Raw genomic sequence first — 115,343 nt, forward strand, 5'->3', positions numbered from 1 at the left:
ACGTCGGTGCGCGAGCCATAGCGGTAGGGCACGCCGCGTCCGCCCATGGTGATACGGCCCTCGCGCGTGCGCTGGGCATAGCAATAGGCGTGCGCCGCATTGCCGAGGAGCTCATGCCCGTCCCAGCCGATCTCGCGCCAGAGTTCTTGTGGCAGCGGCTCGGTCACGATCTGCGCGCTGTTGAGCGCCAGCCATGTCCGCTCTTCCCCGGGAATGCCGGCCGTGAACCCCTCCGTCGCGCGAATTATCGTTTCCGCCCGCACCGTGCCACGGTCGGTGGCCACCCTGCCCTTGGCGATCGACGTCACGGTCGTCTTTTCGTAGATCGGCACGCCGAGCCGCTCGACCGCTTCCGCCAGCCCGCGCACCAGCTTGGCCGGCTGCACCCGCGCCTGGCCGTGGATGACGAAGCTGCCCATGACATTCGCGATATTGATGCGCGCGCGTGTGGCTGCAGCGTCGAGCAATTCGATGCGCTCGGGGTCGGCGTCCCAGGAGCGGATCGTCTCGCACGCCTCGCGCACACGTTGGAGCTGTGCGGCATTGGTGGCGACCGTCAGATTGTCGGCACGGCGGATGTCGGCGTCGATGTCTTCGGCCGTCGCCACCCGGATCACCTCGTCGACACAGCCCGCCATCGCTGCCTGCATGGCGCTGACAGCTTGCCGGGTCGAGGTCTTTAGATATTTTTCGCGCGACCAGCCGAAGCCGCCCGAAAGCCAGCCGCCATTGCGCCCCGAGGCACCGAAGCCGGCGAATTCGCGTTCGAGCAGGACTATGCGAAGCGAGGGCTTCGCCTTCTTCAGATAATAGGCGGTCCAGAGCCCGGTGTAGCCGGCGCCGACGATCGCAACATCGGCTTCGATGTCGCCGGGCAAGGGCGGACGCGGGCTTGGGACCGCGCCCAGATCCGCATACCAGAACGAGATGTCGCCGTTGCGCTTGACTTGCATGGGATGGCTTCCAGGAGACCGGAGAGAGGGATCAGGTGAGCGTCGTGTCTGCCGTGCTGTCGTCGGGCAGAAGCTTGGCGTCGGCGCCGTCAAAGCAGAGTTCCACGTTCTCGCCGAGGGCGAAATTCTCGCCCGTCAGCGGCGACCGCACGATCGCGGTCGAGCCGTCGCCGAGCTTCACTTCGTATTTCGATCCCGAGCCAAGATAGATCGCCTCGGCGATCGTTCCCGCCAGGCGGTTCTTGCCGTCGGCTTGCCCCGGCCGGCGAATGGCAAGTTTCTCGGGCCGCAGCAGCATCACCGGGCTGGCTTCTCCGGCAAGCCGGCGCGGCGCGGCGACCGTCTCGCCGGCGATGGTCAGCGCAGTGCCGGTCCCGTCACTTCTGGCTTCGCCGCGCAGCACCGTGGAGTCGCCGATGAAGCGGCCGACGAACAGCGTTGCCGGCTCGTCATAGAGCTGCCGTCCAGTGCCGACCTGCTCGATGCGGCCGCGGTTGAACACGGCGATGCGGTCCGACAGCACCAATGCCTCCTCCTGGTCGTGCGTGACATAGACGAAGGTGGTGCCGAGCTCGCGATGGATGCGCTTGATCTCGAGCTGCAGCCATTCGCGCAGCTTCTTGTCGAGCGCGCCGAGCGGCTCGTCCATGAGGAGCAGCGGCGGGTCGAACACGATGGCCCGCGCCAGCGCCACGCGCTGCTGCTGGCCGCCTGACAATTCGCTCGGATAGCGATGCGCGAAGTCGCCCATCTTGACCATGTCGAGCGCCTTGGCCACGCGCCGCTTCCGATCGTCCTGCCCAACGCCGCGCAGCGTCAGCGGATAGGCGACGTTGCGGCCAACCGTCATATGCGGGAACAATGCGTAGTGCTGAAAGACGACGCCGATGTTGCGCTTGTGCGCCGGCACGCCGACGACGCTTTGTCCTCCGACCAGCAGCTTGCCGCTCGACACATCCGTGAAACCGGCGATCACATTGAGCGTCGTCGTCTTGCCGGAGCCGCTCGGCCCAAGCAGCGTCATGAACTCGCCGGGCTCGATCCTGAGCGACACGCCGTCCAGCGCCTTGAACGCGCCATAGGCCTTGGTGACGAATTCGAGGTCGATCGCCGCGCCGCGATTGTCCGGTCTTGGGTTCATAGGCGTCCCTTCCGCTCGCGGCCAAGAAGAAGCATGCCGCCGCCGATCAGGATCGTCGTGGCGCACAAAAGGATCGTGCCGACGGCAGCGACGGTCGGGTCGGCGTCGCGCGTGATCGAGGAGAAGATCTGCACCGGCAGCGTCTTCAGATAGGGGTTGGTGATGAACAGCGAGACGATGATCTCGTCGAAGGACGTCGCGAAGGCGAACAGCAGGCCCGACAGGATGCCGGGCAGGATCAGCGGCAGCGTCACCGTCCGGAACGTGGTGAGCGCGCCGGCGCCGAGGCTCGCCGCAGCCGTCTCCAGCCGCCTGTCGAACACTTCGAGATTGGCCGACACGGCGATCAGCACGAAGGGCAGCGCCAGGATGGTGTGGGCGAGCACGAAGCCGGGCAGCGTGCCGACGAGTCGCGCATCGAGATAGACGGCATAGATGCCGATGGCCAGCACCACGCCCGGCACAACCATCGGCGTCAGCATCAGCATCCGCAGCAGATTGGCAGGCCGCGCCTTCATACGGTCGAGGCCGAAGGCGGCCAGCGTGCCGAGCACCGTTGCCAGCACCGCCACGATCGAGGCGACCTTCAGGGAATTGAGGAAGCTGGTCGACCATTCTGGATTCGTGACGAAATTCTCGTACCACTGCCAGGAGAAGCCTTGCGGTGGGAAGGAGAGCGACTTGTTGCCGTTGAACGACATCGGCACGACGACCAGCGTCGGCGCCACCAGCCAGATCGCCACCAGCAGGCAGACAAGGCCAAGAACGACACGGGTGAGCGGCTTCATTTCCATCAGCGCCGCCCCGCTTCCCGGTGCCGCGACCGCATCACCGGCGCTGCAAGCGCCAGCAACAGGAAGGTCGTGACCAGCAGCACCACGCCCATCGCGCCGCCGCGTCCCCATTGCAGCAGGCTGAGCACCTGGGTCTGCACCAGTGTCGACAGCATCGTCGAGCGCGGCCCGCCGAGCAGTGCCGGCGTGATGTAGAAGCCCAGCGCCAGGATGAAGACGATGATCGCGCCGGCATAGACGCCCGGCAGCGACAGCGGCAGGTAGACTGTGAAGAAAGCGCGGGACGGCCGGGCGCCAAGGCTTCGCGCCGCCTGCACCAGCCTGAGGTCGATGCCTTTCATCACCGAATAAAGCGGCAGGATCATGAAGGGCAAAAGCACTTGCGCCATGCCGATCACCACGCCCGTCTGGGTGCGGATCAGCCGGATGCCCGCGAAGCCGGCTGATCTCAGCAACGAGTTGATGACGCCGGAATCCTGCAGCAGGATCACCCAGGAGAGTGTGCGCACCACGCCGCTCACCCAGAAGGGGATCAGCACGCAGAGAACCAGGACGAGCCGCACGCGCGGCCCGACCGCGGTCATGAGGTAAGCATAAGGATAAGCGCAAACCACGCAGACCAGCGTCACCCACGCCGAGATGGTGAAGGTGCGCTGGAGCACCGCGAGATTGACGGGCGCACCAAAGAACCAGGCATAGTTCTGCACGCCCCATTCCGGCTCCGAGAGGCTGCGCAGCACGATGGTGAGCAGCGGATAGCCGATCACCGCGGCGAGCAGGATCATGGCCGGCAGCGTGAGCGCGAACGGCCGCCAGGCCCATCCTGCCCGCTTTTCGGCAGTCTGGATCGTCGGTTCGAGCGCGCTCACGGGCCTTGCCTCCGTCAGCTCAGTTGCCGGCCATCAGCGCGGACCACTTCTCCTGCGCGACCGGGAAGTTCTCGACCCAGAACTTGATGTTCTGCTTGTAGCCTTGCTTCTGGCGCTCGGGCGTGTTGGTCAGGAAAGCTGCGACCGACTCGTCAACCTTCGGCTTCGCATCGTTGTTGATCGGCGTGTAGGAGGTCTGCTGCGTGAGAATCTCCTGCGCCTGCTTGCCGAGATAGGCATTCAGCAGCGCATAGGCGGCATCCGTATCCTTGACACCGACGGGGATAGTCATCTGGTCCATCACCACCAGCCAGTCCTGCCAGGCGGGCGCGTATTTGGCGCCGTTCTTGACCGCCGTCATGGCGCGGCCGGTCCACATCATCAGCATGTCGGCTTCGCCGGACTCCGCGAGCTGCTGCGATTCAGCGCCCGTCTTCCAGTAGATCGTGTCCGGGCCGAGCTTGCGAATCACGTCGATGGCTTTGTCGATGTCGGCAGCGGTCATCGCCTTCGGATCGCCGCCCGCCACCTTGAAGGCCTGTTCGAGCAGGCCACCGGTCGGATCGCCGGATCCGTCCAGGGCGCGCACGCCGGGGAACTTTTCGGTGTCGAAGAAGTCAGCCCAGTTCTTGGGCGGGTTATCTTTGTACTTCTCCTTATTGTACATCAGCACGACGCCGTAGTTCATCGCCGGAACCGAGCACTCGCCGACCTGTCCTTCGGGTATCTTCGAGACGTCGAGCTTCGAGAGATCGAGCTTCTGGAACAGCTTTCCGCAATGGACGTAAGGCGGCAGATCGCCGGTATCGACCACGTCCCAGGTGACGTTGCCGGATTCGACCTGGGCCTGCAGCTTGGCGATCTCGGTCGGCCCGTCATTGAGCAGCTTGACGCCGGACTTCTCGACGAACTCCTTCAGCGCCGCTACCTGGCCATCCTGATAGATGCCGCCATAGGAGACGAAGGTCAGGGTCTTGCCCTTGAGCGAGCCTTCCTTCACCTCGCCCGCGACAGGCTTTTCCTGTGCGAAGGCGGTGGTTGTCAGCATTCCGAGCGCCAGCACGGCGCCAAGACCTGCAAGTTTCGACTTCAACATAACTCTGACTCTCCCATTATGCCCGCGTTTAATCGGACTACCTGGCCGCGAGCGGTTTCCAGGGCTTGTATTGATCGAGCTCGGCGCGTGCCGAGGTCGGCGGTGCGATGATCCACATCACCTCGGCCCGACCACTGCCGATGTTCTCGCTGCGATGTGGTGTCGATGTCGCGTATTCGATGCTGTCGCCTTCTTCGAGGACGTGGCGGGCGTCGCCAAGAGAGACCTCGACGACACCGCGAAGGACGATCAGCATCTCCTGCGCGTCGCCATGCGTGTAAAGCGCGGAGCCGGTCGAGCCGCCGATATCGAACTCGCCGACATAGACCTCCATGTCGCTCAGCGGCGGGCGGGAAAGCAGCATCTTACGGCAGCCGTTGCTGGGCGGAAGGCTTGGCCGCTCGCTGCGCCGGAGCACGCCATGGTTCTGTGTCGCGCTTTCCTCGAACAGCATCGCGACGCTCACGCCCAACGCCGAAGCCATCTGGTTGAGCGAGGCAGTACTGGCGCCGGTCAGCCCGCGCTCAAGCTGGCTGATGAAGCTGGCGCTCGTTCCGGTCGCTTCCGCGAGGTCACGCAATGATAGACGGCGAGCGAGGCGCAGGGCCTTGAGCCGCACGCCCAGCACCTGCTGCGCATGAGCTGCAGCCGTGCCGGCACCGATCGCCGCCGGAGCCTGGCCGTCCTCCGAAGCCTCGCGCATCCCGTTTTCCTCCACTTAACACCTTGTACAGTACCACTGTACAGCTGGCAATAGGGGTGGATGCCATTTCCACGATCCCATCGCGGGGAACGGAAGCCGACCAAAAATTAAGCATTCAACGGCAGTATCGAATGTCGGCCGGCAAGATGTCGTACAGCAAGGACCATTGTCGGTCAGCTGAGCGGGAAGGGATCGCGATATGTCATCCTGGCTAAGAAAAGGACCGTTGATGCTCATGCGCAGCCTGCTGATGCTGGCTGTCTTGGCGATCGGCACTCTGACTGCAGGGGCGTTGGAACCGGCCAGCTATCCGGAGCCGCCAGACTCCGTAGCTTTCACCGTTCAGAAGGACGGCAAGCAGATCCCGCTCACGCTGCGGCAGTTGGAAAAGCTCGGCCTCTATAAGGTCATCACCACAAGTCCTTTCGAGCAAGGGCAATTGACGTTTGAAGGCGTCCTGTTCCGAGACGTGCTCAAGTCCGTGGGATTGGCGGATAGGGATTCCGTCACTCTAAGGGCCGCGGACGATTACGTGCAGGTGATTCCGCACGAGGATTGGACGGAAGGTCCTCTGCTTCTCGCGACGCGCCAGGACGGGGAGTTGCTCACCCGACGAACACAAGGTCCGACCCGCTTGGTCTATCCTCTCAAGGACTTCCCCGCCTTCGACACGCCGATCCGCAAACCGCGATGGATTTGGCTGATCAAGACGATCGAGTCCGACAACTGACCGGCTGGTAGGCCTCCATGGTGGGATCTCGACTGAGAGGCTGGCGAATTCCGCTTACCTATGGCAGTGCCATAGGGCTGGCGGCGATCGGTTCCGCAATCCTCATCGTCATGCTGTTTGTCAGTATCAGCAAGATCGAGTCTTCGCTGCCCCGGTTCGGATTCTTCGCCATCCGCGAATTCCATATTGCCATACGCGACGTGACCCACCTGAGGGATATGATCTCGCTCGCTGAGGTCGCGCCCAACTCTCAGGCGAGCCTCGATCATCTGGCCGCTGCAAACGACCTGGTTTACATCCGCTTCAAGCGGGTCGACGGCGGCGAAACGATCAGCGCAATTCCCGCATATGCAGGCATCGTGCCGCGCGTGAACGACGCGGTAACGCGGCTCGACGCCGTGATCGCGGCGGGGCTCCCGTTCGATCAGCAGCGCTTGAAGGAACTGGGTCTGGAACTGGAGCAGATCGTCGGCCGGATGAACGACGAGTACTACAAATACGGCGAGGGCGTTAACGCCGATCTCTATGCGTCGGAAGTCAGCCTGAATCGGTTCAACTATCAGATAGCCTTTGCTCTGACGATCCTGTCGCTGCTGGCAATCGGGACGGCGGTTCTGTTCATCGGGCGCCGGGAAACGATAAAGAAGCTGGAATTTCTCGCCTGGCGCGATGCGACCACCGGACTGAAGAATCGTGCCTGGATGGCAGCCAACAGGGACGCCATGCTGGACCGGGCGAGGGAGACCGGTAGGCAGCTTCAGCTGCTCCTGATCGATCTCGACCATTTCAAGAGCGTGAACGACACCTTCGGCCATCACGTCGGCGATCTGCTGCTGAAGGCGGTTGCCGAGGTCCTTCAGTCGGTCGAGCGGCAGGGCGACGTAGCCGCCGTGCGATTGGGCGGCGACGAATTCGCCATCATGGCTATTGCCGATCGGAATGATCATGACAATTTGGGGCAACGTCTGCGCGAACGGCTGAACAGGTTCGCAGAGTTGGAGGGCCATCAGGTGCGCATTGGCGCCAGCATCGGCATGGCATGTTTCCCTCAGCACGGTTCCGACATTTCCACGTTGCTGCACAGTGCCGATAACGCTCTCTACACGGCAAAGGCTGAAGGGCGGTCCGGTTTCGTGACGTTTTCGCCCGCGATCCTCAGTCAGATCGACATGCAGCTCGGTGAAGAAGCGGCTATCAAGCGGGCCCTCAATTGCGACGAGTTCTTCCTGGTCTGGCAATCCCAGTTCGAGCTGGCGACCGGCCGCATGATCGGGGCCGAGGCGCTGGTCCGCTGGCACGACCCGGTCTCGGGAGCGGTTCGTGCGCCGGCATCGTTCATTCCGATCGCGGAACGAAGTGAGCTGATACTGGAACTCGACAAGATGGTTCTGGGCAAGGCTTGCGAGCAAGCCGCCCGATGGATGCCTATTTCCACCGAAGAGTTCATCTGCTCGGTCAACGTCTCCGGAAGAAGTCTCCAGACCGATGCCTATCTGACGCATCTCACCGAGACGCTCCGGCAAACGGGGTTGCTTCCATCGCGTCTGCAGTTGTAGATCACTGAAGGGATATTCATCCAGAACAGCCGCAATGCCCTGGAGAGTATCGGCAAGATCAGAAACCTCGGGGTGAGCCTGGCACTCGACGATTTCGGGTCAGGTTATGCGAGCTTTGGATACCTTGCCGATTTCGACTTCAACCAATTGAAAATCGATCGCTCGTTCCTCAGCGACCTGGCTTCCTCCACGAAGAAACAGAACGTGGTCCGAGGCATCATCGCGCTGGCCAATTCACTAAGCCTGACCGTTGTCGCGGAAGGGGTGGAGAACGAAGCCCAACTCGACTTCCTGATCCACGAACACTGTCAGGGCGCACAAGGGTTCTTTATGTCGGAGCCTGTTGAGGCAAGGTTGATGACCAATTATCTCGTCGCAAGGCAGGGTGGCGCCAAAACAGATGGAAAAGTTCGGGCCGAGTCTCTTTGCTTGGGCCCATCCATGCTGAGGAAAGTCGCCAAGCAGGGCCGCAAGACCGCCGATTGAATCAGGGCTCAGCCCTCGCCGGAAAGATCCCGCCGCGCCTTGTCCAGCTCCTCGGCGTAGCGCCGCATCAGATGGCTTTCAGTGAGCAGGCCAAGCACGATGCGGTCGTCGAAATCCTCAACGACCGCTAGCTCTTCAGCGCCGGCGCGCTGAAAGGTCTCGGCGGCGGACTGGACGTTCATCGACGGCACCAGCACCGCATCCTTGAACTGCGCGAGCGCCTGCACCGGAGTCTCGCCGTCTGAGAGGTCGCTGTGCAGTTCGGCCACGAGCAGCACGCCGACATAGTGCCGGCCCTCTTCGACGGCGATGACGCGCTGCGCCGAGCCGAGCGGGATCTCCTTGCGGAACTCGGCCAAGGTAATCGAAGCATCGATAGTACGGACGTCCTTGCGCATCATCGACCCGACATTGAGGCTGCGCATCCAGCCGACGTCGTGGGCGCTGCGGATCGTCTCGCCGCGCAGATGGAAGCGCCAGGTCGAGAAGGAGTAGCCGAAGGTCTCGCGGACCAGGATGGCCGACATGATCGACGCTGCCAGCACCACGCCGGTGAGCGTCAGGTCCCGCGTCGATTCCAGCGCGAGGAAAGTCATGGTCAGCGGGCCGCCGACGACACCTACGGCAAGCGAGGTCATGCCGACGACAGCGGCGACCGCCGGATCGAGCGCGGTTGAGGGCGCGGCCATCGCCATGACGCCGGCAAAGACCTTGCCGAGCAGCGCCCCCAGGAACAGCGAGGCGAAGAACAGACCGCCGCGGAAACCGGAGCCGAGCGAGATCGCCGAGGCAGCAAGCTTCAGCACGAAGACGCTAGCCACCACGGGAAGCGCGTAGTTCATGGCGAACTCGCGGTGCAGCGCGCCGTGTCCGCTGGACAGCACCTGCGGCGTGACCAGCCCGAGCAGCCCGACAACGATGCCGCCGATGAAAGGTCTGACGGAAGCGTCGATCGCCAGCCGCACAAAGACGCGCTCGATAAGGCTCACCAGATGCATGATCGCGATGGACGCCGCCCCGCCGAGCAGTCCCAGCAGCAGGAACGGCACATACTGGCTGGCGGTCAGCGTCGGCAGGCCGGAAAGTTCGAGCGGAAACGGCACGCCGCCGAACATCTCAGCCGTCAGCGAGGCGGCGATCGCCGCCGTCATGACCGGCGCCACATTGGCCACCGAATAGATGCCGATGACCAGTTCGAAGCCGTAGAAGGCACCCGTCAACGGCGCGTCGAAGGCGGCAGCGATCGCGCCGGCGGCGCCGCAGCCGACCAGGATTCGCACGTCGTTGCGGCGCAGCCGGAAGGCGCGCGCCAGCCGCGAGGCGATGCCGGAACCAACCTGCGTATAGCCAGCTTCCAGACCGACCGAGGCGCCGAAGCCGCTGGAGATCATGGTCTGGCCGACAATGATGAACGTATCGGTGAGCGACATGCGCCCACCGTAGAGCGCGTTGGCTTCGATCGGGTCGACAGGCGTTCTGAACTTCCGCCTTCTCAGCCAGATCACCGAAAGGCCGAGCAGCAGTCCCCCGATCGCCGGAAACATCGCCTGCACCGGACTGGCCAGCGAAAACATCGCTGAAAGACGCCCGCCCGGCTGCACGTCAAAGAGCAGGAAGTGCATGGCTTGCACCAGCGCGCTCATGCCGGTGACCAGGGCGCCCGCGATCATGCCGACCATCCCCGCCATCAGCACAATGACGATGCCGCGCGCCTCGAGCACGGGAATGGAATTGATCAGCACCGCCCGAAGCCGGCGGGCGTAGACTTGCGGTTCGTTTATGGCAGGCAACGGAGCGGCTCGCCGGTATGCGGAGGATGGATGCTGCCGCGCCTGATACGCCCGACGGCATGGAGTGGCAACCGCAATGCCGACCCCTTGTGGCGCCATTTTGGCGTTGCGTCGATTAGCGACGGTTGGGCCGGCTACCCTCGCTGCGAGAACGGGAAAATGTCACTGATCGAAGATGGTCAGCGGCCCGCAATCGTCCCTCGCGACGAAGGTCGCCAGCAGCTCCGCCGGCTCCATTGCGCTCGCCTTCTCCGCGAACGATGCACCGTGCCCGGCGGCTCGAACCAGGTCTGTCCTTTGGCGGCAATTCCTCCGTCTGCCTCACACAGCCAGACGGAAGTCGGGCCGCCAGCCGAGTTCGCTGACCGCCTTGTCGGTCGCGACATGGCCGTTCGGCTCGGCGATGTTGAAGGCGCCCGGCGCACCGCGCTCGACGGCAAGCAGCACCGCATAAGCGGCGGCATCGACATGCAGCGCCGGGTCGGCGGCAGCGTCGGCTCCGGTACCAGGCCCGTAGAGATGCCCATAGCGCAGCACGATGCCCGTCATGGGCTCCTCGAGAACCTGGCGTTCGAGCGCGATCACGCCGCCGACGCTGATGCCGCGGCCGCCTTCGGCGCCGCTGTCGAGCGGATCGGTTTCGGCATGCGGCTCGGGTCCGGGCGCATAGGCCCAGGCGATGCTCTGCGCGATCAGGCGACGGGCGCCGGCCGACGCCGCGGCCTCGACCAGATTGCGGGTCCCCTCGTCGCGGACGCGCGCGTTTCCGATGATGGCCTCGCCCATCTTGTTGGGATCGAGTCCGGCCGGCAGATCGGTAAGCTGATGGATCACGACCTCCGGCTTCACCTCGGCGACCGCCGCAAGCAGGTCGCCGGCATCGAACACATCGATCACCACCGGGCTGGCCCCGATCGCGCGGAGCTCCTCGGCCTTCTCGGCCCGGCGCGTTGTCGCAGCTACCTGATGGCCGGCAGCGACCAGTTGCGGGATCAGGCGGCGGCCGATCGCGCCGGAACCACCAGCAAGAAAGATGCGATAGCCCATCGTCTTCCATTCCATCTTGCGATAATATCAGAGTTCGAACAACATATAAGAGGACTTACATCGTGCGCAAGCAGAAACCGGAAATTCCGGCCCCTGGCAAAGGCAAGCGCGGCGAGGAAGGTTATCTCGGCTACCTGCTGCGCCAGGCCGCCGGCGCCTACAGGCTGCGGGTCGAGCGGGCGCTGGATGAGTTCGGCGTCACGCAGCCGCAATTCGCGACGCTGACCATGCTGTCGGCCTATCCAGGCATCTCCAATGCCGACCTCGCCCGGCTCGCGGTGCTGACGCCGCAGACGGTGAGCGTGATCGTCGGCAATCTGGAAAAGGCCGGTTCCGTGGTCCGCAAGCCGCATGCGGTGCACGGGCGCATCCAGCACCTTGATCTTAGCGACAGCGGCCGTGCCTTGCTGAAGAAATGTCGCGAGCGGGTGCAGCGGCTTGAACGCGAGCTGACCGCCGCACTTTCGGCCAACGAAGAGCGCGCCGTCCGGCGCTGGCTGGTCGCCGTCTCGATCGCGGACACGGCCGGTTAGATCGCAGTACCCTCGCCCGCTTCATAGAGCGCCAGCTTCCGATCCCCAATGCCGAGTTCCGCCCAGCTCGCGCGCCATTCGGCTATATGCGCTGACTTGAAATGCGCCTCGAGCGCCGCACGATCCCGCCAGGCTTCCGAGACATGGATCAGGCCGGGATCGAGAACATCCTGCGCATAGGAATATGCCAGGCAGCCGGCTTCGGCGCGACTCGCTGAAATCATTCGTCCCATCGCCGGCCTTGCCAGCTCGAGCCTGTCGGGTGGCAGCCGAATCGTGCCGATGATGAGGAGCATGCGCCTTTCCTTTCGCCAGCCGGCTCAAATCCCGTAGCCCCTCTCCCACCTTCGCGCAAGCTTGACCGGTTAACGGTCGGGAGCCTGCCTTTGCACTGGGCAAGTCTGGATTCGAGGACGATATGGCGATCAGCGAAACAATCCCGTCCGGCCTGGTGGCCAAGAACGGCCGCGACGTTTTCTTCGCGCTCGGCATCGTCGTCATCCTGGCGGTGCTGTTCCTGCCGATCCCGGCCTTTCTCATCGATATCGGCCTTGCCTTCTCGATCGCGCTCTCGGTGCTGATCCTGATGGTGGCGCTTTGGATCCAGCGGCCGCTGGATTTCTCCTCTTTCCCGACCGTGCTGCTCATCGCCACGATGCTCAGGCTCTCGCTCAACATCGCCACCACGCGCATGATCCTGTCGCATGGCAATGAGGGTACGCATGCCGCCGGTTACGTCATCTCGGGTTTCTCGAAGCTGGTGATGTCGAGCGACTTCGTCATCGGCCTCATCGTCTTCATGATCCTGATCGTGGTGAACTTCATCGTCATCACCAAGGGCGCCACCCGCATCGCCGAAGTCGGTGCGCGCTTCACCCTCGACGCCATCCCCGGCAAGCAGATGTCGATTGACGCCGACCTTTCCGCCGGAATGATCGACGAGAAGACGGCGCAGCTTCGCCGCCGCGAATTGGAAGAAGAATCCTCCTTCTTCGGCTCGATGGACGGCGCGTCGAAATTCGTGCGCGGCGACGCCATCGCCGGCCTCATCATCACCGCCATCAACATCGTCGGCGGCATCGCCATCGGCTATCTGCGCCACGGCATGGGCCTCGGCCAGGCGGCCGACGTCTTCATCAAGCTGTCGGTCGGCGACGGCCTCGTCACCCAGATCCCGGCCCTCATCGTCTCGCTCGCCGCCGGCATGCTCGTCTCCAAGGGCGGCACGCGGGGCTCCGCCAATCAGGCGGTGTTCGGCCAGCTCGGCGCGCATCCGCGCGCGCTCTATGTCGCGGCCTCGCTGCTCGTCATCCTCGGCCTTATGCCCGGTCTGCCGCTATTCCCGTTCTTTGCCCTTGCCGGCGCCATGGCCGGCCTCGGCTACGTCATCCCACTGCGCCACAACCGCGCGCTGGCGGCAGCCGAAGCGCAGAAGAACAAGGAGAAGGCCGACAAGGTCGAGGAGGAGAAGAATTCGGTCAAGGCCTCGCTTGCGACTGCCGAGATCGAGCTGCTGATCGGCAAGCAGCTCTCGACCAGGCTGCTGGTCGCACATCAGGAGCTGGTGTTCCGCATGTCGAAGATGCGCAAGAAATTCGCCCAGCAATATGGGTTCGTGGTGCCGGAGGTGCGCGTCGCCGACGACTTCGCCATCCCGCCGAAGAGCTATCAGATCAAGGTCCACGGCACCGTCGTTGCCGAATACCAGATGCGCGTCGGCGAAATCATGGTGCTGCTTGGCACCCGCGGCGTGCCCGACATCCCCGGTGAGGAAATCCGCGAGCCGGCTTTCGGCATGCGCGCCTATTCGGTGCTGGAAACCTTCACCGAAGATCTGAAGCGCGAGAACTACACCTTTGCCGACAACATGTCGGTGCTGCTCACCCACCTCTCCGAGGTGATCCGCAACAACCTGCCGCAGCTTCTGTCGTACAAGGACATGAAGGCGCTGCTCGAGCGGCTGGACCCCGAGTACCGCAAGCTCGCCGACGAGATCTGCACGTCGCACATCTCCTATCCCGGCCTGCAGGCGGTGCTGAAGCTTCTGCTTGCCGAGCGTGTCTCAATCCGCAACCTGCACCTGATCATCGAGGCCATCGCCGAGATCGCGCCGCATGTGCGCCGCACCGAGCAGATCGTCGAGCATGTCCGCATCCGCATGGCGCAGCAGATCTGCGGCGATCTCTCCGAGGGCGGCATGCTCAAGGTGCTGCGCCTTGGCAACCGATGGGACCTCGCCTTTCACCAGAGCCTCAAGCGGGACGCCAAGGGCGAGGTGCGCGAGTTCGACATCGATCCGCGCCAGCTCGAGGAATTCGGCCAGGACGCCACCAAGGCGATCCGCAAGCATCTCGAAGCCGGCGAGCGCTTCGTGCTGGTCACCGCGCCGGACGCGCGGCCTTATGTGCGCATGATCATCGAGCGGCTGTTCACCACGCTGCCCGTGCTCAGCCACGTCGAGATCGCCAAGGGCGTCGAGATCAAGGTGCTCGGAACGATCTCGTGAACGCGCTCTCGCAAGGCGTCGTCATCGCCGCCTTCCTCGCCTTCTGCCGCATCGGCGCCTGTTTCATGCTGATGCCCGGCCTGTCGAGCGCCCGCGTGCCTCTCCAGGTCCGGCTGTTTGTGTCGATCGCCGCCACCGGCGGCCTGCTCGCCTTCCTCTGGGACCGCATCTATCCCTATGTCGACCCGCGCCCGCAGGTTCTGGTGCCGATGATCGTTTCCGAGCTTCTGGTCGGCGGGCTGATCGGCGCCATGACCAGGCTGTATATGGAAGCGCTGCGCTTCATGGGCTCGGCCATCGCCATGATGATCGGCTATGGCGGCTCAGGCGGCCCGGCGATCGAGGAGCCGGAGCCGCAGGCTGCGCTTGCCGCCATCATCTCGTTCTCGGCGCTGCTCCTGCTTTTCGTCTTCGACTTCGACCACGAGATCGTGCGCGCGCTGGTCGCCTCCTACACGGTTGCTCCGGTCAATGTATTCTTCAACCCGCAGGCGGCGCTGGTCGACGTCACCGACACGGTGTCGGACGCCTTCTTCCTGGTCATCCGGCTCGGCAGTCCCTTCGTCGCCTACGCCATTCTGGTCAATTTGACGATCGGCTTCGTCAACAAGCTGACGCCGCAGATCCCGGTGTATTTCATCTCGCTGCCCTTCGTCATCGCCGGCGGGCTGATCATCTTCTACTTTGCCATCGGCACCTTGCTGTCGTTGTTCGTCGACGGCTTTGTCGACCTGACGCTAGCGAGGTAGCCGCGATGGCCTCGCGCAAGGACAGACTGAAGAAGTTGGTCAAGGTGCAGGAGCAGTTGAAGGCGGTGCACGAAAGCCGTCATGCCAGCTTCCTCTCCGCGGCCGCGGCGGCCGAATCGGAAGCAAAGGAACTCATCGGGCATTTCGACGCTGACAGCTCGCTGGCCGGCCTGTTCCCGGAACTTTACCATCGCCGGATTGCGAACGCGCTCGGCCAACAAAAACAGAATCTTGAAAGCGCCCGGGAGGAGGCGACGTTGATCGCCGCCGCGACCGCGCGGACCAACATGGTCGAGCGCGCCTATAGGGACGCTCGCCGCCGCGACGAGCGCGAACGCTCAGACCGCGAGCGGCTGGACCTCATTGCCCAGAAGCGGGGACATGACTAGGGCAATCAGGAAAAGCATGAAACGGTTGGGCTCGGCGACGTCGCCGTGGCCTCCCGTCCGGACTTGCGTCAAACCAAGGAGATAGAGCGGTGGATCCGGCGCGCGGCGAACGAGGCTGTCAGATGCCGGTCGCCGTCGTGCCGACCGACTTGGCCGCCCCGATCCGCTCCCAGCGCCTGCCATTGCCCTGCGCCTGCCGGGCGAAATAGTTGTAGGGCGTGCTGGACCAATCACGGACCGCGCTGGTGAGGTTGTCGAGCACCAGGTCGCCCTCGTTGGTGCGCACCGTCAGCACCGTGTGTCCCTCGCCGTGATAGCTTGCCACGGTCAACAGCAGCGCCGAGGCCGGCCAGCCGCGCTTCATCAGTTCGAGCTTCTTCAGTATCGCGATATCCTCGCAATCGCCGGACACGGTCGGCACGCGCCAGTCGTCGTTCTTGCCGACAACGGCTCGATCACTGACCTCGGTAATGCGTGAATTGACCGAAAGGTTGATCTCGTTCAATTGCGCGCTGAGCTGAGGCCGCAGGGCGACGACCTTTGTTCCGCCGGCCGTGCTGCAGAGGCTGGGTTGGCGGCTGCAGAACGAATAGAAGGCCGGCGGTGGGAACGCCTTGCCTTTGGTTTGCATCGCCGTTCCGGCCTGGGCGGCAAATGGGCTGGCAACCGACAGCAGAAATGCGATCAGCACGACATCGCTTTTCACGATCAACGTCTCCAAGGCGTGGTCTCGAGGATGAGGGGGCGGGGTTAATTAGTCGTTTTCAAAACCCCGAATTGCGCCGGCGGCGGGGCAACACCGTTAAAATATTAATACCTGCTAAAATAAGATTTGAGCTTGTACGAAGCTACGGAGGGGTTCGGCCGAACGATCGATCGATGAGGTGACTCTCTGGCGGCGGGCGCGCCACCGCTTGGAGCGGGCTGCACTGCACCTCGCCATCCCCGCAAGCCTGCCACAAGCTTGTTGCGTCATTGTGCAACGGACATAACCGGCAAAAGGCAGTGCTTTCTTGGCGATTTCACCTCCCAGCGACATCGTGATGGACGTCGCCCGTGCGGCGGAGCCGGCCGACGTCGAGGCCGCGCGGGCAGCACTCGCGAGGCGGGCCGGCGGTGCCGGGGAGACCTTCTCGATCGACCAGACTGCCTCGGTCGAGGCGGGCTCGGTGCTCTCGCGCGCCGCTGCCGACAAGGCCGAGGCGGCAAATCCGGCTAAAAAGTTCCAGCGCTTCGAGGCGATGGTGCTGACCACTTTCATCCAGAACATGATGCCTAAGGACACCGAGGGCGTTTACGGCAAGGGTCTGGCCGGCGACATGTGGAAATCGCAGCTTGCCGAAAAGGTAGCCGATGTCATGGCCGCGCATGGCGGGATCGGCATCGCGAGATCGATGCTTGCCGACCATTATCTGGACGGCAAACACAAGGTGCCGGTCGGGTCCGTTGGGGGCGGACCGGACAAAGCCGAGATCGACCAGCAGACCAGGCTTTCGACCTCCCTGGTCGACGAGCTCGAGCGCAAGGCCGCCCGGTCTATGACCGGTGACGACACAACCATAAAAACGGACATCAAGATCTAGGGACCTACATGGCCGACCAAACGGACCTTTCCAACCTGCCTGCACGAACCACCGCCGCGGAAGCACCGATGGCATCTGCACGGCCTGGCAACCTCGCCGCCATCATTGGCCGGATCGAGGAGGCGGTGGACGAGGAGACGGTGGGTATCCGCAGCGGCACCAGCTACGACCTTAAGGCCTCGAATGCCCGCAAAAGCCGCTATCTCTACGAACTGACCCGCGCGCTGAAGGGCGCCAATGAGATCGAGTTCCTCGAGCAGCATCGCGAAGGGCTGGCGCGGCTGCGCCAGAAGCTGGCAAAGAACGAGGCGGCTATTCTTGCCCATCTCAATGCCGTCAACGAGGTCGCCACGCTGTTGAAGAACGCCATCCAGCGCGCCGATGCCGACGGCACCTACTCGGCAGGCGAATTCGGATATGCCCGGGCTTGAATGAGATGACTGCGGAGCAAGGTAGGATTCGGTGATCAAATTCCTCGCCGCAGCGCTTTGGATCTGCGCCGTAACCCTCGGCGCGGTGTTTTATTCGTTCCAGGCGGCGGGCGAGCGCGGCGTCGGTGAGCCGCCGAAGCCGATGCTGGGCGGTCTCGACTACGTCAAGACCGACATCATTTCGGTACCGCTCGTCCGCGATGCCAAAATCGACGGCTATTTTCTCACCAAACTCGTCTACACGGTGGAGCCGGATCAGATAAAGAAACTGTCGATCCCGGCGCCGGCCATCATTACCGATCAGGTCTATTCCTACCTCTATTCCAATCCGCAGATCGATTTCACCAAGAAGGACACGATCGATCTCGATGCTTTCCGCAAAGCGATCCGCGAGACCGTCAACGCCCGCGTCGGCGTCGAGCTGGTGCATGACGTGCTGATCGACCAGGTCAACTTCCTGTCCAAGGACGAAATCCGCGACAACGCCATCCGCCGCCGGAAGACTGCCGGCGAGACCGCGCAAGCGATGACCAAGGCGTTCCAGCCGGAGCATTGATCGGCTCTCGGCGATCGACTGGCGGGTTCACACCCTCGTCTGGTGATGCGACATGCCGCATGGCAGCCACGTTGACGTAAACGTCAACCCGAAGCTATATGCGCCGATGGCTGTCGCCGCGCTGCCGCGCGACGCGGCGCTTCGCCCAGCGGCCAAGGCCGATGCGCGTCAAACGCAACCAAACGAGGAGAACCGCCATGGGCGTTCAGGAGATTGCCGACAAGATCAGGTCGCGCGTGGCAAGCGCCGGCTTCGAGCATTCGGTCAAGTTCGACACTGGCAGCGACGGCGTCATCGTGATCGACGGCGCGACCGTCTCGACCGCCGACGCCCCGACCGACTGCACGATCAAGCTCTCGCTCGACGATCTCGATTCGCTGATCGCCGGCGACCTCAACCCGACCATGGCCTTCATGGCCGGCAAGCTGAAGGTCGAGGGCGACATGACGGTCGCCATGGCGCTCAGCCAGTTGCTCGGCTGACCGCCAGCCAACTATTTTAGAAGAGCGATGTGGCGCCGCGTTTTTGAACGCGCGGCGCCGCATCGGTAATGCCTCCGACAGTCAGGCGACGAAATCCAGCGCCTTGACCTTGCGGCCGGCGGCCTTGAACGTGCCCGCGGCCCCGTCGAGCGAGCCCTCCTTCAGCTCGAGCGCCAGCAGGCGGTGCCGCTCATAGGGCCCAGGCATGGCGAGCGAGCCGGTGCGGTCGGCCGAAAAACCGAACCGCCCGTAATAGGGTGCATCGCCGACGAGCAGGATCGCGCCGTGACCGAGCCGCGCAGCCTCGGCGATCGCGTGCCGCATCAGCGCCGAGCCGATGCCGCCGCTCCTCAGGCCCGGCTCGACTGCCAGCGGCCCAAGCAGCAGCGCTGCCGGACCACCCTCGCCCAGCGTCACGTCCCACAGCCGAACCGTACCGACGAGCGCGCCCGACGGGTCGCGCGCGACAAAGGCCAGGCCTTCCGACGGCCGGCGGCCACGCCGCAGTTTCTCGGACGACTTCTTCCTGCGCTTCGGCCCCATGGCGCGGTCGAGCAGCGCTTCGCGCGCCTGCATATCACCGATGCCTTCGGCAACGATGACGAAGGCCGGCGCAATCTCCCCCCTCGAGCGGGAGATGTCGCCAAAGGCGACAGAGGGGGTCGTTGCGCATGTAATACCGGCGCCCAGCGTGACGAGAAGCGGCGCTGGCGCTCCACGCGCGACGCCCCCCTCTGACCGCTGCGCGGCCATCTCCCCCTCGAGGGGGGAGACCCGGCGCGCAGCGCCCTCGATGATGAAATCTGCAAAGTCCATTTCCGCGATCCTTCACGAGCGGAGATCTGTTCCACAAGCGAGCCCGGGCGGGCGATGTCACCCACACCGGTTGATCTGAAGGCTCGCGCCTTCAGATCACGTAGGATCGGAGAGGCTCGAAGCCGTTGAAGGCGACCGACGAATAGGTGGTCGTGTAGGCGCCAGTACCTTCGATCAGCACCTCATCGCCGATGGTGAGCGACAGAGGCAGGGGATAAGGCGTCTTCTCGTAGAGCACATCGGCCGAATCGCAGGTCGGGCCGGCGAGCACGCAGGGTGCGGTCTCCGATCCGTCGCGCGGCGTCACGATCGGATAGCGGATCGCCTCGTCCATGGTCTCGGCGAGGCCCCCGAACTTGCCGATGTCGAGGAACACCCAGCGCACATTGTCATTGTCGGCCTTCTTCGAGATCAGCACGACTTCCGACTTGATGACGCCGGCATTGCCGACCATGCCGCGACCCGGCTCGATGATCGTCTCGGGCAGCGCGTTGCCGAAATGCTTGCGCAGCGCCGAGAAGATCGCCTGGCCATAGGCCTGCGCCGCCGGCACGTCCTTCAGGTAACGGGTCGGGAAACCGCCGCCCATGTTGACCATCTTCAAGACGATGCCTTCCTCGGCGAGCGTGGCGAACACCTTCTTGGCATCGCCCAGCGCGCGGTCCCAAGCCGAGAGATCGGTCTGCTGCGAGCCGACATGGAACGACACGCCATAAGCGTCGAGGCCGAGCGCCTTGGCATGTCGCAGCACATTCACCGCCATTGCCGGCACGCAGCCGAACTTGCGCGACAGCGGCCATTCGGCACCCTCGCCGTCGGTGAGCACGCGGCAGAACACGCGCGAGCCCGGGGCGGCGCGGGCGATCTTCTCGACCTCCTCAACGCAATCCACGGCATAGAGGCGGATGCCGAGCTGGTAGGCGCGCGCAATGTCGCGCTCCTTCTTGATGGTGTTGCCGAAGGAAATGCGATCCGCCGGCGCGCCGGCATCCATCGCCATCTCGACCTCGGCAACCGATGCGGTGTCGAAGGACGAGCCCATCGCAGCAAGCAGGCGCAGGATCTCCGGCGCCGGGTTTGCTTTCACCGCATAGTAGATTTTGGAATCGGGCAACGCCTTCTCGAAGGCGCGGAAATTGTCGCGCACGACATCGAGGTCGACGACGAGGCAGGGGCCGTTCGGACGTCGGGTGGCGAGAAAATCAAGGATGCGCTGGGTAGCCATCGAGGTCTCTCCATCTGCGCCTTTCGGCGCGCACAAAGGCTGCGGGACGCGGGCGCTCGGCCTCGCGAACTCGCGGTGGACAAAGGCGGGACGGAAAATCCGTGGAACCAGCCGGTGGAGACCCCGGAACCACGGATCGCCGTCTCGCGGCGGTGAACCTGGCCTTGCCCGGCCTCGGTTCGCTTTGTCTGCCTTGGCTTGGATGGGAGGACCCGTCCGCACTGCCGGCAATGAAGGTGTGCCTCTTCAGTAACCCCGGTCTTTGGACGACCGGCAGACACCAGAAAGGCCCGCACCGTCGTTGCTTCAAGGTGTCCTCGGTCTTGTGGTTGGCCACTGACCGACTGGAGGGGTTGGCTCCAGTTACCTTACCGATTGCCCTCACCATTCGAGGATCGGCGGACACCCACAGGCACGTGCGACTTTGGGCAAGCGCGATATAAGAGCGAAGGGTTTCACAATCAATAAAAATCGTCAGCGCCGGTTGTAAAAATTGCGGCATCGAACAATGTTTGTGGACCGTATTCGGAAATCGAACAATGCCAGGCACCCACGGCCCTCTCAACGCCTTCCTCGATCTGCGTCAAATGCCCGTGGCCAATGCGGAATTTGGCCCGTTGGCCGGCCTGCGCCTAGCCGTGAAGGACATCTATGACGTCGCCGGCTATCGCACCGGCTGCGGCAACCCGCGCAAGTTCGAACAGGCTCACGCCGCCTCGCGGACGGCCGAGGCCGTGCAGTTGATTCTCGATGCCGGTGCGCGATTCGTCGGCAAGACGCAAACCGACGAGCTCGCCTTCTCGCTGTTCGGCCAGAATTCGCATTTCCCGTTTCCGGTGAACGCAGCCGCTCCGGATCGCGTGACCGGCGGCTCCTCGTCAGGTTCGGCGGCAGCAGTCGCCGGCGGCCTTGCCGACATCGCCGTCGGCTCCGACACCGGCGGCTCGATCCGCGCGCCGGCGAGCTTCTGCGGGTTGATCGGGCTGCGCACCAGTCACGGCCGGGTATCGCTCGAGGGCGCCATGAAGCTCGCGCCGAGCTTCGACACCTTCGGCTGGTTCGCCGGCGACATAGAAGCTTACGAAGTGGCCGGCAAGCTTCTGCTCGGACGCGATCCACACCAGCATCCGCTCAACCGCCCGCTGTCGATCGGCTGGCTCGATGCCTTTGTTTCCGGGCCGACGGAAGCCGCCGAATATGCGCGGATGAAGGCACAGGCAGCAGCCGTCGTCGGCGAGCCGACCGAAACCGAACACGCCTTCGCCTCCTCCCCGGATGATCTCTACTGGTGCTTTCGTCGGCTGCAGGCCTTCGAGGCCTGGCAGGTGCATGGCGGCTGGATTTCGGCAGGCGATCACGGGCTTGGTCCAGGTGTCGACGAGCGTTTCGGCTTCGGCCGCACGATCGATGCAAAGACTGTCGAAGCCGAAACGGCGCGTCGGGCAGCCTTCCGTTTCGAGTTCGGCAAGCTGCTCGGCAACGGCGGCTTTCTTGTTCTGCCGACCGTGCCGGGTGCAGCGCCACTGAAGACCAGCACGCCGGAGCAGTTCCAGGCCTATCGCGAGAGGGCGCTGCATCTTTTGTGCCTGGCCGGGTTGTCGGGCTTCCCGCAGATCACCTTGCCGCTCGGTTCCGTCGACGGCGCGCCCTTCGGCCTGTCGCTGCTCGGCCCTTCCGGCAGCGACGTCGCCCTGATACGGCTCGGCCGCACGATTCTCGACGCGGCCCGAAAGGTCTGATCATGGATACATTGACCCGCATGCGCGCCTTCATCGACGTCGTCGAGGCCGAAGGCTTCTCGGCCGCCGCCCGCAAGATCGGCCGTTCCAAGGCGCTGCTGTCGAAATATGTGCGCGAGCTTGAGGACGAACTCGGCGCGCTGTTGTTGAACCGCACCACGCGGCAGTTCTCGCTGACCGAAGCCGGCCACACCTATTATCAGCGCGCCTCCGAAATCGTGCGCGAGGTCGACAGCCTCGCCGATGCCGTGCGCGAATCTTCCGGCGACGTGCGCGGCCGCATCAAGCTCTCGGCGGCGCGCACCTTCGCCGACGCGCCGATCGGCCAGTCGCTGATCGACTTTGCCAAGCAGCATCCGGACATCGTGCTCGACATCCATCTCGACGACCGCTTCGTCGACCTTGTCGAGGAGGGCTTCGATGTCGCCGTGCGCATTTCGCGGCTGGAGAACTCGTCGCTGATCGCGCGGCGCCTCGGGCCGTTTTCGATCAAGCTCTGCGCGTCGCCGGACCTGCTCGCAAAGCATGGCATCCCGACGCGCCCGCAGGATCTTTCCAACATGCCCTGCATCGTCGACACCAACGGCCGCTCTTTAGCCAACTGGCGCTTCAAGGGAGACGGCGAGGATTCGGTGAGCGTCACCGTGTCGGGGCCGATCGAGGTCAACAGTCCGATGGCGGCGAGAGCAGCCGCCGTGTCGGGCCTGGGCTTCACCATCCTGCCGGATTTCATCGCTGCGCCCGAAGTCGCGTCGGGCAAGCTGGTGACGGTGCTCGACGACCGCATCCTCTCGGGCAGCGGCATCTTCGCGGTCTATCCGCATCGCCGCTATTTGCCCGCCAAGGTCCGTGTCTTCGTCGATTTCCTGGTGCACTGGTTCAGGACGCGCGACGCTGCGTGAAGCACGTCCCCCGAAGGTGGGAACCGTTTTCGGCACAAGGACATGCGCAGAATCAGACCTAAAAGCGCATCGGGCGAATCTGGAAAAAGCGCGACGCTCTCCGAGAGCGCGTCCCAATTTCGCCCCCTTTCTGTTAACTCTCGGAGCCCACTCCCAAAGTCGATGGAATCGCGGCCCGGAATGCACCTGAAACGGCAAGCAATCGTACTGGCTTCGGCAATTGCGGCCACCTTTGCCGCGGTAGAGCCCGCCCAGGTGCACCCGCACGTCTTCGCCGAGGCTCGCCTCGACGTCATCCTCGGCGCGGATCACCAAAGTGTGACGGCGCTGCGCCACCTTTGGCGCTTCGACGATCTGTTTTCGAGTACAGTGATGATGGAGTTCGACAAGAACTCCGATCTGAAGCTTGACGACCAAGAGCTCAAGGAAGTGGCCGACACCGTCCATTCCTCGCTGGCCGAGTTCAACTATTTCCAGCTGGTCACGCAGGACGGCAAGGACGTGGCCATGGTCCCTCCGCCGCATCTAATGGCGAGCTTCGACAACGACCAGCTGATCATTCTGTTCGAGTCGCAGCCGAAGACGCCGATCAAACTCGCCGGCAAGATCGACATCGGCGTCTACGATCCGACCTTCTACACGGCGATCGACTTCACCGACGACGCCAACCTCACCGTTGAGGGATTGCCCGCGAATTGCACCAAGAAGGTGATCCGTCCCGATCCGGACGAAGCGATCAAGGAAAACCAGAAGACCCTGACGGAAGCCTTCTTCAACGATCCGACGGGCACCGACATGAGCAAGATCTTCGCCACCAAGCTCGAACTGAACTGTCCGCCGGAAGGATAATCGGTGATGAAACCGTCGCTGCGCTTGGCGCTCGGCCTCGCGGCCGCCACCTTGGTCATGACGCATTTACCTGGCGTCGCCCATGCCCAGAGCTCGCTCGGCATCGGCACCAATGACGGCATGGCGCCGAGCACGACCGGTCCGTTCGCCCATATCCTGATGTGGATCAATCTCAGGCAGCAGGAATTCTACCATTCGCTGGCGGCCGCGATGAAAGCCATGCGCCAGGACGGCAGCAAGCTCTGGCTGCTGGTCGGCCTGTCCTTCGCCTACGGCATTTTCCACGCCGCCGGGCCCGGCCACGGCAAGGCGGTGATTTCATCCTACATGGTCGCCAACGAAGTGGCGCTGAAGCGCGGGATCATGCTGTCCTTCGTCTCGGCGCTGCTGCAGGGGCTGACCGCGGTCGTCGTCATGATGCTTGCCTATTTCGTGCTGCGCGGCACGGCGGTGTCGATGACCGACGCGGCATGGTTTCTTGAGATCTCCAGTTATGTGCTGGTGACGCTGTTCGGCGCCTGGCTACTGTGGCGCAAGGCGGGCCCGGCCATTCTTCGGCGGTTCGGCGCCGGTCCGGCCTACAGCCTGTCGGCGGCCCATGCCGGCCACTCGCGTGGCGGGCACTCGCATGCTCACGCGCATGCCCATGCCGGTCATTCCCACTCCCATTCGCATTCCGCGCATGCCCACTCGACGCACTCGCACGCGCATCACGACCATGGTCATGCCGCGCATTCGCATGCGCACAGCGATGAGGCGACTGATCACAAGGCGCATGATCACGACCACGCGGCGCACGACCATGCTCACGCTGGGCATCATCACCACGGCCCGGGCGAAGTCTGCGACACCTGCGGCCATTCGCACGCGCCGGATCCGGCGCTGCTTTCGGGCGATCGCTTCGACTGGAAGACCGCCTGGTCGGCGGTGGCCGCCGTCGGCATCCGCCCCTGCTCCGGCGCGCTGATCGTGCTGAGCTTCGCGCTCCTCAACGGACTCTGGCTCGGCGGCCTGCTCTCGGTGCTCGCCATGTCGATCGGCACCGCGATCACCGTCTCAGCGCTGGCGACGATCGCGGTGACGGCCAAGAACTGGGCTGTCTATTTCGCCGGCGACGGACGCATCGGCAACCGCATCCATTCGATCGTCGAGATCGGCGGCGCCGCCTTCATCTTCGTCGTTGGCCTGCTGCTCTTGTCGGCCAGCCTGACGGGCGGCGTCTGAAGCCGACCGGAACTGTCACCCAATCTTTCCGTCGAGTTCGTCCTCGATATAGGCGCGGATGATCTCGTCGAAATTCTTCTCGGCGACAAAACCCAGTTCCCGCGAGCGGCGCGCCTCGAAGCGCGTCGGCCAGCCTCTGACGATCGCCCAGATCGTTTCGTCGGGCTGCTCGCGGATCCGTTTGACCACCTCGGCGCCGGCTATGCGCGCGAGCGCTTCGATCTGCTCGCCGACCGTGACGGCCACGCCGGGCATGGTGAGATTGCGCCGCGGCCCGACCTTATCGCCATCGATTTCGGCCGCATGGATCAGGAAATTCACCGCCGATCGCGGGCTGGCATGCGTGTGCAGCACCGAGCGCGGCACCGGCAGGATCGCCTCCTGGCCGCTGAGCGGCTCGCGGATAATCCCTGAGAAGAAGCTCGACGCCGCCTTGTTCGGCCTGCCCGGCCGCACGCAGATGGTGGGCAGCCGGATGCCGATGCCGTCGAAGACTCCGCGCCGCGAGTAGTCGGCAAGCAGCGCCTCACTGATCAGCTTCTGCGTGCCGTAGGAGGTGAGCGGCGTCGGATGGAACTCGTCCGGGATGACATCCGGGAACGGCGCGCCGAACACCGCGATCGACGAGGTGAAGACAAGGCGCGGCGCGAAGCCCGCCACCCGCACCGCGTCGAACAAAGCGCGCGTGCCGTCGAGATTGACGCGGTAGCCGAGGTCGAAATTGGCCTCCGCCTCGCCGGAAACGATGCCGGCGAGATGGAAAATCACGTCCGGGCGGGAAGCAACGAGCTTGGCCGTCGCACCGGGCGTGGAAAGATCGCCGGTGTGGATCGAGACATCGACTCCGGCGAGCGTCGGCGCCTGCGGCGGCACGATATCATGCAGATCGAGCGCGGTTATTTTGCGCCCGCGCAGCACACCGTCCTTGGCCAGCCTTGCGATCAGCTTGCGGCCAACCATGCCGGCGGCGCCGGTAATCAGAACTCTCATCTCATAGACCCTTCTTGCGTTGGCTGCGTCCGCGCAGCCACAGGACGACGAACAGCCCCACCATGAAGAGCGCGGCGATGACGACCGCAAGGACCGTCGAGACCTTGCCGGCGGCCAGCATGATGGTCGGCAGGAAATAGGCGGCGAGGCCGAACAGGAGCAGTATCCAGGCCGCGGCGATCGCCGCGTTGCGCGTCTCGCGATCCATCAGGCGCCGTCCCTCGATCCGAAGCTCATCACCGGCTCAGTGATAGTGGCGGCGATCGCGAGGCGCATCATGCACATGGTCGTGATCATGGTGATGATCGTGCTCGTCATGGCTGTCGGCGCACAGGCCGAACTCGGGCTCCACCGTTGCATGATCGATCCCGTGCTTCGCCGCAAGCCGCTTCTTGATGGCGCTCACCGCAGCATGCGCATCGACGCCGTCATTCAGGCAGGCATGCAGCGTCGCCATGTTGCTGGTGCCGTCGAGCGACCAGACATGCATGTGATGCACCTCCCGCACGCCCTTGACCGCGGCTTCCAGATCCTTGGCGATGAGATCGCGATCGAGGCTTGCCGGCACGCCTTCGAGCAGCACATGGGCGGCCTCGCGCATCAGCGACCACGCCGTCGACAGGATCAGCAGCGCCACTAGCACGGAGAGGATCGGATCGATCGGCGTCCAGCCAGTGGCGAGGATGATGAGGGCCGCAGCGATTGCCGCGGCCGAGCCAAGCAGGTCGCCCAGCACATGCAGTATGGCGCCGCGCATGTTGAGGCTCTCGCGGTCGCCGCCATGCAGCACGAGGAAGGAGGCGACGTTGACCAGCAGGCCGGCGACCGCCACCACCAGCATCGGCCCGCCCAGCACCGGCGCCGGGTGCATCAGCCGCCCCCAGGCCTCGTAGACGATCCAAAGCGCGATGACGAAGATGGCGATGCCGTTGGTGTAGGCGACCAGCGTCTTCACGCGAGCGAAGCCGTAGGTGAGACGCCCGGTAGCCGGACGTCCGGTGAGATGGAAGGCATACCAGGCAAGGCCGAGCGCGATCGCGTCCGCCAGCATATGGCCGGCATCCGCGAGCAGCGCCAGCGAGCCGGTGAGCCAGCCGCCGAGCGCCTCCGCGATCATGAAGCCGGCTGTCAGGCAGCCCGCGACGAGAACGCGCTTCTTGTCGGTCGACCCGTGCACGTCATCGGCGCCGTGGCTGTGGGCGTGTGAGCCGTGATCATGCGCCATCGCGCAACTCCTGCTACGCGCCGGACTCGGCGCGGAAATCCTCGAGCCGTCGCTTTTGGCGGCCCTCGCCATCGAAATTCGCCGGATCGAGCCAGGCCTCATAGGCCTTGCGCAGCGCCGGCCACTCCTTGTCGATGATCGAATACCACGCCGTATCGCGGTTTTCGCCCTTCACCACAAGATGCTGGCGGAAAATGCCTTCGAACTTGAAGCCGAAACGTTCCGCCGCACGTTTCGACGGCTCGTTGCGGTTGTTGCATTTCCATTCGTAGCGGCGATAGCCGAGCTCGTCGAAGGCATATTTGGTGAACAGGAACTGTGCTTCCGTCGCCTGCGGCCTGCGCGAGATCAGCGGCCCCCAATAGATGTTGCCGATCTCGATGACGCCGTTGGCGGCATCAATGCGCATCAGCGTCTGACGTCCGGCGACCTTGCCGCTCGCCTTATCGATGACGGCGAAGAACAGCGGATCCTCGCTCGCCTCGACTTTGTCCAGCCATGGCTGGAAGGCGGCGCGGTTCTCGGGCGGGTAGTCCGGCAGCCAGGCGAAGCGGCCTCCGGCATCGGGCACCGACGACGCTTCATAGAGCCCGTCGCCGTGCTTTGACGCGCTCAGCGGTTCGAGCCGGACATAGCTACCTTCCAGCGCCTTGCGTTCGGGGCGCGGGCGTGCCTGCCAATTCTTCAGATTTTCCGACACCGACCGCTCCAATCCGTTTGACTTTTCCTGGCGCACGCTCACAAAAACGCTCGCCCACAGAAAGAACCACAGGGACGGGAAAAATGCTCCACACCATCGCGGCCTTCGATCGTCTCGGCGAGGAAAATGCCTTTGCGGTGCTCGCGCGGGCAACGGCGCTTGCCCATCAGGGCCGCGACATCATCAACCTCGGCATCGGCCAGCCCGACTTCAAGACGCCGCAGCATATCGTCGAGGCGGCGATTAAGGCGCTGCGCGACGGCCACCACGGCTACACGCCTGCCAACGGCCTTTTAGCCACGCGCGAGGCCGTCGTGCGCCGCACGCTGACCACCACCGGCGTCGAAGTATCGCCCGAGAGCGTGATGATCCTGCCCGGCGGCAAGCCGACCATGTTCGCCGCGATCCTGATGTTCGGCGAGCCGGGGGCGGAGATTCTTTATCCCGATCCCGGCTTTCCGATTTATCGTTCGATGATCGAGTTCACGGGTGCTGCTCCAATCCCGGTGCCGATCCGCGAGGAGAACGGCTTTGCCTTCTCGGCGGAAGAGACGCTGGCGCTCATCACGCCGAAGACGAGGCTGCTGATCCTAAACTCGCCCGCCAATCCGACCGGCGGCGTGACCGCGCGGGAGGAGATCGCCAAACTCGTGAAGGGCTTGGAGAAGCACCCTGAGGTCGCGATCCTCTCCGACGAAATCTACGATGTCATGACCTATGGCGGCGAGACCCACTGCTCGCTGCTCAACTTTCCGGAACTCCGCGACAGGCTGATCGTGCTCAACGGCTGGTCCAAGACCTGGGCGATGACCGGCTGGCGCATGGGCTGGTCGATCTGGCCAAACGGCGAAAAGGGCGCCTATCTCTACGACAAGGTGCGCAAGCTTGCGGTCAACTGCTGGTCCTGCGTCAACGCGCCGAGCCAGTATGCCGGCATCGCCGCGATAGACGGCCCGCAGGACGATGTCGAAAAGATGATGCTCGCCTTCGACAACCGCAGGAAGATAGTGGTCGAAGGGCTGAACGCGCTCCCCGGCATTTCCTGCATCACGCCGAAGGGCGCCTTCTACACCTTCCCCAATGTTTCGAAGACCGGCTGGAAGGCCAAGAAGCTTGCCTCGGCGCTGTTGGAGGATGCCGGCGTAGCGCTGATCGGCGGCCCCGATTTCGGCGTGCTCGGCGAAGGCTATGTCCGGCTTTCCTACGCCAATTCCGAGGAGAACATATTGCGAGCGCTGGAGCGGATCGAAGGGTTCTTGACGAAATAGAGCCTCAACCCCCTCACCCGCGGCCGACGAACGGCATCTTCGTCGCCATCACCGTCATGAACAGCACATTGGCGTCGAGCGGCAGGCTCGCCATGTGAAGCACCGCGTCGGCGACGCGCTGGACATCCATCACCGCTTCGGCGGCGATGGAGCCGTTGGCCTGCGGCACGCCGACGGTCATCGCCTGCGCCATCTCGGTCAGCGCATTGCCGATGTCGATCTGGCCGCAGGCAATGTCATAGGGCCGGCCGTCGAGCGCCAGGGTCTTGGTCAGGCCGGTGATGGCATGCTTGGTCGCCGTGTAGGGCGCTGAGCCCGGCCGCGGCGCATAGGCCGACACCGAGCCATTGTTGATGATGCGCCCACCCATCGGCTTTTGCCGGCGCATGACGCCGAAGGCGGCACGGGCGCATAGGAAGGAGCCGGTCAGGTTGACGCCGACGACATCGTTCCAGACCTCGACCGGGATCTCGTCGATCAGCGTCGACTTGTAGCCCATGCCGGCATTGTTGAAGAGCAGGTCGACGCGCCCGAACGCCTCCACCACTGTCTCGAACATGTCGTCGACTTCGCCGGCCTTGCTGATGTCGCATGCAACGGCAAGCGCCCTGGCGCTGGTCTTCCCGGCCTCGGCGATCGCCTCCTCGAGCAGCGTCTTGCGGCGGCCGCAGAACACGGTGTTCCAGCCTGCCTTGAGCAGCGTGGTGGCGACGCTCTTGCCGATGCCGGTGCCGGCGCCGGTTACGATGGCTGTTTTCTCTGTCATGGCGGTCATCGTCCTCGCTCCCCGTCACTGCTGGAAGAAGACGTGGCATCGCAAATGACGGAGGGCGTGGCAAGCGGCTATTGTCGGCAAGAAAGCGGAGCCGACAAAAAGGGCGGTCATTGGCGACCGCCCCTCATCTGAACCGCGCTTGGGAGGAGGATAAGCCGGTCCGACTGGTTAGAATGATGCGCTTGCTGGGTTAACGAAAGATTAACGGCCAGCAGCACGTCCGATGCGCGTTTACCAACCGGCAATTTGCTGGCGCGGATCGGGCACGGTTCAAGCCGGCGCCTTCGCCGCCGAGACCGTCGCCTCGACATGGTCGACCAGCGCGTCCGGCAGGCCGAGGCGGCCGGCTAGCAGGTCGAGATAGCCGCGCTCCGTACGGGTGTCGGGATCGATGGTGAGGCGCGAGGCGGTGTAGAGCTCAACCTTCTGCGCATCGGTCTTGGCGCCGGCGATCAGGACGTCGAGATCGAGCGGGCGTTCAAGCTCATCCAGCAGAAATTTTTCCGCTTCGGCACCGATGCCGGCGAGCTTGAGCTTGTCGGCGATTTTCTGCCGCTCCTCGTCATCCACATGACCGTCCGCCTTGGCTGCGGAGATCATCGCCCGCACCAGGGTCAGCGTGAATTCGGCCTCGCCCTGCGGCGCCTGCGAGGGATGGAAGGCGGTGTCCTTGGGCGGCGGCAGCAACTCGGGCTCGCCGGCCACGGGTTCTTGTGCCGGCACATTGCCGGCCTTGTAGTTCTGGTAGGCCTTGTAGGCGAGGCCGCCAATGGCTGCCAGGCCGCCGAGCTTCATGGCAGCGCCCGTCACCTGTCGACCGGGGCCGGTGCCGAGCAGCACCGCCGCCAGCGCGCCGGCGGCGAGCGGATTGTCCTTCGCCATCTGCACCGCCTGCCCCGCCTTGTCGCGAACGGTCGATCCCGTGCCGGGAATTTGCGAGCCGAAAAGGTCGTCGAGCAGCTTCTTGGGGTCGAGCATCAATGCCTCCAGAATTGGCCCGGCCGAATGCGCCCGGGCGGGGTTTCGGATCGGCAAGACGTAGGCCCCGCGCATTGACATTACAATGAACGGGCGGATGATTTGACGAAACCTGGGCTGCTCAGCTTCCGATGTGGCGCTTGGCGCCCCGCGCATGCGCGAGTTCCACCTGGCGATGGCGCTCGGCGTAGCGCGCGCGGTCCTCGTCCGAGCGCGCTTCGAAGCAATGCGGGCATGAGACGCCGACCGTATATTTCGGCGAGAGCCGGTCCTCGACGGTGAGCGGATGGCGGCAGGCGCGGCAGAGTTCGGCTTCGCCCTCGGCCAGGCCATGCGACACCGATACCCGCTCGTCGAAGACGAAGCATTCGCCCTGCCACAGGCTCTCTTCGGCCGGCACCTCTTCGAGATATTTCAGGATGCCGCCCTTAAGGTGGAAGACCTGCCTGAAGCCCAGCGACTTCACGTAAGCGGTCGCCTTCTCGCAGCGAATGCCGCCGGTGCAGAACATCGCCACCTTGCGGCCTTCGAGCTCCTCGCGGTGCTCTTCGACCCAGCCCGGGAACTCGCGAAAGCTGGCGGTGTTGGGATCGACCGCGCCCTTGAAGGTGCCGATCGAAACCTCGTAGGCGTTGCGCGTGTCGATGACCAACGTGTCGGCGTCCGAGATCAGCGCGTTCCAATCGGCCGGCGCGACATAGGTGCCGGCGCTGCTCGCCGGATCGAGATTGTCGACGCCCATCGTGACGATCTCGCGCTTCAGCCGCACCTTCATGCGGTGGAACGGCATCTCGGCGGCGGTGCTGTATTTCACTTCCAGGCCGGCAAGCGCTTCGATCGCCTCCAGGTGATCGATAAGCGCGGCGATCGCTGCCTCGCTGCCGGCGACCGTGCCGTTGATGCCCTCATGCGCCAAAAGCAGCGTGCCCTTGATGCCGCGTCCGCAGCAGAAGGCGGCAAGCGGCGCGCGCAGCGCTTGGTAATTGTCGAGCCACGCAAACTTGTAGAGCGCGGCAACGCGGACCGGCTGAATTTCCTTGTTTGTTGTCACGCCCATGCCACTAGACCGTGCTGAAAGCCGTTTCAAGGCGGAGCGGACGGGCCGCGTGACATTGCGACACGCCCGCCTTCGTGGACTCGGAATACCCCTTCTGCTAATCGGTTGAAATCGACCGAAACGGAGAGACAAGCCAATGACCAGCAAGACCGAAAAGCTTCTGTCGCTCCTCAACGGCCAGCCGGTCATCCCGGTGCTCAAGATCGCCAATGTCGCCGACGCCGTGCCGCTCGCTCGCGCTCTGTCGCGCGGCGGCTTGAGGGCGATCGAGATCACGCTGCGCACCGCCGATGCGCTGGAAGCGATCCGCCGCGTCGCGGCCGAAGTCGAGGATGCGGTTGTCGGTGCCGGCACCATTCTCGATGCCAAGCAGTTCGACGAGGCGGCACGCGCCGGCTCGAAATTCATCGTCAGCCCCGGCATTACGAGCCAGCTTCTCGACGCGGCCAAGGACAGCCCCGTGCCGCTGCTGCCCGGCGCCATCACCCCCGGGGAGATCATGGCTGCGCGCGAAGCCGGCCTGCGCTTCCTGAAATTCTTCCCGGCCGAACAGTCGGGCGGCATCGCATCGCTGAAGGCCTTCGCCTCGCCGCTCGCCGACGTGAAATTCTGCCCGACCGGCGGCATAACGGCCAAGAACGCCGCCGACTATCTGAGCCTCCCCAACGTCATCTGCGTCGGCGGCTCGTGGGTTGCGCCCGACGAACTCATCAAGGCCGGCAAATGGGATGAGATCGAAGCCCTGGCGCGCGCGGCGAGCAAGCTCGCCTAACGCAATTCCAGGAAGTGTGGGCACCGGTTCTTCCGTCCGGATCGTGTAAAGAACCCCTGGAGCGGTTCAGCGGTCTATCAAACGCTGAACCGCTCCAGGGCTGGACATGCGGTCAGTGGCAGACCTTGACCTTCTCGACGACCTTGCGGTGGTGAACCCAATGGGTGACCACCTTGGTTCTGCAGTGATGCTTGCCGGTCTTGACGATAACGGTTTCGGCCTGCGTTGGAGCCACGGCAGCCGATGCCGCGGCCAGAGCGAGAACTGACGCCAATAGAATCTTCTTCATGAATATCCCCAGTTTGGAACGAACGCATCCTAACCCGAAAAAGCGCGGCCCGTTCCGGTCTCACGAGAAGTTTAAGCGTGCGTGATGGCATGCCGGTGCGGGCCGAAAACCAGCCGCCGGCTGGTTCCCGCTCATGGATTCGAACCACGATTCACGCCTTCAAAGGGCGCTGTCCTACCGTTAGACGAAGCGGGAAAAGACCACGCGGGAAACCCGCGCCGTTCAAACTATGCTGCCGTGATAAAAAGCAAAAGCCGCGCTGTTGTTCAACGCGGCTGTTGCGGCACTGGCAGGCTCGTTATTTCGTCTGGAAGCGGGCGACCGAAAGGAACTTCACCGCGTTGCCGGTGAACCGGCTGGCGTCCGGCAATTGCGCATCCGTCTGGAAGCCGGCCGTGTAGACCTCGCTCGGCGGCGTGTGCACGATATTGTAGGCATAGCGCGGTGCCGTGGTCGGATCGGAAACGGTGGCGATGTTGTCGCCGCTGCCCAGCGCCCAGCGCGCTGCCTGCGGCGGCGTTGCCACCACCATTGCCTTCGGGCCGGGCTTCAGGTCGTTGGCGGACGCCCTGGCCTCCTTGCGCGTCGTCTTCACGCCAGCGCCGATCGCCTGCGCCGGATCGGTGCCGGCGGGGCGTGCGGCAATGGCTTGACGCGGCGAAGCTGCATCGAGACCCGACGGATCGTTGAATGCCGAGCGTGGCTCCGGCGCAGTCAGCGAAGCGACTTCGTATTCGGCCCCACTCGAGCCGGCCACGGTGGTCGCGCTGGCCTGCTCGAGCACCGCTTTGATCTCATCCGGCTTGCCCGTGTCGGGCCGCGCGGTCGGCAGCACCGAGAAGGCGTCGGTCGCGCTCTTGTCCTGCGAGGCGGTTTCCGCCAGCGCCAGAAGCACGCCCTTGTCCTTGGGCGCAAGTTCCCTCGGCAGATCGGGCCGCCTCGTCGGCAGCGGAACATTGTTGAACGCCCCCTGCGCGGGATCGGCTGCGGCCTGCGCCGCGCCGGCGGCCATGCCGAACGGTACGTTGGCCGGAGCATGCGCCGTCGCCACCGCCTGCTCAGCCGTGGCCGAGGCGTCCGCCACGGCGAACGGCACGTTTTCAGCCGTCTGCTGGCCGACATCGGCCTTGGGCCTCGGCGCGAAGGCGGGCAGAGGAACCTCCTTCGGCGGCAGCGCGGCAATGATGGTTTCGGGCGTGTCCTGCTGCGGTTGCGAATCGTCCGAGCTGTCATCGGCGATCTGCGGGATGTTGGCGCGCTTGGCATCCTGCGGCGAGACGATCGCGATGCCCGGCAGGCTGCCGCTGTTGCCGCTCTTGGCGGCCGCCACCTGCTTCACAGCTTTCGGCTGGGGTGTGGGTTGGGCGCTCGCGACATCGGCGCTGTCGTCGGCCTCGTCGTCGCCGCCGCCGAACCAGGCCGCAAACAGTCCGCCGGACCGCTTGGTCGAGCCGCCGGCGCTGGCCAGCTCGATATTGGGGGTGCCGGCGCCCTTGCGCGCCTTGTAGGCGGCCAGAGCCTGCTCATAGCCAGGCAGCGGCCGGCCGTCGCTCGGCACGTGCAGCGTCTTGCCGTTCGGGAACAGGCTGACCAGTTCCTGACGGCTGATACCCGGCCAGTGGCGGACATTGCCGACATCCATGTGGACGAACGGAGAACCGGAATTCGGATAGTAGCCGACGCCGCCGCCCTGCATCTTGAGGCCGATGTTGCGCAGCTTCTTCAGCGGCACGCCGGGGATGTAGAAGTCCATCGCCTTGCCAAGCATGTGCTGGCTTTTCTCGGCGACACCGCGGCTGCGGCTGCGCAGCATCGAATTGGTAGACGGCGAGCGATAGCCGCAGACCACCTGGATGTAGTCGGTCGCTCCGCTTTGCCGATAGGCTTCCCACACCAGATCGAGCAGCCGCGGATCCATCTTGGTCGGCTCGTTGCGGCGCCAGTCGCGCAGGATGATGTTGATCTTGCGCAGGCCTGCGGGATCGTAGCGGCCGTTGCGCTTGTAGACGATCTCGGCCTTTTCGTGCGTGTGCAGGTGATAGAGCTTCAGCGAACGGACTTCGGCTTTCGCGCCGGAAGCGGCTGCCGAGAGGAACCCGACGGCCAAAATCACAAACGTCAGCCACCTTGGCCAGACGCTCATGTGAAAATGCCGCCCGTTCGTGTGTCGTTCGACTTGGTTCAAATCAAAAGGCCTTGCAGGCTGCCGTTTGTCCCCGGATTTGCCCAAACGGATGCGTGGTTCTCACATACGAATATCGATCCTAATGGTTAATCATCGCTTATTGGAGCCGAAATGCGGTAACACCGTGGCGATATCCCGTCAAAAATGATGCACCACGTTTCGTGGTAAATCGCTGGTTTAGATCGAGAATTCGGCTTTGGCCCAAACACAATCTGTTACCGATTGCGTTAAATGCGTGATCGCGAACACGCAAGCGACTGAAAAAGCGCCTTCAGAAACGAAAAACCGACGATTTAAGTCGGAATATAAACCGGTAGGCTGGGCTGGGCTTGCGTCTCAAGAGGCAAGTGGATCAAGCCGACCCGCTTCGGGGTCAATGCCATATTCCTTCAACTTGCGGTAAAGCGTAGAGCGCCCGATGCCGAGGCGGCGCGCCACCTCGCTCATCTGGCCGTTATAGTGGTCGATCGCAAGCTTGATCATCTCGAACTCGACATCGGCCAGCGCCCGCACATTGCCGCGCTCGTCCAAGGCCCTCAGCGTGCCGAATCGCGGCTGCAGCCGCGCCCGCGCCTCGGCCTCGTGCGAACCTGCCGCCGCTCCATTAGAGACGGCCTGATCGCCCGGCTGCGGCTCGTCCGCGACCGGTGCCACGGCAGTCGCAGGCTCGGCATCGAGCTTCACCGTGCCTTCGACCTGCGCGCGGATCTGTGGGAATTCCTCTTCGGTCAGCAATTCGCCTTCGGCGAGCACCGACGCCCTGAACACCGCATTTTCCAGCTGGCGGATGTTGCCCGGCCAATCGTAGGCCTGCAGCATCGCCAGCGCTTTGGCCGATATGCCGGTGAGACGATGACGCGGATCGGCCGGCGCCACCTTCTCCATGAAATGCCTGACCAGATGGGGGATGTCCTCGCGCCGGTCGCGCAGCGGCGGCACGAAGATCGGATAGACGTTCAGGCGATAAAATAGGTCCTCGCGGAATTTGCCGTCCTTGACCTGCTGCAAAAGATTCCGATGCGTCGCCGAGATCAGCCGGATGTCGACCTTGACGGTCGAACGGCCGCCGACCGGGTCGACCTCGCCCTCCTGCACGGCGCGCAGCAGCTTGACCTGGACGTCGAGCGGCAGGTCGCCGATCTCGTCCAGGAACAGCGTGCCCGAATGCGCCTCGACGAATTTGCCGGTGTGCTTGTCCGTGGCGCCGGTGAAGGAACCCTTCTCATGGCCGAACAGGATCGATTCCACCAGATTGTCGGGGATGGCGCCGCAATTGACGGTGACGAAGGGTTTCGAGCGGCGGTCGCCGCTGCCCTGGATGGCGCGCGCCACCAACTCCTTGCCCACCCCCGATTCGCCCTCGATCAGGATCGGGATGTTGGAGGCCGCCGCCTTCTGGCCGAGCCGGATCACCCGGTCCATCGCCGGGCTGCGGGTGATCAGATCCTTGAAGGTGAGATGGCCGCCGCGACGCCGCGACGTGCGCTTCACCTCATCCTCGACCGCTTCGACCTTCAAAGCATTGGAAATCGAGGTCTGCAGCCGGTCGGGCGAGGCCGGCTTGACGACGAAATCGAAAGCGCCGTGGCGCATGGCCGAGACAACGGTTTCGATGCCGCCCTGCGCGGTCTGCACGATGACCGGGAGATTGATGGCGCGCTCGCGCATCGCCTTCAGCACGCCGATGCCGTCGAGACCGGGCATGACCAGGTCGAGGATGACGACCGACACATCGCGCGCCTTCGGTCCGTCCAGCACATCGAGACCCGCCTCGCCGCCGTCGGTGACGATGGCGCTGTGGCCGAATTTCGTGACCGCCGCCTCGAGCAGCCTGCGCTGCACGGGATCGTCATCGACTATGAGTACGGAACCTGTCATGACTCTTTGAATTATCCGCCCGATAAATCCCCATGGATCATCTTGGCACAGGGTTCTAAATAAGGTTTCAAAAAACCCGGTGAACGAATTCCTTAGGATTTGACCGGCTTCTCCTTTCCCGTTGATTCGAAGAAGGTATTGTCGATGCGCATGATGTTTGGTCAGCGGCTTGCGGCGACGGCGTCTGGCCAGGCCGCGGCGGAACTTGGCGATCTGCCGGAGTGGAATCTCGCCGATCTCTATTCCGGTATGGAAGCGCCGGAGCTGAAGCGTGACATCGCCCGGGCGGCAAGCGACGCCATCGCCTTCGAGGTCCGCTGGAAGGGCACGTTGGCCGCCGAAGCCGAGCGTGGCGCCGCCGGCCGGCTCGGCGAGGCGCTGAAGGCCTACGAGGCGCTGGAGGAACTGATCGGCCGCATCGTCTCCTATGCCGGGCTTGTCTATGCCGGCAACACCGCCGATCCGCAGCGCGCCAAGCTCTATGGCGACATCCAGGAGAAGATGACGGATGCCAGCGCGCATCTTTTGTTCTTCGCGCTGGAGCTCAACCTGATCGACGACGCGGTGATCGAAGCAGCACTCGCGGCCGACCCGGCCTTCGCCCACTACCGCCCCTGGGTGCTCGACCTCAGGAAGGACAAGCCGTACCAGCTCGAGGATCGGGTCGAGCAGTTGTTCCACGAGAAGTCGGTCACTGGACGCGGCGCCTGGAACCGCCTGTTCGACGAGACGATGACCGATCTGCGATTCGACGTCGATGGCGAGGAGCTGACGCTGGAGCCGGCGCTGAACCGACTGCAGGACGCGGATGGCGAAGTGCGCCGCCGCGCCTCCGAGGCGCTCGCCGCGACCTTCCGCAAGAACCTGCGCACCTTCACGCTCATCACCAACACGCTGGCCAAGGATAAGGAGATCTCCGACCGCTGGCGCGGCTTCGAGGACATCGCCGATTCGCGCCATCTCGCCAACCGCGTCGAACGCGGCGTGGTCGATGCTTTGGCCGCGGCCGTGCGCGAAGCCTATCCGCGCCTGTCGCACCGCTACTATCAGATGAAGGCGCGCTGGCTCGGCATGGACGTCATGAACCACTGGGACCGCAACGCGCCGCTGCCCGAGACCCCGCAGTCGGTGATCCGCTGGGACGACGCCAGGGACACGGTGCTGTCAGCCTATCAGCGTTTCTCGCCGAAGATGGCGGAAATCGCGCGGACCTTCTTCGACCGCAAATGGATTGATGCGCCGGTCAGGCCGGGCAAATCGCCCGGCGCCTTCGCCCACCCGACCGTGCCTTCGGCGCATCCCTACGTGCTCCTCAACTACATGGGCAAGCCGCGCGATGTGATGACGCTGGCGCATGAGCTGGGCCACGGCGTTCACCAGGTGCTGGCCGCCGGCCAGGGCGCGCTGATGGCGTCCACCCCGCTGACGCTGGCCGAGACCGCCTCCGTCTTCGGAGAGATGCTGACCTTCCGCTCGCTGCTCGACCAGACCTCCGACAAGCGCGAGCGCAAGGCCATGCTCGCCCAGAAGGTCGAGGACATGATCAATACCGTCGTGCGCCAGATCGCCTTCTACGAGTTCGAGCGCAAGGTGCATGCCGAGCGCCGCAACGGCGAGCTGACCTCGGACAGGCTGGGCCAGTTCTGGCTTGAGGTGCAGGCTGAAAGCCTGGGGCCGGCGATCAAGTTGCGCGATGGCTACGAGGTCTTCTGGACTTATATCCCGCACTTCATCCACTCGCCCTTCTACGTCTACGCCTATGCCTTCGGCGACTGCCTGGTCAACTCGCTCTACGCCGTCTACCAGAACGCCGAGCGCGGCTTTCAGGAGAAGTATTTCGAGATGCTGCGCGCCGGCGGCACCAAGCATCATTCGGAACTGCTGGCGCCCTTCGGCCTCGACGCCACGGATCCGGCCTTCTGGCAGATCGGCCTGGGTGTGATCGGCGCGCTGATCGACGAGCTGGAGGCGCTCGACAAATGACGGGTGCTCGCCTGGCGGCATAGACCGGGAACAGTTTGGCCGGAACGCATACTTGTGCTGTTCTTGAATAACTCTGCCCGCACTTTTCAATTAGCTTTGCGCAGGCCGTGTGCTAGCGTAGACCCCAAGCTCAACCGGACGCGACAGCAAGGCCGGAGGCGGCCCTAGCGTTGCTTCAGCGAGAGCGATAGCGGCCGTCGGGCCGCAGCCGGAGGAGGGCCAGCCGCCAGCGATTGGAGGGGCGGTTCCGCCCAGCGCGCGGAACGATTGACGATCCCTGCGGCAAGGCCGCCGTTTGCGACCGCGGCCCGATCGGACTGGAGAGGGAAATGAGCACTTTCTTCTATATGCTCCTGGCGTTCGTTGTCGGTGTCCTGGTTGGCTGGTTCATCTGGGGCCGCCTGCGTGGCGAGCTCGACAGCCTGCGCGGCGAACTCGGTCGCGCCAAGAGCGAACGCGACCGGTTTAGCGCCGATACCTACCGCCTGAGCGGCGAGCTCGACGCATGCGGCCGCAGCCGCGCCGATCTCGAACGCAAGCTGCGCGAAGCGCCGACCTCTTCCGCCAAGGCGGGAACCGACAAAGCCTCCGCGCCGGCGCCTGCGGCGCTGATGTCGACCCCGACCCCAGCCAGATCCTCATCTGCAAGACCGTCAGCGGCAAAATCGGCTTCGACCAAATCCGCCGCGGCCAAGCCGGCAGCGGCAAAGACGGCCGCCGCGGCGCCAAAGAAGGCGCCGGCTCCGAAGAAAGCCGCCGCCCCGAAGGCGACCACCGGCAAGGCGGACAATCTGCGCCGCCTGATCGGCATCGGCCCGGTCAATGAAAAGCTGCTCAAGGCGCAGGGCGTCACGTCCTATGCCCAGATCGCCGCTTGGACCGATGCCGACGTCAAGCGCGTCGAGGAGGTGCTCAATTTCGACGGCCGCATCGCGCGCGAGAAATGGATCGAGCAGGCGAAACTGCTGGCCGCGGGCGACGAGGCCGAATTCGCTAGCCGGTTCCCCACGGCGGCGACCTCGAACAACAACTGATCTCGCTGTGTCTTCCCAGCGCAGGCGGCGTCCATTGGGCGCCGTTTTTGCTTTGGACCAGATGCCTTTACGCCCTCCGACGCCGCTCTCTCGATTGCGCCTCGCCGCGCCCCCATATAGAGCGATCGACTTAATCGACCCATCCAAGGCTTATGTCCCTGCCCTCAGCAATATTCCGCAATGACGAGACCGGCCGCCAGCTCGTCTTTGACGGGCCGCATGAGGTCATCACGGCGCGAACCGCGGACGAATTCACGCCGGCGCTGGAAGCGGCACAGGCCGCCTCCGACGCGGGCAAATGGCTGGCAGGCTATTTCTCCTATGAGGCAGGCTACCTGCTGGAGCCGAAACTGGTGCCGTTGCTGCCAGAGGGCCGCCGCGCGCCGCTGATCTGTCTCGGTGTCTTCGATGCGCCGCTCGAACAGGCTGTCCCGCGGAATGAAGGCCCCGCTAGCAACGGACCGATCTTCGACGCCCGCGCATCCTGGTCCGCCGAGGACTACGCCGTCCGCTTCGCGCGCCTCCACCACCATATTCGCAAGGGCGACTGTTATCAGGGCAATCTAACCTTTCCGGTCCATGCGCAATGGTCGGGCGATCCGCTTGCCGCCTTCGAGGCGCTGACCGGGCGCCAGCCGGTGAAATACGGCGCGCTGATCTCGTTCGGCGATCCGATCGTGCTGTCGCGCTCGCCGGAACTCTTCTTCGAGATCGACGCCGACGGTATGATCGAGACGCACCCGATGAAGGGCACGGCGCCGCGCGGCGCCACCAAGGCCGAGGACGCGCGGCTGAAGGCGTTCCTGCGCAACGACGAGAAGAACCAGGCCGAGAACCGGATGATCGTCGATCTCCTGCGCAACGACATCTCGCTGATCAGCGAGGTCGGCACGCTGGAAGTGCCTGAGCTGTTCCGCATCGAGACCTACCCGACGGTGCACCAGATGGTGAGCCGGGTGCGGGCGAAGCTCCTGCCTGATATCGGTATTCGCCAAGTCTTCGCAGCGCTCTTTCCCTGCGGCTCGATCACCGGCGCGCCGAAGATCCGCGCCATGGAGATCCTGCACGATCTGGAGGGCGTGCCGCGCGACGTCTATTGCGGCGCCATCGGCTGGGTCGCGCCCGGCGGCACGATGCGGTTCTCGGTGGCGATCCGCACCATCTCGCTCTTTGCCGACAGCGAGGCTGTCTACAATGTTGGCGGCGGCGTCGTCTTCGATTCCACCGCCGAGGAGGAGTACCGGGAGTGTCTTCTGAAAGCGCGCTTCGCGACGGGAACCGTGCCGACTTCGAGCTGATCGAGACCATGCGCTGGGAGCCTGGCTCGGGCTTCCTGCGCTTCGAGCGCCATCTTGCACGGCTTTATGCCTCGGCCGCGGAGCTCGGCTTTGCCTGCGATCCGCAACGGATCGGCGAGGTGCTGAAGAACGCGATCGGCGGGCAGCGGATCGCTTTGCGCACCCGGCTTGCACTGCAGCGCAACGGCGAGGCGACAGCAGCCGCGCAGCCCTTTGAGCAGCTTCCCGCAGGTAGGGCATGGCGTCTGCAGCTGGCGCGGGTCCGCCTCGATTCCGGTAACTTGTTGCTGCGTCACAAGACCAACCGCCGCGAAACCTACCAACAGGCGCGCGCCGAATACCTCGCCACCCGCGCCGACGAAGTGCTGCTCGCCAACGAGCGCGGAGAACTCTGCGAAGGCACGATCACCAATCTGTTCGCCGATTTCGGCGACGGGATGCTGGTGACGCCCCGGCTTGATTGCGGCCTGCTGCCTGGAGTATTGCGCGGCGAGCTTCTGGACGAAGGCCGCGCCGCGGAAGCGATCTACACCTTCGACGATCTGAAGTCGGCGCAGGCGATCTTCGTCGGCAATTCGCTACGTGGGTTGATCCCGGCGAGGCTGGCATGACGCCAAGCAGGAGAATGCAATGTTCATCGTTTCGCTGAACTACAAGGTGCCGCTGACCGAGATCGATCGGCTGGCGCCGGCGCATGTCGAATGGCTGAAGGCCTGCTACGCGGAAGGCATTTTTGTTGCGTCTGGACCGAAACGGCCAAGGACCGGCGGCATCATCGTCGCGCGCGGTTCCCGCGACGTGCTTGACGCCAGACTGGCGGCCGACCCTTTCTCCGAGGCAGGCGCGGCCGACTACGAAATCACCGAATTCGCGGCGCGGTTGACCGCCACCGAACTGGACGCCTTCAAGGAAGCATGAGTGTTCGCCAGCCGACCCATACGCCCTATGACGGATCGTCAAGGCTTTTCACCATCGGGCTGAAACCGCTCGATCTCGATCGATGGATCGAGCTCGACGAGTTTCTTTTGCCGCATCTCGCCGAGAAGCGCCGTCTCTACGCGGAAATCCCAAGCCGGGTTTTTGTCGAGGAGGAGGGCACGCGTGAGGCGCAGCAGGAGGTGCTGGATCTGCTTGGAGCGCACCTGCTGGCGAAACATCCCGAAACCTACCGCCGCAAGGGTGCCGGGATCGAGGTAGCCGGCCCCGAAGGCAGCAATGTCGGCCCCGACGCCCCGCTGGTCGCAGCCTCGCTGCTAATCCAGGAAGACCTGATCCTGATGCGCCGCGGCGATGATGGCTGGCGGCTCGCCGCCGGCTCGCTCTGCTTTCCGTCGTCCTGGTCGCTCCAGGAGAAATTCGGCAAGCCGCTACAACAGATCCACGCGCCCGTGCCCGGCTTCGGCCCCGGCACGCGGCCTGCCGACCTCATCAACCGCATGTTCGACGGCCTGCAGGGACAAGCGGTCGAGCGCTTCAACTGGTCGATCCAGGCGGGCGACGCGCTCTATCATCCGCTTTCCAACGGGGAGCGCATCGACCGTGCCACGAACCGTCCGACGCGTTTTTCGGATGGTGACATCAACGCCCATGCCTTCATTCGCGTCGAGCGTCAGACCTTGCGCAAGCTGCCGGTGTCGCGCGACATCCTTTTCACCATTCGCATCCATCTCGACCCGCTGGCGGTGCTTGCCCGCCACCCCGACAAGGTCGCGCTTGCGGCCTCCTTCGCCGACCAGCTCAATGCTCTCGATCAGGCGCAGCTCGACTACAAGGGTTTGAGCGCGGACCGCGACCGGCTGGTTTCGTACCTCGCCGGCATGGCCATGGTGGCTTAACCAAACCGCCAGGCCGGTTTGGCCGTCGGTTGGCGGTTTTTGCTGGTTTGTGACAATGATCTATGATGTAGGGCTACCGGCGAAAAATGCCGGACTTTCCCGTGTTTGAAGGAGTGTGCGAAAAAATGGCGAACGAGAACTGGCCCGTTTACGGTGAAATCACCGGCCCTGTCGTGATGATCGGCTTCGGCTCGATCGGACGGGGAACGCTGCCGCTGATCGAACGCCATTTCAAGTTCGACAAGTCGCGCATGGTGGTCATCGACCCGCGCGACAGCGACCGCATGCTGCTCGACGAGCGCGGCATCGCCTTCGTTCAGGACGCGGTGACCAGGAAGAACTACAAGAAGCTTCTGACCCCGCTTCTCACCAATGGCAGCGGTCAGGGCATGTGCGTCAACCTGTCGGTCGACACCTCCTCGCTCGAGTTGATGAAGCTCTGCCGCAAGCTCGGCGTGCTCTATGTCGATACGGTGGTCGAGCCGTGGCTCGGCTTCTATTTCGACGACAAGGCCGACAATGCCTCGCGCACCAATTACGCGCTGCGCGAGAGCGTGCGCCAGGAGAAGGAGAAGGCTCCCGGCGGCACTACGGCGATCTCCTGCTGCGGCGCCAATCCTGGCATGGTCTCCTGGTTCGTCAAGCAGGCACTGGTCAACCTCGCCAACGATCTCGGGCTCGAGTTTGTGGTCCCGCCGGAGCACGACCGCGAGGGCTGGGCGAAGCTGATGAAGAAGGCCGGAGTCAAGGGCATCCACATCGCCGAGCGCGATACCCAGCGCACCAAGAAGCCGAAGCCGATGGATGTATTCTGGAACACCTGGTCGGTCGAGGGCTTCATCTCGGAAGGCCTGCAGCCGGCCGAGCTCGGCTGGGGCACGCATGAGACCTGGATGCCGAAGAACGGCAAGAAGCACAAGCATGGCTCGCAGGCGGCGATCTATCTGGAGCAGCCGGGCGCCAACACGCGCGTGCGCTCCTGGTGCCCGACGCCCGGCCCGCAATACGGCTTCCTGGTCACCCACAACGAGGCGATCTCGATCGCCGATTTCTTCACCGTGCGCGGCAAGAAGGGCAAGGTTCAGTATCGCCCGACCTGCCATTATGCCTATCACCCCTGCAACGATGCCGTGCTGTCGCTGCACGAGATGTTCGGCGCCGCCGGCAAGGCGCAACCGGTGCATCACGTGCTCGACGAGAACGAGCTGGTCGACGGCGTCGACGAGCTCGGCGTGCTGCTCTACGGCCATGCCAAGAACGCCTATTGGTACGGCTCGCAGCTGTCGCTGGCCGAGGCGCGCAAGCTGGCGCCTTATCAGAACGCCACCGGCCTGCAGGTCACCTCGGCGGTGCTGGCCGGCATGGTCTGGGCGTTGGAAAATCCGATGGCCGGCATCGTCGAGGCCGACGAGATGGACTACCGGCGCTGCCTGGAAGTGCAGCTTCCCTATCTCGGGCCGGTCAGGGGCTACTACACCGACTGGACGCCGCTTGATAATCGCCCGGGGCTTTTCCCCGAGGATCTGGACAAGGACGATCCGTGGCAGTTCCGCAACATCCTGGTGCGATAGCAGCCAAGCCTACCCGCGTCTCCACCTTGCAATCGCCCGGAAATCGGGCGATTGAAGACGGGCGGCCTAGAGAAACGGGCGTTCCTTCGGACGCACAAAGTACTCTAGCACTTTGAATGCACGCATCGTGCTTTTCCGAAGATCGGAGATCGGTTTTCGGGCCGACGCGAGAGGAGAGGATTCTAAATGACCATTGCGCGCAAATTGCTTTCGGCAGGCGCCGCGGCAAGCCTTCTGGCCGCGGCCGCCTGCACCACCACCGGCCCTTCGGAGCCGATCGCAGCGGCGCCCAAGGGCGTCGAGGGCAACTGGATCGACGCCAAGGGCACCGGCCTCTCGACTTTCGCGGCCGGCAGCTTCACCACCGTCGCGACCGATACCGGCCAGAAGCTGTCCGAGGGCAGCTACACCATGACCGGCGCGACCTCGGTCGAGATCCACGGCACCTCGCTGATCCGCCAGACGCCGGTTAGCTTCAACTGCCTGATGGTCTCTACCAGCCAGCTCAACTGCACCAGCTCCAGTGGTCAGAATTTCGTGCTGACGCGCCGGGCCTGAGCTCAGGCAGAGATCGACTTTGTTGAGGATGGCGGCGCGAGCCGCCGTCCTTTTTTGTGCCGGCAAACCTCCTCCCGATTTCCGCTTGCATCGGCCAAAACGCGATGTGAACATGACCCGAAGCTGACTGTTACCTTCCAGCCAAGCGAGGGCTTTAAGCACTTCAAGTCAGCTCATCCGGGAGACGAGAATGAAGAAATTTGCCGCCATTGCCGCCCTTTCCGCATCAGCACTTGGCCTCTCGGCCGGAGCGTCTTTTGCCGACTACACGCTGAACATCCTGCATTTCAACGATTGGCATAGCCGCATCGAAGGCAACAACAAATACGAGTCGACATGTTCCGCGGAGGAGGAGACCAAAGGCGAGTGCATTGGCGGCGCCGGCCGGCTGGTCACTGCGATCGCGCAGGAGCGCAAGAAGCTCGAAGGTCAGAACGTGCTGCTGCTCAATGCAGGCGACAGCTTCCAGGGATCGCTGTTCTACATCACCTACAAGGGAGCAGCGGAGGAGGAATTCCTCAATCAGCTCAAGCCCGACGCGGTGACGCTCGGCAACCATGAGTTCGACGACGGCGAAAGCGCGCTTGTGCCTTATCTCGACAAGGCGAAGTTCCCGGTGGTCAGCGCCAACGTCGTGCCCAACGACAAGTCCGGCGCCCACGGCAAGGTCAAGCCGTCCATCGTGGTCGAAGTCGGCGGCCAGAAGATCGGCATCGTCGGCGCCGTCACCAACGACACGCCGGAACTCGCCTCGCCCGGCCCCAACATTGCCATCGCGGACGACGTCAAGTCGATCACCGCCGAGGTCGAGAAACTGAAGGCGCAGGGCATCAACAAGATCATCGCCGTCACCCATATCGGCTATAACCGCGAGCGCGACGTCATCGCGAAAATCCCCGGCGTCGACGTGGTGGTCGGCGGCCACAGCCACACGCTTTTGTCGAACACCGATCCGAAGGCGGCAGGCCCCTACCCGACGATGGTCGACAACCCCGACGGCTACAAGGTGCCGGTGGTGCAGGCGGCGTCCTATTCGAAATATCTCGGCGAATTCAAGGTCGTGTTCGACGACAACGGCGTCGTCAAGTCGGCCAGCGGCGACCCGATCTTTCTCGACAAGTCGATCACGCCCGATCCGGCGGTGCTCGCCCGCATCAAGGAGCTTGGCGCGCCGATCGAGGCGCTGAAGAACAAGGAAGTGGCGGAGACCACCAAGCCGATCGATGGCAGTCGTGAAAGCTGCCGCACCCGCGAATGCGAAATGGGCAATCTCGTCTCCGACGCCGTCCTCGATCGGGTCAAGGGCCAGGGCGTCGAGATCGTCATCTCGAATGGCGGCGGACTGCGCGCCTCGATCGACCAGGGCACCGTGACCATGGGCGAAGTGCTGACGGTGCTGCCGTTCCAGAACACGCTGGCGACCTTCAAGATCTCCGGCAAGGACCTGGTCGCCGGTCTCGAAAGCGGCGTCAGCCAGGTCGAGGACGGCGCCGGCCGCTTCCCGCAGGTGGCCGGCTTGAAATATGCCTTCGACAAGTCGGTCGCGCCCAATGCCGGCCGCGTCAAATCGGTCGAGGTGATGGAGAACGGCGCCTGGGTGCCGATCAATCCGGACAAGCAGTATCTCGTCGCCACCAACAACTACGTCCGCCAGGGCGGCGACGGCTACAAGGTCTTCGCCGAAAAGGCTACGGACGCCTATGACTACGGCCCGGGCCTGGAGCAGGTGGTGGCCGACTATCTCGGCGCGCACCGCCCCTATACACCGAAGCTCGACGGCCGCATCACCGAGATCGGCGCCATGACAGCGGCCGCGGAGCCGGCAAAACCTGCCGAGACCGCCACGACGCCGCCTGCCGCCCAACCCGCGAAGCCGGCCGAGACGGCGCCGGCGGCCACCGAGCCTGCCATGCCGGCTTTGCCGTCCAGTTCCGGCGACATCGCCGGGACGCCGCCGGCCGTTCCGGCCGAGACGGCACCGGCAACGTCGGAGACAGCAAAACCTGCCGAGACTGCGCCGGCGACCGCCGCCCCTGCGACCGAATCCGCCAAGCCGGCCGAAACAGCGCCCGCCGAGGCCAAGCCGGCCGCGACCGGCCCGGAGGCCAGCCCGGAGACCAGCCATGTGATCGCCGCGGGCGACACGTATTGGGATCTGGCCAAGAAAAACTATGGCGACGGCAGCAAATGGAAGCTGATCTCCGAGGCCAACAAGGACTACAGGCCGCGCCGTCTGCCGCTCGGAGCAACGCTGACAATTCCGCCGGCCGCAAAGTAACCTTTCGCCGGAAATTCATGGCACCCGTCCGGAAGACCGGACGGGTGTTCCGGTTTCAGACGCAAACGCGGTAAGGTGCGTCCAGACGCAGCATTCCAAAACCGGCATGGCATCGCTAGTTTTCGCGCCGACAACCGGAGACCGTCGATGACGCTTGCCAATCCTGCCGATGCGAACGCCGCCAAGACCGCCGGTCCGGCGCCGGCGGGTGCCGCGCCGGCGAAGGCGGGCAAGATCGGCATCATGCTGATCAATCTCGGCACGCCCGACGGCACCGATTTCAAGCCGATGTGGCGCTATCTCAGAGAATTTCTCTCCGATCCGCGCGTCATCGAGCTCAACAAGGCGATCTGGTATCCGATCCTCTACGGGCTGGTTCTCACAGCGCGGCCGACAAAGTCCGGCGCCAACTACGCCAGGATCTGGAACCGGGAGAAGAACGAGTCGCCGCTGCGCACCTTCACCCGCTCGCAGGCGGAGAAGCTCGCCATTGCGCTTGCTGATCTGCCAACCGTCGTGGTCGACTGGGCCATGCGCTACGGCAATCCCTCGACCGGCAGCGTCGTCCGCCGGCTGGTCGAGCAGGGCTGCGAGCGCATCCTCACTTTTCCGCTCTATCCGCAATATTCGGCGACGACCACGGCGACGGCGAACGACCAGCTGTTCCGGGCGCTGATGAAGATCAGGCGAGCGCCGGCGATCCGCAGCGTGCCGCCCTATTATGACGAGCCGGTCTATATCGACGCCCTCGCCCGCTCGATCGAGCAAAACCTGGCGACGCTCGATTTCGCGCCGGAGGTGGTGATCACCTCCTACCACGGCATCCCAAAACCCTATTCCGACAAGGGTGACCCTTACCAGGCGCATTGCCTCGAGACGACGAGGCTGCTCAGGGCAAGGCTCGGCTGGGACGAGAAGAAGCTCATCACCACCTTCCAGTCGCGCTTCGGCGCCCAGGAATGGCTGCAGCCCTACACCGACGTCACTATCGAGAAGCTGGCGAAGGACGGCGTCAAATCGATCGCGGTCGTCAATCCGGGTTTTTCCGTCGACTGTATCGAGACGCTGGACGAAATCGGCCGCGAGGCCGCCGAGACATTCCACCATGCCGGCGGCAAGAACTTCGCCCACATCCCTTGCCTCAACGACAGCGCCGAGGGCATGGCAGTGATCGAGGCGCTGGTGCGGCGGGAACTGTCAGGCTGGGTCTGACGTCCGATATTAGGCGGCGAAACCGGTTCGCACAGCCTTCGCTAACCAATATTCGCGATCACCTGATTGTAACGCTTCGGAAACACACTTAAGTGATTCCGCGAGGTCGCCGCCTTTTGAGGGAGAAACGAAATGGGGTTTAGCGGTTTCGATATTGCCATCATTGTTCTTGTATTCCTCGTCATCATCCTTCTTTTCAAAGGCATCAGAACGGTGCCGCAGGGCTACAACTACACGGTGGAGCGTTTCGGCCGCTACACCAAGACGCTGACGCCCGGCCTGAACATCATCAACCCGATCTTCGAGCGCGTAGGCGCCAAGATGAACATGATGGAGCAGGTGCTCGATGTCCCGACGCAGGAGATCATCACCCGTGACAATGCAATCGTGGGCGTCGACGGCGTCGCCTTCTACCAGGTGCTGAATGCCCCGCAGGCCGCCTATCAGGTCTCCGGGCTGCAGAACGCCATCCTCAACCTCACCATGACCAACATCCGTACCGTCATGGGCTCGATGGATCTCGACGAATTGCTGTCCAACCGCGATGCGATCAACGAACGGCTGCTGCGCGTCGTCGATGAGGCCGCGCACCCGTGGGGCATCAAGATCACCCGCGTCGAGATCAAGGACATCAACCCGCCGGCCAATCTGGTGGATTCGATGAGCCGCCAGATGATCGCCGAGCGCGACAAGCGCGCCCAGATCCTGGCCGCCGAAGGCATGAAGCAGTCGCAGATCCTCGAGGCCGAAGGCCGCAGGGAAGCCGCTTTCCGCGATGCCGAGGCGCGCGAGCGTTCCGCCGAGGCGGAGGCCAAGGCGACCCAGGTGGTGTCGGAAGCCATCGCCAAGGGCGACGTGCAGGCGATCAACTACTTCATCGCGCAGAAATACACCGAGGCGCTGGCCAGGATCGGCTCGTCCAGCAACAACAAGATCGTGCTCATGCCGTTCGAAGCCTCATCGCTGATCGGTTCGCTCGGCGGCATCGGCGAGATCGCCCGCGAAGTGTTCAAGGCCGACGGCCCTTCCGGCCCGCAACGTCAGGGGGCGCGCACGCCGCTCGTGCGACCGTCGGACAATTGAGTCACGCCATCTGGGTGGGAGAACGTCAATGATCGATCGCATCGTCTCGGAACTCGGGCCGTGGAACTGGATGGTCCTCGGCTTCGTGCTGCTGGTGATGGAAATCGTGGCGCCCGGCGTGTTCATGCTGTGGATCGGCATCGCCGCGCTGATCATCGGCGCGGTATCGCTGCTGATTTGGGACGCTGCCTTCTGGACCTGGCAGCTCCAGGTGCTCGCCTTCCTCGTGCTCTCTCTGGTCTCAGCCTTCGTCGGCAAGAAGCTGGTGGGCGATCGTGCCGTCAATGCGGACCAGCCGCTGCTCAACCGCCGCGGCGCTCAGATGGTCGGCCGCACGGCGACATTGGCCGAGCCCATCAAGAATGGCCGCGGCCGCATCCGCCTCGGCGACACGCTGTGGCGTGTCTCCGGCCCGGACCTGCCCGTAGGCACCCAGGTGCGTGTGACCGGCGCCGCCGACACCGATCTGGAGCTGACGGTGGAGGCCGTCTGAGTTTGCGGGTTTCCTATTCTGAAGCCGTTTGGGAATCAGGCCTGCGTGTCCTGAGTCTCGCCCATCTCAGGCGGCGCCGATGCGCAGCAGATCGTGCAGATGCACCAGCCCCACGGGGCGATCGGCCTCGACCACCATCAGGCTGGTGATGGCCGACGTATTGATCGTCTGCAGCGCCGTCGCCACCAGCGTGTCGGGGGCAGCCGTCTTCGGCTTCTTTGTCATCACCTCATCGACGTTCATCGACAGAAGATCATCGGCAATGTGGCGGCGGATGTCGCCATCGGTGATGATGCCGATCAGCGCACCGTCGGCGCCGGTGATCGCCACGCAGCCAAAACCCTTGCGCGACAGTTCGACGATCGCTTCGCGCATTCCCGTGCCCGACGGCACCAGCGGCAGCCGCTCGCCGACATGCATGATCTCGCGCAGTTGCATCAGATTGGCGCCGAGCTGACCGCCGGGATGGAAGGTGCGGAAATGGTCCGGCGTGAAGCCGCGCGCCTCGAGCAGCGCGATCGCCAGCGCGTCGCCCATGACCAGCTGCAGCAGCGCCGATGTCGTCGGCGCCAGCCCGTGCGGACAGGCCTCCGGCGAGGCCGGCAGCAACAGCACGACGTCGGCGGCGCGCGCCAGCGCCGAATTCTCGCCCGAGGTGATGGCGATCAGCGGGATCGAAAAGCGTCTGGAATAGGCGACGATGCCCATCAGTTCCCTGCTCTCGCCCGACCACGACATGGCGATGATGGCGTCGTCCCTGGCGATCATGCCGAGATCGCCATGATTGGCCTCGGCCGGATGGACGAAGAAGGCAGGCGTGCCGGTCGAGGCGAGCGTCGCCGCGATCTTTGAGCCGATATGGCCGCTCTTGCCGACGCCGGTGACGATGACGCGGCCCTCGATCCGCGCGATGGCATCCACTGCGGCAGCGAACGGTTCGGACAAGCCGTTGCCGAGAGCGGCTGCAAGCGCGGCCATGCCGGCCTGCTCCGTCGCCACCGTTCTCAGCGCCGATTCAATCGCTGCCTGCCTGTCCGGCTGCTTTCTTTCTGAGGACCCCGCGTGCATGGCAGATGCCATTAGCGCCATGTCGCCCGCCTGTCCAACGAAATTCCCGTCTCGCGTGCGTCGCGGACAGGGCCCTTGGCCTGTTTCAACCCTCCGTTAACCATCCGCATTTACGGTCCGGTAAGTATGGCGCGCCTGCGCCGCGCAAGCAGTGGTGATGATGTTCGGCGGCGAGCCAGATACGAAAAAGGGCCGGAAGTGCATTGCCGTTGCAGCGCTTTTGCTGACGGCAAGCATCGTCGCCTTGCTGCGCACAGTGCCGGCATTTTCGCAGGAAACCGAGTTGCGCGGCGAGGTCTCCGAATCGGCAATCCTGGCCGACCAGCAACGCAAGGCGAGACAGTTGCGCCCGCAGGGATCGCTGGATCAAGCGGTTCCAGCGACCCAGATGGCTGAGGACCAGACGCCCGCCAACCCTTATGAGCCGGCAAGCCCAGGCGCGGTGCCCGACGACGACCAGACCGGGGGCGCGGAGGGGAGCATCCTCAACCAGCCGCGAGCCACGGACGACCCCTTCGCCGACAATCAAACAATGGCCGCGCCGCGCCCGCCTTCGACTGCAAGGCAGAGTGCGGGTGCCAAGGCGAAAAGCGATGCCAAGGCGGCCGACAAGAAAAAGGCCACGAAGAAGCCTGGCCAGACGACCGACAGCACGGCCAAGGCCGCCACCGGCGATCAGGCCGAAACGGCGGCCACCGAGGATGACGGCGCGAACCGCCGCGCCGTCACCATCGACAGCGTCGACCGGCAGAAGCTCGATCCCGGCGCGGAGCGCACAGGATCGATCGAGGGCCAGAAAGTGAAGCTGGAGGACGATGCCTTCGCCGCCCCCGGCATCAAGGTCGGGACCTTTGTCTTCCGTCCGACACTCGAGCAAGGCCTCACCGCGACTTCCAATGCCGATGCCAGCGCCGGCGGCAGGTCGGCTGTGCTGTCCGAAACCGCGCTGCGTTTCTCCGCCACCTCCGACTGGCGCGAGAATTCGGCCGTCGTCGACGGCTACGGCCTTTTTCGCAACACGCTTTCGGGCCAGAAGATCAACGATGCGCAGGGCCGGATCGAAGGCCAGCTCACTGTCGACCTCGACAATGAACTGCGCGCCATCGCCAAGCTCGGGTATGAAGCGGTGCCGGAATCGGCGTCCTCGCCGGATGCGATTGCCGGCGTCACCTCACAGCCGCTGCGGCAGACGGTCGACGGCAGCCTCGGCATCGAGAAGGATGTCGGCAAGATGCGCTACGCGCTGACCGGCGCGGTCTCGCATGACTTCTACGGCGACGCCAAGCTCTCGGACGGCACCGTCTTGTCGCTGAAGGATCGCGACTCGACACTCTACTCTGCGACCTTGCGTACCGGCTACCAGGTCTCACCGGCCATGACGCCATTCCTTGAGGTGGAAGCCGGCCGGCGGATCTACGATCTGCGCCTCGACAGCAACGGTTTCGAGCGCTCCTCGACGCGGCTCGGCGCGCGTGCCGGCCTCGAGCTCGACATGCGCGAGAAGCTCTCCGGCGAGTTCTCCGTCGGATGGCTGCGCGAAGGCATCGACGACGACCGTCTGCCGGCGATTGCGGGGCCCTACGTCAACGCCGACCTCAGATGGTCGCCCGAGCGCGGCACCATCATCGGGCTGACCGGAAGAACCACGGTCGAGACCACGACCATCGCTAACGAGAGCGGCGACCTCCTCTATTCGGGCCGGCTCACCGGCGAGCGGCAGGTCCGCGCCAACCTGACGGCGAATACAGCGCTGGGGCTCGATTGGCGCGACTACATCGGCTCCGATGGCCACGATCTGGTCCTGAGCGCCGAGGCCGGCCTGACCTGGTGGCTGAACCGCTATGCCGGCCTCACCACAAGAATCAGGACGGAGAAGCTCACCAGCAACCTTCCCGGTCGCGACTATGTCGCCAACAGCGTCTATCTCGGCCTGAAGGTGCAGCGCTGACACTTCGTGATCCTCGCGCCAGCGATGCGGACGCGGAGATCCGAAGGATCCGCTCCGCTTAGCCAGCACCTAGGAAGCGGCGCCGATCCGCTCCGCCGGCCGCACCTCATCCAGCAGCGTGCGGATGACCCCGGCCATGCTCGCATTCATGTCGCTGCGCCAGAGCGCGAAGGCGACATTGGCCTCGACGAAGCCTTCCGGCGAGCCGCAGTCGAAGGTGCGCCCCTTATAGTGATAGCCGTAGAAGGCCTGCTGCTTCTCCAGCTTCAGCATCGCATCCGTCAGCTGGATCTCGTTGCCGGCGCCGCGCTCCTGGCTTTCGAGGATGCCGAAAATCTCCGGTTGCAGGATGTAGCGCCCGTTGATGAAGAGATTGGAGGGCGCCGTGCCAGCCTTCGGCTTCTCCACCATGCCGGTGATGCGAAAACCGTGATGGGTGTCCTCGCCACGGCCGACGATGCCGTATTTATGGGCCTCGGCCGGGTCGCATTCCTGTACGGCGATGATGTTGTTCCCGGTCTCGGCATAGAGTTCGACCATATCCTTCATGCAGCTTTTTTCCGACTGCATGATCATGTCGGGCAAAAGCAGCGCGAACGGTTCGTCACCGACCAGCTCACGCGCGCACCAGACGGCATGGCCAAGCCCCATCGGCACCTGCTGGCGGGTGAAGCTGGTCTGGCCCGGCGCTGGCTGCAGCCGCTGCAGGCGGGCGAGCTGGTCGTCCTTGCCGCGCTGGGCGAGCGTATCATAGAGCTCGAACTGGACGTCGAAGTGATCCTCGATGACCGCCTTGTTGCGCCCGGTCACGAAAATGAAATGCTCGATGCCGGCGTCGCGCGCCTCGTCGACCACATATTGAATGACCGGCCGGTCGACGACCGTTAGCATCTCCTTCGGGATGGCCTTGGTGGCCGGAAGAAACCGTGTGCCGAGACCGGCGACCGGGAAAACTGCCTTGCGAACTCGCTTCATGCTCCACCCATCCGTTTAAGCCCATTATCCGCGCGGCCATCCGCTCCGCAATCCCCCGAACATTTTCGCGCCGGAATGTTGAATTATCCGAGCGGATGGCTTGAAAATCGAAAGTTAAAGCACCGACCTCTCTTTTCGTTCCTAATGGCACCTATGGTAAACTAAATACTAACCGGCTTCGGCGTTGAATGATCCTTCCTAATTTTGATGAAGGAGGAAAAGGATGTCCGTTCGCAGCAGCGCAAGGCGCCTGGCGGCATTTGTGACGGCCGCGGGCCTCACGCTTGCCTTGCTGATGCCCGCCGGACCCGCTTTCGCCGATGCGGGTTTCCGCCAGTGGGTCGCGGGCTTTCGTGCCACCGCGGTTTCGGGCGGCGTTTCCGGCGCAGTCTACGACAGGGCCATGAGGGGCATCGAGCCCGACCCGGTCGTGCTGGAAAAGGCCCGCACCCAGCCGGAATTCACCGCCCCCGCCTGGGATTATTTCGACAACCGCGTGCATGACCAGTCGGTGACCAATGGTCAGGCAATGGCGCGCAAATGGAAGCCATGGCTGGATCGGATCGAGGCACGGTTCGGTGTCGATCGCCATATCCTTCTCGCCATCTGGTCGATGGAATCGAACTATGGCGAGATCCTCAAGCGCGACGACATCATGCGCAATGTCATCCGTTCGCTGGCGACCCTTGCCTATGGCGACCCGAAGCGCTCGAAATATGCCCGAACCCAGCTGATCGCGGCGCTGAAGATCCTGCAGACCGGCGACATCGACGAAAGCCATCTCATGGGTTCCTGGGCGGGCGCGATGGGTCAGACCCAGTTCATCCCGACCAGCTATCAGCACTACGCGGTGGACATGGACGGCAATGGCCGGCGCGACATCTGGAATTCGATACCCGACGCGTTGGCGAGTGCCGCCAATCTGCTCAGGAAGAACGGCTGGCAGGCCGGCAAGACCTGGGGCTATGAAGTGACCTTGCCGCCGGGCAAGCTGCCGGCCGGATCGAAGACGCTGGCGCAGTGGCAGGCGCTCGGGGTCGTCAGGGCCAACGGCAAGCCGTTCAGGAACCTGAGCGACAAGGCGACGCTCAAGGTGCCGGACGGCAGGGGCGGACCGGCCTTCCTGATGATCAGGAATTTCTCGGTCATCAAGGCTTACAACAATGCCGACAAATATGCTTTGGCCGTCGGCCTGCTCGCCGACGAAATCGCCGGTGGCACCGGGCTTGTGCAGGACTGGCAGCGGCCTTTCACCAAGCTCAGCTTTGAGCAACGGCAGGAACTGCAGAAGCGGCTTTCCGAGCACGGTTATTATGACGGCAAGTTCGACGGCAAGATCGGCGAGGGGTCGAAAGCCGCCATCATGGCCTACCAGGCGAAGGTAGGCTTGAGCCAGGATGGCTATCCGAGCCTGGAAGTGCTGAAATGGCTCCGGAAGCAATAGAGCCGCCCATGTCGTCAAGCATCCTTTCAAAAGCGGAAAGGATGCTGTAGCGCTGCGGCCTGCGCATGACTTGCCGGCTTTTTACGTTGTCATGCGCCAAGGATGGAGGCTTTCATTGGTTACGGTCGCGCGTGTCTGGCTGATCGTTCGCCGCCTGCCGATTCTCGTCCTGGCCATCGCCGTGCTTGCCGTCGCCGGCTCGAGCGCCTTTCATACCCCGGCTTTCGCGCAGGAAGACGGAAACCGCGGCTGGTCGCTGCGCGATCTTCTTTTCCCGCGCCGCAGCGAGCGCATTGAACCTCCTGCCAATGTCCAGCCGGTGAGGCCGAAGCCGAAGGCCAGAAAACCCAAGCCGCGCCCGCCGGCCGAGCCGGAGGCGCCGGTCGTCGAAAAGGCGCCGGATGCGCGCGTCGTGCTGGTGGTCGGCGATTTTCTGGCGGGCGGGCTCGCCGAGGGTCTGGACGTCGCCTTCGCCGACAATCCGGCGGTCAGGATCGTTTCGCGCAGCAACGGCTCGTCGGGCTTCGTGCGTGACGATTTCTACAATTGGCCGGTCGAGATCAAGTCTCTGATCGAGACGGAGAAGCCGTCCGTCGTGGTGGTCATGCTTGGCTCCAACGACCGCCAGCAGATGCGCGTCGGCGACGTCCGCGAGCAGCCGCGCTCCGAGAACTGGACCAAGGAATACGAGCACCGCACCGATGCGCTGGGCAAGGCCATTCAAGATGCAAAGGTGCCGTTCCTGTGGGTCGGCATGCCGGCGTTCGGGGCGGCAAAAATGACCTCGGACATGCTCGCCTTCAACGACATTTATCATTCAGCCGCACAGACCCATGGCGGCGAGTTCGTCGATGTCTGGGACGGCTTCGTCGACGAGAACGGCGCCTTCGTCACCTCCGGTCCGGACATCAACGGCCAGCCGGTGCGCCTGCGCTCCGACGACGGCATCAACGTGACCAAGGCCGGCAAGCGCAAGCTTGCCTTCTACACCGAAAAGCCGCTGGCCAAGATCCTCGGGCTGGCGGCACCCGGAAGCGTCACCACGGTTTCCGCGCCGGCGGGCGCTCCGGTCGAGGCGTCGAAGCCTGCCGCGGCCCCTGTCATCGTCGACCGCACCGCGCCGATGCTGCTCAGCGACCCCGCGCTCGACGGCGGGACCGAGCTGCTGGGTGCCGCACCGCCAGCCAAGGCCGATCCGAATCTTCCAGGCGAAAAGCTGACCGTCGAGGGCAAGGCGCCCGTCGCCTCGCCCGGCCGAGCCGACGATTTTTCCTGGCCGCCGAAGACGCCGACCGCTTCATCGGAGACCTCGACAGCGGTGCGTCGGTAGGGCCGCAACGGAAGAGCCCATCGTGGCTGCAGGTAGCCTCAGCGGGGGAGTACGCTAGACCCCATCAGCGCCTCGTCGATCGCCCGCGCTGCCTGGCGGCCTTCGCGGATCGCCCACACCACCAGCGACTGGCCGCGACGGACGTCGCCCGCGGCATAGAGCCTGTCTATGCTGGTTCTGTAGTCGCGGTCGTCGGCCTCGACGTTCCGCGAGCGGCGGCTGTCGGTGACCATTTTTATCTCGCCGTCCAGCTCCTTCATGACCCCATCATTCGCCGGACCGGCAAAGCCGATGGCGATGAAGGCGAGATCGGCGCGGATGACGAACTCGGTGCCGGCGATCGGCTTGCGCTTCTCATCGACCTCGCAGCAGCGGACGCCAGTCAGCTGTCCGTCCTCGCCGATGAATTCGAGGGTCGCCACCTGGAATTCGCGCTCCGCGCCCTCGGCTTGCGAGGAAGACGTGCGCATCTTCGTCGCCCAGTAAGGCCAAACGGCGAGCTTGTCTTCCTTCTCCGGCGGCTGCGGACGGATGTCGAGCTGCGTCACGCGCACCGCGCCCTGCCGGAAGGCGGTGCCGATGCAGTCGGACGCGGTGTCGCCGCCGCCGACGACGACGACATGCTGCCCGCCGGCGATGATCGGATGTGACGGCCAGGCCACCGATTGGATCGGCTCGCCACCGACGCGGCGGTTCTGCTGCACGAGATACGGCATGGCGTCATAGACGCCGCTGAGATCGTCGCCCGGAATGTTGGCCGGGCGCGGCGTTTCCGAGCCGCCGCAATAGAGCACGGCGTCGTGCTCGGCGAGGAGCTCGGCAACCGGCTTGTCGACGCCGACATTGACGCCGCAATGGAAACTCACGCCCTCGCCCTGCATCTGCTCGATGCGGCGATCGATGTAATGCTTCTCGATCTTGAAGTCGGGAATGCCGTAGCGCATCAGCCCGCCCGGCCGGCTCTCGCGCTCATAGACATGCACATCGTGGCCGGCGCGGCCGAGCTGCTGGGCGGCGGCCATGCCGGCCGGCCCGGAGCCGATGACGGCAACCCGCTTGCCGGTCTTCTTTTCCGGCGGGTAGGGCCGGATGTGGCCGGTCTCATAGGCCTTGTCGGCGATCGCCTGCTCGACCGTCTTGATGGCGACCGGAATGTCCTCGAGGTTCAGCGTGCAGGCTTCCTCGCAAGGCGCCGGGCAGATGCGGCCGGTGAACTCCGGGAAATTGTTGGTCGAATGCAGGTTGCGGATCGCGCTGTCCCAGTCGCCATTGTAGACGAGGTCGTTCCAGTCCGGGATCTGGTTGTGGATCGGGCAGCCGGTCGGTCCATGGCAGAACGGGATGCCGCAATCCATGCAGCGCGCGGCCTGTTTCTCGACCTCCTTGTCCGACATCGGCAGCGTGAATTCGCGGAAATGCCGGATGCGATCCGAGGCAGGCTGGTACTTCTGCACCTGCCGGTCGATTTCGAGAAACCCTGTTACCTTGCCCATAGTCCAGTCCCTGCTGTCCGAAGGCGCGCTCGCAAGTCTAGCTTGTCGGCGCACCCGTTAACCTCATAAGGCCGCCGTGGCAACCTTGGTCCGAGGTCAGGATTGTTGGTGAGGATGCCGGCCGGGCGATTACCTCCCCGGCCGTGCCCAAAGCCTATTCCGCCGCCACGCTCATGCGCATGCGCTCCATCTCGATCAGCGCGCGGCGATACTCGACCGGCATGATTTTCCGGAATTTCGGCCGGAAGCTTGCCCAATTGTCGAGGATCTCGCGGCCGCGCACCGAGCCCGTGTAATGGACGTGGTTCGAGATCAGCTGATAGAGCCGCTCCTCGTCATGGCTTGTCATGTCTCCGGAGACGTCGACGCGTCCCTTATGGTCGAGGTCACCGCCATGATGGAGCAGCTTCTCCATCAGGTCGTCCTCTTCCGGAACGGGCTCCAGCTCGACCATCGCCATGTTGCAGCGTTCGGCGAAATCGCCCTTCTCGTCGAGCACATAGGCGACGCCGCCCGACATGCCGGCGGCGAAGTTGCGGCCCGTTTTGCCGATGACCACGACGATGCCGCCGGTCATGTATTCGCAGCCATGGTCGCCGACGCCTTCGACAACGGCAACGACGCCGGAATTGCGCACCGCGAAGCGCTCGCCGGCGACGCCGGCGAAATAGGCCTCGCCCTCGGTCGCGCCGTAGAGCACCGTGTTGCCGACGATGATCGAGTCGGCCGCGACGATCTTGGCCTCTTCCGGCGGCCGGATGACGATGCGGCCGCCCGACAGGCCTTTGCCGACATAATCGTTGCCGGCGCCGACCAGCTCGAAGGAAACGCCGCGCGCGAGAAACGCACCGAAAGACTGGCCAGCCGTGCCGGTGAGCTTAACCTGGATCGTGTCCTCGCGCAGGCCTTTGTGCTTGAAGCGCTTGGCGACTTCGCCCGACAGCATCGCGCCGGCAGAGCGGTCGACATTGCGGATCGGCAGCTCGATGCTGACCGGCTGCTTGGCTTCCAGCGCCGGCTTTGCCAGCTCGATCAGCTTGCGGTCGAGCACGTCGTCGATCGGATGCTTCTGCCGCTCGGTCCAGTGCAGCGCCTCAGCCGGCGCCTCCGGCTTGAAGAACATCTTCGAGAAGTCGAGCCCGCGCGCCTTCCAGTGCTGGATCACGTCGCGCTTCTCCAGAAGGTCGGTGTCGCCGATGATCTGGTCGAGATGGGTGAAGCCCATTTCGGCGAGCAGCGCGCGCACCTCCTCCGCCACGTAGAAGAAGAAGTTGATGACATGCTCCGGCGTGCCCTTGAAGCGCTTGCGCAGCACCGGGTCCTGCGTCGCCACCCCGACCGGGCAGGTGTTCAGGTGGCACTTGCGCATCATGATGCAGCCGGCCGCAATCAGCGGCGCGGTCGAGAAGCCGAACTCGTCGGCGCCGAGCAGCGCGCCGATGATGACGTCACGGCCGGTGCGCAACCCGCCGTCGACCTGCAGCGCCACGCGGGAGCGCAGGCCGTTGAGCACCAGGGTCTGATGCGTCTCGGCGAGGCCCATTTCCCACGGGCTGCCGGCATGCTTGAGTGAGGTCAGCGGCGAAGCGCCGGTGCCGCCGTCGTAGCCGGAGATGGTGATGTGATCGGCGCGCGCCTTGGCGACGCCCGCCGCAACCGTGCCGACGCCGACCTCCGAGACCAGCTTGACCGAGACATCGGCCGCCGGATTGACGTTCTTCAAGTCGTAGATCAGCTGAGCCAGATCCTCGATCGAGTAGATGTCGTGATGCGGCGGCGGCGAGATCAGGCCGACGCCTGGCGTCGAGTGTCTGACCTTGGCGATGGTGGCGTCGACCTTGTGTCCGGGCAACTGACCGCCCTCGCCGGGCTTGGCGCCTTGGGCCACCTTGATCTGCATGACGTCGGAATTGACCAGATACTCCGCCGTCACGCCGAACCGCCCCGACGCGACCTGCTTGATCGCCGAGCGTTCCGGATTCTTGCCGCCGCCGGGCAGCGGCAGATAGCGGTCGGCCTCTTCGCCGCCCTCGCCGGTGTTCGACTTGCCGCCGATGGCGTTCATCGCGCGCGCCAGCGTCGTGTGCGCTTCCCGGGAGATCGAGCCGAAGGACATCGCCCCGGTCGAGAAGCGCTTGACGATCTCGGCCGCCGGCATGACGTCTTCGATCGCGACCTTCTTGCGGCCGGTCTCTTCCGCCAGCTTGATCTCGAACAGGCCGCGGATGGTCTGCGCTCTAGCTGTCGCGCTGTCGATCTGCGCCGAATACTCCTTGAACGTGTCCCAGGAGCCCTGGCGCACGGCATGCTGCAGGCTGGCGACCGCATCCGGCGACCACATATGCGCCTCGCCGCGCATGCGGAACATGTATTCGCCGCCGACCTCGAGATTGTTGCGCAGCACCGGGTCGTTGCCGAAGGCATCGGTATGGCGGCTGAGAGTCTCGGTCGCGATCTCGTCCAGCCCGACGCCTTCGATCAGCGTCGCGGTGCCGGTGAAATACTTCTCGACGAAGTCCGACTTGAGCCCGATGGCGTCGAGGATCTGCGCACCGCAATAGGACTGGTAAGTCGAGATGCCCATCTTGGACATCACTTTGAGGATGCCCTTGCCGATCGACTTGATGTAGCGGGAGACGACCTCGTATGCGTCGACCTCCTCCGGCAGTTCGCCGCGCCTGTGCATGTCGAGCAGCGTGTCGAAGGCGAGATAGGGGTTGATCGCCTCGGCGCCGTAGCCGGCCAGGCAGCAGAAATGATGCACCTCGCGGGGCTCGCCGGATTCGACGACCAGTCCGACCGCGGTGCGCAGGCCCTTGCGGATCAGGTGATGGTGCACCGCCGCCGTCGCCAGCAAAACCGGAATGGCGATGCGGTCCGGCCCGACCTGGCGGTCGGACAGGATGATGATGTTGTAGCCGCCCGCGACCGCCGCCTCGGCGCGCTCGCAGAGCCGGTCGATGGCGCCTTGCATGCCGGCAGCGCCCTCGTTCGAACCGTAGGTGATGTCGATCGTCTTGGTGTCGAAGCGGTCCTCGGTGTGTCCGATGGAGCGGATCTTCTCGAGATCGCCGTTGGTGAGAATCGGCTGGCGCACTTCAAGCCGCTTGCGGCGCGATGTGCCGATCAGGTCGAAGATGTTCGGCCGCGGCCCGATGAAGGACACCAGGCTCATCACCAGTTCCTCACGGATCGGGTCGATCGGCGGATTGGTGACCTGAGCGAAGTTCTGCTTGAAATAGGTGTAGAGCAGCTTCGACTTGTCCGACATCGCCGAGATCGGCGTGTCGGTGCCCATCGAGCCGACCGCTTCCTGGCCGGTAGTGGCCATCGGCGCCATCAGAAGCTTCGTGTCTTCCTGTGTGTAGCCGAAGGCCTGCTGGCGATCGAGCAGGCTGACATCCTTGCGCAGCGCCCGCGGCTCGACCGGCTTCAGCTCTTCAAGAATCAACTGCGTGTTGGCGAGCCAGGTCTTGTAAGGGTGCCTGGTCGCGATCTCCGACTTGATCTCCTCGTCGGAGATGATGCGGCCCTTGGCCAGATCGATCAAAAGCATGCGGCCGGGCTGCAGCCGCCACTTCTGCACGATCTTTTCCTCCGGCACCGGCAGCACGCCGGCTTCCGAAGCCATGATGACGCGGTCGTCGTCGGTGACGATGTAGCGAGCCGGACGCAGGCCGTTGCGATCGAGCGTCGCGCCGATCTGCCGCCCGTCGGTGAAGACGACCGCCGCCGGCCCGTCCCACGGCTCCATCAGCGCGGCGTGGTATTCGTAAAACGCCTTGCGGTCGGAATCCATGAGCTTGTTGCCGGCCCAGGCTTCCGGGATCAGCATCATCATGGCGTGGCTTAAGCTATAGCCGCCCTGAAACAGGAATTCGAGCGCATTGTCGAAGCACGCCGTGTCGGACTGGCCTTCATAGGATATCGGCCACAGCTTCGAGATGTTGTTGCCGAACAGCTCGGAATCGACCGAGGCCTGACGCGCCGCCATCCAGTTGTTGTTGCCGCGCACCGTGTTGATCTCGCCGTTATGCGCGACCATGCGATAGGGATGCGCCAGCTTCCATGACGGGAAGGTGTTGGTCGAGAAGCGCTGGTGGACGAGGATCAGCGCCGTGTCGAAGCGCGGATCCTTGAGGTCCTTGTAATAGGCGCCGACTTGGTAGGCGAGGAACATGCCCTTGTAGACGATGGTGCGCGCCGACAGCGACACGCAATAGGCGCCGACATCCTTGTTGTCGTTCTCGGCATAGATGCGGCCCGAGATCACCTTGCGCAGCAGGTAGAGCCTCGCCTCGTATTCCTCGTCGTCCGGAATCTCGGCCGTGCGGCCGATGAACACCTGGCGATGGAACGGCTCGGAGGCGACAATCTCCGGCGCCTTCGACAGCGACGAATTATCGACCGGCACGTCGCGGAAGCCGATCAGCGGCAGCCCTTCGGACTGGGCCGATTCGGCGATGATGTCCTCGATATGGGCGCGAAGTGCTGCGTCCTGCGGCATGAACCAGTGGCCGACGCCATATTGGCCGGCCGGCGGCAGTTCGACGCCGTTTGCGGCCATCTCATCGCGGAAGAACCGATCCGGAATCTGCACCAGCACGCCGGCGCCGTCGCCGACCAGCGGATCGGCGCCGACAGCGCCGCGATGGGTGAGGTTTTCCAGCATCGCCAGACCGTCCTCGACGATCTGGTGCGACTTTACGCCCTTCATGTTGGCGATGAAGCCGACGCCGCAGGCGTCATGCTCGTTGCGCGGATCGTAGAGGCCCTGCGCGATCAAACCATTGGCGGTGGTACCAGTTTTGACGGCTGCCGCTTTCGTCTGCGCGGCCTGGCCGTTGATCGCAGATGGCGTCAGTTCCGTCATCGTCCTGTCCTCCGTTCCGCACCCTTGGCGGTGATTTCCCTCGGGGCGCTGGTTTGCCTTGGGAAGCACGATGCCTCCCTTCGTCCTTGCTGCACGTCTCGCGAAATTCTTGCCGAACCATGCGGCCATACGCCCGGTTCGCATCCGGTATCGTACAGGCCAGAGCGGTGCCGTCTACCCGCCGCTCGCGACAATGGCCGGAATGGCAGCGATGATATGCCAGTCCAGCCTGTTTTGTGCGACAAAATAAGACAGCACTACTGTCCTAAATTTTTTATGGCAGAAATCCCGCACCTGCACAAGACCGATTCACAAAATTCTCGGGCGTGCCGCGACACAAAATTTCGCGAAGGGATCAAAAAACGCAACCTCTAGTCAGTCGTTACGGCCCGGCTGGCTTCACCGTTTTGCGAAAGATTGGCCCTTGCGCTTCGCGCGCCAAAGCAGTCAAGTCGCGCCGCTTTCCGCCAATCACAATACGGACCTCTCGATGTTCTTTGCATCCGACAACTGGGCGGGCGTTCATCCCGACATTTCGGCGAACCTCTCCCGCCACGCGGCCGGCATCGCGACCGCGTATGGCGACGGCGACCTGGACCGCACCGTCTACCATCGCTTCAGCGAGATCTTCGAGCGGGAAGTTCAGGTGTTCTTCGTCGCCACCGGCACCGCGGCCAACGCGCTTTCGATGGCGGCGTTGAACCGTATCGGCGGCATCGCCCTTTGTCATTCCGAAGCGCATATGAATGTCGACGAGTTCGGCGCGATGGGCTTCTACACCGGCGGCGCTCGTACGGCGCCGGTTGCGGGTCCCCTGGGGCGCATCAACCCGCAGGCTCTCGACAATGCCATCAAGCGCTATTCGCAGGATCTTGCGCCGGCCGGCCAGCCGATGGCCGTGACGATCACCCAGGCGACCGAGGTGGGCACCGTCTACACCGTCGACGACGTCAAGGCGATTGCCGAGGTCAGCCGTAGGCACAAGCTGCCGCTGCATATGGATGGCGCGCGCTTTGCCAATGCGATTGCCGCGACCGACGTCACGCCGGCGGAAATGACCTGGAGGAGCGGCGTCGACTTGATCTCCTTCGGCGGCACCAAGAACGGTTGCTGGATGGCCGACGCGGTGGTGATCTTCAACCCGGAAGTCGGCGGGGATCTGCGCCTGCTTCGCCAGCGCGCCGGACAGACCTTTTCCAAGGCGCGCTTCATCTCGGCGCAATTCGAAGCCTATTTCACCGACGACCTTTGGCTGAGGATGGCGCGGCATGCCAATGCGATGGCGGCACATCTCGCCGAGACGATCGAGGACGCGCCGGCGGGCAGGCTCGCCTGGCTGCCGCAGGCCAACGAAGTGTTCGCAATCTTCGACCGCGCTCTTGCCGAAAAGCTGCAGACCGCCGGCGCCAAATTCTATGAATGGGGCGTGCCGCAGGGTTTCGATGGCCATCTCGGCGACAAGGAAGCAATCTACCGTTTCGTCGCCAGCTTCGCCACCACCACCCAAGAGATCGACCGTCTCGGCCAACACCTCTCGCAATGATCAGGCGAGCAAAGGCCCCAGCGACAGTTCGAGGCCAAGCAGGATCAAAAAAGCCAGAAAACATCGGCGAAATGTCGCCGCGTTGATTTTCTGGCGCAGGATTAATGTCACAAAAAAGCGGCGCCCTTCCGGCGCCGCTTTCGTCTCGGGAGGGAGACGTTTCTTACACCGAGCCCGCGGCTTACGCGGCGGCCTTGGCCTCGATCTGCTTGGCCTTGTCCGAAGACGAGGTGATCGCGATCTTGCGCGGCTTCAGCTCTTCCGGAATGTTGCGCTTGAGGTCGACGAAGAGCAGGCCGTTCTTCAGCGTGGCGCCCTCGACCTCAACGTGGTCGGCGAGCTGGAAGCGACGCTCGAAGGCGCGCGAAGCGATGCCGCGATAGAGCAGCTCGGAACCCTCGCCATTGTTCTCTTCCTTGCGCTCACCCTTGACGGTCAGCACATTGCGGTGCGCCTCGATCGAGATCTCGTCTTCCGAGAAGCCGGCAACCGCCATCGAGATGCGATAGGCGTTCTCGCCGGTGCGCTCGATGTTATAGGGCGGATAGGTCTGCGCGCTCTCGGGCTGGCCGAGCGTATCGAGCATGGTGAACAGCCGGTCGAAACCGACGGTCGAACGATAAAGCGGGGAAAAATCAACGTGACGCATGATGTGTTCTCCTGTTGAGCAACATGGTTTGCGTTTGACCCGGTACGAAACCCTCGAAAGGCGCTCCGGATAGGCCAGCGGCCCCGACATCGGCGGCCGCAACCTCCATTTGGGAAGCGGAAAAGCCCATTTCAAGAACTTCGCGCACCAACTTTCCCTTCGATTTTTTCGCTCGATGAACGCCAGATGAACCGAGGCTTCGGCATCCGTTCAGCCGGGGCTCGCTAGGCTGCAGTCAACAATACGGACATGCGGCGCCTCGATCGGTGCGCCGCGGCGAAGCCGACCGGGTGTAACGTCCCTTCCTCCCGGATCGACAGAGGCCGGAAGCGCGCCGCAGGTGCTTCCGGCCTTCCCGTTCAGGAAAGCGCGTATCCCGGACCTTTGCTTTTGGCGCATGGGCGTCTATCACCGTGGCGACGCCTGGCCCGCTCGGGCAAGAAGCAATCAACGAAGCGCCGAATGACGGACCTTTTCTATCTGACTGAGGGCAATCCGCCGCCGCAGAACGCTGCCGGCGGCTTCTTCACCACCCGCGACGGCAGGAAGATCCGCTACGGCGTTTTCGCCGCCGTCGCCCGCCCGCTCCAGGGCACGGTGGTGCTGCTGACCGGCCGCAACGAGTGCATCGAGAAATATTTCGAGACCATCCGCGATCTCGCCGACCGCGGATTCGGCGTCGCCACCCTCGACTGGCGCGGCCAGGGCGATTCCAGCCGCCTGCTGCGCGACCGGCAGCGCGGCTATGTCCGCAGCTTCCGTGACTACACCCGTGATCTCGAGCAGTTCTTCGAGGAGATCGTGCTGCCCGATTGCCGCGGTCCCTATTACATCCTCGCCCATTCGACGGGAGCAGTGATCGCGCTGCTTGCCTCGCCGTCGATGGTCAACCGGGTGCGGCGCATGGTGCTGATCGCGCCTTTCCTGGCCGTGCCCGACTTGCGGGTTTCGATCGCCACCATAAGGCGCGTCTGCGCGGTGTTCTGCGCGCTGGGCCTCGGCCGCCTCTATGCCGCCTGGGGGCCGCGCCCGAAATTGCCGACGCCCTTCGAAATGAACAAGGTGACGTCCGACCCGGAGCGCTACCGGCGCAATACCGACATTTACAGGGCCTGGCCCCACCTTGGACTCGGTGGTCCGACCATCCGCTGGCTGAAGGCCGCAGCCGCAGCCGCGGAAGCGGTCAGCGATCCCGATTTCATGGCAAGCATCCAGGTACCGACGCTGATCGTCGCCGCCGGCGCCGACCAGGTGGTCTCTACCAAGGCGGTCGAATCCTATGCCAGACGGCTGCGCGTCGGCTCTTTGTTGATGATCGACGGCGCGCATCATGAGATCCTGCAGGAGAGGGATCTCTTTCGCGAGCAGCTCCTGGCGGCCTTCGATGCTTTTGTTCCGGGAACCGGCGACGCTGCCTGATCACGGAACGACGCCGCGGATCAGCCGCGCAGCGCCGCCATTGCCGCGGCGTGCAACTCCGGCGTCGCCGCCGCCAATATGTCGCCGCCGTTTTCCGCCGGCCCGCCTTCGAAGGTGGTGACGACGCCGCCCGCCTTCTCGATGATCGGGATCAGCGCCACGATGTCGTAGGGTTTCAAACCCGGATCGGCCACGATATCGACGCTGCCCGCCGCCACCATGGCGAAGGCGTAGCAGTCGGTGCCGTAGCGGGCGAGCTGCACCTGTTTCTCGAACTCGTCATAGCGGTTGCGCGCCGCGCCCTTGAACAGCGCCGGCGTGGTGGTGAACAGGGTCGCCTGCGAAAGCTGCGTCGTCTTGCGCGTCGCGAGCTTGCGCGGGCCACCCGGGCCTTCGTAATGCGAGCCGGAGGCATTGGCATAGAACAGCTCGCCGGTGAAGGGCTGCGACATCAGGCCGGCGACGGCATCGCCGTCGATCGTCAGTCCGACCAGCGTTCCCCAGACCGGCAGGCCGGAAATGAAGGCGCGTGTGCCGTCGATCGGGTCGATGACCCAGACATGCCGGCTCGAAATGTTCTCGCTGCCATGCTCTTCGCCGAGGATGCCGTGATCGGGATACTCCGCCGAGATAAGCGCCCGGATCGCCCGCTCGGCCTCGCGATCGGCTTCCGTCACCGGATCGAAGCTCTCCGCCAGCTTATTGGCGACTGCGGCCTGGCTGCGGAAGCGAGGCAAGGTCTCGGCGGCGGCGGCACGCGCGATGCGCCGCATGAAGTCGATGCTGATATCCAACCCACTCTCCCCGTTGCGGCAACCATCCGGCAGCTGCTGTCTTCTTGTCGGACCGGAGCGTGCAACCGGGTCAGGCGCCCTCGCCTGTTGCCTCAAAGTCACACGTCAGGCGCCGAAACCGGATTTGCACATCATATTGAATTAAAAAAGCCTGAAGTCGATTGACATTTGTGCATCGCACAATACTTTTGTTCTCGGACAGCTTATCCTGTCCATGCCCTCCTTGGGCGTTTCCTCCCTAGACTTCGACCGTGTCGTGAAAACGATGCGGTCTTTTTTTGAGCCGCGGATCGCAGCGCTGCCGTCATTCGGCGGCGAGCGGCAGGTCGAGGAAATGATGGCCGGGCATCGAAATCAGTTCGGCCGAAAACCGCGTCAGGTCGTCGGCTAAAGCGTCGAAGCCGGCCGATTTCTGGAATGTCCGCTCGTTCATGTAGAGCCCGCGATTGACCTCGATCTGCAGCGCGTGGAGATGACGCGCCGGCCGCCCGTAATGCTCGGTTATGAAGCCGCCGGCATAAGGCTTGTTATAAGCGACAGCGTAGCCCATTCCGGTGAGCAGGCCGATCGCCCTCTCGGTTAGAGCCGCGCTGGCGGAAATGCCGAAACGATCGCCGATGATGAAGTCCGGCCGCGCGCCATTGTCGCCGACCCGGACGCTGGCCGGCATCGAATGGCAGTCGATCAGCACGGCATAGCCGAACCTGGCGTGGGTCCTGGTCAATAGCCGCTTCAGCGTCTCGTGGTAGGGCTTGTAGACGGCCTCTATGCGTCCCACGGCCTCGGAGAGCGGCAGACGCCCGGGATAGATATCGAGCCCTTCCCCCACCAGCTTCGGCACGGTGCCCAGCCCGCCCGCCACGCGGGCAGAGCGGATGTTGCAGAAGGACGGCACCGGCTCCGCGAACATGCGCGGATCGAGTTCCCACGGTTCGCGATTGACGTCGAGATAGGCGCGCGGGAAATTTGCCGCCAGCATGGGCGCGCCGAGCGCGACGGCGCCGCCGAACAGCTCATCGACATAGCAATCCTCCGACCGGCGTATGGCGTTGCGGTCGAGCCGCACCATGGCCAGGAAGCGCTCGGGATAATGGCGGCCGCTATGCGGCGAGTTGAACAGGAAAGCTACGCGTTGCTCGGCGCCCGACCGGATTTCGAAGGGTGGTGTGACCGAAAAATCCTCGGCTGCCGTCTTCAATTTGAACGAACCAGGACGAAGCACTGCATCATGATGCGAAACTGACATCTTGCGCCCGGCATGTCCAGCATTTCAGCCCCGCGAAACGCACAGTCGAAGTGGTCGCGACAAGGCCAACGTTCACTTGATGTTTACCGTCTCCTCCTCATATACAGGATGGTTAACGGGCTTGCCCGGCGGCAGGCTTGGGGCGGGTGATTCGGACGGGATACGATGGCACGCATTCTTCTGGCGGAAGACGACGACGATATGCGCCGGTTCCTCGTCAAGGCGCTGGAACGCGCCGGCTACCAGGTGAGCGATTTCGACAACGGCGCCAGCGCCTATGAGCGGCTGCGCGAGGAGCCTTTTTCGCTGCTTCTGACCGACATCGTCATGCCGGAGATGGACGGCATCGAGCTTGCCCGCCGCGCCACTGAGATCGATCCGGATCTCAAGGTCATGTTCATCACCGGCTTCGCTGCCGTCGCGCTCAATCCGGATTCCAAGGCGCCCAAGGACGCCAAGGTGCTGTCGAAGCCGTTCCATCTGCGCGATCTCGTCAACGAGGTCGAGAAGATGCTTCAGGCCGCCTAAAGGGTTTTTCCGGCCGGCGCATGTCGTCCAAAACGGCGCAGCGGCTGGGAAAACGACATCCACAAAACAAAGATCTAAGCGCGTCACTCGAACCCGTTTCGACGCGACGCGCTTTAGGCATCGGCGCTTCCGCCGCTGCGGCGAAACGGAGCTTTCTTTTCTTGTTCCTGCTATTGACGTGCCGGACCAAAAATGGTGTATGCGCGGCTTCGGATGGGCGTGTAGCTCAGCGGGAGAGCACTGCATTGACATTGCAGGGGTCACAAGTTCAATCCTTGTCACGCCCACCATCCTTTCAATAACTTAGCTAACCCAATGTGCCGATTGGCACAGAAACTCCGGGGCGAAGATTTCCAACCGCACTCCGGAACCAAAGCGGACGCGTTCCGTTGCACGCCAAATGGGGACTGGCTGCAATGGCCGAAGACGACGACCGTTTCTGGAAGGTCTATATAGATTCCATCAAATTGCGCGCCGAGCGGTATCGGCTTCGAGCCGAAGTCGATGCCGAACGGCAACAAGCGCGACGGATCCGGTGCAATCGGCCCGAGAGCGAGCCTGGATATTCCGGCAAGGCCCAGAAGATCTAACGCACCGTGCAACTGATCTGACGCTCGCAAGTTAACCTTCATCGTCGGCAACCAGCAAAGGACGCCGGCGGGTGAGAGACAGCGACCGCGCTCCCGTCTGAACCAAGACCGGAGACGCGTCATGCGAGACCAAATTCCCGACAACCCACGTCCGCGCCCTCTTCAAGCCGAGAGCGACAGGAAGCTCCTCGCCCAAACGAGAGATGTGATCAATCGTTCGAGGCAGAAGCTCATCGACACAGAACCGCAGATCGATCCGCACCGGTTGAAGCGGATTTCTCGCAAAGTCCCTGGGGTCTAAACCTGGGCCTGCGGGACGTGCGCTACTGCCGATCGGCCGGCCTACTGATGGTCCGTGACGGCAGTGCCCACCCCTTCCAGCTGAAGTTCGACTGCTGCCGGTCCAAGCCCGATATCAAAGTTACGCTCTTCGCCAGCGGCAGGGGAAGCGAGAGGCGTATCCCTCTCAGACGCCCGAGACGGCGCACAGCGCTTTCATTCTAGCGACGGCGAGATCTGGATCGGCCAGCAATCCCGCCTGATCGGCGAGGCGGAAAACATCGGCGTAGTGGCAGACGCCGCGTGCCGACTGCATGCCGCCGACCATGGTGAAATGATCCTGGTGGCCATTCAGCCAGGCCATGAAGACGATGCCTGCCTTGTAATATTCCGTCGGGGCTTCGAAGATCTTGCGCGACAGCGGCACGGTCGGCGCCATCAGCGCGTCATAGCCGGCCCGGTTGCCCTCGGCGAGCCTGGCCAACGCGGGGTTGGCCACCGGGGCGATGGCATCGAAGATGCCGAGCAGCGCATGCGAGTGCCTCTTGCCGTCGCCCGCGATCAACTCCGGATAGTTGAAATCGTCACCCGTGAACATCACCACGCCTTCAGGCAGGCGGTCTCGCAGCAGCACCTCCTTGCCTGCGTCGAGCAGCGACATCTTTATGCCTTCGACCTTGTCGGCGTGCCGCTCGATGATGGCGACCACGGTGTCCAGGGCGGTATCGAAATCATTGCTGCCCCAATAGCCCTTGAGCGCCGGATCGAACATGTCGCCCAGCCAGTGCAGGATCACCTTGCCGGAGGCTTGGCTGAGGATCCGGTCGTAGACGCGGGCATAGTCGTCCGGGCCTTTGGCCGCGGCCGCCAGCGCGCGGCTTGCCATCATGATCGCCTTGCCGCCCTCGCCTTCGATGAAGGCGAACTGCTCCTCATAGGCTCGGATCACATCGTCGAGCGTCCTTGCCGCGGCCGGCGCCAGATGGTCGGTGCCGGCGCCGGAGGCGAGATCGGCGCCTTTCACCGTGCGCGCCTCGGCGATCGAGCGCCGGATCAGTTCTTTCGCGCTCGCCCAGTCGAACCCCATGCCGCGCTGCGAGGTGTCCATCGCCTCGGCGATGCGGAAGCCGAGCCGCCACAGATGATGACGGAATGCCATGGTCTTGTCCCACTCGACCGCCGGCCGCGACCAGGGATCGGTCATGGCGAAGGGGTTGGCGACGACATGGGCGGCGGCATAGGCGAGGCGCGGGAAATCCGCGCCGATGATGGGCTGCGCCGGTTGGCCGACCAGCCGGTAGCCGACACGATCGCCATTCTTCGCAGGCAGGATGATGTCCATCGAAATCTCCCTTTGTGGCAGCCTATAGATGGAACGTTCCAATAAATCAAGAACCTTTATGATCCCTGCGACTGAAGCGATCCAACGCAGCGCTGCGGCCCTAAACCCATACATTTTCTGGCCATCGATCAATTTTTCGAAATCGACATGATTCCCAGTTGACTCCGGTTTGACGCAATGTTTAGAACGTTCCAATAAATTTTAGCGCCGGACGCGGAGGAAGCACGGATATGGCCAGCCGGGCCAAGGCGACGATCCTGGACATCGCCCGCGAGGCCGGCGTGTCCAAATCGACGGTATCGCTCGTGCTGCAAGGCAGCGGGCTGATCCGGCCTGAGACCGCGGTCAAGGTCCGCAAGGCGATCGAGGATGTCGGCTATGTCTACAACCGCGGCGCCGCCAACCTGCGCAAGGCGCATTCCAACGTCATCGGCATGGTGATCAACGATCTCACCAACCCCTTCTTCGCCGAGCTGGCGGTTGGCATGGAGCGCGTCTTTCAGGCCGCAGGCATCGTGCCCTTCATCGCCAACACCGCGGAAAATCCGGTCCGCCAGGAAGAAGTGCTGAAGTCGCTGCTGGAACAGGGCGTCGCCGGTCTGATCGTCTCGCCGGCGCGCGGCACCACGCCCGGCGCCTTCCGCCGCATCGAGGCTGCCGGCGTGCCGGTCGTCTTCGCCATGCGCCGCCTGCCCGAGAGCCGCATCCCGGCAATCGCGCCCGACAACCATCGCGGCGCCTATCTCGCCACCCAGCATCTGATCGGCAAAGGCCACCGCCGGCTGGCTTTCTTCGGCGGTTCGTCCGACCTCGTTGTCTATCACGACAGGCTCGGCGGCTTCATCGAGGCCTGCGAGGCGCTTGGCATCCCGGCCGCCAACCGAACGATCGTCGAAGGCGAGACCAGCCGCAGAGGCGGCATGGCCTGCCTGGAGACCGCGCTTGCGGCAGCCGAGCCGCCGACAGCCGCGCTTTGCTTCAACGACGCCGTCGCTTTCGGCGTCATGCTCGCGCTGCGCAAGCGCGGCCTGGAGGCCGGGGCCGACTTCGCCGTGGTCGGTTTCGACGACGTGGCCGAAGCCGAGCACTACATGCCGGCGCTGACCAGCGTCGCCGTCGACACCCCAGGCCTCGGCGAGCGCGCCGCGCACGTCATGCTGAAGATGATCCAGTCGCGCACGACGCGCGCCGAGGACCATATCGGCGCGGTCAGCCTCGTCGTCAGGGAAAGCTGCGGCCCGAGCCGCAGCGCGCACGGCACTGGAATGGGAGACGCGGCATGAGCGTGAGATGGGGCCTGATCGGCGCGAGCACGATCGCCAGGCAGTTCATGATCAACGCCATTCGCGCGCAGGCCGACGGCGAGGTTGCCGCCGTGATGAGCTCCAGCGCAGAGCGGGCTCAAGGCTACGCCAAGGAAAACGGCATTCCTAAAGCCGTCTCGACGCTCGATGCGCTGCTTGGCTCGGACATTGATGCCGTCTACATCTCGACCACCAATGAGCTGCATCTCGAACAGGGGCTGGCCGCCATCAAGGCCGGCAAGCATGTGCTCTGCGAAAAGCCGCTGGCGCTGACCAGCGCCGATGCGCGCAAGATGGTGGCGGTGGCCAGGAAAGCCGGCATCGTGTTCGGCACCAACCATCATCTGCGCAATGCCGGCGCGCACCGCGCGATGCGCGAGGCAATCGCAACCGGCCGTATCGGCAAACCGATCGCCGCGCGTGTCTTCCATTCCGTCTATCTGCCTGAAAGCCTGCAGGGCTGGCGCATCACCAGGCCTGAAGCCGGGGGCGGCGTGGTGCTCGACATCACGGTGCATGATGCAGACACGCTGCGCTTCGTGCTCGGCGACGATCCGGTCGAGATCTCGGCCTTCACACAGTCGGCCGGCATGGCCGGCGGCGGGCTGGAGGACGGCGCGATGTGCATCTGGCGCTTCAAGTCCGGCGTCATTGCGCAATCGCATGAAGGCTTCACGACCAAGTTCGCCGGCATCGGTTTCGAAGTGCATGGGTCGGAGGGCTCGCTGATCGCCACCGATGTGATGACGCAGAAGCCGGTCGGCTCGGTGCTGCTGCGCACTGCAAATGGCGAGGAAGAGCTGAACTTCGATCGCGAGGACCTCTACACCCGCTCGCTGCGCCAGTTCCATGCCGCGATCCGCGGCGAAGGCCAGCCTTCGGCCACCGGCGAGGACGGCATTTGGTCGCTGGCATCCGCCGAAGCAGCACTACAATCATCGAAGACCGGCAAGGCCGTGATCATCGATCCGCAACTCGGGAGCCTCGCGTGAGCAAGCTCGTCACGGCAGCGCATGCCGCCAGCCTGATCAAGGACGGCATGGTTGTCTCGGTGTCGTCCTCGAGCGGCCTCGGCTGCCCCGACGCCGTGCTCGCCGCGATCGGCGAGCGCTTCGATGCGGAAGGGCATCCGAGAGCGATCACCACGCTGCACCCGATCGCCGCCGGCGACATGTACGGCATCAAGGGCATCGACCATCTCGCCAAGCCTGGCCTGCTCAAACGCACGCTCTGCGGCTCGTATCCGTCAGGCCCCTCCTCCGCCGAGCCGCCGCGGATCTGGCAGATGATCGGCGACAACTCGGTCGCGGCTTACAACGTGCCCTCCGGCATCCTCTTCGACATGCATCGCGAGGCGGCCGCCAAGCGTCCCGGCGTGCTGACCAAGGTCGGCCTCGACACTTTCGCCGACCCTCGCCACCAGGGCTGCGCCATGAACGCCGCCGCCAGCGAGCCGATCGTCTCGGTGCAGCAGTTCGACGGCGAGGAGTGGCTCTATTTCCGCGCCATCGTCCCCAACGTCTCGATCATCCGCGCCACCTCCGCCGACGAGCGCGGCAACCTCACCTACGAGCATGAGGGCGCCTATCTCGGCGGTCTCGAACAGGCATTGGCTGCCCGCAACAATGGCGGCATCGTCATTGCGCAGGTTAAGCGCATCGTCGAGAACGGCACCCTCAAGCCGCACGATGTGCGCGTGCCCGGCGTCTTGGTCGACCATATCGTGGTCGCGCCCGATCAGCTGCAGACGACGCAGACGGCTTACGACCCGGCGATCTCGGGCGAGATCTTCCGGCCGCTCTCCACCTTCCGCACCCCGGAGATGAACATCCAGAAGGTGATCGCGCGCCGCGTCGCCATGGAGTTGCGCGACGGCATGGCGGTCAATATCGGCTTCGGCATCTCCGCCAACGTGCCGCGCATTCTTCTCGAGGAAGGCCAGCACGGCAAGGTCACCTGGGTGATCGAGCAGGGCGCGGTCGGCGGCGTGCCGCTGCTCGACTTCAAGTTCGGCTGCGCCTCGAATGCCGAGGCGATCATGCCCTCGCCGCACCAGTTCATCTATTTCCAGGCCGGCGGCTTTGACGCCTCGCTCCTGTCCTTCCTGCAGATCGACTGCCACGGCTCGGTCAACGTGTCGAAGCTTTCGGCGAGACCGCATGTGACGGCTGGCGCCGGCGGCTTCGTCGATATCACCGCGCGGGCGAAGAAGATCGTCTTCTCCGGCTTCTTCAATGCTGGCGCCAAGATTTCGCTGGCGAACGGCACCCTCCGCATCGACCAGGAAGGCAAGGTGAAAAAGATCGTCGAGGAGGTCGAGCATATCTCCTTCTCCGGCAAGCGCGCGGTCGCGCAAGGCCAGGACATCACCTATGTCACCGAACGCTGTGTGATGAAGCTGACCCAGGCCGGGCTGATGGTGACCGAGCTGGCGCCCGGCATCGATCTCGAACGCGATGTGCTGGCGCAGGCCGACACTCCGCTCGCCGTCGCAAACGACCTCAAGATCACGCCGGCGTCGCTCTATCAGGATCGGCCGATCGGCCTGTCGCTCAACGGCGGCGCTTCACTTGGAGGCGCGCATGGCTGAGCGCCTCGTCACCTTCGAGCAGGATGGCGCGATCGGTACCGTGACGCTCAGGCGGCCAGAAAAGTTCAACGTGCTCGACATTCCGATGCTGCGCGCGCTCGAAGCCGCGCTCGACAAGGCCGAGCTGGCCGAGGGTGTCCGTGTCGTGCTCATCAGCGGCGAAGGCAAGGGTTTTTGCGCCGGCGGCGACGTCGAGGCCTGGGCACAATTAAGCGCCGCCGATTTCCAGGTTCAATGGGTGCGCTACGGCCATCGTGTCTTCGACCGGCTGGCGCGGCTTCGGCAACCGACCATCGCCGTGCTGTCCGGCCATGCGCTGGGCGGCGGCTTGGAATTGGCCGCCGCCTGCGATTTCCGCGTCGCCGAAACCCAGATCAAGCTCGGCTTTCCCGAAACCTCGATCGGCGTCGTGCCCGGCTGGTCTGGTACGCAGCGCGCCGTGCGCCGCTTCGGCGCGCAAACGGTGCGGCGCATGGCAATAGGGGGCGAAGTCCTGCTGGCGAACGAGGCGCTTGCCCTCGGCGTCGTCGACCGCGTCGTCGAAACCGGCAAGGCCTTGGATGAAGCAAAAGCCTGGGGAGAAAAGATCGCCGAGCGTGGTCCGCTCGCAACCGAGGCCGCCAAGCTGATGATCGGCATTGCCGAAGGCGAGGAAGACGCCGCCGCGACGGAAGCGCTGGCCAGCGGCTTCATTGCGCTCACCGGCGATCTCAAGGCCGGTGTCGGCGCCTTCAAGGCCAGGCACAAGCCGGACTTTTCGAGATCTTGAGAGAAGATACGATGAACGCACCGCTTAACATTTCCATGCCGGTCGAAGCGTCTCAGGCGCCGAAGAGCTACAAGCTTCTGATCGACGGCAAACATGTCGGTGCCCGGGATGGCCGCACGATCGAACGCAACAGCCCCGGCCACGGTTTTGCGGTTTCACGCTATGCGCAGGCGGGTGCTGCGGAAGTCGACGCTGCGGTGCAGGCCGCGCACAAGGCCTTCGAGGCCGGCGCATGGCCGCGCATGAAGGCTTCGGAACGCGCCGCGGTGCTGCTCAAGGCGGCCGATCTGATCGAGGGCCGACTGGAAGAGATTGCCAGGCTCGACGCGTTGGAATCCGGCAAGCCGATCGCGCAGGCGCGCGGCGAGATCGGCGGCGCCGTCGACATCTGGCGCTATGCCGCTTCGCTTGCTCGCACGCTCCATGGCGAGAGCTATGCCAATCTCGGCGATGACATGCTGGGCGTGGTGCTGCGCGAGCCGATCGGCGTCGTCTCGATCATCACGCCGTGGAATTTTCCCTTCCTGATCGTCAGCCAGAAACTGCCCTTCGCGCTCGCCGCCGGCTGCACTGCCGTGGTCAAGCCGAGCGAGATGACCTCGGCGTCGACCTTCGTGCTCGGCGATATCCTGCTGCAGGCCGGCCTGCCGACGGGTGTCGTCAACATCCTCGCTGGCCTGGGTAGCGATGTCGGAGCGCCAATGGTCAGCCATCCGCTGGTTGAGATGGTGTCCTTCACCGGCTCGACCCGCGTCGGCAAGATGACCATGGCGGCGGCGTCCAGTTCGCTGAAGAAGGTGTCGATGGAGCTCGGCGGCAAGAACGGCCAGATCGTCTTCCCCGACGCCGATCTCGAAGCAGCGGCGGATGCCGCAGTCTTCGGCGGCTTCTTCAACGCCGGCGAATGCTGCAATGCCGGCAGTCGGCTGATCGTGCATGAGGCGATCGCGGACGACTTTCTCGGCGCAGTCAAGGCGCTGGCCGAGAGGGTGAAAGTCGGCGACCCGCTTGACGACCGCACCAAGGTCGGCGCGATGATCTCGGCCGACCACATGGCAAAGGTAGCCGGCTATGTGACGGCGGCCAAAACCGGCGGCGGCAGCGTCTTCAGCGGCGGCGAACAGCTCGCCTCCAACGCCGGCCAGTATCTCGATCCGACCATTGTCCGCAATGTTACCGAGGACATGGAAATCGCGCGCGAGGAAGTCTTCGGGCCGGTGCTGTCCGTGCTCACTTTTGAAACGATTGAAAGGGCATTGCACATCGCCAACAACACGCCCTATGGTCTGTCTGCGGGAGTGTGGAGCGCCAGCATCGACACATGCATGTCGGTGGCGCGCGGTGTGCGTTCGGGGACGGTTTGGGTGAATACGTTCATGGAGGGTTATCCCGAACTGCCCTTCGGCGGCTACAAGCAATCCGGTCTCGGACGCGAACTCGGCAAACGCGCCGTCGAGGACTATACCGAGGAAAAGACAATCCAGTTTCATCGCGGCCAGCGCACCGGATGGTGGCTCGGCTGAGTTGGGAGACCCCGGCGGTCACCCCGCCGGTTATGTGAATGCAACAAGGGAGGTAGTACATGTTGCGCAAACTGCTTATCGGAACGGCTCTTGCGACGAGCTTTGCGTTCTCGGCGCATGCCGCGGACGTCAAGGAAGTGCAGATGCTGCATTGGTGGACGTCGGGCGGCGAAGCGGCTGCTCTGAACGTGCTGAAGCAGGATCTGGCCAAGGAAGGCTATGCCTGGAAGGACGTGCCGGTGGCCGGCGGCGGCGGCGACGCCGCCATGACCGCTCTGAAGGCGATGGTCGCGGCCGGCAACTATCCGACTGCCTCGCAGATGCTGGGCTACACCGTGCTCGACTATGCCGCTGCTGGCGTCATGGGCGACCTCACCGAGACCGCCAAGAAGGAAGGCTGGGACAAGAGCGTTCCGGCCGCCCTGCAGAAGTTCTCCGTCTATGACGGCAAGTGGGTCGCGGCTCCGGTCAACGTCCACTCGGTCAACTGGCTGTGGATCAACAAGGCCGTGATGGACAAGATCGGCGGCACCGAGCCGAAGACCTTCGACGACTTCATCGCCCTGCTCGACAAGGCCAAGGCCGCTGGCGTCATCCCGCTGGCGCTTGGCGGCCAGAACTGGCAGGAAGCGACCATGTTCGACTCCGTCGTGCTGTCGACCGGCGGACCGGAATTCTACAAGAAGGCGATGAACGACCTCGATGAGGAGTCGCTCAAGTCCGACACGATGAAGAAGTCGTTCGACAACCTCGCCAAGCTCGTCACCTATGTCGACCCGAACTTCTCGGGCCGCGACTGGAACCTCGCCACCGCCATGGTCATCAAGGGCGATGCGCTGGTTCAGGTCATGGGCGACTGGGCCAAGGGCGAGTTCCACGCCGCCAACAAGACCCCGGGCACGGACTTCCTCTGCTACCGCTTCCCGGGCACCGACGGCTCGGTGATCTACAACTCCGACATGTTCGGCATGTTCAACGTTCCGGACGACCGCAAGGCCGCGCAGGTCGCTCTGGCCACCGCCACCCTGTCGAAGAGCTTCCAGTCGGCTTTCAACGTCGTGAAGGGCTCGGTCCCCGCCCGCACCGACGTGCCGGACACCGACTTCGATGCTTGCGGCAAGAAGGGCATCGCCGACCTTAAGGCGGCTAACGAAGGCGGCAAGCTGTTCGGCTCGTTGGCCCAGGGCTACGGCGCGCCCCCGGCTGTCGCCAACGCCTACAAGGACGTCATCTCGAAGTTCGTCCATGGCCAGATCAAGACCTCGGACGAAGCCGCGACCGAATTGGTCAAGGCGATCGACGACGCCAAGTAAGGCGTTTTGCTGGAGCAATTCCAGGAAAAGTGCATAGCGGTTTTCCGTTCGGAATTGCATAAACAAAACCACTCGAGTCTCCCCCGCTCCGGCGGGGGAGGTCTCCTGTCGAGACGATATACGGGATTGCTGCCTTGTGTGCGCCGCACGCTGGCTGGTCCCCAATAACCGGTACTGGATGAGCCGATGAGCACAGTCGCCGAAACCCAAATCAAGCTGACGCCGGAACATGACGCCCGTCCTGGCGCCTCCGTCCGCTCGCGATTGCAGGACCTGTTGCCGAAGATCGTCCTGGCGCCGAGCTTCGCGGCGACGATCGTCTTCGTCTATGGCTTCATCCTATGGACGATCTATCTGTCGTTCACCAATTCCAAGACCTTCCCATCCTACGACATCACCGGCGCCCGCGCCTATCAGCGGCTGTGGCGCTGGACCTTCGAGAGCGACCCGCCGTCGAGCTGGTACACCTCGATCACCAACATGGGGATTTTCGGCTTCCTCTACATCCTGATCTGCCTGGCGCTCGGCCTGTTCCTGGCCATCCTGCTCGACCAGAAGATCCGCGGCGAAGGCATGCTGCGGCCGATCTATCTCTATCCGATGGCGCTCTCCTTCATCGTCACCGGCGTCGCCTGGAAGTGGTTCCTCGACCCCGGCCTCGGTCTCGAGCAGACCCTACACCAATGGGGCTGGACGAGCTTCCATTTCGACTGGATCAAGAACAAGGATTTCGTCATCTACACGGTGGTGATCGCCGGCGTCTGGCAGGCTTCCGGCTTCATCATGGCGATGTTTCTGGCCGGGCTTCGCGGCATCGACGGTGAGATCATGAAGGCCGCGCAGATCGATGGGGCCACCACCTTCCAGCTCTACCGTCGCATCGTTATTCCGCTGCTCAGGCCGGTGTTCTTGTCGGCCTTTATCGTGCTCGCGCATCTGGCCATCAAGTCCTATGACCTTGTCGTGGCGCTGACCAGCGGCGGACCGGGCGGTTCGGCCTGGCTGCCCTCCAACTTCATGTATGAGTTCACCTTCAAGCGCAACGAGATGGCGGTCGGCTCGGCGAGCGCGGTGATCATGCTGATGACTTTGACCGCGATCATCGTGCCTTATCTCTATTCCGAGCTCAGGGAGAAGCCGCGATGAGCGCCGTCACCTCACCGGCCAGCCAGGCATCGAGCGGCGTCAGCGCCAGGACGATCAACCGCATCGTCATCTACGGGCTGCTCGCGCTGTTCGCGCTGTTCTACCTGATGCCGCTCTTCGTGATGCTGGTCACCTCGTTCAAGACCATGGACGAGATCCAGAACGGCAACATGCTGGCGCTGCCGCAGTCGCCGACCATCGCGCCATGGTTCAAGGCCTGGGGCGAAACCTGCGTCGGCCTGACTTGTGCCGGCATCAAGGGCTACTTCTGGAACTCCATCAAGATGGTGGTGCCGGCGGTGCTGATCTCGACGCTGCTCGGCGCTCTCAACGGCTATGTGCTGACCAAATGGCGCTTCCGCGGCCACACGCTGGTCTTCGCGATGATGCTGTTTGCCTGCTTCATTCCGTTCCAGTCGGTGCTCTTGCCAATGGCGACCATCCTCGGCAGCATCGGCCGCTTCGGCGCCAGCCTGCAGAACGCGACGGGGTTCAACTTCGGCCTCGGCAACTCGACGGTCAACCTGGCCTTCGTCCATGTGGTCTACGGCCTCGGCTTCACCACGCTGTTCTTCCGCAACTATTACGAGGCCTTCCCGACCGAACTGGTGAAGGCGGCGCAGGTCGACGGCGCCTCCTTCTTCCAGATCTTCCGTCGCATCATGCTGCCCAACTCGATGCCGATCTTCGTCGTCACCGTCATCTACCAGTTCACCAACATCTGGAACGACTTCCTGTTCGCTTCCGCTTACGCCGGCACCGGCGACGTGATGCCGATGACGGTGGCGCTCAACAATGTCGTCAACACCTCGACCGGCGTCGTCGAATACAACGTCAACATGGCCGCGGCGATGATCGCCGCGCTCCCCACCCTGATCGTCTATGTCGTCGCCGGCCGCTATTTCGTGCGCGGGCTGATGGCCGGCGCGGTCAAGGGCTGACCCTATTTTCTGAAGGAACGACCATGGCTTTTCTGGAAATTGATGGGCTGAAGAAGCGCTTCGGGAATGTCGAGATCCTGAAGGGCATCGATGTCGAGCTCGAAAAGGGCGGCTTCCTTGTGCTGGTCGGCCCGTCCGGCTGCGGCAAGTCCACGCTGCTCAACACCATTGCCGGGCTGGAAACCATCACCGAGGGCCAGATCCGTGTCGACGGCCGCGCCATCAACGATCTGCATCCCTCGAAGCGCGACATCGCCATGGTCTTCCAGAGCTACGCGCTCTATCCGAACATGACGGTTGCCGGAAACATCGCCTTCGGCATGGAGATGCGCGGCGTGCCGGCGGCGGAGCGCCAGGCGGCGATCGACAAGGTGGCAAAGATACTGCAGATCGGTCACCTGCTCAACCGCAAGCCCAGCCAGCTTTCCGGCGGCCAGCGCCAGCGCGTCGCCATGGGCCGGGCGCTGGTGCGCGACCCGAAACTCTTCCTGTTTGACGAGCCGCTTTCCAACCTCGACGCCAAGCTGCGCGTCGACATGCGCATCGAGATCAAGCGCCTGCACGCCACGACCGGCACCACGATCGTCTATGTCACCCACGACCAGATCGAGGCGATGACGCTGGCGACCAAGATCGCCGTGATGCGCGACGGCGAGGTACAGCAGTTCGGCACGCCGGCCGAAGTCTACAACAACCCCACCAATATCTTCGTCGCCGATTTCATGGGCTCGCCCGCGATGAACCTGATCCCGGCCAAGATCGGCGCCAATGGCAGCGGGCTTTCCGTTGTTCTCGATCGTGAGGCCCGCCAACCGATCACGCTGTCGCTGCCCGGCGCGCCGACCGGCCTTGCGGCCTTCAAGGACAAGCCGGTCATCTTCGGCGTGCGCCCGGAAGCGCTGACCGATCCAGAAGGCGCCGAGCGCAACGGATCCGAAATCGCCACCGCCGACTGCCACATCGAAGTGGTCGAGCCGGCGGGATCGGACACGTTCGCCGTCACCAATCTCGGCGGCAAGGGCGTGGTGGCGCGGCTGCGCGCCGACGCCAGGATCCAGCCCGGCACCAGCACGCCGCTGGCCTTCAATCTCAGCAAGGCGGTGTTCTTCGATCCGGCGACCGAGAAGCGCATTCTCTGATGCATGTCGCCCAAAAGTGGATCCGGTTTTGGGGCAGCGACATGCGTCAAGACAAAGATCTAAAGCGCGTGGTCCCGGTCAGTTCAAACACGACGCGCTTTAGACCATGACAAATCCGGATATCGTCATCATCGGCTCCGGCATCGGCGGCGCCACGATCGCCTCCGGCTTGGCCGGCAGCGGCGCCTCGATCCTGATCCTGGAACGCGGTGAACCGCTGCCCGCGACGCCGCATGCGCGCTCGACGCGCTCGATCTTCGTCGACGGGCATTACCGGCCGAAGGAGATGTGGCGCGAGGCCGGCGGCGCCGCGTTCAACCCCGGCAATTACTATTATGTCGGCGGCAACTCGAAATTTTTCGGCGCGGTGCTGATCCGCTACCGCAAGGAGGATTTCTCCGAGCTGGAGCATTTCGGCGGTGTCTCGCCGGCCTGGCCGTTTTCCTATGACGAGTTCGAACCCTGGTATTCGAAGGCCGAGCAGCTTTTCCGCGTGCGCGGCGCGCTCGGCGAGGATCCGACCGAGCCGTTCCATTCGATTCCTTATGCCTTCAAGCCGGTGCCCGACGAACCTTCGATCGCGCGTGCTCGCGCCGAGCTCAAAGGCCTAGGCCTGCATCCTGCCTCGCTGCCGCTCGGCGTCGACATCGAAGCCTGGCTGAAGGAGGGCAAGACCGGCTGGGATGCTTTTCCGAACACCGGGCAAGGCAAGGTCGACGCCCAGACCGGGCCTCTGGCGGCGGCGCTCAATGACAAGAACATCAAGCTCGAAACCGGCGCCCATGTCGACTGGCTCGAGGCCTCGCCGGACGGCAAATCGATTGCCGCCATTCATTACACGCAGAACGGCGCGCAAAGGACGCTCTCGCCGAAGCTGGTCATCCTATCGGCCGGCGCGATCAACTCCGCCGTCATCCTGCTGCGCTCGCCCTCGACAAACGGCAAAGGCCTCGCCAACAGTTCCGACCAGGTCGGCCGCAATTTCATGAACCACAATTCGAGCGCGATGCTGGCGATCGACCCGCGCCGCCGCAACGACGCCGTCTACCAGAAGACGCTGATGCTCAACGACTATTATCTGTCGGGCGGCAAGGGCGGCAAGCCGCTGGGCAATGTGCAACTGCTCGGCAAGATCGACGGCAACATGCTGCGGGCCAATGTGAAGCTGGCGCCAAGATTCGCGCTCGATTTCATGGCCGGCCACGCCGTCGACTGGTACCTGATGTGCGAGGACCTGCCCGATCCTGAAAGCCGCATCCTGGTCGACGGCAAGGAGATCGTCATGCAGTGGCGGCGCTCCAACATGCAGTCGCTGGAAGGCCTGACCACGGTGATGCGCGAAAACTTCCGCGCCTGCGGTTACCCGATCGTGCTGTCGCGCCCGTTCGACAAGCGCACGCCCTCGCACCAGTGCGGCACCGTGCGGATGGGCAACGACCCCGCGACGGCGCCACTCGATACGTTCTGTCGTGCTTACGACCATAAGAACCTGTTCGTCGTGGACGCCGGCTTCCTGCCGACCTCGGCGGCGGTCAATCCGGCGCTGTCGATCGCAGCCCAGGCGCTGCGCGTGGCAGACCATATCCGCAAGACGGAGTTCGCGGCATGACCCGCCCGGCAGCCATCGTCACCGGCGGCGCGCGCGGCATCGGCCTTGCCTGCGCTGAGGCGCTGGCCGATGCCGGCTTCGATATTCTTGTTGCCGACTTTGCGGACAAGCCGGCCGATGGACTTGCCGAAAGCATCGCCGCGCGCGGCGCGAAATTCGCCTATGCCAGCTGTGACATCGCTGATCTCGCTGGCCATCCAAAACTGGTCGCGGCGGCGGTGGACGCCTTCGGCAGCATCGATTGCCTCGTCAACAACGCCGGCATAGGCGCCGTCGTGCGCGGCGACCTTCTGGAATTGAAGCCTGATAATTTCGACCACGCGCTAAATATCAATCTGCGCGGCACGGTGTTCCTCAGCCAGGCCGTCGCCAAGGCGATGCTGGCGACACCCGCCAGCTTTGCGAGGTCGATCGTCACCATCACCTCGGTCAGCGCGACAATGGCCTCGCCGGAGCGCGCCGACTATTGCATCTCAAAGGCAGGGCTTTCGATGTGGGTGAAGAACCTGGCGCTGCGGCTCGCCGCGGAAAACATCGGCGTGTTCGAGGTGCGGCCGGGCATCATTCGCACCGACATGACGGCAGGCGTATCCGCAAAATATGACGCGTTGATAGACGGCGGGTTGGTGCCGGCCAAACGCTGGGGCGATGGCGCCGATATCGGCGCTGTGGTGGCCGCACTTGCCAGCGGAAAATTCGGCTTTGCAACCGGATCGGTCATCGATGTCGACGGCGCGCTCTCCGTGCCTCGTCTGTGAGTGAGTGGAACCATGGCTGACTACATCATCGTTGGCGCCGGACCGGCCGGTTGCGTGCTGGCCAACCGGCTGAGCGAGGAGCCGACCAATTCGGTGCTGCTGCTCGAAGCCGGCGGCAAGGATTGGCACCCGCTGATCCACATGCCGGCAGGCTTCGCCAAGATGACCAAGGGCATCGCTTCCTGGGGCTGGTCGACGGTGCCGCAGAAGCACATGAAGGACCGCGTCTTCTGGTACACCCAAGCCAAGGTTGTCGGCGGTGGCTCGTCGATCAACGCCCAGATCTACACGCGCGGCAACGCCCGCGACTATGACGCCTGGGAGAAGGAAGAGGGCTTGGCCGGCTGGGGCTATCGCGATGTGCTGCCCTATTTCAAGCGCGCCGAGAACAACCAGCGCTTCGCCAACGATTATCACGGCGATCAGGGGCCGCTCGGCGTTTCCAACCCGATCTCGCCGCTGCCGATCTGCGAGGCCTATTTCCGCGCCGGCCAGGAGATGGGAATCCCCTTCAATCCGGATTTCAACGGCGCCAGCCAGGAAGGCGTCGGCTATTACCAGCTCACCCAGAAGGACGCGCGGCGCTCCTCCGCCTCGGTCGCCTATCTGAAGCCTATCCGCGCCCGCAAGAACCTGACGGTCAGGACCGATGTACTCGTCACCCGCGTCGTCGTCGAGAAAGGCCGCGCCATCGGCGTCGAGATCGTCGACAAGCGGGGCGGAGAGAAGACGATCCTGCGCGCGGAACGCGAGGTGATCATCTCCTCCGGCGCCATCGGCTCGCCGAAGCTCTTGATGCAATCCGGCATTGGCCCGGCCGATCATCTGAAGTCGGTCGGCGTCACGCCGGTCCATGACCTGCCCGGCGTCGGCTCCAACATGCAGGACCATCTCGACCTGTTCGTGATCGCCGAATGCACCGGCGACCACACCTATGACAACTATGCCAAGCTGCACCGCACGATGTGGGCCGGCCTGCAATACGTGCTTCTGAAGAAGGGCCCCGTCGCCTCCAGCCTGTTCGAGACCGGCGGCTTCTGGTACGCCGATCCGACCGCCGCCTCGCCCGACATCCAGTTCCATCTCGGTCTCGGCTCCGGCATTGAGGCGGGCGTCGAAAAACTGAAGAATCCCGGCGTGACGCTGAACTCCGCCTTCCTGCGCCCGCGCTCGCGCGGCACCGTGCGATTGAAGAGCGACGATCCCGCCGATCATCCGCTGATCGACCCGAACTACTGGTCCAATTCCTACGATCGCGACATGTCGATCAAGGGCCTGCGGCTGGCGCGCGAGATCATGCGGCAGAAGGCGCTGCAGCTTTTTGTGCAGCGCGAGGTGCTGCCCGGCCCTGCCCTGCAAAGCGACGCCGATCTCTTCGACTATGCCTGCCGCTCGTCCAAGACCGATCACCATCCCGTCGGCACCTGCCGCATGGGCCATGATGCGATGGCGGTGGTGGCGCCCGATCTCAGGCTGCGCGGCATCGACGGCCTGCGGGTCTGCGACGCGTCGGTGATGCCGCGTGTCCCTTCCTCCAACACCAATGCGCCGACCATCATGGTCGGCGAGAAGGGCGCCGATCTGATCCTCGGACGCGAGCCGCTGCCGCCGGCCGTGTTCAAGGGCAATAAGGCGGCTTGAGGGGAGAACAATGATCCGCCACTGCGTCTTTGTCCGCTTCGGCGACGGCACCTCCGCCGCCGAGCGCGCCGCGATTCATGCCGATCTCGAAGCGCTGCGCCCGGCCATCGACGGCATGGGCAAGGTTCAGCGCCAATGTCAGCCCGGAGCCGTTCGCGCGCGGTTTCGGCCATGGCTTTACCATCGATTTCCGCGATGCTGCCGCCCGCGACGCCTATCTGGCGCACGAGGCGCATCAGCGCGCCGGCGCTCGCCTGGTAGCGGCGCTCGAAGGGGGCGCCGACGGGCTGATGGTCCTCGACTTGGAGTTTACGGAAATGTGACCGCCGGTTGATCGGAAACCGGCAAATAACCCGTTCTCTTTTGCACTGCATGGAACATATCGTTCCTTTCGCGGATGCAAAGGAGCAGCGATTTGAGTCTCACCTCGGAGCAGAAGAAAACCGTACTCGCATCTTTCCTGGGCTGGACGCTCGACGCTTTTGATTTCTTCCTTCTGACATTCCTGCTCACCGATATCGCCGCTGAATTCCACACCGATGTCCCGGCGGTCTCCAAGGCGCTGTTCCTGACCTTGGCCACGCGATTCATCGGCGCGTTCCTGTTCGGCATGCTGGCCGACAGATATGGGCGCAAACCGCTGCTGATGCTCAACATCGTCAGCTATTCGGTGATCGGGGCGCTGGCGGCCTTCTCGCCCAATCTCGGCATATTCCTGGCCCTTCGGGCGCTGTTCGGCATCGCGATGGGCGGCGAGTGGGGCCTTGGCAGCTCGCTCGCCATGGAATCCATTCCGCCCAGCGCCCGCGGCATGGTTTCGGGCATCCTGCAATGCGGCTATCCGGCGGGATATCTGCTGGCGGCAGTTGTCTATGGGCTGCTCTACGGCCAGAAGATCGGCGATTTCACCTTCGGCTGGCGCGCCATGTTCCTGCTGAGCTTCGTACCGGCGCTGATCGTGCTCTTCATCCGCTCGCACGTGCCGGAATCGCCCGCCTTCGTCTCAGGCCGGGCGCAGGCGCGGCCGGGTCTTCTCGTAACGCTGCAGAAGCACTGGGGCATCGCGCTCTATGCCGTGGTGCTGATGATGTTCTTCAACTTCTTCAGCCATGGCACGCAGGACTTGTACCCGACCTTCCTGAAGAAGCAGCATGGCTTCGATCCGCACACGGTGAGCTGGATCACCATCGTCGCCAATATCGGCGCCATTGTCGGCGGCTTGGCGTTCGGCGCGCTGTCGGAGAAGATCGGGCGCATAAACGCCATCACGCTCGCCTGCGTCATTGCCCTGCCGGCTATTCCGCTCTGGGCCTATACGACGACGCCCTTCATGCTGGCGCTCGGCGCCTTCATCATGCAGGTGGCGGTGCAAGGCGCCTGGGGCGTCATTCCGGTGCATCTCAACGAGCTATCGCCGGGCTCCGTGCGGGCGACCTTGCCTGGCTTCATCTACCAGGCCGGCAATCTGGCGGCCTCCTATGGCGGCCCATATCAGGCCGGCATCGCCGAAGCGCCGGGAGGCAGCTATGGCTACGCGCTGGCATTGTTTGCCGGCGTGGTCGCCATCTGCATCATCGTCGTCATCCGGTTCAGCCCCGAGAAGCGTGGCGAGGTCATGACCGTGATCGACCGGGAAGTCAGCCCAGTCTGAGCGCCACCACGCCCGCGACGATGCCCAGCGCCGCGGCGGCGCGCCATGCCGTCATCTTCTCGCCCAGCGCCAGCACCGAGATCAGCATGGCGAACAGGATCGAGGTCTCGCGCAGCGACGCCACCGAGGCGATCGGCGCCTTGGTCATCGCCCACATCACGATCCAGTAGGCGGCGCCGCTGAGCACGCCGGTGAAGAGGCCTGCCTTCCAGTCCCGCGCCAGCAGGGGCAGCGACTGTGGCCCGCGAAAGGCGATGCACAGCACCAGCGCCCAGAGCGCATCGCAGACGAACAGCCAGGCCGCATAGCTTTGCGCGGTTGCCGCCAGCCGCGCGCCGCTGCCGTCCGACAGCGTGTAGCTGGCAATGAAGATCGATGTGCCGAGCGCGAAGCTGACGGCGCGCAGATTGAACCGTTCAAGATGCACACCGCCGCGAAACGACATGACCAGCGTGCCTGCCGACAGAAGCACGATGCCGAAGATGGAGAGTGGCGCCGGTATCTCTCCGAGCAGAACGATGCCGCCGAGCGCGGAGAGCAGCGGCGCGGTACCGCGCGCCAGCGGATAGGTCTGAGCGAAATCGCCGGCCTTGTAAGCGCCGATCAGAAACGTCCGGTAGCCCATATGGAAGAAGACCGAGGCGAGGATGAATGGCCAGACCTCGGCTTTCGGCACTTCAACGAAAGGCAGCGCCAGCAGCGCCGCAGCCCCCATGCCGAGCGTCATCAAGGTGATCGACAGGAAGCGGTCGAGGTGCACCTTGACCAGCGCGTTCCAGATCGCGTGCATGGCGGCCGCCGACAGCACCGCGAGGAAGACGAAAAGCGTCATGCCCGCCTCACCCGCCTGCAAGCCTAGCGGCGATGCCTGGCGTTTCCAGATCGATATCGACCCTGAGCGGGAAATGGTCGGAGGCCACTTCGCCGATATCGGCGCTCACGGAACGCACCCGCCCGGCCAGGACGCCGCCAACGAAGCAATGATCGAGCCGGCGTTTCGCCAGCTTGCCCTCGATGATCTTTTCATGCGTGTGGAAGTCCGCCACCGGCTTGGCGGCGACGGCTGCGGCATCGACGAACCCGTCGATATAGACGGCGCCGCGATGATAGGGCGTGCTGCCGACGATGCGCCGGTATTCCGCACTTCCCGGCTCCATGTTGAAATCGCCGAGCCAGATCGCCGCCAGCGGGTTTTCCGGCTCCGGCTCGCCATTCGCCCAGTTGCGCTGCGGCTCGTCATCGGCGCCGCTCCAGGGACCGCCATCGGACGGCGCGCGGCGCTGTTCGGCGAGCAGATAGTCGATTTGCTCCAGCCGCTCTTCGGCCGCGATATGGGCAAGATGCAGCGAGAAAACCCGCACCGATCCCGCCGGCGTCCGGATCATGCACTCCAGCGCGGCGTTGCGCGTGTTGAGGGGCTTGAGCGTGCGGCGCAGCGGCAGCGCATGCAGCCGCGACCAGACGATCGGCAGCTTGGACAGAAGCATCGTGCCGAACTGCCTGCGGCGGTTGACGATGCGCCCATCACGCTTTTCGCTGGCGTCCATGTCGAAGGCCGGACCGTAGACCCAGTGATAGTCGGGCAGCAGCCTGGACAGGATTTCCGGCTGGTCGTCGCCGTTGCTGCGCTGCCAGTGCCGCTCCACTTCCTGCAGGGCGATGATGTCGGCGCCGTCGACGAGGCGCGCGGCGCGCACCAGATCGTAGCGGCCGTCGCTGCCGTAGCCGTACTGGATGTTGTAGCTGACCAGCTTCATCGATTAACCGGCTGAATATCCGGCCACGGCACTAGCGCCTCGGCCATCGCGTTGCAATGGACGCCATCGACGTGCGGAATGGTCCAGCGATGACCGCCGACCCTGGCATCGTCTAGGTCGTGAGCGACTGGAACCGCCCCGCCGGCGATGCTGCCAGCTCGGACCAGTCGATTTCTTCTTCCAGACGGTGATAGGCTTCGTCGCCGATCGTACCGTCGCGGCGCAATTCTTCGAGCCTATCGCGCTGCCGCTTGATGGCATAGAGGCGCAGCCGGTCGTATTCGGTGGCCGCCTGCGCATCCTCGGGATTCTCGGCGATCTTGCGTTGGGCCTCGTACTGCTCGCGCACGACGTCCGCAGCGGCTGACGTCTTGCGGCTCAGGACGTCGAGCGCGGCTTCCATGATGGCAACGCGTGCCTGCGCCACTTCGCGATCTATCGTCGTATCCTCTTCGAAATTGAGCCAGCGCAGCAGCGGCTTCAAGCTCATGCCTTGCAGCACCAGCGTGCCGAGCACGACCGCGAAGGCGGCAAGCACGATCGGGTCCCGGCCAGGGAAATTGGCCGGCAGTGCAATGGCCACCACCAGGCTCACCAGCCCACGCATGCCGCACCAGCCGACAAGCAAGGCGCCCCCGAATGTCGGCGCATCCCGCCTTTGCTCTTTGCTGTCGAAGCGGGCGAACCGCCGTATGATCGCGACGTAGCCAAACACCCAGACGAGGCGTGCCACGATGACAACGGCCAGCACCGTTGCGGCGAAGACAAATTCATCGCCCTGCCCATCGCCGGAGAGCCTGCCGACGATCGACCGGGCCTGCAGGCCCATCAGCACGAAAGCCAGCACATTGAGCACGAACACTGCCGACTCCCAGACCGAGTAGGTGCTGACGCGGCGTCTGGCCGACATCTGGCGCGGCGCGGTGCGCGCGATGGTGATGGCATAGACGACGATGGTGATGATGGCGGAAAGGCCGATCCTGTCGGCGATGATCCAGACGGCAAAGGTTCCGGCAAACTGCACCACGGTGCTGCTTGCCGCATCCTCGATGCGCGTCAGCGTCAGCAGCGAGAGGCGGCCGAACAGATAGCCGGCGGCGACGCTGCCGACCGTCGACAGAAGGATCACCGGCACCGCATCGCTCAGCATGACCGAGCCGACCGCGGCCGAAACGGCGATGCGGTAGATCAGAAGCGCCGTGGCGTCGTTGAGCAGGCTCTCCCCTTGCAGGATGGCGTTGAGGCGGTGCGGCACCTTGAACTGGCCGAGCACGGCGCTCGCCGCCACGGCGTCCGGCGGCGCGACGATGGCGCCGAGCGCGATCGCCGCCGCGATCGGCAGACCGGCCATTTTCCAGCCGACGAAGGCGACGACCACGGTGGTGAAGACGACCGCGCCCAACGCCAGCAGCACCAGCGACAGCCGGTAGCGCTTCAGGTCGCGCAGCGACGTATCATAGGCGGCATCGAGAAGCACCGGCGCGATGAACAGGGCAAGCGCCAGTTCCGGGTCGATCTCGATGGTCGGCGCACCTGGCAGAAAGGCGATCCCCACTCCGGCCAAGGCCAGCAGGGAGGGATAAGGTATCCCCAGCCATCGCGACAACGCCGTCAGCCCGACGGCGATCAGAAGCAGGATGAGGGTGAGCTCGAAAAGCGCCATGACTCATCGTAGCGATGGAACCAGGCCATTGGCACTGCAAAAAGCGATGGTGAATGGTGAATGGTGAATGGGCATCATCAGAGATAATTCGAGCACGTAAAGTGCTCTCTTCGCTGACTACCATTCACTATTCACTATTCACCATTCACCCTAGTGCAGCACCAGCATGTCGCCCGACGAGAACGAGATGTCCGCCTTCTCGCCGACGACAGGCGGCGGCGTCGCCGAGTTGTTGAAGGTGTCGAGCGATACCGTGTTGCCGCCGATGCCGACGCGCACCCGGATGACCGAGCCGAGGAAATGCACCTCGGCGATCTCGCCCGAAAGGCTGGTGTCGTGGCCGGGCTGGCGTCCGAGCGAAATCGCTTCGGGCCGCAGCGCCAGCGACAGCGTGTCGCCGGACTTCGACCCGTTGAGCTTTCCCTTCAGCGAGACTTCCTGCGTGTTGACCCGCACCTTGCCGGACGCGGCATCGGTGACCTTGCCTTCCAGCACGTTGAGCGTGCCGACGAAATTGGCAACGAACTTGGTCGCCGGCCGGTTGTAGATCTCGAACGGCGTGCCGACCTGTTCGGCCTTGCCGCCATACATGACCGCGATGCGGTCGGAGATCGACAGCGCCTCTTCCTGGTCATGCGTCACGAAGATGGTGGTTATGCCGAGCTTCTTCTGGATCGAGCGGATTTCCTCGCGCAGCGAAATGCGCACTTTGGCGTCCAGCGCCGACAGCGGCTCGTCGAGGAGCAAAAGCTTCGGCTTCGGCGCAATGGCGCGCGCCAGCGCGATGCGCTGCTGCTGGCCGCCGGAGAGCTGGTAGGGATAGCGGTCGGCCATCTGCGGCAGCCTGATGATGTCGAGCATCTCCGCGACACGGGAATCGATGGCCGCCCTGGGCATGCCCGCCACCTTCAGTCCGAATCCGATATTCTGCGCCACAGTGAGGTTGGGAAACAGCGCATAGGCCTGGAACACCATGCCGATATTGCGCTGGTTGGGCTTCAGCCTGGTGATGTCCTTGCCGCTAACCACGATCTTGCCGGCCGAGGGCTCCTCGAAGCCGGCCACCATGCGCAACACCGTCGTCTTGCCGCAGCCGGACGGACCGAGGAAGGAGACGAATTCGCCCGGCGCGACATCGAGGTTGAAATCCTCGACCACGGTTGTGGCGCCGAAGGACTTTCGCACATGCTGGATGGAGAGAAACGGCTCGGCCATGGCTTTTTCTTTCGGTCGGTACTTCGCTCAATTGGGGCGGTTCGCCGATTTCGGCGCGAAACGGGACAAGATCTGGATCAGCGACATGCAGCCCCAGGTTATGACGAACGCGATGATCGACAGCGCCGCCGGCTCATAGGCGCGGTTGGCCACAAGATTCTGCAAATACGGGCCGAATGCCGGCCGGTTGAGCAGGCTGGCCATGGTGAATTCGCCGATCACGATGGCGAAGGTCAGGAATGCGCCCGAAAGCACCGCGATCAGCACATTGGGCAGGATCACGCGGCTGATGATCGTGCCCCAGCCGGCACCCAGGATCTGCGCCGCTTCCGTCAACGTGCGCACGTCGATAGTGCGAAGCCCGGTGTCGACGGCGCGGTACATGTATGGCAGTGCAAGCGTTGCATAGCCGATGACCAGCAGAGCATTCGCGCCTGGATTGGTTGCCAGGAACGGCAGCGGCGAATTCGACCCATACATCCTGATATAGCCGAAGACGATGACGATGGCCGGGATCACCAGCGGCAGCAGCGTGATGAACTCGACGATCGGCCTGATCTGCGGCATGCGAAGGCGGATCCAGTAGGCCGTAGGCACGACGATCAGCACGCCGAGGAGAATGGTGAAGATGGCGACGACCACCGAAAACATGAAGGTCGCCTGGAACTGGCTGTCGCCGAGCACGATCTTGTAGGCGTCCAGGGAATAGACGCCGCGGCGCATGCGCAGCGAGAACTCGATCGTCGCGATCAGCGGGATGAAGAAATACGCCGCGCCGAGGACAAAGACGACCCAGGCCCAGAACCTGCCGGATTTCATTTCAGCCACCTCTCCGAGCGCGTCCGGAACCAGATGTAGAAGATGTTGGCAAGCCCGGTGATGACGATCATGCCGAAGGCGATCGCGTAACCGAGATGGGCATTGTGCAGCACGTCGCCGCGGATCTGGGCGTAGAGCAGGATCGGCACGATGTTGAGCGAGGACCCGGTCAGCGCATAGGCGGTGGCGATCGCCCCGAAGGCATTGGCGAAGAGCAGGATCACGGTGCCGAGGAAGCTTGGCCACAGCACGGGGATTACCACCAAGCGCCAGTATTGCGCCTGGGTGGCGCCGAGCGTGGCGGCGGCTTCGCCCCATTCCCTTTTTAGTCCGTCGATCGCCGGCACGATGATGACCACCATCAGCGGGATCTGGAAATAGACATAGGTGATCGTCAGACCCCAGAACGACAGCAGGTTGAAGCCATGCGCATAGATGTTGAAGCCGACCAGCGTGTTGAGAAGCACGGTGACGAGGCCCAGCCGGCCTAGGGTCGCGATGAAGGCGAAAGCCAGCGGCACTCCGGCGAAATTGGACGCGACACCGGAAAACGTCAGCGTCCCCGACCGTATCCAGTTGGGCAGGCCTCCGCGCACGATGGCGATGGCGATGGCAAGACCGGCGAAGGCGCCGATCAGCGATGACGCCAGGCTGACCTTTATCGAAATCCAGTAGGCGGCAACGATGTTGGCCGAAAAAAGCGCGACGATGTTGGCGAAGGTGAACTCGCCCGCCTCGTTCTGGAAGGCGCCCAGCATCAAGTAGAGCGTGGGCAGGATCAGGAACATGACGGCGAAGACGAAGAACGGCGTTACGCCAAGCCATTGCGTCGGCAGCCGCATTGCGCGCGCTTCGCCGGGGGGCGCGGCCTTGCCCGCAATTGCCTGATTGGAAACCGAGAGATCGGTCATGCGCCGGCTACCGTTTTTGGGAAGGAGTCCGGGCGGCCATCGGGCCGCCCGGACCGTATTGATGCTTACTTCACATTGGCGCCGACAACGGCGTCCCAGTTCTTGGTGATGGCTTCTTTCGCCTTGCCCTGTTCATCGAGCGTCGGAAACACCGCGGCCGCATAGGACTCGGCCGGAGGCATCTTCGCCAGCATATCCGCCGGAACCTTGCCGTTCTTGGCGAGATCGTTGAAGCGGATCGGGTGGCAATAGCCCTTCAGCCAGCCGATCTGGCCTTCGTCGGAGTAGAGATATTCCAGCCAAAGCTTGGCCGCATTCGGATGCGGCGCGTAAGCGCTGATCGCCTGCACGTAAACGCCGGCGACAACGCCGGTCTTCGGCACAATGACGTCAACGGGGGGATTGCCCTTCAGCGTGTCGCGACCGGAGAGCGCGTTGTAGTCCCAGGTGACGAGGATCGGCGTCTGGCCCTGGGCGAGCGTCGCGGTTTTGCCGATGACCGGCACGAAGTTGCCGGCGGCATTGAGCTTCTTGAAAAACTCGAGCCCGGCAGTGCCTGCGGCTTCGCCAGCGGCAGCACCGCTGGCAAGGCCGGCGGCGTAGACGGCCTGGATAGCCTGGTTCGAAGCGCGCGGATCGCCGGCAAGGGCAACCGAGTTGGCGAATTCAGGCTTCAGCAGGTCGGCCCAGTCGGTCGGCGATTCTTTGACCAGATCCTTGTTCACCTGGAACGAGAGCACGCCATAATAGTCGGCTGTCCAGTAGCCGTCAGCGTCCTTGGCGCTGTCCGGAATGGAATCCCAGGTCGAGACTTTATAAGGCTGGATCAGGCCGTCCTTCTTGGCGGACGGACCGAAGGACAGGCCGACGTCGATGACGTCAGGTGCCTGCGGGCCCTTGTTGTCCTTGTTCGCTTTGATCGCCTCGATCTCATCGCCGGAGCCTGCATCCGGGTTGAGCTCGTTGACGGTGATCTCCGGATACTTCGCCTTGAAGCCGGCGATGACGTCGCCATAGCCGCACCAGTCGTGCGGCAGCGCGATGGTGGTGAGCTGGCCCTCGGCTTTCGCCGCCTTGACGAGATCGTCCATCGCGTCGGCGGACGAAATCACCGTCGACGCAAACAGCGCCGCGGCCGAAAGGGAAAGCACTTTCCCCGTGAATTTGAACATGTGTTCTCTCCGTTGAACTGACGCCATTGGACGCCTGCGATGCGGTATCGTTTTCGTGTGACAGCCAGATGAAAGCTTTGTGAAAGCGGCACCCCGCAACACGAAAAAGTAAACTCTCTTTAACCGGCTGTAGCAATCGCTTCGCGATTCTTTTTCCGGCTAATTATTCTCCTCCTTGCATTCCGCCCGTTGCCCTTTCCTTTCCCCTCGTTTCCAGATCAACTTTCCGCTGCAAATTGGTTTACACAGACCCTACGATGGCATTTTCGAGCAGAGCAAGCGCCCCTTTCTTGGTGAGCTTGACCGGATTGCCGCCGGCGGTCGGATCGACCACCGCCATGTCGGCGATCAGTGTCTTGCGGTTCTTGTCCATGTCGAGGTCCTTGATCAGGCCGGGCAGCGCATGCGGCACCTTGAGCTCCTTGCGCAATTTGATGACGGCTTTTGCGAAGCCATCGAAGCCGCCCTTGATGCCGCAATAGGCGGCGAGCCGCGCGATGCGATCCTCGATCGCATCGCGGTTGAAGGCGAGGACATAGGGCATGAACACCGCATTGGTCATGCCGTGATGAGTGTCGTAGAGCGCGCCGATCGGATGCGACAGAGAGTGGATGGCGCCCAGCCCTTTCTGGAAGGCGGCCGCGCCCATCGCGGCCGCGCTCATCATATTCGCGCGGGCGACCAGATCCTTGCCGTTGGCGAAGGCCTTGGGCAGGTTTTCGAACACCAGCCGGATGCCTTCCACGGCGATGCCGTCTGCCATCGGATGATAGCCCGGCGCGCAATAGGCTTCGAGGCAGTGGGCGAGCGCGTCCATGCCGGTGCCGGCCGTGATGAAGGGCGGCATGCCGACCGACAGCTCCGGATCGGCAATCACGATCGCCGGCAAAAGCTTCGGGTGGAAAATGACTTTCTTGGTGTGGGTCTCTTCATTGGTGATGACGCCGGCGCGGCCGACCTCGGAACCGGTGCCCGCCGTGGTCGGCACCGCGATGATCGGCGCGATCGCATCCGAGTTGGCGCGCGTCCACCAGTCGCCGATGTCCTCGAAATCCCATACCGGACGCGTCTGCCCGGCTTGGAAGGCGATCAGCTTGCCGAGGTCGAGCGCCGAGCCGCCGCCGAAAGCGACGACCCCGTCATGCTTGCCTTTTTTGAACACGGCGATGCCGGCGATCAGGTTGGACTCGACCGGGTTCGGCTTCACCTCGGAAAAGACGCCATAAGGCACATTGGCATCGTCGAGGATCTTCAGTGTCGAAGCGACGACGGGCAGCTTCGCCAGGCCCGGGTCGGTCACGAAAAGCGGGCGCTTGATGCCTGCCGCAGCCAGCGCGTCCGGCAGTTCCTTGATGCGCCCCGCGCCGAAGCGGACGGTGGTGGGGTAGTTCCATTTGGAGGTGAGCTTGGACATGGATTGTCTTTCGAATTCAGATCGCTTCGCGCAGGTGATAGGATTTCGGCCGGGTCAGGTTGTCGTAGCCGATGGCGGACAGCGCCGCGCCCTTGCCGGTGTCCTTGACGCCGGTCCAGACCAGCGCCGGATCGAGATAGTCGCAGCGGTTCATGAACACGGTGCCTGTCTGGACCCGGTCGCCGATCGCCACGGCGCGCTCGGTGTCGCGCGTCCAGATCGAGGCCGTCAGCCCATAGGGGCTGTCGTTCATCAGCGCGATGGCTTCCTCGTCGTCGCGCACCTTCATGATGCCGACGATCGGGCCGAAGCTTTCCTCGCGCATGACGCTCATCTGGTGGTCGACACCGGTCAGCACTTCCGGCGCCAGATAGGGCGAGCCCGGCCTGTCGTTTTCCACCTTCATGGCGATATGCGCCTTGGCGCCCTTGCGCAGCGCCTCTGCCTTCTGCTCGCGGATCAGGTCGGCGAAGCGTGCCTGCGCCATCGGACCCATGGTCGTCGCCTGATCCAGCGGATTGCCGACGACATAGTTCCTGGTCTCGGCGACAAAACCTTCGACGAACTCGTCATAGACCTTTTCGTGCACATAGACGCGCTCGATGCCGCAGCAGCATTGGCCGGAATTGTAGAAGGCGCCGTCGACCAAATTGGCGACCGCATGGTCCATTTTGGCGTCGGGAAGGACATAGGCCGGATCCTTGCCGCCGAGCTCGAGGCCGAGCGTCATGAAGGTGCCGGCCGCGGCCTTCTCGATGGCGCGGCCGCCGGCAACCGAGCCGGTGAAGTTGACATGATCGATCTTGCCCGAGCCGAGCAGCCTTTCGGTCTGGTCGTGGTTCATGACCAGATTCTGGAACAGGCCTTTCGGCAGGCCCGCCTTGTCGAACGCCTGCTGGAAGCGCTCGCCGACCAGCAGCGTCTGCGCCGCATGCTTGAGGATGACCGCGCTTCCGGCCATCAGCGCCGGCACGATCGTGTTGACCGCGGTGAGATAAGGATAGTTCCACGGCGCGATCACCAGCACGACGCCAAGCGGCACCTTCTTGACATAGCGGCGAAAGCCGTCCTTCGGATTGGAGGCCATGATCGGCTTCAGCGCAGCTTCCGCGATCTCGACCATGTAGCTGGTGCGTTCCTTGACGCCGCCGAACTCGCCGCCATAGCGCACCGGCCGCCCCATCTGCCAGGCGATCTCGGGCACGATCTCGTCGCTGATGCCGACCAGCGCTTCCAGCATGGCCAGCATGTACTTGCCGCGCTCCGCGACCGGTGTCTCGGCCCACTTCTCCTGCGCCGCCCTGGCGCGCTCTACCGCCGCGTTGATCGCCTGATCCGTCGCGACCGGCCGCTCGGCATAGATCGAGCCATCGATGGGTGATTTAAGTTTTACGGTATCCAAGAAGACGTCTCCAAATTGACTCTTTCAGCAGCCGATGGCTCTGACATGACCATGCGCGGCATAGGCCAAAATGGCCTTGTCACGGGTTACGATAGTCAAATCGCGCTCCCGCGCGGTCGCTATCAGAATTCGATCCATTGGATCGCTGTGAACGACACCTGGGAGGTAGGAGGCCGCGATGAGAATACGTGGCGTCACCCCTTCCACTGTGACGGCCGCCGCCTCAACGAACTCGTCGAACCAACGGTCGGGCGTCTTCGTGGACGGCAACCTGCCCTTCGACACCAGCATGCCCATCTCCCATGCCGTCATGACCGATACGTTCAGCGTGCCGGACTGAGGAGCCTTGCTGATAGCCGTTGTCGCCGCATCGGCTATCGGTTCGTCCTGCGAAATCCAGATGACCGCGCAAGTGTCCAACAGAAGGTTCTCAGTCTTCATAGACCTTGCCCCAATCCTGCTCGACAGGCTCCGTCAGATCGACCTCTGGGAGGATAGTAAGCGTTCCCTTCATGCAGCCGAAGATCGGGTGCCGTGTCGGTGTCCCGCCGATCTCGGCCTGAGCCGATTCGCCGAACCCCTTTGCAGTGCCGGAACCTGGCTGAACGCGCCGAAAGACCAGATTTTCGCCCGCTATATTGACGGACTCAGTCTGGAACCCCGCGGCCAGCCACTCCTTTGTCATTGGATTGTTGCTGGGGTTATTGCTCCACCAAGCCGGATACTGCTTGGACGCCGGTAGCTTTTCGCCAAGCAGCTTCTCGATGTCGCTGAACGACATCGGAACCCGCTCGCCGGTTTGAGCCATAAGATACGAACGCAAAGGCGAATACTTTCCCATTCTCACGTTCCCGAACTCAACCAGCCAAGACTGCAGCTTTAGTTAGGTTCAGTCAACGTCGATTACAGCTTTAGTAGCGTTCAAACCCCCGGTGCAGTTCCCAATCCGTGATACGGCGGTCGTATTCGAACTGCTCCCAGCGGGCGGTGTGGACATAGTGCTCGATCACCTCCTCGCCGAAGGCCTGCTTCAGCATCGTGGAGCCTTCCAGCGTCTCGGTGGCATCGCGCAGCGTCTTCGGGATTTCCGGCAGTTGCGACGCCTGATAGGCGTCGCCGACAAACGGCTTCTGCAGCTCCAGCTTCTCGTCGATGCCGGCGAGACCGGCCGCGATCAGCGCGGCGAAGGCGAGATAGGGGTTGAGATCGGCGCCGCCGATGCGGCATTCCATGCGGATGCCCTTGGTACCCTCGCCGCACAGCCGGAATCCCGCCGTGCGGTTGTCCTCGCTCCACATGATCTTGGTCGGCGCGAAGGTGCCGGCCTGGAAGCGCTTGTAGGAGTTGATGTACGGCGCCAGGAACCAGGTGAACTCCTTGGCGTATTTGAGCTGGCCGGCCGCCCATTGCTGGCCGAGGCTCGACAGCGTCCATTCGGCGTTTTTGTCGAAGAACAGCGGCGTCCCGCCGTCGGCGCTCCACAGCGAATTGTGGATGTGGCTGGAATTGCCGGCGAGCCCGTAATTGTACTTGGCCATGAAGGAGATGGCCTTGCCTTCGGAATCGGCGATCTCCTTGGCGCCGTTCTTCAGGATGACGTGGCGATCCGCCATCTCGAGCGCCTCGGCATAGCGCACATTGATCTCTTCCTGGCCCGGACCCCACTCGCCCTTGGAATTTTCGATCGGGATACCGGCTGCCTCCATCTCGTTGCGGAGCCGGCGCATGACGCCTTCTTCCTTGGTGGTGATGCCGATCTGGTAGTCGCCGATATAGGGCGAAGCGCTGTCGAGCCCTTGCCAGTGCTTCCTGCGCGCCGATTCATAGGTTTCGCTGAACAGGTAGAATTCGAGCTCGGAGGCGAAGTAGCCGATATAGCCGCGCTCGCTCAGGCGCTTGACCTGCTTCTTCAGGATCGCGCGCGGCGAATGCGCGAGGTCCTCATGGTCGTGATGATCGAGCACGTCGCAGATGACCAGCGCCGTCTTCTCCAGCCATGGGACGCGCCGCAACGTCGACAGGTCGGGTTTCATGACAAAGTCGCCATAACCCTTCGACCAGCTCGCCGCCTTGTAGCCCGGCACCGGCTCCATATCGATGTCGCAGGCCAGCAGATAGTTGCAGCCATGCGTCTCGCCATGCGCGGAATCGACGAAATACTGGGCCAGGAAGCGCTTCCCCGCGAGCCGGCCCTGCATGTCGACGATGCAGGCCAGCACCGTGTCGACCTCGCCGTTCGAGACCGCTTTCTTCAACTGATCGAACGAGAAATTCCCGGCCATTCCTTTGGCACTCCAACACTTGTCGATTGAAAGGGAGAAACGAAGCCCTGGCCGGCGTGACGCCGGCCAGGGCCATGATGTCCGATGTCAGTGGCCGGTCTCGCCGACCGCCTGCTCTGCCGCCTTGATCGCCGCCTGGCGCGCCGCGATGATGTCGCCGAGCGGCGGCCCCTGGAAGCGGTTGCGCTCGAAGGCGAACCAGACGACCGCCGTCAGGATGAAGAAGCCGACGGTGATGTAGAGCGCCCAGTCGTTCGGCGGCTGGATGCCGATGACGAAGATCAGGATCATCGACACGATCGAGAGCAGACCGAACAGCATGAAGATGCCGCGGCCCATGTTCCACGGCCCCATCTTGTCCCACTTCGGCGTCCCCCAGGCCATCATGCCGAGCACGATCGGCACGGTGAAGGAGAGGAACAGGAAGATGACGGTGCAGGACACCACGATCGTGTAGGCCGAGGTGCCGGCGACCGAGACCACCGACGAGCCCCACACGAACAGCACCGACAGGATCGAGGCTGTCCAGATCGCCGCCACGGGCGTGCGATAGGTCGGGCTGACCTTGGAAAGCGCTGCCGAGCCCGGCAGGCCGCCGTCACGGGAGAAGGCGAAGATCATGCGCGAGGCCGAAGTGACGGTGGCAAGGCCGCACAGCAGCTGTGCCAGGAACACGACGAGATAGACGAACTCCTTCAGTCCGGTTCCGACGCGCTGGTCGAAGGCCCAGAAGAATACGTTCCAGCCCTGCTTGGCGGCCTCGTCCATGTTCGGGATCATCAGCACGAAGGCAGCCAGGAACAGGTAGCCGAACAGCGCCGACCAGATGACCGACATGACCATCGCGCGCGGCACGGAAGAAGCCGCCTTGATGGTTTCCTCCGACGTGTGCGCCGAGGCGTCATAGCCGGTGATCGTATAGATCGGCAGCAGGAGGCCAAGCGCGAAGACCCAGGCGTTCGAGACCTGCGGCCACACGCCGCCTCCGGCATCGCCTGAGTAGTTGTGGAAGGTGAAGAGGCGGCTGAAGTCCCAGGTCTCGGCCGAGAGCAGGCAGACCACCGCGATCAGGATCGAGCCGAAGAAGATCAGATAGCCCGAAAAGTCGGTGAGCTTTGCCGTCAACTTGATGCCCAGATGGTTGATCAGCGCCTGCGCGCCGGTGATGATGACCAGGAAGATCGTCTGGGTGGTCAGGTTGTTTTCAATGCCCAGCGTCGGCCCGAAAGCGCCGACGAAGAAAGTCCAGGTGCCGACATTGATGGCGCCGAGCACGGTGATCAGGCCAAGCAGGTTGAGCCAGGCGGTAACCCAGCCGGTGCCGCGATTGCCGAGGATCGAGCCCCAGTGATAGAGGCCGCCGGCCGTCGGATAGGCCGAGCTGATCTGCGACATGGCGACCGCGAAGGTGAGCGACACGAAACAGCCCACCAGCCAGCCGATGCCGATGCCGATGCCGCCGGCGCCGGAGGTCGCCTGCGCCAGCGAGTTGATGCCGCCGGACAGGATGCAGATGATGGAGAAGGAAACCGCGAAATTCGAGAAGCGGCTGAGGCGCCGCTCCAGTTCCTGGGCATAGCCCATGCTGTGGAGGACTTGTATGTCCTCAGCCTTGTCGACTTCGGTGTAGTCATTTGCTGCCATGTTGGAAGTCCCCTGTGGTTTCTTAGCTGGCCGACTGTACTGACTTTCCCATTGCGCGTTGTCGGGAGCCCCTGGCCTCCTCGGGCTCCAGATTCGAGAATATGCCTGTGAGCAGATCCGCCCATTTCCGCTGCCCGGTCTCGCCGGAGATCTCGTCGTTGCGGATTTCGATCATCGCGCAGGCAAGGCCGCGCGAGCGCGCGTGCCGTTCCAGCGTGAAATAGACGCGGTCGGCCGGCGAATAGGGTTCGTTGACGCCAACGGTGACGCCGGACAGCCGCTTGAGCGCCGATATCAGCGGCGCTGCCAGCCGGCGATCGTCGTCATGGATGATGCCGATATGCCAGGGACGGCTCCTGCCCTTATAAACCGGCGTGAAGGAGTGCACCGACACCAGGCGCGTTTCCTGCCCGAGCGCCAGCCGCTGCTCGATGATCTCAGCGATCGAGTCGTGGAACGGACGCCACGCGAGATCGATCCGCTCCGCGCGCTGCTTGCCAGAGAGATTCGAATTGCCCGGAATGGCCGTCGCCTCGCTGACCGGCGGCACGAGGTCCGGCGCGTCGAGCGGGCGGTTGCAGTCGATCACCAGGCGCGAGATGCGGGTTTCGACCAGCGTGGCGTCGAGCGCGTCGGCCATCCGGCTGGCGACCGGCAGCGCGCCCGGATCCCAGGCGATATGCCGGGAGAGATCCTCGGCGGGCAGCCCGAGCGTTCCGAATTCGGCGGGCAGGAAGTTCGAGGCGTGATCGCAGGTGAGGACGAAGGGGCTCGAGCCGCCGGGGTTGGTCACCCTCACGGTCTCCGACGGTGCAAGGCTGGCGCGCCGTGCTTTGTCCATACTGCCGTCCCCTCGGGAGCGCTGTATCTTATGTTACGTAATTTGCCTCATTGCGCCCCTGCGAATGATTTCATACAGTTTACGCGGCTTTGTCAAACGCGGAATTCCGAAAACGGCGGCGACCGGGTCAAAGGGTGGGGAAAACGATGATCTCCAGTATTGCCGAACTGATTTCGGACCGCATCGGCACCATGCCGGCAGGCGAGCGCCGCGCCGCGCAGACGCTGATTGCCAACTATCCGCTGACCGGGCTGAAGACCGTGGCCGAGTTCTCGACCGCGGCGGGAGTCTCCTCACCGACGATTCTGCGTTTCGTCGCCAGGTTGGGTTTCCAGAACTATCCCGAATTCCAGTCGGCGCTGCAGGATGAACTGGCCGCGCAATTGCAGTCGCCGGCCTCTCGCACGCTCAACTCGGCGTCGCCCGCCAATGGCGGCGCCGTTTCGCCGATGCTGGAGGCGACGCTCGACAACATGCGCGAGACGTTCCGGCACCTTACCGACAAGCAGTTGGCCGACATTGCCGCACGGCTTGCCGAGCGCCGCGGCAAGACCTTTCTGATCGGCGGCCGCTTCACCGATCCGCTCGCGCGCTACATGGCAGCCCATCTCGCCATCATCCAGCCAGACGTCTACCACCTCGCCGGCCAGGAGAGCATCTGGCGCGACCGGCTGATTGACATGGGCAAGCGCGACGTCCTGGTTATCTTCGACATCAGGCGCTACCAGGAAAGTCTGCTCCGCTTTGCCGAGAAGGCGCACCAGCGCGGCGTCCAGATCGTGCTCTTCACCGATCAGTGGCTCTCGCCGATCGCCCGCTTCGCCCGCCATGTGATCGCCGGGCGTACCGCCGTGCCTTCGGCCTGGGATTCGTCCGCCGCCCTCTTTGTCGTCGCCGAAACGCTGATCGGCGCGGTCACGAGGCAGCTCGAAGCCGCCGGCGCCAAGCGCATCCGCGACCTGGAGAGCCTGCGCTAGGCAGTTCCGTCCGTTCGGTTTTCCTTTAACCGAATGGCGGCCGGCGTCCCCCAAATTGCGGCAAAAGGTGGGACCGAAGCGATGATCCCGCTTCACGTTACCGAGATTTAATGTGCACGTTTGCGTGATAATTGCCATAAAACGCTGATATTATGATGTGGCGTGGCCGGTATCGCTCTCACGCCGTATCGTCGCTCAGCCTGCTTCCACTTGGAACCGGCGGACGATTCTGCCGCTGGAGTGTCAATGTCGAGCTGGAAACAGATTGTTCTTGCGCTGGTGATCGTGGTTGCCGCTGCGGCCGCCTGGGCGCGCTTCTATCCCGGCGCGCCTGAGGTATTGGCACGCTGGGGTATGGACTGGGCGATTGCGGCGACGCCCCCCGCCACGGGAAGCATCGAGACCGGTTCTGCCCGGTCCGGTCGCAATCGCGCCGGCCAGATCGTGACCATTGTCGCCTCCCCTGCCGGCACCGCCACCATCAACGACAGGCTTCAGGCGATCGGGACCGGCCGCGCCAATGCGACAGTCACTGTCAATCCATACTCTTCCGGCCGCCTCACCGAACTGCCGGTGCAGTCCGGCACCCATGTCGAAAAAGGCGATGTCATCGCCAGGCTCGATTCGGAGACGGAAGTGATTGCGCGCGACCGTGCCAAGGTCGCGCTCGACGACGCCCAGGCGAAGCTCGACCGGGTCAAGTCGCTGCGAGCCTCCAATGCCGCCACGCAAGTTGCCGTCGCGGATGCCGAGGTGGCGCTCGCCAATGCCAAGCTGGCGCTGCGCGATGCCGAGCTCGCGCTCGAGCGCCGCTCGGTCGTCGCGCCTATCGAAGGCACTGTCGGTATCCTGCCGATCGCCGCCGGCAACTATGTCACCAGCCAGTCGGCGATCGCCACGCTTGACGACCGCTCGAGCATATTGGTCGATTTCTGGGTGCCGGAGCGTTTTGCCGCCGCTGTAAAGGTCGGACAGCGATTGTCGGCCACGCCGCTGGCCAACCCCAACCAGGTCTATTCCGGCACGGTTTCGGCCATCGACAACCATATCGACGAGAACAGCCGCACGCTGCTCGTCAAGGCGACGATCGCCAACCCGGCGGATTCGCTGCGCGCCGGCATGTCGTTCCAGATCGCCATGAAATTCCCCGGCGACACCTATCCGGCCGTCAGCCCACTGGCCATCCAGTGGGGCACCGACGGCGCCTATATCTGGACCGTCGAAAACGGCAAGGCAAAGCGCGTGCCGGTGCGCATCATCCAGCGCAACACCGAGACGGTGCTGATCGATGCTCCCGTCGAGAGCGGCGATATGGTGGTGACCGAAGGCACGGAGAGTGTCAGCGAAGGCGGCGACGTCCGGATCGCCGGCGAGGACCGCGCCACCGCGGCCGAAGGCTCATGAGCGCCACCGGCGACCAGACCGCGGGATCGGGCCTGACCGCGCTCTTTATCCGCAGGCCGGTCATGGCCTTCGTGCTCAATACGCTGATCGCGGTCGCCGGCCTCGCAGCCTTCTGGGGCGTCGAAATCCGCGAACTGCCGGATGTCGACCGCCCGGTCATCACCGTCAACACCACCTTCGAGGGCGCGGCCGCCGAAACCGTCGACCGCGAGTTGACCGACCCGATCGAGGGCGCCGTCGCGCGCGTCTCGGGTGTCAAGTCGATCTCGTCGACTTCATCTTTCGGCCAGAGCCGCGTCACCATCGAGTTCAGCGACGGCGTCGATCTCAATGTAGCCGCCTCCGATGTCCGCGATTCCGTCAGCCGCATCACCAACCAACTGCCCGAGACCGCCGATGCGCCGCGCATCGTCAAGGCCGACGCCAATTCCGACCCGGTGATGCGGCTGGCGGTCACGTCCGACACCATGTCGGTGCAGGACATGACGGTGCTGGTCCAGGACCGCATCGAGGACGAGCTCGCCGCCGTTCCAGGAGTCGCCGACGTCCAGGTGTCCGGCGACCGCGACAAAATCTTCCGCATCGATGTCGACCAGAACAAGCTGGCAAGCCATGGCTTCACCGTGGCGGATTTGCGCAAGGCGCTCGCCTCCGTCGCCTTCGATTCCCCGGCCGGCTCGATCACCACCACCAACCAGGACCTCGTCGTGCGCACGACGGCCGACGTGACCACGCCGGAGGAATTCGAGAGCATCGTCATCGGCGGCGCGACGCGCATCCGCGACGTCGCCACCGTGACGCTCGGCCCCGACATCGGCCAGACCTCATTGCGCTCCGACGGCAAAACCGGCATCGGCCTCGGCATCATCCGCCAGGCGGAATCGAACACGCTCGATATATCGACCGGCGTCAGGGCTGCCGTCGAGAAACTCCAGGCAAATCTTCCGCAAGGCATGTCGATCAAGGTCACCAGCGACGATGCCGTCTTCGTCAACGGCGCGGTGCACGAGGTTGAGATCGCGCTCGCGCTTTCCGTCTCGATCGTGCTGATCGTCATCTACGCCTTCCTGCTCGACTGGCGCGCGACGCTGATCCCGGGCCTGTCGATGCCGGTCGCCATGATCGGCACCATCGCCGCGATCTATCTCGCCGGCTTTTCCATCAACATCCTGACGCTGCTGGCGCTGGTTCTGGCGACGGGCCTCGTCGTCGACGACGCCATCGTGGTGCTCGAAAATATCGTGCGCCGCCGCAACGAGGGCATGGGGCCGCGCGCGGCCGCCGTGCTCGGCACCCAGGAAGTCTTCTTCGCCGTCGTTGCCACGACGCTGACCCTGGTCGCCGTCTTCGTGCCGATCTCCTTCCTGCCGGGACAGACCGGCGGGCTCTTTCGCGAGTTCGGCTTCGTGCTGGCGATGTCGGTACTGCTCTCCTGCGTCGTGGCGCTGACGCTCTGCCCGATGCTCGCCTCGCGCATGCTGACCAGCGCCTCTCTTCACCACGAAGGTGGCAGCGGCGTGGGCGCTCGCATCGGCGGCGCATTGCATCGGCTCTACAAGCGCTGCCTGCATGCCTGCCTCGGCGCCCCCTGGATCGTAGTGCTCGTCGCTATGCTCTTCGCTGGCACCGCCTTCACTTTGTTCGGCACGATACGTCAGGAGCTGACGCCGACCGAAGACCGCGCCGTCGTTTTGCTGCGCATCAACGCGCCGCAAGGAGTCAGCCTCGACTATACCACCGAGCAGATGCGCAAGATCGAGCGGCTGATCCAGCCTTTGCGCGATTCCGGCGAGATCCGCAGCACCTTCGCGAATGCCGGCAACAACGGCGCCTACAACAGCGGCTTCATGGTGATGACGCTGGCGCCGTGGGACGAGCGGACGCGCAGCCAGCAGGAGATCATGGCCGAGATCAGCCGCCTGACGAAGCAGGTGCCAAGCGTCCGCGTTTTCCCGGTTCAGCCCAACAGCCTTCGCATCCGTGGCGCCGGCAGCGGCCTGCAATTCGCCCTGGTCGGCAACGACCGCAAGGCGCTAAGCGCGGCGGCGGTGCAGATCGTCGAGGAGATGCGGCAGGATCCGCGCTTCCAAGCACCGCGACTTTCCGTCGACCTTACGCAGCCGCAGCTTGCCGTTGCCATCGACCGTGAGCGCGCCTCCGACCTCGGCATCGACATCACCGGGCTTGCGGACACGCTGCAGGCAATGCTCGACGGCAACGATGTCGTCGACGTCTACATCGCCGACCGCAGCTATGGCGTGAAGCTGGTCTCGACCACCAATCCAATCAACGATCCGACCGATCTGGAAAACATTTTTCTGAAAACGTCGGACGGCCGCTTCGTGCCGATGTCGACCATCGCCACGCTGACCGAGCGCGCCGTGCCGCCGTCCCTCACTCGCGAGCAGCAGCAGCCGTCCGTGGCGATCACCGCCAATCTGGGCGGCAGCTTCGCGCTCGGCGATGCGCTGACGCGCGCCGAGGAAATCGCAACACCGCTGCTGCCGTCGGACGCGCGGATCGTGCCGCTGGCCGAGGCGGCGACGCTCGGCGAGAGCAACAGCGCCATGGCGACCATCTTCGGTTTCGCGCTGGTCATCATCCTTCTGGTGCTGGCGGCCCAGTTCGAGAGCTTCGTCAGCGCCGTCATCATCATGGCGACAGTGCCGCTCGGGCTCGCCTGCGCCATCTTCGCGCTGCTTTTGTCGGGCACCAGCCTCAATGCCTACAGCCAGATCGGCCTGGTCCTCCTGGTCGGGGTCATGGCCAAGAACGGCATCCTGATCGTCGAGTTCGCCAACCAGCTGCGCGACCGCGGGCTTGGCGTGCGCGAGGCGATCGAAGAGGCCGCCACCATTCGCCTTCGCCCGGTGATGATGACGATGATCTGCACCGTGCTCGGCGGCGTGCCGCTGGTGCTGGCTTCGGGCGCAGGCGCCGAGGCGCGCGTGGCGCTCGGTTGGGTGATCGTCGGCGGCCTTGGCCTGGCGACCGTCTCCACGCTTTTCCTGACCCCCGTCGCCTATCTCTTGCTCGGCCGCTTCGTCACGCCCAAGGCGCATGAGGAAACCCGCGTGAAGCGCGAACTCGAGCAAGCCGCCTATGCCAATGTCGAGCCGGCGGAATAGTGGACGAGCACGAGCCAGGCAGCTCAGCTACTTGCCGGTGAATTCGGGCAGCCGAATGTATGGATTGCGCTGATCGTAGGAATATCTTGGCTCGCCTTTGCCTGACGAAACGGCACCCGGTATGAGCACTCCTTTCGGCCCAAACTGATAATCGATGCCGGCACAAAGATGGGCGAGCGTTTCATAGTCGAAGTTGCGCAATTCGCTGCCGGCTGCGAATGCAGCCGCTTTCAATGCATCCGACGAAAGCGAGCCGAGCATGCTATCGCGATAGGCCCTGACCTTGGCCTTGCTGAGCCGCGATGACTGGCATTCAGAGCCGACGACGCGCGCCAGCATGATATTTCTAATTGCGGTTGATGCTGGATCATTCAAAGAGGCCGAATATTTATTGAGAAAATAGTTCGTACCCGGATCATTGGTCATCGACTTGCGCCAAATGGGCGGGAACTTGTCGGCGGCCTCGGCACTAAATGTACCTGCCATTGACACCAGGACGAATCCGACAAACCACCGTAGCCTCATAGACGCGACCTCGAGTTATTTTGATCAGGGCTTAACAAACACCTTGCCGTTCGGCTTGGCCAGCTCGTCCGGCAGCCTGGCAATGGCCTCGTCCAGCGGGACCACCGCCGTCACATCCGTCGACCAGCGCCCGTCGGAAAACCTCTTCTGCGCCTCCAGCACCGCCGGGCCGAGCCGGTCGCGGAACTGCCGCATCCATTCGGCCAGCCAGAAGCCTTCGATGCGCTTGTGCTGGAAGATCAGTTGGCCGGGCTCGCGGATGACTGTCGGCTCGGCGTCGAGCCTTCCATAGACGATCCAGCGCGAGCGCTTCGGCATGGCTATGAAAATGGCCGAGGCGAGCGGTCCGGTCACTGCGTCCAGGAAGATGCGGGGCTGCTCCGCCTTCATCACCTCGCGCAGCGCGGCCTCGAAATCCGCCGCCTGCTCGTTGAGCGCATGGGCGGCGCCCAGCTCTTTCAGCAGCGGGATCTGCTCGTCGCGGCGCACGGTGACGATCGGCCGAAAACCCTCCTCTTTCGCCAGCCCGATGATCAGCTTGCAGAGCTGGCTGGCGCCGGCAGTCATGATGAAAGCCTTCTCACCCTCCTGCTTGACGATGTCGAACATGGCTAAGGCGGTCAGCGGATTGACGATCATCGCCGCGGCGTCCTCGTCGCGCACCGTGTCGAGCAGTGGAATACAGGAAGCCGCCTCGGCGACCGCGTATTCTGCCCAGGCGCCCCAGTTCGACACGCCGGTGGCGAAGGCGACGCGCTTGCCCGCAAGGCTTTTTGCGTATGGATCGTCGCCAGTCGAGGCCACGATTCCGACGCCCTCAAATCCGGCCGGCCGGCCCTGCACACGGGGCTGGCCGTATTGCCCTGTGATGAAGGCGATATCGGACGGGTTGATTGAGGCGAGACTGACCTTGATCAGCGCTTGTGTCGGACCAGGCGCCGGCACGGCGATGCTGCCGGGCTTCAAGTAAGGCTCCATCGCCTCCGGCAGTTTTGCTGTAGCCGTCGCCGACAAGCAGCAAGCCTCGCATTTCCGATGGAAGCGTCATGGCGGTCAGATCTTCTCCTGGGTGTATTTCCTGAGCTCGGCGCGCGCCACCTGCCGCCGGTGCACGGCGTCCGGCCCGTCGGCCAATCGCAGAGTTCTCAGATGCGTCCACGAGCGGGCGAGCGGCGTGTCCTGGCTGATGCCTTGCGCGCCGAACATCTGCACCGCCTCGTCGGTGACCTTGAGCGCGACGCGCGGCGCTACCACCTTGATCTGGCTGATCCAAGGGGCCGCAGCGCGTGCATCGCCCTGGTCGATCATCCAAGCTGCCTTCAGACACAGGAGCCTCGCCATCTCGATCTCCATGCGGCATTCGGCGACGATGTCGAAATTGGCGCCGAGCTTTGCCAGCGATTGGCCGAACGCCTCGCGCCGCACCGAACGCTGGCACAGCATCTCCAGCGCCATCTCGGCCTGGCCGATCGCACGCATGCAATGATGGATGCGGCCTGGCCCAAGCCGTCCCTGCGCGATCTCGAAGCCCCTGCCCTCGCCGAGGATCAGGTTCGCCGCCGGCACCCGCACATCCTTGAACCTCAGATGCATATGGCCATGCGGCGCGTCGTCGTCGCCATAGACCTGCATAGGCCGGAGCTTGGTGATCCCCTCGCTCTCCGCCGGCACCAGGATCATCGAATGCCGGCGATGCTGCGGCTCCTCGTCCGAGCCGGTCCTCACCATGACGATATAGATGGCGCAGCGCGGATCGCCGGCCCCGGACGCCCACCATTTCTCGCCGTTAAGCACATAGTCGTCGCCCTGCCGCTCGCAGCGCATCGAAATATTGGTGGCATCGGATGAGGCGACGTCCGGCTCGGTCATCAGATAGGCCGAGCGGATCTTCCCTTCGAGCAGCGGCTCCAGCCATTGCCGCCTGTGCTCTTCCGAGCCGTAGCGCTCCAGCACTTCCATATTGCCGGTATCGGGCGCCGAGCAGTTGAAGGTCTCTGCGCCGAGATGCGCCTTGCCCATCTCCTCCGCCAGATAGGCATATTCGACCGTCGACAGGCCGTAGCCGCGCTTGGAATCGGTCAGCCAGAAGTTCCACAGCCCGCGCTCCCGCGCCGTCTTCTTCAGTCCTTCGAGGATTTCAGTCTGCCTGGCCGTGTAAGTCCAGCGGTCACCGTTTCTGCCGACCTCGGCGAGAAACTCCTCGCCGAGCGGTGCGATCTCGTCGCGCACCATCGCGGCCACGCGCTGATGGATCGGCTTCAGCCGCTCGGTCATGCCGAGGTTCATGTCCGCCATCGGTTCCGACCCTTTCGCTTCTTTATCCGTGGCAAGGATGACCGTACTTCGGCTAGCCCTGTCAACGCGAGTCCTTCGGTTCCGGCTGGGACGAGGCGCGCGGGAGGAATTAGGATGAGCTATCTCGACAAGCTGTTCTCGGTCGTCGGCAAGACCGCGCTTGTGACCGGTGCCGCAACAGGCATCGGCCGCATGGTGGCGACCGGACTGGTGCAGGCCGGCGCCACTGTGATGATCGCCTCGCGCAAGGGCGAGGACTGTGTGCGGGTCGCCGACGAAATCAACGCTCAGGGCGGCTCCGGTCGGACCGAGGGGTTTGCCGGCGACGTGTCCAGCGAAGCGGGCATCGCCGCGCTGGTTGCCGAGGTGAAGGTCCGAACGGACCGGCTGCACATCCTGGTCAACAATGCCGGCATTTCCTGGGGCGCGCCGCTCGCAGAGTTTCCCTACCACGCCTGGACGAAGGTGTTGGGCGTCAACGTCACCGCCGTCTTCCACCTGACGCGCGAGCTCTTGCCGCTGCTCGATGCTGCAGCAAGCGACGATGACCCGGCCCGCGTGATCAATCTGGGCTCGGTGATGGGCACGCAGCCGCTGGCCGACGACGCCTATTCCTACACCGCCTCCAAGGCTGCGGTGCATCACCTGACGCGCACGCTGGCGATCGAATTCGCCGCCCGCCGCATCACCGTCAACGCCTTTGCGCCCGGTCCCTTCCAGAGTCGGATGACGGCCTTTGCCACCGCCACGGAGGAGCAGGCGAAACGTGTCGGCAGCCATGTTCCGCTCGGCCGCATCGGCGTGGCGGATGACATTGCCGGCGCAACGCTCTATTTGTGCAGCCGTGCCGGAAGCTATGTCACCGGCGCCATCCTGCCGATCGACGGCGGCCAGTCGGTGCAGCACGGGATGACATTGTTCAAGGAGTAGGACGCCCGGTTCAAGCAATCGCGATCGGGCGGGGTGCGGAGGACATCAGCGTGGAACCGATCAGTCTCGATACGCTTCTGGCCAGCGTCGGCAAGGAAGTCGGCGTGTCGCCCTGGCGCACGGTGACGCAGCGCATGATCGATCAGTTCGCCGACGCCACCGACGATCACCAGTTCATCCATTGCGATCCGGAACGGGCCGCGCGCGAGACGCCGTTCGGCGGCACCATCGCGCACGGCTTCCTGTCGCTGTCGCTGCTGTCGGCCATGACCTTCGAGACCATGCCGCCGATCGAAAACACCAAGATGGGCGTCAATCACGGCTTCGACACGCTGCGCTTCCTGGCGCCGGTGAAGACCGGCTCGCGCATCCGCACCCATTTCGTGCTGGCCGACGTCAAGGTGCGGCCTTCCGGATGGGTGCAGACGGCGCACGACGTCACCATCGAGATCGAAGGATCGAAGAAGCCGGCGCTCACCGCGCGCTGGCTGACCCTGACGCTGATCGAGCGCCAGCCCGAGACCGCATGAGCGGCGACGCCAACGCGCTCGACCAAGCAGCGCTTGCGCCTTATCTCGAAGCGCATGTGCCTGGTTTTTCCAAGCTTTGCGCGGCCGAAAAATTCAAGTCCGGACAGTCGAACCCGACCTATCTGCTGACCGCCGCCAGCGGCCGCTACGTGCTGCGCGCCAAGCCGTCGGGGCAGTTGCTGAAATCGGCACATCAGGTCGACCGCGAATTCCGGGTCATGCAGGCGCTGAGCACGACCTCCGTGCCGGTGCCGCGCATGCTCCATCTTTCAGGCGAGATGACGCCGATCGGCCGCATGTTCTACGTCATGGAGTTCCTCGACGGGCGCATCTTCTGGGATCCGTCGCTGCCGGATGCATCCGGCAATGACGAGCGTGCCGCGATCTACGACGCCATGAATGCGACCCTCGCCGCCCTGCACCAAGTCGATGTCGAGGCTGTGGGCTTAGGCGATTTCGGCAAGCCCGGCAGCTATTTCCAGCGCCAGTTCGCGCGCTGGACAAGTCAGTACCGCGCCTCCGAAACCGAAAGCATAGCCGCTATGGATCGGCTGATGACCTGGCTGGAGACGCATATGCCGGCCGATGACGGCCGGGTCTCGCTGGTGCATGGCGACTACCGATTGGACAATATGATTTTCGCCAAGGACGAGCCGAAGGTCATCGCCGTGCTCGACTGGGAACTGTCGACGCTTGGCCATCCTTTTGCCGACCTCGCCTATCAATGCATGCAATGGCGGCTGCCGCATGCGTCGGGCTTTCGCGGCCTAGACGGCATCGACCGCGCCTCGATCGGCCTGCCGTCCGAGGAGGCCTATGTCGCCGCCTATTGCCGCCGGCGCGGCATCGACGGCATCGGCAACTGGACCTTCTTCCTCGCCTTCTCCTTCTTCCGCCTGGCGGCGATCTGCCAGGGTGTCTACCGCCGCGCGCTGGACGGCAATGCCTCCAACCCGGAAAAGGCCAGGACCTATGGCGAGGCGGTGAAGCTGCTCGCCGCGCTGGCGGTGGAACTGATTGACAAGAAAAGTTGAGGGAGCCAAGCCACGGGCCGTTTCGATGGAGCGACCGTGCTGATCACCGGTGCGACAGGCGGTCTCGGCAGCGGCGCGGCCAAAGCCTTCGCCACTGAGGGCTCGCAGCCATGCGCAGGCGCTGGACGGCGGCATTAGCGCGATCTAGTTCGGAAAAAGTGGGTAGCGGCTTTGCTGTTCGGAATTAAGTAGGAACAAAGCGTTAGGGCGTATCTTGGGGAACCAGGCCGCTCCCTTGTCCGTTTCCGTACAGCGTATATAATTTTGTCAGGCAACCAACCATAAAGGCAGGCGGAAATTGCCGCTGAGCGTTCAGAAACGCCGCGAGAAACAGAAAGCCGAGCTTCGTTCCGAACTGGTCGACGCAGCTCACAAGCTTGTGCAGGAAGAGGGCTACGAAGGGCTTACCATTCGCAAGCTTGCCAAGCGGGTCGGCTACGCGCCGATGTCGGTCTATTCCTATTTTGCCGATAAGCAGGACATCCTGTTCGCGCTCGCCGAGGACGCGTTCGAAACGCTTGCCCGCCGCATCGAGGAGCACCCGGCAGACGATCCCGTTGAGGCGCTGCGGGCTGTGATGACCGAGTATGCCGCCTTCGGGCTCGGCAATCCCAATGAATACCGCACCGTCTTCATGACAGAGAAGACCCGGCTGCCGGAAGGCCGGAGCTACGAGGACATGGAACAGGGCAATCCGGCGATGAAGGTGCTGATCAAAAGGGTCGAGGCCTGCGTCGCAGCCGGCAAGCTCAAAGGCGACCCTCGCGCCATAGCCACCATGCTGTGGACCGTTGGCCACGGCACGATCTCGCTGCTGATCACCTTTCCCTTCTATCCGTTCGGCGACCCCCAGGCCTATGTGAAGCGGATGTGCGACTTCATGC

100 protein-coding genes, 2 tRNA genes and 3 pseudogenes (2 of these 105 running past the window's edge) are annotated in these 115,343 nt (G+C 63.9%); 57 read left to right on the forward strand and 48 right to left on the reverse strand.

Annotated elements, in window-relative coordinates:
• The 6 genes in view from EOD29_RS05175 to EOD29_RS05200 are tightly spaced (at most 37 nt apart) and all read right to left on the reverse strand, a layout consistent with a single transcriptional unit that may run on beyond the window.
• Positions 1-953 carry the 5' portion of an FAD-binding oxidoreductase gene (locus EOD29_RS05175; protein WP_067326030.1) on the reverse strand. 433 nt of this gene lie to the left of the window's left edge, so 953 of the gene's 1,386 nt are visible here — the first part of the coding sequence; the start codon lies at positions 951-953; the stop codon falls past the left edge of the window.
• 31 nt (positions 954-984) lie between these two features.
• A complete protein-coding gene (locus EOD29_RS05180) occupies positions 985-2,094 on the reverse strand; it encodes an ABC transporter ATP-binding protein (RefSeq protein ID WP_127246063.1) in 1,110 nt (369 codons plus the stop codon).
• A complete protein-coding gene (locus EOD29_RS05185) occupies positions 2,091-2,888 on the reverse strand; it encodes an ABC transporter permease (RefSeq protein WP_095800451.1) in 798 nt (265 codons plus the stop codon). Before EOD29_RS05185 ends, EOD29_RS05180 begins: the two co-directional genes overlap by 4 nt.
• Positions 2,888-3,757 carry an ABC transporter permease gene (locus EOD29_RS05190; RefSeq protein ID WP_095800452.1) on the reverse strand — a complete coding sequence of 290 codons (870 nt, stop codon included), beginning with the start codon at positions 3,755-3,757 and terminating at the stop codon, positions 2,888-2,890. The genes EOD29_RS05185 and EOD29_RS05190 overlap by 1 nt, the downstream gene beginning before the upstream one ends.
• Before the next feature lie 19 nt (positions 3,758-3,776).
• Positions 3,777-4,853: an extracellular solute-binding protein gene (locus tag EOD29_RS05195; RefSeq protein ID WP_067326018.1), complete on the reverse strand. Its 1,077-nt coding sequence runs from the start codon at positions 4,851-4,853 to the stop codon at positions 3,777-3,779.
• 37 nt (positions 4,854-4,890) lie between these two features.
• The gene (locus EOD29_RS05200; protein WP_095781141.1) at positions 4,891-5,556 is read right to left on the reverse strand and encodes an XRE family transcriptional regulator; all 666 of its coding nucleotides are present in this window, start codon (positions 5,554-5,556) and stop codon (positions 4,891-4,893) included.
• A gap of 229 nt (positions 5,557-5,785) precedes the next feature.
• Between EOD29_RS05200 and EOD29_RS05205 the strand changes: the two genes are divergently transcribed.
• Positions 5,786-6,286, forward strand: coding sequence for a molybdopterin-dependent oxidoreductase (locus tag EOD29_RS05205; protein WP_164750432.1), 501 nt, complete (start codon positions 5,786-5,788; stop codon positions 6,284-6,286).
• 476 nt (positions 6,287-6,762) lie between these two features.
• Positions 6,763-8,328: pseudogene (locus tag EOD29_RS37020) on the forward strand (bifunctional diguanylate cyclase/phosphodiesterase).
• Between the two features lie 8 nt (positions 8,329-8,336).
• Here EOD29_RS37020 and EOD29_RS05220 read toward each other — a convergent pair.
• Entirely contained in the window at positions 8,337-10,118 is a 1,782-nt protein-coding gene (locus EOD29_RS05220; RefSeq protein ID WP_067002454.1) for a chloride channel protein, read from the reverse strand.
• Positions 10,119-10,439: 321 nt separating this feature from the next.
• Positions 10,440-11,180: an NAD(P)-dependent oxidoreductase gene (locus EOD29_RS05225; RefSeq protein WP_245457016.1), complete on the reverse strand. Its 741-nt coding sequence runs from the start codon at positions 11,178-11,180 to the stop codon at positions 10,440-10,442.
• A 47-nt stretch (positions 11,181-11,227) separates the two neighbouring features.
• Here EOD29_RS05225 and EOD29_RS05230 point away from each other — a divergent pair, with 47 nt between their 5' ends.
• Positions 11,228-11,698, forward strand: a complete 471-nt coding sequence (locus EOD29_RS05230) for a MarR family transcriptional regulator (RefSeq protein WP_095823405.1) — start codon at positions 11,228-11,230, stop codon at positions 11,696-11,698.
• On the opposite strand, the gene EOD29_RS05235 is transcribed toward EOD29_RS05230, so the two are convergent.
• Complete coding sequence (locus EOD29_RS05235) at positions 11,695-11,994, reverse strand: putative quinol monooxygenase (protein WP_127246066.1); 300 nt, start codon at positions 11,992-11,994, stop codon at positions 11,695-11,697. The two genes, EOD29_RS05230 and EOD29_RS05235, sit on opposite strands and share 4 nt — an antisense overlap.
• A gap of 122 nt (positions 11,995-12,116) precedes the next feature.
• On the opposite strand from EOD29_RS05235, the gene flhA reads away from it, so the two are divergent.
• The 3 genes from flhA to EOD29_RS05250 are packed head-to-tail and all read left to right on the forward strand — an operon-like array spanning position 12,117 to position 15,342.
• Positions 12,117-14,204 carry a flagellar biosynthesis protein FlhA gene (gene flhA / locus EOD29_RS05240; RefSeq protein WP_127246067.1) on the forward strand — a complete coding sequence of 696 codons (2,088 nt, stop codon included), beginning with the start codon at positions 12,117-12,119 and terminating at the stop codon, positions 14,202-14,204.
• Complete coding sequence (gene fliR / locus EOD29_RS05245) at positions 14,201-14,953, forward strand: flagellar biosynthetic protein FliR (RefSeq protein ID WP_067326000.1); 753 nt, start codon at positions 14,201-14,203, stop codon at positions 14,951-14,953. The genes flhA and fliR overlap by 4 nt, the downstream gene beginning before the upstream one ends.
• Positions 14,954-14,958: 5 nt before the next feature.
• Positions 14,959-15,342 (forward strand): hypothetical protein, encoded by a 384-nt coding sequence (locus EOD29_RS05250; RefSeq protein ID WP_127246068.1) that lies wholly within the window; start codon positions 14,959-14,961, stop codon positions 15,340-15,342.
• Between the two features lie 118 nt (positions 15,343-15,460).
• On the opposite strand, the gene EOD29_RS05255 is transcribed toward EOD29_RS05250, so the two are convergent.
• Positions 15,461-16,048: a transglutaminase-like cysteine peptidase gene (locus EOD29_RS05255; protein WP_067327052.1), complete on the reverse strand. Its 588-nt coding sequence runs from the start codon at positions 16,046-16,048 to the stop codon at positions 15,461-15,463.
• 307 nt (positions 16,049-16,355) lie between these two features.
• Here EOD29_RS05255 and EOD29_RS05260 point away from each other — a divergent pair, with 307 nt between their 5' ends.
• From EOD29_RS05260 to EOD29_RS05275, 4 genes are all read left to right on the forward strand, one after another.
• Entirely contained in the window at positions 16,356-16,925 is a 570-nt protein-coding gene (locus EOD29_RS05260) for a rod-binding protein (RefSeq protein WP_067325995.1), read from the forward strand.
• 8 nt (positions 16,926-16,933) lie between these two features.
• On the forward strand, positions 16,934-17,356 hold the full coding sequence (locus EOD29_RS05265) for a hypothetical protein (RefSeq protein ID WP_127246069.1): 423 nt from the start codon (positions 16,934-16,936) through the stop codon (positions 17,354-17,356).
• 31 nt (positions 17,357-17,387) lie between these two features.
• Positions 17,388-17,912, forward strand: coding sequence for a hypothetical protein (locus EOD29_RS05270; protein WP_095823408.1), 525 nt, complete (start codon positions 17,388-17,390; stop codon positions 17,910-17,912).
• 197 nt (positions 17,913-18,109) lie between these two features.
• On the forward strand, positions 18,110-18,394 hold the full coding sequence (locus EOD29_RS05275) for an SCP2 sterol-binding domain-containing protein (RefSeq protein WP_067002744.1): 285 nt from the start codon (positions 18,110-18,112) through the stop codon (positions 18,392-18,394).
• An 81-nt stretch (positions 18,395-18,475) separates the two neighbouring features.
• On the opposite strand, the gene EOD29_RS05280 is transcribed toward EOD29_RS05275, so the two are convergent.
• Both EOD29_RS05280 and odc2 read right to left on the reverse strand, forming a co-directional pair.
• Complete coding sequence (locus EOD29_RS05280; protein ID WP_095823582.1) at positions 18,476-18,970, reverse strand: N-acetyltransferase; 495 nt, start codon at positions 18,968-18,970, stop codon at positions 18,476-18,478.
• A gap of 331 nt (positions 18,971-19,301) precedes the next feature.
• The gene (gene odc2, locus EOD29_RS05285) at positions 19,302-20,435 is read right to left on the reverse strand and encodes an ornithine/lysine decarboxylase (protein WP_095823409.1); all 1,134 of its coding nucleotides are present in this window, start codon (positions 20,433-20,435) and stop codon (positions 19,302-19,304) included.
• A gap of 539 nt (positions 20,436-20,974) precedes the next feature.
• On the opposite strand from odc2, the gene EOD29_RS05290 reads away from it, so the two are divergent.
• The 4 genes from EOD29_RS05290 to EOD29_RS05305 all read left to right on the forward strand — a co-directional run bounded on the left by EOD29_RS05290 (position 20,975) and on the right by EOD29_RS05305 (position 25,149).
• Positions 20,975-22,174: an amidase gene (locus EOD29_RS05290; RefSeq protein WP_127246070.1), complete on the forward strand. Its 1,200-nt coding sequence runs from the start codon at positions 20,975-20,977 to the stop codon at positions 22,172-22,174.
• A 2-nt stretch (positions 22,175-22,176) separates the two neighbouring features.
• Positions 22,177-23,076, forward strand: a complete 900-nt coding sequence (locus tag EOD29_RS05295) for a LysR family transcriptional regulator (protein ID WP_127246071.1) — start codon at positions 22,177-22,179, stop codon at positions 23,074-23,076.
• A gap of 180 nt (positions 23,077-23,256) precedes the next feature.
• Positions 23,257-23,925, forward strand: coding sequence for a DUF1007 family protein (locus EOD29_RS05300; protein WP_127246072.1), 669 nt, complete (start codon positions 23,257-23,259; stop codon positions 23,923-23,925).
• Between the two features lie 6 nt (positions 23,926-23,931).
• Positions 23,932-25,149, forward strand: a complete 1,218-nt coding sequence (locus tag EOD29_RS05305; protein ID WP_127246073.1) for a nickel/cobalt transporter — start codon at positions 23,932-23,934, stop codon at positions 25,147-25,149.
• A 15-nt stretch (positions 25,150-25,164) separates the two neighbouring features.
• On the opposite strand, the gene denD is transcribed toward EOD29_RS05305, so the two are convergent.
• Genes denD through EOD29_RS05325 form a run of 4 tightly spaced genes read right to left on the reverse strand, consistent with a single transcriptional unit; the run spans position 25,165 to position 28,064 of the window.
• Positions 25,165-26,139, reverse strand: a complete 975-nt coding sequence (denD, locus tag EOD29_RS05310) for a D-erythronate dehydrogenase (protein ID WP_095800464.1) — start codon at positions 26,137-26,139, stop codon at positions 25,165-25,167.
• A 1-nt stretch (position 26,140) separates the two neighbouring features.
• Entirely contained in the window at positions 26,141-26,347 is a 207-nt protein-coding gene (locus EOD29_RS05315; protein ID WP_095777137.1) for a hypothetical protein, read from the reverse strand.
• 36 nt (positions 26,348-26,383) lie between these two features.
• Complete coding sequence (locus EOD29_RS05320; protein ID WP_095823413.1) at positions 26,384-27,364, reverse strand: cation diffusion facilitator family transporter; 981 nt, start codon at positions 27,362-27,364, stop codon at positions 26,384-26,386.
• A gap of 13 nt (positions 27,365-27,377) precedes the next feature.
• Positions 27,378-28,064 (reverse strand): GNAT family protein, encoded by a 687-nt coding sequence (locus EOD29_RS05325; protein ID WP_127246074.1) that lies wholly within the window; start codon positions 28,062-28,064, stop codon positions 27,378-27,380.
• Positions 28,065-28,147: 83 nt separating this feature from the next.
• Here EOD29_RS05325 and EOD29_RS05330 point away from each other — a divergent pair, with 83 nt between their 5' ends.
• Positions 28,148-29,332 (forward strand): pyridoxal phosphate-dependent aminotransferase, encoded by a 1,185-nt coding sequence (locus EOD29_RS05330; RefSeq protein ID WP_127246075.1) that lies wholly within the window; start codon positions 28,148-28,150, stop codon positions 29,330-29,332.
• Between the two features lie 13 nt (positions 29,333-29,345).
• Here EOD29_RS05330 and EOD29_RS05335 read toward each other — a convergent pair whose 3' ends face one another.
• The 3 genes from EOD29_RS05335 to EOD29_RS05345 all read right to left on the reverse strand — a co-directional run bounded on the left by EOD29_RS05335 (position 29,346) and on the right by EOD29_RS05345 (position 32,142).
• Positions 29,346-30,098, reverse strand: a complete 753-nt coding sequence (locus tag EOD29_RS05335) for an SDR family oxidoreductase (RefSeq protein ID WP_082953977.1) — start codon at positions 30,096-30,098, stop codon at positions 29,346-29,348.
• 279 nt (positions 30,099-30,377) lie between these two features.
• Complete coding sequence (locus tag EOD29_RS05340) at positions 30,378-31,085, reverse strand: tellurite resistance TerB family protein (protein ID WP_095823584.1); 708 nt, start codon at positions 31,083-31,085, stop codon at positions 30,378-30,380.
• Positions 31,086-31,206: 121 nt separating this feature from the next.
• Complete coding sequence (locus EOD29_RS05345; RefSeq protein ID WP_127246076.1) at positions 31,207-32,142, reverse strand: rhodanese-related sulfurtransferase; 936 nt, start codon at positions 32,140-32,142, stop codon at positions 31,207-31,209.
• A gap of 136 nt (positions 32,143-32,278) precedes the next feature.
• Between EOD29_RS05345 and EOD29_RS05350 the strand changes: the two genes are divergently transcribed.
• Positions 32,279-32,914 carry a 2-dehydro-3-deoxy-phosphogluconate aldolase gene (locus EOD29_RS05350; RefSeq protein WP_095823416.1) on the forward strand — a complete coding sequence of 212 codons (636 nt, stop codon included), beginning with the start codon at positions 32,279-32,281 and terminating at the stop codon, positions 32,912-32,914.
• A 112-nt stretch (positions 32,915-33,026) separates the two neighbouring features.
• On the opposite strand, the gene EOD29_RS35810 is transcribed toward EOD29_RS05350, so the two are convergent.
• The 4 genes from EOD29_RS35810 to EOD29_RS05365 form a co-directional block, all read right to left on the reverse strand.
• The gene (locus EOD29_RS35810; protein ID WP_082980697.1) at positions 33,027-33,203 is read right to left on the reverse strand and encodes a hypothetical protein; all 177 of its coding nucleotides are present in this window, start codon (positions 33,201-33,203) and stop codon (positions 33,027-33,029) included.
• Between the two features lie 121 nt (positions 33,204-33,324).
• Positions 33,325-33,398: transfer RNA gene (locus tag EOD29_RS05355), tRNA-Gln, on the reverse strand.
• A 103-nt stretch (positions 33,399-33,501) separates the two neighbouring features.
• Positions 33,502-35,346, reverse strand: a complete 1,845-nt coding sequence (locus EOD29_RS05360; RefSeq protein ID WP_127246077.1) for a DUF882 domain-containing protein — start codon at positions 35,344-35,346, stop codon at positions 33,502-33,504.
• Between the two features lie 378 nt (positions 35,347-35,724).
• On the reverse strand, positions 35,725-37,266 hold the full coding sequence (locus tag EOD29_RS05365; protein WP_127246078.1) for a sigma-54 dependent transcriptional regulator: 1,542 nt from the start codon (positions 37,264-37,266) through the stop codon (positions 35,725-35,727).
• A 144-nt stretch (positions 37,267-37,410) separates the two neighbouring features.
• On the opposite strand from EOD29_RS05365, the gene EOD29_RS05370 reads away from it, so the two are divergent.
• The 12 genes from EOD29_RS05370 (at position 37,411) to EOD29_RS05425 (ending at position 50,611) form a co-directional block, all read left to right on the forward strand.
• Complete coding sequence (locus EOD29_RS05370) at positions 37,411-39,249, forward strand: M3 family oligoendopeptidase (protein ID WP_164757308.1); 1,839 nt, start codon at positions 37,411-37,413, stop codon at positions 39,247-39,249.
• Positions 39,250-39,578: 329 nt separating this feature from the next.
• Positions 39,579-40,283: an NADH dehydrogenase gene (locus EOD29_RS05375; RefSeq protein ID WP_067325955.1), complete on the forward strand. Its 705-nt coding sequence runs from the start codon at positions 39,579-39,581 to the stop codon at positions 40,281-40,283.
• 152 nt (positions 40,284-40,435) lie between these two features.
• The gene (locus EOD29_RS05380; RefSeq protein ID WP_127246079.1) at positions 40,436-41,581 is read left to right on the forward strand and encodes an aminodeoxychorismate synthase component I; all 1,146 of its coding nucleotides are present in this window, start codon (positions 40,436-40,438) and stop codon (positions 41,579-41,581) included.
• Positions 41,530-42,192: an aminotransferase class IV family protein gene (locus EOD29_RS05385; RefSeq protein WP_067325948.1), complete on the forward strand. Its 663-nt coding sequence runs from the start codon at positions 41,530-41,532 to the stop codon at positions 42,190-42,192. The genes EOD29_RS05380 and EOD29_RS05385 overlap by 52 nt, the downstream gene beginning before the upstream one ends.
• Positions 42,193-42,211: 19 nt before the next feature.
• Positions 42,212-42,499, forward strand: coding sequence for a YciI family protein (locus tag EOD29_RS05390; RefSeq protein ID WP_067002501.1), 288 nt, complete (start codon positions 42,212-42,214; stop codon positions 42,497-42,499).
• Positions 42,496-43,416, forward strand: coding sequence for a DUF3445 domain-containing protein (locus EOD29_RS05395; protein ID WP_067325945.1), 921 nt, complete (start codon positions 42,496-42,498; stop codon positions 43,414-43,416). The genes EOD29_RS05390 and EOD29_RS05395 overlap by 4 nt, the downstream gene beginning before the upstream one ends.
• A gap of 125 nt (positions 43,417-43,541) precedes the next feature.
• The gene (locus tag EOD29_RS05400; protein ID WP_067325942.1) at positions 43,542-44,987 is read left to right on the forward strand and encodes a homospermidine synthase; all 1,446 of its coding nucleotides are present in this window, start codon (positions 43,542-43,544) and stop codon (positions 44,985-44,987) included.
• A 186-nt stretch (positions 44,988-45,173) separates the two neighbouring features.
• A complete protein-coding gene (locus EOD29_RS05405) occupies positions 45,174-45,545 on the forward strand; it encodes a hypothetical protein (protein WP_067002507.1) in 372 nt (123 codons plus the stop codon).
• A 190-nt stretch (positions 45,546-45,735) separates the two neighbouring features.
• Positions 45,736-47,823, forward strand: a complete 2,088-nt coding sequence (locus tag EOD29_RS05410) for a 5'-nucleotidase C-terminal domain-containing protein (protein ID WP_127246080.1) — start codon at positions 45,736-45,738, stop codon at positions 47,821-47,823.
• Positions 47,824-47,970: 147 nt separating this feature from the next.
• A complete protein-coding gene (gene hemH, locus EOD29_RS05415; RefSeq protein ID WP_127246081.1) occupies positions 47,971-49,035 on the forward strand; it encodes a ferrochelatase in 1,065 nt (354 codons plus the stop codon).
• Positions 49,036-49,167: 132 nt separating this feature from the next.
• The gene (locus tag EOD29_RS05420) at positions 49,168-50,118 is read left to right on the forward strand and encodes an SPFH domain-containing protein (protein WP_067002512.1); all 951 of its coding nucleotides are present in this window, start codon (positions 49,168-49,170) and stop codon (positions 50,116-50,118) included.
• A gap of 28 nt (positions 50,119-50,146) precedes the next feature.
• Positions 50,147-50,611 carry an NfeD family protein gene (locus EOD29_RS05425; protein WP_067325928.1) on the forward strand — a complete coding sequence of 155 codons (465 nt, stop codon included), beginning with the start codon at positions 50,147-50,149 and terminating at the stop codon, positions 50,609-50,611.
• Between the two features lie 66 nt (positions 50,612-50,677).
• On the opposite strand, the gene EOD29_RS05430 is transcribed toward EOD29_RS05425, so the two are convergent.
• On the reverse strand, positions 50,678-51,679 hold the full coding sequence (locus EOD29_RS05430; protein ID WP_127246082.1) for a KpsF/GutQ family sugar-phosphate isomerase: 1,002 nt from the start codon (positions 51,677-51,679) through the stop codon (positions 50,678-50,680).
• A gap of 160 nt (positions 51,680-51,839) precedes the next feature.
• Between EOD29_RS05430 and EOD29_RS05435 the strand changes: the two genes are divergently transcribed.
• Positions 51,840-53,627, forward strand: a complete 1,788-nt coding sequence (locus EOD29_RS05435) for an outer membrane beta-barrel protein (protein WP_127246157.1) — start codon at positions 51,840-51,842, stop codon at positions 53,625-53,627.
• A 69-nt stretch (positions 53,628-53,696) separates the two neighbouring features.
• Here EOD29_RS05435 and galU read toward each other — a convergent pair whose 3' ends face one another.
• The gene (galU, locus tag EOD29_RS05440) at positions 53,697-54,602 is read right to left on the reverse strand and encodes a UTP--glucose-1-phosphate uridylyltransferase GalU (protein ID WP_095777124.1); all 906 of its coding nucleotides are present in this window, start codon (positions 54,600-54,602) and stop codon (positions 53,697-53,699) included.
• 223 nt (positions 54,603-54,825) lie between these two features.
• Between galU and EOD29_RS05445 the strand changes: the two genes are divergently transcribed.
• The gene (locus EOD29_RS05445) at positions 54,826-56,046 is read left to right on the forward strand and encodes a lytic murein transglycosylase (RefSeq protein ID WP_127246083.1); all 1,221 of its coding nucleotides are present in this window, start codon (positions 54,826-54,828) and stop codon (positions 56,044-56,046) included.
• Between the two features lie 115 nt (positions 56,047-56,161).
• Positions 56,162-57,376 (forward strand): DUF459 domain-containing protein, encoded by a 1,215-nt coding sequence (locus EOD29_RS05450; protein ID WP_127246084.1) that lies wholly within the window; start codon positions 56,162-56,164, stop codon positions 57,374-57,376.
• Positions 57,377-57,414: 38 nt separating this feature from the next.
• On the opposite strand, the gene EOD29_RS05455 is transcribed toward EOD29_RS05450, so the two are convergent.
• Both EOD29_RS05455 and gltB read right to left on the reverse strand, forming a co-directional pair.
• Positions 57,415-58,869 carry a glutamate synthase subunit beta gene (locus EOD29_RS05455; protein ID WP_067325915.1) on the reverse strand — a complete coding sequence of 485 codons (1,455 nt, stop codon included), beginning with the start codon at positions 58,867-58,869 and terminating at the stop codon, positions 57,415-57,417.
• A gap of 154 nt (positions 58,870-59,023) precedes the next feature.
• On the reverse strand, positions 59,024-63,742 hold the full coding sequence (gene gltB, locus EOD29_RS05460) for a glutamate synthase large subunit (RefSeq protein ID WP_127246085.1): 4,719 nt from the start codon (positions 63,740-63,742) through the stop codon (positions 59,024-59,026).
• A 490-nt stretch (positions 63,743-64,232) separates the two neighbouring features.
• Between gltB and EOD29_RS05465 the strand changes: the two genes are divergently transcribed.
• Positions 64,233-65,285 carry a low specificity L-threonine aldolase gene (locus tag EOD29_RS05465; RefSeq protein ID WP_127246086.1) on the forward strand — a complete coding sequence of 351 codons (1,053 nt, stop codon included), beginning with the start codon at positions 64,233-64,235 and terminating at the stop codon, positions 65,283-65,285.
• A gap of 181 nt (positions 65,286-65,466) precedes the next feature.
• On the opposite strand, the gene EOD29_RS05470 is transcribed toward EOD29_RS05465, so the two are convergent.
• Positions 65,467-65,934, reverse strand: coding sequence for an Hsp20 family protein (locus EOD29_RS05470; RefSeq protein WP_067002526.1), 468 nt, complete (start codon positions 65,932-65,934; stop codon positions 65,467-65,469).
• 462 nt (positions 65,935-66,396) lie between these two features.
• Here EOD29_RS05470 and EOD29_RS05475 point away from each other — a divergent pair, with 462 nt between their 5' ends.
• Entirely contained in the window at positions 66,397-67,353 is a 957-nt protein-coding gene (locus EOD29_RS05475; RefSeq protein WP_127246087.1) for an alpha/beta hydrolase, read from the forward strand.
• A gap of 20 nt (positions 67,354-67,373) precedes the next feature.
• Here the strand turns inward: EOD29_RS05475 and hisN are convergent, their stop codons facing one another.
• Complete coding sequence (hisN, locus tag EOD29_RS05480; protein WP_127246088.1) at positions 67,374-68,147, reverse strand: histidinol-phosphatase; 774 nt, start codon at positions 68,145-68,147, stop codon at positions 67,374-67,376.
• A 304-nt stretch (positions 68,148-68,451) separates the two neighbouring features.
• Positions 68,452-69,393: an N-formylglutamate amidohydrolase gene (locus EOD29_RS05485; protein WP_127246089.1), complete on the reverse strand. Its 942-nt coding sequence runs from the start codon at positions 69,391-69,393 to the stop codon at positions 68,452-68,454.
• A 165-nt stretch (positions 69,394-69,558) separates the two neighbouring features.
• On the opposite strand from EOD29_RS05485, the gene EOD29_RS05490 reads away from it, so the two are divergent.
• The 3 genes from EOD29_RS05490 (at position 69,559) to EOD29_RS35815 (ending at position 70,511) form a co-directional block, all read left to right on the forward strand.
• Complete coding sequence (locus EOD29_RS05490; protein ID WP_006199474.1) at positions 69,559-69,921, forward strand: response regulator; 363 nt, start codon at positions 69,559-69,561, stop codon at positions 69,919-69,921.
• 215 nt (positions 69,922-70,136) lie between these two features.
• Positions 70,137-70,211: transfer RNA gene (locus EOD29_RS05495), tRNA-Val, on the forward strand.
• A gap of 126 nt (positions 70,212-70,337) precedes the next feature.
• Positions 70,338-70,511 (forward strand): hypothetical protein, encoded by a 174-nt coding sequence (locus tag EOD29_RS35815; protein WP_156751095.1) that lies wholly within the window; start codon positions 70,338-70,340, stop codon positions 70,509-70,511.
• 466 nt (positions 70,512-70,977) lie between these two features.
• Here the strand turns inward: EOD29_RS35815 and EOD29_RS05500 are convergent, their stop codons facing one another.
• On the reverse strand, positions 70,978-72,132 hold the full coding sequence (locus tag EOD29_RS05500) for a dihydrodipicolinate synthase family protein (protein ID WP_127246090.1): 1,155 nt from the start codon (positions 72,130-72,132) through the stop codon (positions 70,978-70,980).
• 230 nt (positions 72,133-72,362) lie between these two features.
• Between EOD29_RS05500 and EOD29_RS05505 the strand changes: the two genes are divergently transcribed.
• The 14 genes and pseudogenes from EOD29_RS05505 to EOD29_RS05570 all read left to right on the forward strand — a co-directional run bounded on the left by EOD29_RS05505 (position 72,363) and on the right by EOD29_RS05570 (position 88,516).
• Complete coding sequence (locus tag EOD29_RS05505) at positions 72,363-73,415, forward strand: LacI family DNA-binding transcriptional regulator (protein WP_095800485.1); 1,053 nt, start codon at positions 72,363-72,365, stop codon at positions 73,413-73,415.
• Positions 73,412-74,428 carry a Gfo/Idh/MocA family oxidoreductase gene (locus EOD29_RS05510; protein WP_127240047.1) on the forward strand — a complete coding sequence of 339 codons (1,017 nt, stop codon included), beginning with the start codon at positions 73,412-73,414 and terminating at the stop codon, positions 74,426-74,428. The genes EOD29_RS05505 and EOD29_RS05510 overlap by 4 nt, the downstream gene beginning before the upstream one ends.
• Positions 74,425-76,026: an acyl CoA:acetate/3-ketoacid CoA transferase gene (locus tag EOD29_RS05515; RefSeq protein ID WP_127246091.1), complete on the forward strand. Its 1,602-nt coding sequence runs from the start codon at positions 74,425-74,427 to the stop codon at positions 76,024-76,026. Before EOD29_RS05510 ends, EOD29_RS05515 begins: the two co-directional genes overlap by 4 nt.
• Positions 76,019-76,795, forward strand: a complete 777-nt coding sequence (locus EOD29_RS05520; RefSeq protein ID WP_127246092.1) for an enoyl-CoA hydratase/isomerase family protein — start codon at positions 76,019-76,021, stop codon at positions 76,793-76,795. The genes EOD29_RS05515 and EOD29_RS05520 overlap by 8 nt, the downstream gene beginning before the upstream one ends.
• Positions 76,796-76,806: 11 nt before the next feature.
• Positions 76,807-78,318: an aldehyde dehydrogenase family protein gene (locus EOD29_RS05525; protein WP_127246093.1), complete on the forward strand. Its 1,512-nt coding sequence runs from the start codon at positions 76,807-76,809 to the stop codon at positions 78,316-78,318.
• A gap of 59 nt (positions 78,319-78,377) precedes the next feature.
• Entirely contained in the window at positions 78,378-79,631 is a 1,254-nt protein-coding gene (locus tag EOD29_RS05530) for an ABC transporter substrate-binding protein (protein WP_127246094.1), read from the forward strand.
• Positions 79,632-79,817: 186 nt separating this feature from the next.
• Positions 79,818-80,777, forward strand: a complete 960-nt coding sequence (locus EOD29_RS05535) for a sugar ABC transporter permease (protein ID WP_067002547.1) — start codon at positions 79,818-79,820, stop codon at positions 80,775-80,777.
• On the forward strand, positions 80,774-81,718 hold the full coding sequence (locus EOD29_RS05540; protein WP_067325882.1) for a carbohydrate ABC transporter permease: 945 nt from the start codon (positions 80,774-80,776) through the stop codon (positions 81,716-81,718). The genes EOD29_RS05535 and EOD29_RS05540 overlap by 4 nt, the downstream gene beginning before the upstream one ends.
• 23 nt (positions 81,719-81,741) lie before the next feature.
• Positions 81,742-82,857 (forward strand): ABC transporter ATP-binding protein, encoded by a 1,116-nt coding sequence (locus tag EOD29_RS05545; RefSeq protein WP_067325879.1) that lies wholly within the window; start codon positions 81,742-81,744, stop codon positions 82,855-82,857.
• A 106-nt stretch (positions 82,858-82,963) separates the two neighbouring features.
• Positions 82,964-84,466: a GMC family oxidoreductase gene (locus EOD29_RS05550; protein WP_127215739.1), complete on the forward strand. Its 1,503-nt coding sequence runs from the start codon at positions 82,964-82,966 to the stop codon at positions 84,464-84,466.
• Positions 84,463-85,224, forward strand: coding sequence for a 3-ketoacyl-ACP reductase (locus EOD29_RS05555; RefSeq protein ID WP_127246095.1), 762 nt, complete (start codon positions 84,463-84,465; stop codon positions 85,222-85,224). The genes EOD29_RS05550 and EOD29_RS05555 overlap by 4 nt, the downstream gene beginning before the upstream one ends.
• A 12-nt stretch (positions 85,225-85,236) precedes the next feature.
• Positions 85,237-86,865 carry a choline dehydrogenase gene (locus EOD29_RS05560; protein WP_127246096.1) on the forward strand — a complete coding sequence of 543 codons (1,629 nt, stop codon included), beginning with the start codon at positions 85,237-85,239 and terminating at the stop codon, positions 86,863-86,865.
• A gap of 10 nt (positions 86,866-86,875) precedes the next feature.
• Positions 86,876-87,188, forward strand: a pseudogene (locus EOD29_RS05565) (Dabb family protein).
• A 92-nt stretch (positions 87,189-87,280) separates the two neighbouring features.
• Entirely contained in the window at positions 87,281-88,516 is a 1,236-nt protein-coding gene (locus tag EOD29_RS05570; RefSeq protein WP_164763691.1) for an MFS transporter, read from the forward strand.
• Here the strand turns inward: EOD29_RS05570 and EOD29_RS05575 are convergent.
• From EOD29_RS05575 to EOD29_RS05640, 14 genes are all read right to left on the reverse strand, one after another.
• Complete coding sequence (locus EOD29_RS05575) at positions 88,503-89,348, reverse strand: EamA family transporter (protein ID WP_067002559.1); 846 nt, start codon at positions 89,346-89,348, stop codon at positions 88,503-88,505. The genes EOD29_RS05570 and EOD29_RS05575 overlap by 14 nt on opposite strands.
• A 7-nt stretch (positions 89,349-89,355) precedes the next feature.
• Positions 89,356-90,273: an endonuclease/exonuclease/phosphatase family protein gene (locus EOD29_RS05580; RefSeq protein ID WP_067325867.1), complete on the reverse strand. Its 918-nt coding sequence runs from the start codon at positions 90,271-90,273 to the stop codon at positions 89,356-89,358.
• A gap of 112 nt (positions 90,274-90,385) precedes the next feature.
• Complete coding sequence (locus EOD29_RS05585; RefSeq protein WP_067002561.1) at positions 90,386-91,936, reverse strand: sodium:proton antiporter; 1,551 nt, start codon at positions 91,934-91,936, stop codon at positions 90,386-90,388.
• 150 nt (positions 91,937-92,086) lie between these two features.
• Positions 92,087-93,151: an ABC transporter ATP-binding protein gene (locus EOD29_RS05590; RefSeq protein WP_067325862.1), complete on the reverse strand. Its 1,065-nt coding sequence runs from the start codon at positions 93,149-93,151 to the stop codon at positions 92,087-92,089.
• 27 nt (positions 93,152-93,178) lie between these two features.
• Positions 93,179-93,970, reverse strand: coding sequence for an ABC transporter permease (locus EOD29_RS05595; protein ID WP_127246098.1), 792 nt, complete (start codon positions 93,968-93,970; stop codon positions 93,179-93,181).
• Positions 93,967-94,812, reverse strand: coding sequence for an ABC transporter permease subunit (locus EOD29_RS05600; protein WP_176477631.1), 846 nt, complete (start codon positions 94,810-94,812; stop codon positions 93,967-93,969). Before EOD29_RS05600 ends, EOD29_RS05595 begins: the two co-directional genes overlap by 4 nt.
• A 134-nt stretch (positions 94,813-94,946) precedes the next feature.
• Positions 94,947-96,053: an ABC transporter substrate-binding protein gene (locus EOD29_RS05605; RefSeq protein ID WP_095800499.1), complete on the reverse strand. Its 1,107-nt coding sequence runs from the start codon at positions 96,051-96,053 to the stop codon at positions 94,947-94,949.
• A 241-nt stretch (positions 96,054-96,294) separates the two neighbouring features.
• The gene (locus EOD29_RS05610) at positions 96,295-97,467 is read right to left on the reverse strand and encodes an iron-containing alcohol dehydrogenase (RefSeq protein ID WP_095800500.1); all 1,173 of its coding nucleotides are present in this window, start codon (positions 97,465-97,467) and stop codon (positions 96,295-96,297) included.
• A gap of 16 nt (positions 97,468-97,483) precedes the next feature.
• A complete protein-coding gene (locus EOD29_RS05615) occupies positions 97,484-98,869 on the reverse strand; it encodes an aldehyde dehydrogenase family protein (RefSeq protein ID WP_127246099.1) in 1,386 nt (461 codons plus the stop codon).
• 24 nt (positions 98,870-98,893) lie between these two features.
• Positions 98,894-99,310, reverse strand: a complete 417-nt coding sequence (locus EOD29_RS05620) for a type II toxin-antitoxin system VapC family toxin (RefSeq protein WP_127215380.1) — start codon at positions 99,308-99,310, stop codon at positions 98,894-98,896.
• Positions 99,300-99,710, reverse strand: coding sequence for a hypothetical protein (locus tag EOD29_RS05625; protein ID WP_095823439.1), 411 nt, complete (start codon positions 99,708-99,710; stop codon positions 99,300-99,302). Before EOD29_RS05625 ends, EOD29_RS05620 begins: the two co-directional genes overlap by 11 nt.
• Positions 99,711-99,780: 70 nt before the next feature.
• Positions 99,781-101,151, reverse strand: coding sequence for a glutamine synthetase family protein (locus EOD29_RS05630; RefSeq protein ID WP_095778816.1), 1,371 nt, complete (start codon positions 101,149-101,151; stop codon positions 99,781-99,783).
• A gap of 87 nt (positions 101,152-101,238) precedes the next feature.
• The gene (locus EOD29_RS05635; protein ID WP_095800504.1) at positions 101,239-102,795 is read right to left on the reverse strand and encodes an amino acid permease; all 1,557 of its coding nucleotides are present in this window, start codon (positions 102,793-102,795) and stop codon (positions 101,239-101,241) included.
• A gap of 22 nt (positions 102,796-102,817) precedes the next feature.
• Positions 102,818-103,636, reverse strand: a complete 819-nt coding sequence (locus tag EOD29_RS05640) for an N-formylglutamate amidohydrolase (RefSeq protein WP_127246100.1) — start codon at positions 103,634-103,636, stop codon at positions 102,818-102,820.
• A 146-nt stretch (positions 103,637-103,782) separates the two neighbouring features.
• Here EOD29_RS05640 and EOD29_RS05645 point away from each other — a divergent pair, with 146 nt between their 5' ends.
• The 3 genes from EOD29_RS05645 to EOD29_RS05655 all read left to right on the forward strand — a co-directional run bounded on the left by EOD29_RS05645 (position 103,783) and on the right by EOD29_RS05655 (position 109,145).
• Entirely contained in the window at positions 103,783-104,613 is an 831-nt protein-coding gene (locus EOD29_RS05645) for a MurR/RpiR family transcriptional regulator (protein WP_067002767.1), read from the forward strand.
• A gap of 246 nt (positions 104,614-104,859) precedes the next feature.
• The gene (locus tag EOD29_RS05650; RefSeq protein ID WP_127215382.1) at positions 104,860-106,017 is read left to right on the forward strand and encodes an efflux RND transporter periplasmic adaptor subunit; all 1,158 of its coding nucleotides are present in this window, start codon (positions 104,860-104,862) and stop codon (positions 106,015-106,017) included.
• Positions 106,014-109,145: an efflux RND transporter permease subunit gene (locus tag EOD29_RS05655; protein WP_127246101.1), complete on the forward strand. Its 3,132-nt coding sequence runs from the start codon at positions 106,014-106,016 to the stop codon at positions 109,143-109,145. The genes EOD29_RS05650 and EOD29_RS05655 overlap by 4 nt, the downstream gene beginning before the upstream one ends.
• A 27-nt stretch (positions 109,146-109,172) precedes the next feature.
• Here EOD29_RS05655 and EOD29_RS05660 read toward each other — a convergent pair whose 3' ends face one another.
• From EOD29_RS05660 to EOD29_RS05670, 3 genes and pseudogenes are all read right to left on the reverse strand, one after another.
• Positions 109,173-109,631 carry a hypothetical protein gene (locus tag EOD29_RS05660; RefSeq protein ID WP_164763692.1) on the reverse strand — a complete coding sequence of 153 codons (459 nt, stop codon included), beginning with the start codon at positions 109,629-109,631 and terminating at the stop codon, positions 109,173-109,175.
• A 63-nt stretch (positions 109,632-109,694) separates the two neighbouring features.
• Positions 109,695-110,718: pseudogene (locus EOD29_RS05665) on the reverse strand (zinc-binding dehydrogenase).
• Positions 110,719-110,723: 5 nt separating this feature from the next.
• Positions 110,724-111,965, reverse strand: coding sequence for an acyl-CoA dehydrogenase family protein (locus tag EOD29_RS05670; protein WP_127246102.1), 1,242 nt, complete (start codon positions 111,963-111,965; stop codon positions 110,724-110,726).
• Positions 111,966-112,079: 114 nt separating this feature from the next.
• Between EOD29_RS05670 and EOD29_RS05675 the strand changes: the two genes are divergently transcribed.
• The 4 genes from EOD29_RS05675 to EOD29_RS05690 all read left to right on the forward strand — a co-directional run.
• Positions 112,080-112,895, forward strand: a complete 816-nt coding sequence (locus EOD29_RS05675; RefSeq protein ID WP_095823444.1) for an SDR family oxidoreductase — start codon at positions 112,080-112,082, stop codon at positions 112,893-112,895.
• Between the two features lie 44 nt (positions 112,896-112,939).
• Complete coding sequence (locus EOD29_RS05680) at positions 112,940-113,425, forward strand: MaoC family dehydratase (RefSeq protein ID WP_277816115.1); 486 nt, start codon at positions 112,940-112,942, stop codon at positions 113,423-113,425.
• Positions 113,422-114,459, forward strand: a complete 1,038-nt coding sequence (locus tag EOD29_RS05685) for a phosphotransferase (RefSeq protein WP_127246103.1) — start codon at positions 113,422-113,424, stop codon at positions 114,457-114,459. The genes EOD29_RS05680 and EOD29_RS05685 overlap by 4 nt, the downstream gene beginning before the upstream one ends.
• 298 nt (positions 114,460-114,757) lie before the next feature.
• On the forward strand, positions 114,758-115,343 hold the 5' portion of the coding sequence (locus EOD29_RS05690; protein WP_095800510.1) for a TetR/AcrR family transcriptional regulator. It continues 59 nt past the right edge of the window; only the first 586 of its 645 coding nucleotides appear in the window; its start codon is at positions 114,758-114,760; the stop codon falls past the right edge of the window.

The organism is Mesorhizobium sp. M1A.T.Ca.IN.004.03.1.1 (assembly GCF_003997555.1).
Lineage (GTDB): Bacteria > Pseudomonadota > Alphaproteobacteria > Rhizobiales > Rhizobiaceae > Mesorhizobium.

Bases quoted from the DNA above. Each gene is read 5' to 3' on its own strand.
- EOD29_RS05180 (WP_127246063.1), bottom strand. From the start codon at position 2,094: ATGAACCCAAGACCGGACAATCGCGGCGCGGCGATCGACCTCGAATTC.
- EOD29_RS05185 (WP_095800451.1), bottom strand. From the start codon at position 2,888: ATGGAAATGAAGCCGCTCACCCGTGTCGTTCTTGGCCTTGTCTGCCTG.
- EOD29_RS05195 (WP_067326018.1), bottom strand. From the start codon at position 4,853: ATGTTGAAGTCGAAACTTGCAGGTCTTGGCGCCGTGCTGGCGCTCGGA.
- EOD29_RS05200 (WP_095781141.1), bottom strand. From the start codon at position 5,556: ATGCGCGAGGCTTCGGAGGACGGCCAGGCTCCGGCGGCGATCGGTGCC.
- EOD29_RS05205 (WP_164750432.1), top strand. From the start codon at position 5,786: ATGCTCATGCGCAGCCTGCTGATGCTGGCTGTCTTGGCGATCGGCACT.
- EOD29_RS05225 (WP_245457016.1), bottom strand. From the start codon at position 11,180: ATGGAATGGAAGACGATGGGCTATCGCATCTTTCTTGCTGGTGGTTCC.
- EOD29_RS05235 (WP_127246066.1), bottom strand. From the start codon at position 11,994: ATGCTCCTCATCATCGGCACGATTCGGCTGCCACCCGACAGGCTCGAG.
- flhA (WP_127246067.1), top strand. From the start codon at position 12,117: ATGGCGATCAGCGAAACAATCCCGTCCGGCCTGGTGGCCAAGAACGGC.
- EOD29_RS05250 (WP_127246068.1), top strand. From the start codon at position 14,959: ATGGCCTCGCGCAAGGACAGACTGAAGAAGTTGGTCAAGGTGCAGGAG.
- EOD29_RS05265 (WP_127246069.1), top strand. From the start codon at position 16,934: ATGGCCGACCAAACGGACCTTTCCAACCTGCCTGCACGAACCACCGCC.
- EOD29_RS05275 (WP_067002744.1), top strand. From the start codon at position 18,110: ATGGGCGTTCAGGAGATTGCCGACAAGATCAGGTCGCGCGTGGCAAGC.
- EOD29_RS05280 (WP_095823582.1), bottom strand. From the start codon at position 18,970: ATGCAGGCGCGCGAAGCGCTGCTCGACCGCGCCATGGGGCCGAAGCGC.
- odc2 (WP_095823409.1), bottom strand. From the start codon at position 20,435: ATGGCTACCCAGCGCATCCTTGATTTTCTCGCCACCCGACGTCCGAAC.
- EOD29_RS05290 (WP_127246070.1), top strand. From the start codon at position 20,975: ATGCCAGGCACCCACGGCCCTCTCAACGCCTTCCTCGATCTGCGTCAA.
- EOD29_RS05295 (WP_127246071.1), top strand. From the start codon at position 22,177: ATGGATACATTGACCCGCATGCGCGCCTTCATCGACGTCGTCGAGGCC.
- EOD29_RS05300 (WP_127246072.1), top strand. From the start codon at position 23,257: ATGCACCTGAAACGGCAAGCAATCGTACTGGCTTCGGCAATTGCGGCC.
- EOD29_RS05305 (WP_127246073.1), top strand. From the start codon at position 23,932: ATGAAACCGTCGCTGCGCTTGGCGCTCGGCCTCGCGGCCGCCACCTTG.
- denD (WP_095800464.1), bottom strand. From the start codon at position 26,139: ATGAGAGTTCTGATTACCGGCGCCGCCGGCATGGTTGGCCGCAAGCTG.
- EOD29_RS05315 (WP_095777137.1), bottom strand. From the start codon at position 26,347: ATGGATCGCGAGACGCGCAACGCGGCGATCGCCGCGGCCTGGATACTG.
- EOD29_RS05320 (WP_095823413.1), bottom strand. From the start codon at position 27,364: ATGGCGCATGATCACGGCTCACACGCCCACAGCCACGGCGCCGATGAC.
- EOD29_RS05330 (WP_127246075.1), top strand. From the start codon at position 28,148: ATGCTCCACACCATCGCGGCCTTCGATCGTCTCGGCGAGGAAAATGCC.
- EOD29_RS05335 (WP_082953977.1), bottom strand. From the start codon at position 30,098: ATGACAGAGAAAACAGCCATCGTAACCGGCGCCGGCACCGGCATCGGC.
- EOD29_RS05340 (WP_095823584.1), bottom strand. From the start codon at position 31,085: ATGCTCGACCCCAAGAAGCTGCTCGACGACCTTTTCGGCTCGCAAATT.
- EOD29_RS05345 (WP_127246076.1), bottom strand. From the start codon at position 32,142: ATGGGCGTGACAACAAACAAGGAAATTCAGCCGGTCCGCGTTGCCGCG.
- EOD29_RS05350 (WP_095823416.1), top strand. From the start codon at position 32,279: ATGACCAGCAAGACCGAAAAGCTTCTGTCGCTCCTCAACGGCCAGCCG.
- EOD29_RS35810 (WP_082980697.1), bottom strand. From the start codon at position 33,203: ATGAAGAAGATTCTATTGGCGTCAGTTCTCGCTCTGGCCGCGGCATCG.
- EOD29_RS05360 (WP_127246077.1), bottom strand. From the start codon at position 35,346: ATGAGCGTCTGGCCAAGGTGGCTGACGTTTGTGATTTTGGCCGTCGGG.
- EOD29_RS05365 (WP_127246078.1), bottom strand. From the start codon at position 37,266: ATGACAGGTTCCGTACTCATAGTCGATGACGATCCCGTGCAGCGCAGG.
- EOD29_RS05370 (WP_164757308.1), top strand. From the start codon at position 37,411: ATGCGCATGATGTTTGGTCAGCGGCTTGCGGCGACGGCGTCTGGCCAG.
- EOD29_RS05375 (WP_067325955.1), top strand. From the start codon at position 39,579: ATGAGCACTTTCTTCTATATGCTCCTGGCGTTCGTTGTCGGTGTCCTG.
- EOD29_RS05380 (WP_127246079.1), top strand. From the start codon at position 40,436: ATGTCCCTGCCCTCAGCAATATTCCGCAATGACGAGACCGGCCGCCAG.
- EOD29_RS05390 (WP_067002501.1), top strand. From the start codon at position 42,212: ATGTTCATCGTTTCGCTGAACTACAAGGTGCCGCTGACCGAGATCGAT.
- EOD29_RS05395 (WP_067325945.1), top strand. From the start codon at position 42,496: ATGAGTGTTCGCCAGCCGACCCATACGCCCTATGACGGATCGTCAAGG.
- EOD29_RS05400 (WP_067325942.1), top strand. From the start codon at position 43,542: ATGGCGAACGAGAACTGGCCCGTTTACGGTGAAATCACCGGCCCTGTC.
- EOD29_RS05405 (WP_067002507.1), top strand. From the start codon at position 45,174: ATGACCATTGCGCGCAAATTGCTTTCGGCAGGCGCCGCGGCAAGCCTT.
- EOD29_RS05410 (WP_127246080.1), top strand. From the start codon at position 45,736: ATGAAGAAATTTGCCGCCATTGCCGCCCTTTCCGCATCAGCACTTGGC.
- hemH (WP_127246081.1), top strand. From the start codon at position 47,971: ATGACGCTTGCCAATCCTGCCGATGCGAACGCCGCCAAGACCGCCGGT.
- EOD29_RS05420 (WP_067002512.1), top strand. From the start codon at position 49,168: ATGGGGTTTAGCGGTTTCGATATTGCCATCATTGTTCTTGTATTCCTC.
- EOD29_RS05425 (WP_067325928.1), top strand. From the start codon at position 50,147: ATGATCGATCGCATCGTCTCGGAACTCGGGCCGTGGAACTGGATGGTC.
- EOD29_RS05430 (WP_127246082.1), bottom strand. From the start codon at position 51,679: ATGCACGCGGGGTCCTCAGAAAGAAAGCAGCCGGACAGGCAGGCAGCG.
- EOD29_RS05435 (WP_127246157.1), top strand. From the start codon at position 51,840: ATGTTCGGCGGCGAGCCAGATACGAAAAAGGGCCGGAAGTGCATTGCC.
- galU (WP_095777124.1), bottom strand. From the start codon at position 54,602: ATGAAGCGAGTTCGCAAGGCAGTTTTCCCGGTCGCCGGTCTCGGCACA.
- EOD29_RS05445 (WP_127246083.1), top strand. From the start codon at position 54,826: ATGTCCGTTCGCAGCAGCGCAAGGCGCCTGGCGGCATTTGTGACGGCC.
- EOD29_RS05455 (WP_067325915.1), bottom strand. From the start codon at position 58,869: ATGGGCAAGGTAACAGGGTTTCTCGAAATCGACCGGCAGGTGCAGAAG.
- gltB (WP_127246085.1), bottom strand. From the start codon at position 63,742: ATGACGGAACTGACGCCATCTGCGATCAACGGCCAGGCCGCGCAGACG.
- EOD29_RS05465 (WP_127246086.1), top strand. From the start codon at position 64,233: ATGTTCTTTGCATCCGACAACTGGGCGGGCGTTCATCCCGACATTTCG.
- EOD29_RS05470 (WP_067002526.1), bottom strand. From the start codon at position 65,934: ATGCGTCACGTTGATTTTTCCCCGCTTTATCGTTCGACCGTCGGTTTC.
- EOD29_RS05475 (WP_127246087.1), top strand. From the start codon at position 66,397: ATGACGGACCTTTTCTATCTGACTGAGGGCAATCCGCCGCCGCAGAAC.
- EOD29_RS05485 (WP_127246089.1), bottom strand. From the start codon at position 69,393: ATGTCAGTTTCGCATCATGATGCAGTGCTTCGTCCTGGTTCGTTCAAA.
- EOD29_RS05490 (WP_006199474.1), top strand. From the start codon at position 69,559: ATGGCACGCATTCTTCTGGCGGAAGACGACGACGATATGCGCCGGTTC.
- EOD29_RS35815 (WP_156751095.1), top strand. From the start codon at position 70,338: ATGGCCGAAGACGACGACCGTTTCTGGAAGGTCTATATAGATTCCATC.
- EOD29_RS05500 (WP_127246090.1), bottom strand. From the start codon at position 72,132: ATGGACATCATCCTGCCTGCGAAGAATGGCGATCGTGTCGGCTACCGG.
- EOD29_RS05505 (WP_095800485.1), top strand. From the start codon at position 72,363: ATGGCCAGCCGGGCCAAGGCGACGATCCTGGACATCGCCCGCGAGGCC.
- EOD29_RS05510 (WP_127240047.1), top strand. From the start codon at position 73,412: ATGAGCGTGAGATGGGGCCTGATCGGCGCGAGCACGATCGCCAGGCAG.
- EOD29_RS05520 (WP_127246092.1), top strand. From the start codon at position 76,019: ATGGCTGAGCGCCTCGTCACCTTCGAGCAGGATGGCGCGATCGGTACC.
- EOD29_RS05525 (WP_127246093.1), top strand. From the start codon at position 76,807: ATGAACGCACCGCTTAACATTTCCATGCCGGTCGAAGCGTCTCAGGCG.
- EOD29_RS05530 (WP_127246094.1), top strand. From the start codon at position 78,378: ATGTTGCGCAAACTGCTTATCGGAACGGCTCTTGCGACGAGCTTTGCG.
- EOD29_RS05535 (WP_067002547.1), top strand. From the start codon at position 79,818: ATGAGCACAGTCGCCGAAACCCAAATCAAGCTGACGCCGGAACATGAC.
- EOD29_RS05540 (WP_067325882.1), top strand. From the start codon at position 80,774: ATGAGCGCCGTCACCTCACCGGCCAGCCAGGCATCGAGCGGCGTCAGC.
- EOD29_RS05545 (WP_067325879.1), top strand. From the start codon at position 81,742: ATGGCTTTTCTGGAAATTGATGGGCTGAAGAAGCGCTTCGGGAATGTC.
- EOD29_RS05550 (WP_127215739.1), top strand. From the start codon at position 82,964: ATGACAAATCCGGATATCGTCATCATCGGCTCCGGCATCGGCGGCGCC.
- EOD29_RS05555 (WP_127246095.1), top strand. From the start codon at position 84,463: ATGACCCGCCCGGCAGCCATCGTCACCGGCGGCGCGCGCGGCATCGGC.
- EOD29_RS05560 (WP_127246096.1), top strand. From the start codon at position 85,237: ATGGCTGACTACATCATCGTTGGCGCCGGACCGGCCGGTTGCGTGCTG.
- EOD29_RS05575 (WP_067002559.1), bottom strand. From the start codon at position 89,348: ATGACGCTTTTCGTCTTCCTCGCGGTGCTGTCGGCGGCCGCCATGCAC.
- EOD29_RS05580 (WP_067325867.1), bottom strand. From the start codon at position 90,273: ATGAAGCTGGTCAGCTACAACATCCAGTACGGCTACGGCAGCGACGGC.
- EOD29_RS05585 (WP_067002561.1), bottom strand. From the start codon at position 91,936: ATGGCGCTTTTCGAGCTCACCCTCATCCTGCTTCTGATCGCCGTCGGG.
- EOD29_RS05590 (WP_067325862.1), bottom strand. From the start codon at position 93,151: ATGGCCGAGCCGTTTCTCTCCATCCAGCATGTGCGAAAGTCCTTCGGC.
- EOD29_RS05595 (WP_127246098.1), bottom strand. From the start codon at position 93,970: ATGAAATCCGGCAGGTTCTGGGCCTGGGTCGTCTTTGTCCTCGGCGCG.
- EOD29_RS05600 (WP_176477631.1), bottom strand. From the start codon at position 94,812: ATGCGGCTGCCGACGCAATGGCTTGGCGTAACGCCGTTCTTCGTCTTC.
- EOD29_RS05605 (WP_095800499.1), bottom strand. From the start codon at position 96,053: ATGTTCAAATTCACGGGGAAAGTGCTTTCCCTTTCGGCCGCGGCGCTG.
- EOD29_RS05610 (WP_095800500.1), bottom strand. From the start codon at position 97,467: ATGTCCAAGCTCACCTCCAAATGGAACTACCCCACCACCGTCCGCTTC.
- EOD29_RS05620 (WP_127215380.1), bottom strand. From the start codon at position 99,310: ATGAAGACTGAGAACCTTCTGTTGGACACTTGCGCGGTCATCTGGATT.
- EOD29_RS05625 (WP_095823439.1), bottom strand. From the start codon at position 99,710: ATGGGAAAGTATTCGCCTTTGCGTTCGTATCTTATGGCTCAAACCGGC.
- EOD29_RS05630 (WP_095778816.1), bottom strand. From the start codon at position 101,151: ATGGCCGGGAATTTCTCGTTCGATCAGTTGAAGAAAGCGGTCTCGAAC.
- EOD29_RS05635 (WP_095800504.1), bottom strand. From the start codon at position 102,795: ATGGCAGCAAATGACTACACCGAAGTCGACAAGGCTGAGGACATACAA.
- EOD29_RS05640 (WP_127246100.1), bottom strand. From the start codon at position 103,636: ATGGACAAAGCACGGCGCGCCAGCCTTGCACCGTCGGAGACCGTGAGG.
- EOD29_RS05645 (WP_067002767.1), top strand. From the start codon at position 103,783: ATGATCTCCAGTATTGCCGAACTGATTTCGGACCGCATCGGCACCATG.
- EOD29_RS05650 (WP_127215382.1), top strand. From the start codon at position 104,860: ATGTCGAGCTGGAAACAGATTGTTCTTGCGCTGGTGATCGTGGTTGCC.
- EOD29_RS05655 (WP_127246101.1), top strand. From the start codon at position 106,014: ATGAGCGCCACCGGCGACCAGACCGCGGGATCGGGCCTGACCGCGCTC.
- EOD29_RS05660 (WP_164763692.1), bottom strand. From the start codon at position 109,631: ATGGCAGGTACATTTAGTGCCGAGGCCGCCGACAAGTTCCCGCCCATT.
- EOD29_RS05670 (WP_127246102.1), bottom strand. From the start codon at position 111,965: ATGGCGGACATGAACCTCGGCATGACCGAGCGGCTGAAGCCGATCCAT.
- EOD29_RS05675 (WP_095823444.1), top strand. From the start codon at position 112,080: ATGAGCTATCTCGACAAGCTGTTCTCGGTCGTCGGCAAGACCGCGCTT.
- EOD29_RS05685 (WP_127246103.1), top strand. From the start codon at position 113,422: ATGAGCGGCGACGCCAACGCGCTCGACCAAGCAGCGCTTGCGCCTTAT.